This is a genomic window from Pseudomonas sp. NFACC16-2 (genome assembly GCF_900119205.1).
Taxonomy (GTDB): domain Bacteria; phylum Pseudomonadota; class Gammaproteobacteria; order Pseudomonadales; family Pseudomonadaceae; genus Aquipseudomonas; species Aquipseudomonas fluorescens_Q.
On record NZ_FPIX01000011.1, the window covers coordinates 1 to 115,343 of the forward strand.

Consider the following 115,343-nt stretch of genomic DNA (forward strand, 5'->3'; position numbering starts at 1 on the left):
CGCCAGGGACGCTCCGCGTTCCGCTTCTGGAAGGTGACGCAGAGCGTCACTGGATACATCCCCACGCAGAGTGCGTAGAACGATCAAAAAACAAGTTCTTCCACCGGTTCAGGCCAGCTGTTGCGCCAACACCGCAATATGCTCCGGCCCGATCCCGCAGCAGCCGCCCAAATGACTGGCCCCGCGCTTCTGCCAGTCAGCCGCCCACTGCAGGTACCCCGGTGGATCGAGGTCTTCGCGCAGCGGATCCAGCCCGTCGTTGGCCGTGGCTTCCTTCGGTTGCGGCGGGAAGGCGTTGGCGTAGGCACCGATGTGGATCTTCACGCCCAGGCGCTTGAAGGTGTCTCGCGCCGCATCGATGGCCGCGCCGATCACTTCCGGCTGGCTGCAGTTGAACAGCAGCGTCTCGACGCCCAGCTCGGCCGCGACCGCCGCCGCGTCCGCCACCGGTTCGCCGGAGCGCAGGCGCGGCACTTCGTCGGTGTCTTCATCTTTCAGGGTGAACGAGAGCCAGAACGGCTTGCCGTCCTGCGGCAGCCCGGCGTGAATCGCCCGCGCTTCGACGGTAGAGCTTTGAGTCTCGGCCAACCACAAGTCAACATGGGGCGCCAGGCCGGTCACCAGGGGAGCCAACAGTTCACTGGCGCGGGAAGCATCGAACAGGTCTGGGCGATAGGAACCGAACAACGGCGGCAGCGACCCGGCCACCCGTACCGTCTTGCCCGAAGCCTGCACCGCCCGCCGCGCCAGCTCTCCAGCCAGGGCGGCCAGCGCCTGGCCTTCCGCGGCGAAACGCGCCTCGCCAATATGGAACGGCACCACGGCATAACTGTTGCTGGTGATCACGCTGGCGCCGCTGGCGATGTAAGCCGCGTGCACCGCCTCTACCGCCTGGGGCGCTTCGCTCAAGGCCAGGGCCGACCACTCGGGTTGCCGGAACGGCGCGCCACGGCGTTGCAGTTCGCGGCCCATGCCGCCATCGAGAATGACTGTCGTTGCTGCGCCCATATGCGATTCACTCATAAGCTTATGAAAAATACTCACTACCGGAGTTGTTCTTATAACTATTTAATACGCACCATTCAGTTCACTACAACTTATTTTTCTACCCCAGGGATCTCACGTGAAATTACAACCATTGCTGGCCCTGGGCCTGACTCTACTGGCCGCCTCGTCGCAGGCGTTCGCCGGCGCCACGCTCGATCGCATCGAACAGAAAAAAGAACTGGTCGGCGTGTTGATGGAAAGCTATCCGCCCTTCTCGTTCCTCAACGATCAGAACCAGCTCGACGGTTTCGACGTCGACGTGGCCAAGGCCGTAGCGCAGAAACTGGGCGTGAAGCTGCGCCTGGAAACCCCTTCCTGGGACGTAATCGCGGCCGGGCACTGGAGCGGGCGCTATGACATCTGCATCTGCTCCATGACCCCGAGCAAGGCCCGCGCCGAAGTCTTCGATTTCCCGGTGCAGTACTACGCCTCCCCAGCCGTCATCGTGGTCAACGCCAAGGATGATCGTATCCACGGCGCCAAGGACTTGAGCGGCAAGAAAGTCGGCCTCACCAGCGCCTCCAGCTACGAAAGTTACCTGAACAAGAACCTGGTGATCGAAGGCGCCGAGGATACCCAACTGAGCTATCCGTTCGAGGACGTGCAGGTCGCCCCGTATGACACCGACAACGTGGCGTTCCAAGACCTGGGCCTGGGCGCCGGGGTGCGTTTGGATGCGGTGCTGACCAACCTGGTGACCGCGCAGCCGCGCCTGACCGAAGACAAGCGCTTCAAGCTGGCCGGCGAGCCGCTCTATTCCGAACCGAACTCGGTGGCCATCGAAAAAGGCGACGCGCAATGGGACAGCAAAGTGCGTGAAGTCTTCGCCCAGTTGAAACAGGACGGCACCTTGAGCAAACTCTCGCAAAAATGGATCGGCGCCGACATCACCCAATGACTTCTTTTCCACCCCCTCAGCCACCGCCAACGGTGGCTGAGTCTCGCCTGCAAAAAATCTTCGGTTTTCGCACCCGGTTGTACCTGACCTGGGCGACGATGCTGGTGCTGTTCGCGAGTTTCTTCCTGAGCTTCGACCTGAAGTTCTCCATCATCCTCGACAAACTGCCGAACCTGCTGGGTGTGCACCTGGCGCCCAATGGCTTTTTGCAGGGCGCGGTGCTGACGTTGTTCCTGTGCCTGTGCTCGATCGTCGCCTCGTCATTGCTGGGTTTCATCACTGCCCTGGCGCGGCTGTCCAGCAGTGCGGTGGCGTTCGGCATTGCCAGTTTCTACGCGTCATTCTTTCGCGGCACGCCGCTGCTGATCCAGATCCTGCTGATCTACCTGGGCCTGCCCCAACTGGGCGTGGTCCCGGGCGCCATCGCCGCCGGGATCATCGCGCTGTCGCTGAACTATGGCGCCTACCTGAGCGAAATCTTCCGCGCCGGCATCCTCGGCGTCCCCCACGGCCAACGCGAAGCCTCCCTCGCCCTGGGCCTGAGCGAAACCGTGATCTTCTGGCGCGTCACCCTGCCCCAGGCCATGCGCACCATCATCCCGCCGACCACCAACCAGTTCATCTCCATGCTCAAGGACTCCTCCCTGATCTCGGTGATGGGCGTCTGGGAAGTGATGTTCCTGGCGCAGTCCTATGGTCGTTCCAGCTATCGCTATATCGAGATGCTGACGACGGCGGCGATCATTTACTGGTTGATGTCCATTGCGTTGGAACTGATCCAGGCGCGGATGGAGCGGCATTATGGGAAGGCGTATCTCAAGCGCAGCTGACCTGAGTAACACGACAGCAGCGGATCAAAACGCCTTGGATTCAGGAACATGGGAATCCTAAGGGGCTTTCGCCTCAATAAGCACGTTGAGGTTTGCGAGTCGGTTCACACCGTTTTGAAGAAGCACGAGATTGTCAGGCTCAGACATAAACCATGCAAAGGTGCCCCAAGCCAGACCCGTTATAGTTTTCTTGAATCCGGCTGCCTCCCTGTCTGCGTAAGCCGTTACAAAAGCGACTTGCGAGCGACTGAAGCCACCATTGTCTGTTATCGCGTACAACGCTTCCTGCCTACGAGGTGTAATTGCGCCGTCGGTGGCGACAACCTCAACAAATACGATCAACGGCTCGGCCGGACCAAGATCCACCAGAATCAAGTCCGGAAGATTTTTCTGAGCCTCTATATCAAGCCCGATAACTGAAGCGAGCTGAAGGTCAGGATGAGCAACCTTGTTACCCGACTCACTCAGCCAAATTACACCTGGCCTTTCCAAAAACTTGACGGCGAAAACCTCCACTACGGCTTTCGATATGTCTGAGCTAGGTCCCGGAACGAGCCGGCGAGTGTCTCCGTTCGGAAAAGAAACCAGGACCCCATCCTTTCCCGTCGTACCTGCTCGCATAAGGGACACACGTGCTCGCGCACTGCGGGATAGATGTTTTTCCTGCCATGCCAGTATGGCTGCCAACAAATCCTCGGCGACAAGATCAGGGTCGAAAAGAGCAGCAAGGTCCTCCTTAAGTGCATAACGAGGAGCACCAGATGTTGTCGGTACGTCAGGTCGCTCGAGCACAGCCCCGACCACCAGTAAACCCTCTCTCAAGGTTTCGTCGCGAATAGGTTCACGAGTGTTGTCCGCATACCAACGGACGCCAGGTACCTGAAAGGCCTTCTTCCGCAAATTGGTCCGGTAACTTAAACGAGCTATCTCGCAGCAATCTTCCGCCTGTGCATCTGTCATCCGATAAACATGCACCGGCCCCAGCCAGACATCCGCACCTTCGACTGCCCCGATATAAAGCATCGCAAAAATGGTGCTTGCCGCCAGCTCACGTGTGCAATAGGAACGGTTAGGCGTTCCCTCTGGAAAAATCAGAGGCAACCTTTCGGATATTAACGATCGTGAGACATAAGGTGGTAGCACATTTCTTCCTTAGAAAAGTTTGGAACAAGCTGCTTCGATGGACTCTTTTGAAGCATCAGATTCAACCAACCTTGCTAGCTCCTTCAAGGCCGCCGGATCGGGTAAAGGCAAGGACTCAAGCTCGTAGGCTGAAACTGCTACAGAACCACTGACGCAACGAAACGCACGGTCAGCCGCCCCGCTATTCAAAAAAGCAGCAAGCACGGCGGTATTGACTTTGGGAACGTCTGTGATGGGTCTGACCATGTTGATATGGTTCTCTATCACCACTCCCCCATGGGCCTGAAGAAAATCTATTGGTAACGCGGCTGCGATAAGACGACGGCTCTGCTCTTTGGCAGTGGTGCGCTGTAAAAGCACACAGGGCTGAGTCGTCACCAGCCATTGATCAGAGGGCGCCAGCTCGAAATAGGGAGCATGGTTTTTTTTCTCCGCTCGAAAAACAAACTCCCCGTCAGCTGTAATTGCTTCAGCCCAAATAAGCGGTAGCCGACTGCTACCAGCTTGGTAGGTCAGTTGCGATTTATGACGGTTCCAGACCAACGGCCCCGTACTGACTCTGTATCCCCAGTCAACAAGACGATGGGGCATCTCAGAAAGCCTTCCCACAAGTTTCGTTTGGTTGGGATTCCGAGGTAGCAGCCAAGGCAAAGTGCAGTCTTTTGGCAGGACGATTGACCCCGTCTCTCTAATTTCAGTCACACCGTCCGCAGATATTATTTCAGAGACCACAACCGGAACGGCTTCGCCAGCCTTACGGTAAGTGGTGAGAGCCATTTCTTGAAGAACATCATCAAAAACGCCTTTACGGGCCGCAACGAAATCTATGGAAATCGGAGGTGCTTCTTGGCCAATCAGCGCACGCAGATTTTTGAAATACCCCCCCGCCAAAAAAGAAGTAGGGGTCACAAAAGCGATCAGCCCACCCGGTTTGGTTTGGCGAATGGCGAAGTCAGTAAACAGTCCGTAAAGATTGGCATGACCGTATAGAGAGCGCTTATACAACTCGCGCGTTTCGACATCGAGCTTGGCTTTGCCATACGGCGGATTACCGATGACCAAATCGAATCCGTCTTTAGGCGGATTATTCCGCAACGAATCACAAACGGTGATCATGACAGGTAAGCGCAGACCCGACGGGCGACTGATGGGCAGCAATACTGCGTCCAAAGTAACTTGGCTGAGCCAGGCTCCAAACGGATCTATCTCAAAGCCGTGCAGCCGGTTACCGATACTTTGCAGCAGCAGTCTCGGGCTGCATTGTGCAAGCTCCTTCATAATTCGCTGCGCAATGGGTGCGAGAAACGCACCACCTCCACACGCCGGATCCAGAACACGACATTTCGCCCAATCAACATTCGCTGACGTGGCCTGATCGATAAGCCGCGCGGTTAAAGCTGGAGGCGTATAGAAAATCCCATACTCTCCTCGATGCTCCACGGGCAGCATACTGGTGTAAGTAAGACCTATCTGATAGGCAGCCGTCTCAGCGTCGAATTCTGCGGCTGCTGTACCGATCTGCTCGGCAAGCAAGCTGGCGGCGTCTGAAAGTGTGGAAGTTTCAAATTCGGCAATCGGTGCACGAAGCTCCTGAGGAGCGATTTCATTCTGGTTGAGGCCGCGCCACCAAGCTTCAATTAGCCGAACGCCAAATGCTCTTGCCAAGCTCAACTGTTTGTCTATAGGGAACCCAGCAGCCAATGCACGAGCCGTAGCCCTGGCAGTAACCAACGACTGAACCGGTGCCTCAATAGCGAATGGAACGTCCAGCTCAGCAAATGTCATTTGCGCCTCTTTTGCCATACACCCCCCATAGCGGGTCGCGATTCTACCTTGCTTTGAAGGTCTAGACGCCCCGGCTATCGCCCTTACGCGATGTTGCGTTAAAAAAAGGTAATCAACAATTAGCAATCGGCTCGGCAAACTCAGCCATCAGCTCAAAAATCGATAAAGCTGTATGAATATACAGCCTTATCGTAGCAATGCTAATTCATCGGCTAAACGGTTGAGCTGACAGAACCTGTCTGGCTTGAAGGCGGATTGCTACTAGCTTGCGCCTGGACATCACCCTCTCCATCAACACGCCACCCCAACACCTCCAACGCATCGCAACCGTCCTGCAACAGCAAATGCGCGGCGTTGGCGAAGTGTTCCAAGTCATAACCTTCGGCGTTTTTCAGGCATAGGCAGGAAACGCTGTTGAGTAAGTCTCGAGCGGCTTTGATGCGATGTGCAGCCGTTTCCAAAAGATCGGAAGCACCAGCTTCCGTGTCGATAAACAGTGTGGCTCCAGCGCTGGTATTTGCTTGAAGGGGGTGGAACTTGATCATCGGGTTGCTCTCTTGAGTTAGGAGCTACCACCGTTCGCGGCTAAACGAATGTAGGTGGCAGCTGTACGCGGGTTAGCCGACCGGACAAGAGAATCCGGCACACCCGAAGATGTCCCCCGCACAGCCGCCATAAATGTAAAAACATAGGCAGCAAAAAGCGCCGCCATTGGGGGCGCTCGTGCACTCTTGTTCGACCGGCTAAGATCGATCACCGATTTGTCGATGACGAGAGAACTATAGGCGAGGCCCCGGCGATACAACGTCGAGTTTCTGTATCTCGGACCCATCCTACGCGAAACACGGAATGGGTCTACAAAGCTCAATTTTGATCGGCCGAAAGCCTACCATCACGAACCCAATCTGTATCGAGCGGTTGATACCCGACAAATATTGAAAGGTCCGTACGCGCTGTAGGGCAAAGCCTAGAACCGTGAAAGTCAACAAGACGACACGCTGATCGCAGCACGAGCAGCCTACAAATTCCATCCGCCGAATCTTGTCCTCGGAGAGAAGAAGGCTGGCATCGTCGCCCTGAGTAAGATTTTTAAAGTTCGACCTCATTCACGAGAGGTCGCATTCGATGCCTACCCAACATCTGTTCCTGCCCCAACACCTCGCGCTGGCCATAGCCTTGGCACTTGGCTGTGTCGAGGTTTCGATGGCACAGTCAGTTACCGAACAAACCCGCCCCTTCGAAACAACCGCCGAGATGCAGGCTCGCCTCAAGGCGTTCGCGGCTGCGCCGGATACAAAGATCGATAAAGTCATCAAAGCCCGGGAAACGCCCCTGTCGAAGGACGACAGCAATGATCTGGTGCTTGTCAGCAGGCAAGGCGAACTCATCGGGCTCACCGACGGTGGCGGCGGTGCCAATGTCTTGCAACTGGAGATCGCCAAGGGAGGCGAGTTAGGCGAAATACGCAACATCCAGGATGTGTATTTGAAGCGAGGCGAATGGTCAAACGACAAGGATTTCGACAGCCGCAACCTGATTGATTCGAACGCCAAATTGATCAACACCGGCCGTATCGGTGGCTCGGTTCACGTTCTGGGTGAGTTCGCTAACCAGGGCTCCGTCGTCGGGCCGGTCTTCGTGGGGAAAAAAGCGAGGTTCAGCGGCAGCGGAACGGTCGACGCGCTGGACGTGGCGGGCTCGATGGAAGTCGGCCCTGACATGGGCGCCCCTTCAGTGGCCAACGACCTCAGGTTTTCCAAGGGTGCGACGCTGGTCTATGGCGTCGACGCAAAGAAAGGCAGCGCCACGATCAAGGTCGGCGGCACCGCCACCCTGGACAATGCCATCTTGAAAATCGCAGCCGTACCGGGCGAATACATCGACACGAGCAGACACATCGTGATCGACGCGGACAAGATCGAGGGGGAATTCGGGAAGATCGTCAATGACCTTGCGTACATGACGGCTACAGTGGACTACACCACAGGAAAACAGGTTGGCCTGATCTACACACGCAACAACATCCCGCTTGAGGATGTCGCCACCACTGAGAACGGCAAGGTCTTTGGAGCCAGTGTCCTGGAGCCGCAACCGCACAAACCGTCGGCGCCAGAACCCGTCGCTGTTGCAGCCGCACTACCGCCTGCCGCCAATCCGCAACCGCATCGCCCCACACTAAAGCCTGCCGAACCATCCGAAATTGCCCGCGCCACACCCAAGTCAGTCGAACCATCAAGGATTGCCAGCGCCACACCAACACCCCCCGAACCATCCGAAATCGCCAGCACCACACCCAATCCCGCCGAACCATCCAAGATCGCTAACGCCGTAACAACGACCGCAGAATCATCCAAGATCGCTAGCGCCGCACCGACGACCGCCGAACCTTCAAAGCTCACTAGCGCCGCACCAACGACCGCAGCCCAAGCGCAAACCACCCAACCGGCCCCCAAACCCAACGCCGCCATCAACGCCCTGCTCGGCAGCAACCTGGTAACTGCCGCCGATGCCCTCGACCAGTTGAGCGGCTACGACACCGCCGACCTGGGCAACGCTACCCTGAGCAGTGTCGCGCCCATCAGCACCGGCATGCTCGCGGCCATGGGCCAGAACACTCCGCAGGGCGCCCATGGCAATGGGCAGGTCTGGGTCCAGGCCATCGGCAACAGTGGCCGCGTCGGTAAGCATCTGGACGATTACGCGCTAAAGCATTCGACAACAGGTTTGCTGTTGGGAACCGACTGGGCGATCAACCCGACTTGGCGCCTGGGGATCATCGGCGCCAAGAGCGAGACACGGCTGGACAGTCACCGCTTCGATGGCCGACTCGACAGTTGGCATGTGGGCGCCTACGCCGTGCGCCAGGACGGACCGCTGGCGCTGCGCCTGGGCGCCGTTCACGGCAATCATGACGGCAGTACCAAGCGCCAGGTGGCCTTTAACGGTTTCAGCGATCGCCTCAAGGGGCGGTACGATGCCAACACGCAGCAGGTCTTTGGGCAAATCGGCTACAACCTGGACGTCGGTCATGTCGATATCGAGCCTTATCTCCAACTGGGCTACCAACGCTACCAACGTGATCGCTACACAGAGAAAGGTGGCGACGCGGCGCTGCGATTCAATGGCCAAACCCAGGACAACTACAACAGCAACGTGGGCCTACGCCTCGACCGGGCCTTCCCTCTTGATCAAGGTATGCAACTGACTCCCCGCTTGAATCTCGGTTGGAAACACCTATACGGCAAGACCCGGGGCACGTCTCGCCAGCGCCTGGCCGGCGCAGGCAACACGTATACCGTCGAAGGCGTCGAACTGGACCGTGACAGCCTGCTCTTTGAAACAGGGCTGGACCTGGCTGTTTCGCCACGACACACATTGGGGGTGAGCTACAAGGGTGAAACCGGCCAGGACAACCGCAACGGTGCGCTGATGGGGCAGTGGCGGATGATGTTCTGACAGGCAAAAAAAAGGGGAGCACATGCCCCCCCGAGGTTAAACGTTGTATCGAGACTGTTAAATCAGCCTTCGATCTCGATCAGGATCTCGCCCGGATTGACCCGGTCGCCCTTGACCACATGAATCGCGGTGACCTTGCCGGCGATGGCCGCCTGCACTTCGGTTTCCATCTTCATGGCTTCGGTGATCAGTACGGCCTGACCGGCCTTCACCACATCGCCCTCCTTGACCAGCACGTCGACGATGTTGCCCGGCATGGTGGTGCTGACGTGGCCCGGCGCAGTGGCTTGCTTGCGCTTGCTGCTGCCGCCGCCGACAAATTCATTGAGCGGTTCGAACACGACCTCTTCGGGCATGCCATCGATGGACAGGTAGAAGTGACGCTTGCCTTCGGCCTTGACGCCCACCCCGGTAATGTCGACGCGGTAGGTTTCGCCGTGAACGTCGATGACGAACTCGGTCGGCACACCTTCACCGCCCACCGAGCTCACGCTACCCGCCTCAGGGATCGGCAAGAGCACTTCCGGGGTCAAGGTGCCGGCTTCGCGCTCTTCAAGGAACTTGCGACCGATGTCCGGGAACATGGCGTAGGTCAGCACGTCCTCTTCGGACTTGGCCAGCGCACCGATTTCACCGCGCAGCTTGGTCATTTCCGGCTTGAGCAAATCGGCTGGACGTACATCGATCACGTCTTCGCTGCCGATGGCCTGGCGACGCAATTTCTCGTTCACCGAACCTGGCGCCTTGCCGTAACCGCCCTGCAGATAGAGCTTCACTTCGTTGGTGATGGTCTTGTAGCGCTCACCGGCCAACACGTTGAAGAACGCCTGGGTACCGACGATCTGCGAGGTCGGGGTCACCAGCGGCGGGAAGCCGAGGTCTTCGCGCACCCGCGGGATTTCCGCCAGCACTTCATTCATCCGGTTCAGCGCGCCCTGCTCTTTCAACTGGTTGGCGAGGTTGGAGATCATCCCGCCCGGTACCTGGTTGACCTGGACGCGGGTGTCCACCGCGGTGAACTCGCTTTCGAACTGGTGGTATTTCTTGCGCACCGCGTAGAAGTACAGGCCGATTTCCTGCAACAGTTCCAGGTCCAGGCCGGTGTCGAACTCACTGCCTTTAAGGGCCGCAACCATCGACTCGGTACCGGGATGGCTGGTGCCCCAGGCGAAACTGGAGATCGCGGTGTCGATGTGATCGGCACCGTTTTCGATCGCCTTGAGCTGACACATCGCAGCCAGGCCGGCGGTGTCGTGGGAGTGGATGAAGACTGGCAGCGACTGCTCGCTCTTCAGCGCCTTGACCAGCTCGCCAGTGGCATACGGGGTCAGCAGACCGGCCATGTCCTTGATCGCCACCGAGTCGCAACCCATGGCTTCCATTTGTTTGGCCTGGGCCACGAACGCCTCGATGGTGTGCACCGGACTGGTGGTGTAGGCGATGGTGCCCTGGGCGTGCTTGCCGGCAGCCTTCACCGCTTCGATGGCGACCTTCAGGTTACGCACGTCGTTCATCGCATCGAAAATACGGAACACGTCGATGCCATTGACCGCGGCTTTTGCCACGAACGCCCTGACCACGTCATCGCTGTAGTGGCGATAGCCCAACAGGTTCTGGCCGCGCAGCAGCATTTGCAGGCGGGTGTTGGGCAGTGCCGCGCGCAGTTGGCGCAGGCGCTCCCACGGATCTTCCTTGAGGAAGCGCACGCAGGCGTCGAATGTCGCGCCGCCCCACACTTCCAGCGACCAATAGCCGACTTTGTCGAGCTTGTCGCAGATCGGCAGCATGTCTTCGGTGCGCATGCGGGTGGCAAGCAGCGATTGGTGGGCGTCGCGCAGGATTGTGTCGGTAACAAAGATCTTCTTGGACATGGTCATGATTCCTTACAGGCCTGCGTGGGCGGCAATGGCGGCGGCGATGGCCAGGGCCAGCTCTTCGGGTTTGCGCTTGATCGAGTAGTTGGTCAGTTCGGGGTGGCTTTCCACGAAGCTGGTATTGAACTGGCCGCTGCGGAATTCCGGATTACGCAGGATCTCCTGGTAATACGCGGCGGTGGTCTTGACCCCCTGCAGGCGCATGTCATCCAGGGCTCGCAGGCCACGGTCCATCGCTTCTTCCCAGGTCAACGCCCAGACCACCAGTTTCAGGCACATCGAATCGTAGAACGGCGGAATGGTGTAGCCGGTATAGATCGCCGTGTCGGTGCGCACACCCGGGCCGCCAGGGGCGTAGTAGCGGGTGATCTTGCCGAAGCTGGGCAGGAAGTTGTTTTTCGGGTCTTCGGCGTTGATACGGAACTGCAACGCAAAACCCCGGTGCACGATGTCTTCTTGCTTGACCGACAGCGGCAACCCGGAGGCGATACGGATCTGTTCGCGAACGATGTCGATACCGGTGATTTCTTCGGTGATGGTGTGTTCCACCTGCACCCGAGTGTTCATCTCCATGAAGTACACCTCGCCCTCGGCGAGCAGGAACTCCACGGTGCCGGCATTCTCGTAGCCCACGGCCTTGGCGGCACGCACCGACAGGTCGCCGATGTAGGCGCGCTGCTCGGGAGTCAACTGCGGGCTCGGGGCGATTTCGATCAGCTTCTGGTTGCGGCGCTGGATCGAGCAATCACGCTCGAACAGGTGCACCACGTTGCCGAAACTGTCCCCCAGGATCTGCGCTTCGATATGCTTGGGGTTGACGATGCATTTTTCCAGGAACACTTCTGCCGAACCGAATGCCTTGGTGGCTTCGGAAATGACCCGCGGGAAGGCCTGTTCGAGTTCTTCGCGGCTGTTGCAGCGACGGATACCACGCCCGCCGCCGCCGGACGTGGCCTTGAGCATCACCGGGTAACCGATCCGATCACCTTCGCTCAGCGCTTCTTCAATGCCCGATACGTTGCCTTCGGTGCCAGGCGTGACCGGCACACCGGCCTTGATCATGCTGCGGCGCGCTTCGGTCTTGTCGCCCATGCGGCGAATGACTTCTGCCGACGGACCAATGAATTTGATTCCGCGTTCAGCGCAGATGTCTGCCAGTTCGGCGTTTTCCGAGAGAAAACCGTAGCCGGGGTGCAAGGCATCACAGCCGGTTTCCACTGCCAGGTTCACCAGCTTGCGCGGGTTCAGATAGCCGGCCAGCGGATCGGCGCCGATACTGTGGGCCTCGTCCGCACGCTTGACATGCAACGCATGGCGGTCCGCGTCGGAGTAGACCGCGACCGAGCGAATGCCCATCTCGGCGCAGGCGCGCACGATTCGAACGGCAATTTCACCACGGTTGGCGATCAGGATCTTTGTTATCAATTGGAGGTTCCCTTGAGCCGGTGATACCACGGCCTGGGGTCCAGGCCGACGCGTGACCAGATGTAACAATTGGTCGCAGCCCCACACTAGTCCTGGCTGTTGATTAACAAAAATGAATATTTATTGGGTCATGCATAAGCAAAGACTTATAGTTGCGCTAATCGTCCCGGTCGAGAGTGCTTAGAAAATGCGTAAGTCATTGATGCGTATGACATTGCGTCAATTGCAGATTTTCAACGAGGTGTGCGACCTGAGGTCCTACAGCCGTGCAGCTGATGAAATGTCTCTCACACAACCGGCCGTTAGCCTACAGATTCGATCCCTCGAAGAGCTGATTGGCCAGCCACTGTTTGAGTATGTAGGCAAAAAACTCTACATGACCGAGGCCGCTGAAGCACTGCAACGCGCCAGCCGGGACATCTTCGGGCGCCTGGAAAACCTCGACATGCAACTCTCGGACATGCAGGGCTCACTGCAAGGCCAATTGAAGCTGGCGGTGGAGTCCAGCGCCAAGTACTTCGTCCCGCACCTGTTCGCCGCGTTCAAGCGCCAGCATCCAGAGGTCAACCTGAACCTCACGGTGGTCAATCGCGGCCAGGTCATCCGTCGGCTCTCGGACAACCGTGACGACTTGGTGATCATGTCCATGGTGCCTCAGGACATGGGGTTGGAATTCCTACCGTTCCTCAACAATCCAATCGTGGCCGTGGCACCGCCGGATCATCCGCTGTGCCATATGGGCCCGCTGCGCTTACAGGACCTGGAGCCTTATACGCTACTGTTGCGTGAGCCGGGATCAGGCACGCGGCTGGCTTGCGAGGAGTATTTCAAGGAGAAACGGGTGCATTTCACCCAGACACTGGAAGTGGCGTCGGCGGAGGCCCAGCGCGAGTGCGTGGTGGCCGGGCTGGGCGTGGCACTGTTGACGCGCCACGCCGTGAGCCGGGAATTGTCGTCCGGCGCACTCATCGAGCTGCCGGTGGAGGAGTTGCCGCTGTATCGCAGCTGGTGCCTGGTGCAGGCCCGGGCCAAACGCCTGTCACCGGTGGCTCACGCGTTCCTGGCGTTCGTTCGCGGTGAGCGCGCTCAGATCATCGGCCTGGTTGAGCGTTTCGACGGGAAGCCGCCGGCGTTGCCTGCCAGTAATTGAACTCTGCCGCGTCAGGAAATTCACTGATTTCGGCCAGGAGCTGGCGCTGTTCATAGCGGTCTTCGATGGCACGACGGAACGCCATGCGGCGCTGGTCTTCCTGCTGACGACGGGTTTTGACGGCGCTGCGTTCTTCGTAGGACTGGGTCATGTCGAGACTCCCAAGACGTATACGGGAGCTTTACGATGACGGCGCGGGATGACGGTTTGGCGGCGCGTGCGTGACAGAACGATGAATTCGGGCGATGGGATCTTTTGGAGGGTAAGCCTGTGGCGAGGGGATTTATCCCCGTTGGGCTGAAGCAGTCCTCCCGAGAAGCCCCCACTTCAATAGATCCCCCTGAGGACAGCTTAGGACTGCTGCGCAGTCCAACGGGGATAAATCCCCTCGCCACAAGAGCGCTTGCCCTACTGACTTGGGATTTAGTCATCCAGCGCCTTCACCGACTTGGGCGATAGCCGCAAGCTGCGAAGGCTGCGCTTCACACTCTTGAGGTGGTTGACCAGGCTTGGACCACGAGCCATGGCGACGCCCATCGCCAATACGTCAATCACCACCAGGTGGGCGATGCGCGAGGTCAGCGGCGTGTAGATCTCGGTGTCTTCATGCACGTCGATGGCCAGGTTCACCGTGGACAGTTCCGCCAATGGCGTCTGGCTCGGGCACAAGGTGATCAGTGAGGCGCCGCTTTCGCGCACCAGGTTGGCGGTGATCAGCAGGTCCTTGGAACGCCCCGACTGGGAAATGCAGATCGCCACATCGGTGGGTTTCAAGGTCACCGCTGACATGGCCTGCATGTGCGGGTCGGAATAGGCCGCAGCCGTCAGCAGCAACCGGAAGAACTTGTGCTGGGCATCGGCCGCCACCGCGCCCGAGGCGCCGAAGCCATAAAACTCGACACGCTGGGCCTGGGACATGGCCGTGACGGCTTTTTGCAACGCCACCGGGTCGAGCTTCTCGCGAACCTCCATCAGCGTATGCAGGGTCGTGTCGAAGATTTTCAGGCTGTAGTCCGCCACTGAATCGTCTTCGTGGATCGCAAACTGACCGAAGCTCGCGCCGGCGGCCAGGCTTTGCGCCAGCTTGAGTTTCAGGTCCTGGAAACCCGAACAACCGATGGCCCGGCAGAAACGCACGATGGTCGGTTCGCTGATGCCGACGCTGTGGGCAAGATCGGCCATGGAGCTATGCATCACGGCCGCCGGATCAAGCAGTACGTGATCGGCGACTTTCAGCTCCGACTTGCGCAGCAAGTGGCGTGACTGGGCGATGTGTTGCAACAGGTTCAAGGGGCTGGACTCTTGTTATGGGCAGGTGCCGGGATGTAGCAAGCTTGTAGTTATACTACAAGAATCGGCTTTTTGCCCGTCCAAAACGTAACTGGATTGCCTCGCTGCCCCTTGGTTTTGGCCGAGGATCCCTCGATGTAGCAGCTTGTGCCGCATAGCAAACTTTCAACGCTGCCGATCCGCTGGTTTCCAGGTCCGTCCTGAGCTTGCAACGCGGGGGAAATCGTCTATTGGTCATTAGCCAACCACCCAATAACTTGCCCCCCCTTCAACAATATATCCCTGCAACTATAGACAGTAGACCTTAAGAGAGAACCAAGTAAGTGATCGATAACTCATTTCTCCTTACAAGTTGAGCAGACACTATCCAGGCAAAGTAGATATATTGGCTCCCGCAGGACGCAATCAACTTAACTACAGGAGTTACTATGAAAATCACGACTAAAGATTGGACCGCACAAATCGACCGCATGCCAGGTGCGGCATCTTTCCGCACCTTTGGCACCGTCACTGTAGCCAATAGCGGCGTTACCCCGACGCTGGTACGCAGCGATCTACAGGACAAGTCCTTTGACCTGCGACTGGAATTGAAACTTGAACATTCCGACGGAGTTTCACTGCCGGTACTGACAGACAAGTTCGTTGAATATAAAGAGCTGGGCGACTCCAATGTCACTGGCGTCAGTATCTTTTTCGACGGCCAGTTACTGCACCACATCGATGAAGTGCTAGTAACTAACTAAGCGTAGAACCGATAACTTTCCGTCAGACGATTTCATTGGCTGACGGAAAGTTATCGTCGTAGCTCAGGCTCATTCAACCAGGTGTTGCGCACGCAACAACCCAGCCAACCCTTCAGCCTCCACCGGCCGGCTGACCAGATACCCTTGAACCTCATCGCAACGTTCACTCCTGAGGAATTCGAGCTGCTCCTGCCGCTCAACGCCTTCGGCCACGACCTTGAGCGACAACCCATGGGCCATTGCAATGATTGCCCGGGTAATTGCCGCATCCACGCTGCCCTCACCTAGCCCGCGAATGAACGCCTGGTCGATCTTCACGTAATCCACCGGGATGCGCTTGAGATAACTCAGGGATGAGTAGCCGGTGCCGAAATCGTCGATCGCCAGCTTGACCCCAAGGTCACGCAATTGCTGGAACGTGGCAATGATGTGTTCAACGCTGTCGAGCAACTGGCTCTCGGTCAGCTCCAGTTCCAGGTATTGAGGGGCCAGACCGGTTTCCTCCAGTACCTGTCGCACCAGGCTGACCAGCTTGCCCTGGCGCAATTGATGCACCGACAGATTGACGGACACCCTGATCGGCGCGAGCCCCTGGCGCTGCCATTCGCATGCCTGCCAACAAGCCTGGCGCAATACGAATTCGCCGATCGGCCCGATCAACCCGGTCTCTTCGGCCAGGCCAATGAAATCTCCCGGCGGTACCCGACCCATGGCCGGATGATCCCAACGCACCAACGCCTCGGCGGCGTTCAGGCGTCCGGTCGCCAGGCACAGTTTTGGCTGATAAAAAACCTTCAGTTGCTGCTCTTCCAAGGCCTTGCGCAGCTGATTCTCCAGTTGCAGGCGCTCCAGCGTGCTGGCCTGGAGGCTGTCGGTGTAGAACTGGAAATTGTTGCCGCCCAAATGCTTGGCATGTTGCATGGCCATGTTCGCCTGGCTGACCAGCATGGCAACTTCCCGCGTGTTGTCGGGCAACAGGCTGATGCCGATCGAGGCACTGAGCACCAGCTCATGGCCTTCTATGGTCAGTGGCACACGCAGCTTGGCGGCCAGCCGAGTCGCCACCCGCGCCAGGCTCGAAAGGTTGCCATAGGCATCGAACAGCACCGCAAACTCATCCCCCGATAGCCGGGCGATGGTATCCGCCTCGGGCAGCGCATTGATCAAGCGTCGTGCCATTTTCTGCAGCAACTGGTCGGCGATGTCATGGCCGAGGCTGTCGTTGAGCAACTTGAAACGGTCCAGGTTGATATGCAGCAACGCCAGGCTGCGCCGTCCGCCCTGGCGCACACGCTGATGAGCTTCGTGCAGGCGCTCACGAAACAGCGAGCGATTGGCCAGCCCGGTCAATTCGTCGTAATGGGTCAGGTAGCGCATCCGCTCTTCGGATTCGCGTCGCGCCGAAAGATCGGCGAAGAAGCCCACGATATGGCTGACATTTCCCCGAGCATTGCGCACGACGTTCAGTTGCAGCCATTGCGGATACAACTCGCCGTTGGCCCGCGCCTCCACCAACTCACCCTGCCAGGTGCCGTGCTGCTTGAGCGCTTGGCGAATGATGGGGTAATGCCGGCGCGCGTCGCGACTGCACGGCAGGTCCACCACGTTGCGCCCGAGCATGTCATCGATATTGAAACCGGTGACCCGCGTGAACGCCTGATTGGCAGCGAGTAGTACGTAGTGGGGGTCGAAAATCACGATACCTTCGCTGGCGGCTTCGAACACCGTGGCCGCCAGTTGCCGTTGCTGCTCGAGTTCCTTGCTGGTGCTGATGTCTCGCCGGGTACCGACCATACGCAGCACCCGTCCGCTGACGCTGCGCTCCACAGCCCGACCGCGGTCTTCGATCCAGACCCAGTGGCCATCGCCGTGACGCACGCGGTATTCGATCTGGTAATCCTCGCTGCGGCCCTTGAGATGTTCGACCAAGGCCCGCTTGAGCGCCGGCAGGTCCTGAGGGTGCAGGCGCGGAGTGAGGTGAGTGAGCATCGCCGTGATGTATTCGGGCTCCAGGCCGAAGAGTTCCTTGAGCTGAGTGTGATGGACTTCGTCAGTCTGCAGGTTCCAATCCCACAACCCCAACTCACTGGCCTTGAGCGCCAGGGCCAGACGCGCCTCGCTCTTGCTCAGGGCCTGGCTGGCGGCCTCCAGTTCAAGGCTGCGTTGCGCGACTCGCGCCTCCAGGCCAACCTGGGCCGCCCGCAGTTTTTCCTCCGCAGAACGGCGTTGCTCGACCTCCCGGGCCAGCGCATCGTTGAGCTGGGCGCTGCGGGTTTGTGCTTGCTGCAGATGCTCGATCAGCGCCTGGTTCTGGAAGCGCCGCAACAAGCCGCTTTGGATCAAGCGGTTGACTTGCCAGGCGACCACGCTCAGCGAGACCAGCACAATCAGCCCAAGCCAGCCCCACCCGCGTTGCTGCTCGTCGCCGCCCCAGAAGAGGTAGCCGATGGCCGGTAACAGGCAGGGCAAGGTAAAGGACAGGAATGCGGGAAGGCTCACCGCGTAGGCCACGCTGGCCGACAGGGCGGCCGCGCCAATCAGGCCGAACACCCAGGCCTGCTGCTGGAAACTGTCAGCCGGCACCAGCGCGATACCGGCCCCAGCCAGCGTCAGGCCGGTCATCGCCGAGCCCAGCAAAAACATACGCAACCAGATCGGGTGTGCCTGGCGGCTCGGCATCGCCGAATCGAAAGCCGCCACCTGGATCACCCGTAAAGCCACCAGCGACAACAACCAGACGAGCCAGACGCTGACCAGGAAATAGCGCCGCGGCTCCCATAACAGCGCGGCACAGACCAGACCATTGAGCAGCATGAACAGCGTAGGCAGCAGCGAGCCTTGATACAACAGACGTGTGCGCTCGACCGCCATCTCCATGGCGTACTGCTTGCAGATGACCCGCGGCTCCACACAGGGGCCCGCCGGATCGGAATTGAGGGTCATTGGCACTGTTTTTGTTCTTATTCAGTGGAGCGTGGAGAACCCGAAACAAGCACCGAGCATACACAAGCCACGGGGCATCCCACACTGCCCCAGCTCATAAAAACACGGAAAAAAGTCGCTGTTTCATTGGGTGGCGACCCTTTCGAGCGAGTCCCGCCAACGCCTGTAGCCCATGACCCACCGGTCATCATCAAGCGGTCTTTTATCGGCTGATGCAAAGCACGGTTTGCCCGGGATGACGCCGCCCCCTAGAATGCCCCGATGCGCGATGATCTCTCCCTTCTGCTGAACTCCCTCAACGATGCCCAACGTCAGGCCGTAGCTGCCTCCGTGGGTCGTCAGTTGGTCCTGGCCGGTGCCGGCTCCGGTAAAACCCGAGTGCTGGTGCACCGTATCGCCTGGTTGATCCAGGTCGAGAACGCCTCGCCCCATTCGATCCTGTCGGTGACGTTCACCAACAAGGCCGCTGCCGAGATGCGCCATCGCATCGAGCAGTTGATGGGCATAAACCCTGCCGGCATGTGGGTCGGCACCTTCCACGGCCTGGCACACCGCTTGTTGCGGGCGCATTGGCAGGAGGCCGGGCTGAGCCAGACCTTCCAGATCCTGGACAGCGACGACCAGCAACGCCTGGTCAAGCGGGTAATCCGCGAACTGGGCCTGGACGAGCAGCGCTGGCCGGCCCGTCAGGCCCAGTGGTTCATCAACGGCCAGAAAGACGAAGGCCTGCGCCCGCAGCACATCCAAGCCAGCGGTGATCTGTTCCTGGCGACCATGCGCAGCATCTACGAAGCCTACGAGGCGGCGTGCCAGCGTGCCGGGGTGATCGACTTTTCCGAGCTGCTGCTACGGGCGCTGGACCTGTGGCGCGACCACCCAGGCCTGCTGGCTCACTATCAGAAGCGCTTCCGGCATGTCTTGGTGGACGAGTTCCAGGACACCAACGCCGTGCAATACGCCTGGTTGCGCCTGCTCGCCAAGGGCGGCGACAGCCTGATGGTGGTGGGTGACGATGACCAGTCGATCTACGGCTGGCGCGGCGCCAAGATCGAAAACATTCACCAGTACTCGGCGGACTTCCCGGACGCCGAAGTCATCCGCCTGGAACAGAACTACCGCTCCACCGCCGGCATCCTCAAGGCCGCCAACGCCCTGATCGCCAACAATACAGGGCGTCTGGGCAAGGAGTTGTGGACCGATGGCGGCGAAGGCGAAGCGATCAATCTCTACGCCGCCTTCAACGAACACGATGAAGCCCGCTACGTGGTGGAAACCATCGAAAGCGCGCTGAAAACCGGCCTGGCCCGCAGCGACATCGCCATCCTGTACCGTTCCAACGCCCAGTCGCGGGTATTGGAAGAAGCCTTGTTGCGCGAACGGATCCCGTACCGCATCTACGGCGGCCAGCGCTTCTTCGAGCGTGCTGAAATCAAGAACGCCATGGCCTACCTGCGCCTGATCGAAGGACGCGGCAACGACGCAGCCCTGGAACGGGTGATCAACGTGCCAACACGGGGCATCGGTGAAAAAACCGTTGAAGCGATTCGCGATCACGCGCGCCACAGCCATGTGTCCATGTGGGAAGCCATGCACCAACTGGTCGTCAACAAAGGCATGACCGGTCGCGCCGCTGGCGCCCTGAAGGCCTTCATGGACCTGATCGAGGACCTGGCCGCCAAGTGCGGGGAAATGCCTCTGCACTTGATGACCCAGACCGTCATCGAGCAGTCCGGCCTGATCGCCTACCACGAAGCGGAAAAAGGCGAGAAAGGCCAGGCCCGGGTGGAAAACCTTGAGGAACTGGTCAGCGCCGCGCGCAACTTCGAAAGTACCGAAGAAGACAAAGACCTGACACCGCTGTCGGCCTTCCTGGGTCACGCCTCCCTGGAGGCCGGCGACACCCAGGCCGACGAACATGAAGACAGCATCCAGCTGATGACCCTGCACAGCGCCAAAGGCCTGGAATTCCCCTACGTGTTCCTCGTGGGTATGGAAGAAGGCCTGTTCCCCCACAAGATGAGCCTGGAAGAACCGGGACGCCTGGAAGAGGAACGGCGCCTGGCCTATGTCGGTATCACCCGCGCCATGCAGAATCTGGTACTGACCTACGCCGAAACCCGACGTTTGTATGGCAGCGAGACCTACAACAAGGTGTCGCGCTTCGTACGTGAAGTACCGAAGGGCCTGATCCAGGAAGTGCGGCTGTCCAACAGTGTCAGCCGTCCGTTCGGTGGCGGCCAGCAGCAAAGCACCAGCAGCCTGTTCGGCGGCAGCGACATCCCGGAAACCGGCTTCAGCCTCGGCCAGACCGTACGGCATTCGGTATTCGGCGACGGCGTAATCCTCAACTTCGAGGGTGCCGGCGCCCAGGCGCGGGTGCAGGTGAACTTCAGCGAAGGCAGCAAGTGGCTGATGCTGGGGTATGCCAAGCTGGAAGCGATCTAAAGATTTGCATAGAAACCTGCGGGAGCTTGCTCGCTCCCACAGGTTGGCCTTCCAGAGGCCAAATAGTTTTCCGATAGAACTCATCCCCCTTTCCTACAGCCCAAAGCGAACAAGCCTTCTTGCACGGCTGAAGCTGAACCTCAGCTGTTACGCAAAAGCCCGAAACACTCTGCCGCTAGCCAGCAACACTTCACCTGTGCAACATGGCCCGCGTGCTATCCACAAATGGGAATGCCTTTATATGAAACGTTTTCTTAGCATCGCCATGGCGCTGTGCATTGGCCTGACGATGGCCATCGACGCCAATGCCGCCAAGCGCTTTGGCGGTGGTAAAAGCTCGGGCGCTGCCCCGACTCACCAAACCAGCCAGATGGCACCGTCCTCTGCCGCCGGCTCTACCGCTGCCACCGCAGGCGCTGCCGGTGCCGCGGGCGCTGCCACCAAGGCCAGCGGTGCTTCGCGCTGGCTCGGCCCCTTGGCCGGCATCGCCGCCGGTGGCCTGCTCGCCTCCATGTTCATGGGCGACGGCTTCCAGGGCATGCAGATCTTCGACATCCTGATCATGGCAGTCATCGCCTTCCTGGTCTTCCGCTTCATTGCCGCCCGTCGTCGCAAGCAGCAGGAGCAATTCGCTCCAGCCGGCCATGCGCCGATGCAACGTGAAGTGTTCAACCAGCAACCCGCCAGCGGTTCGATCTTCGGCGGTTCGGCAGCGCCTGTGGCCGCTCGCCCGGTCATCAATGCGCCGGCCTGGTTCAACGAGCAACGCTTCATCGAAGCCGCGCGCAGCCACTTCATGGCCCTGCAGCAGCATTGGGACGCGAACGAAATGGACAAGATCTCCGAGTTCGTGACCCCGCAACTGCTGGAGTTCCTCAAGCGCGAGCGGGCCGAACTGGGTGATGGCTTCCAGTCCACCTACATCGACAATCTGCACGTACAGCTGGACGGCGTCGACGATCGCGCCGACAAGACCATCGCCACCCTGACCTTCAGCGGTGTGTCGAAGGACTCTCGCTTCGACAAGGGCGAAGCGTTCAGCGAAAGCTGGAACATGGAACGTGCACAGGGCGATGACCAGCCTTGGCTGGTGGCCGGTATCCGCCAGAACGGTTGAACCTTTGCCCGTTTTGCATGTTGAAATAAAAGAACCCCGGCTCAGGCCGGGGTTTTCTATTTCGCGGTTGCATCTATAGCGAGCTACTGTATAAACCGCTTCATATAAAACCGCGCCATCGAGAAAGAGGATCCCCGGACGTGGAAGAAATCATCGAACAATTGCGTGAAGCCAACGAGCCCGTACCGGTCCCGCTGGAGTTGCCCGACGAAGACTTGCTGGTAGAGATCGAAGAGCAGTTGTTCATCGATATTCCGTTCGTCTTCAGGGAGTTTTTGCTGACCGTCAGCGATGTCGTCTATGGCAGCCTGGAGCCGGTGACCGTCACCGACCCACAATCCCACACCTACCTGCCGGATGTGGCCGCCAACGCCTGGGATGCCGGTGTCGACCGCAGCCTGATCCCGATCTGCCAGGACGGCGACGATTACTATTGCGTCGAAGAAGACGGCACTGTGGTGTTGTGGCAGGCCGAAGAAGAGCTGATCGCCGAAGAAACCTGGGAATCGGTCTGGCACTGGGCGCGAGACGTCTGGCTGGAAAGCTGAGCCCCACGGCCGGTCAATGCCCGGACGATTCCTTGTGATTGTCCAGGGTTTCAAGCAAGGCCACCTGCATCCGCGTATGCAGGCGGATGAACCAGCGCCAGAGCAGTGCCGCCACGGCAGTCGCCACCACGGCAATCAGTACGAGTAACTTGTTGGTCGGCAAAATGCTGGCCGACAAGGCTGCCAATAGCAGGAAAATCACCAGCAACGAGAGAATCGGGATCACTTCGGCGATCACCCGACGCACGCGCTGGGTATGGCGGCCAGCCATCTCCGTCTTCACGCCCATCTCCGCCAGCAGCATCGACAACGCCTTGAGCTTGCGATAGGCGGCGATCAGGAACGGTAGCGACACCAGCAGTGCCCCGCCCCAGATCAATGCCTTGTGCCAGCTCGGGTCGCTGATCCATGCTTGCAGGTAAACCGATATTCGCTCGGCGAAATAACCGCTCGAGACAAAAATCGCGATGACCAGCGCCAGGTTGACTCCAACCTGCAGCAAAATCCGCCTGATCATCGACGCCACCATCGCCCCTTCGCCGTGGGGCTGGATGCTGCGCAGCCATTCGCCATACATCCCCAGCACCCGCGCCAACCGTTGCGGCATGACCGTCGCCAACTTGACGGACAGCGGGTCGGCGGCCCGGATCAGGTATGGCGTCAGCAGTGTGGTCAACACCGAGACGGCGACCGCAACCGGATAGAGAAAATCGCTGGTGACCTGCAGGGTCATCCCCAACGACGCGATGATGAAGGAGAATTCGCCGATCTGCGAAAGGCCCATCCCAACGCGCAGCGAGGTGCGTCCGTCGTTGCCGGCGATAAAGGCACCGAGGCCGCAGGACAGCATCTTGCCGAGCACCACTGCACCCGTGATCACCGCAATCGGCCAGGCGTATTGCAGCAATATCGCCGGGTCGAGCATCAGCCCGATGGCGACGAAGAAGATCGCGCTGAACAGATCGCGCACCGGTTCCACCAGCCGCTCGATTTTCAGCAGTTGCCGGGACTCAGCCATGATCGCACCGATCAGGAACGCCCCGAGCACCATGCTGTATTCCAGCTTCACCACCAGCAGGCAGAAGCCGAAACACAGGCCCAGCACGGTAATCAGCAACATTTCGTTGCTGTCGAACTTCGCCACGTAGGCCAGCACCCTTGGCACCAGCAGAATGCCGATGACCAACGCGACGATCATGAACAACGACAACTTGCCCACGGTGGAAAACACCTCGCCGGAACTCACGGTGCCGCTGACGGCAATGCTCGACAGTAGGGCGATGATGCCAATGCCCAGGATGTCCTCAACGATCAACACCCCGAAAATCAGCTGCGCGAAGCGCTCGTTCTTCATCTTCAGGTCGTTGAGGGCCTTGACGATGATGGTGGTGGAGGAAATGGCCAGGATCGCGCCGAGGAACAGCGAGTCCATGGTGCTCCACTCGAACCAGCGGCCGATTTCATAACCGATCCAGATCATCAGCACGATTTCGAGGAACGCCGCGATGAAGGCGGTGGCCCCGACCTTGAACAGTTTGCGCAGGCTGAACTCCAGGCCCAGGCAAAACATCAGGAAGATCACCCCGAGCTCGGCCAGGGTCTTGATCGTGTCTGCGTCGTGGATAAAACCGAACGGCGGCGTATGCGGGCCGATGATGAAGCCGGCCACGATGTAGCCCAGTACCACCGGTTGCTTGAAACGATGAAAGAGTACGGTCACCAGTCCCGCAGCCATCATGATGATCGCCAAGTCTTGAATGAAACTGATGGCATGCATGTCGGGGCTCCCTGTTCGAATGACGCACTGCAGAGCTGGAGAAATCCATTTCCTCTGTAGGAATTGCCCTCGCAATGGGCTTTTGAAGGGTAACACCGCGACTTCCGACAAAAAGACGGTGCAATATATGGAAACAGATCCATCGGCGCGTGACGGCAACCACAGGCGCAGCGTCCCGATATCGGTGGTTTTTAAAACCTGGTGACCTGTTGCAGGCCACCCACCAGCACCCGCAGAGGTGCACTCCCGAATTGCTGCCTTGAACCGTGAGTACGTTATGGAACCTGGAAACGCCCAGCTGTCGATGACGGTGTTGATGACCCCCGATATGGCCAACTTCTCTGGCAATGTCCATGGCGGCACCTTGCTCAAATACCTCGACGAAGTCGCCTACGCCTGCGCCAGCCGCTACGCCGGGCGCTACGTGGTGACCCTGTCGGTTGACCAGGTCATCTTTCGTGAGCCGATTCATGTCGGCGAACTGGTGACCTTCCTGGCGTCGGTGAACTACACCGGCAACACGTCGATGGAAGTGGGCATCAAAGTCGTGACCGAAAATATTCGCGAACGCTCGGTGCGCCACACCAACAGTTGCTTCTTCACCATGGTTGCGGTGGATGACCTGCGTAAACCCGCAGCCGTGCCGCCCTTGCAGCCGCAAAACAGCGAAGAAAAACGCCGCTACGAACAAGCCCAGCAACGCCGGCAGATCCGCCAGGAACTGGAGAGGCGCTACCAGGAGATCAAGGCGGACGGGCCTTAAGCGGCGGTGGGAGCGAGCTTGCTCGCGATGGCGATGTCACAGCCAGCATCGATGTTGAATGTGATGGCCTCATCGCGAACAAGCTCGCTCCCACAGGGATTTTCAGCATTTGCACGGGGGCGATCAGAGGCTGATTGGCACAGCCTCGAACCGCACCCGTGGATGGGCGATCCGGTCCTGGGCGCGGACCAGTTCCAGCTCATAGCTGGTGCAGGCCTGGGTCTCCAGCAGCACTTCGTGCACCGCCGCTGCGGTGAATTCGAACGCCGCGACCAAACTGTCCCCCAGCAGAATCCGCGCCAGGAACAACCCCGACGTCAGGTCACCCACGCCCACCGGCTGGCGCGGGAAAGCCAGCAGCGGACGACGCAGGTGCCAGCTGTCATTGGCGGTCACCAGAAGCATTTCGAAACTGTCATCGGGTTTGCCGGGGTAGGCCAGATGCTTGACCAGCACCGCCTTCGGCCCACGGGCCAGCAACGCGCGGGCCATGGCCAGGCAGTCCAGCAACGACTGCGCCTTGCGCCCCGAAAAACTGTCCAGCTCCAATTGGTTGGGGCACATGAGGTCCGCCACGGCAGCGGCTTCTTCCAGGAGAAATTGGCTCACCTCGGGCGCCACGATGCAGCCCTTCTCAGGGTGACCCATGACCGGGTCGCACAGGTACAGCGCCTTGGGATTGGCGACCTTGATCCGCGCCACGCCCTTCAGAATCGCCCGCCCCTGGGCCGCGCTGCCCAGGTAACCGGATAACACCGCATCGCAATGCCCCAGCTCACCGATAGCGGCAATGCCCTCTACCAATGCCGGTATCTGCTCCGGGGCCAGCACTTCACCGGTCCATTGGCCGTACTGGGTGTGATTGGAAAACTGCACGGTATTGAGCGGCCAGACGTTCACGCCGACCCGCTGCATCGGAAACACTGCGGCGCTATTGCCAGCGTGACCGAACACCACGTGGGACTGAATGGCAAGCAGATGAGGCGTACGTTTCATGCGGGAAGTTTCCGTAAAACGATTGAAATTCAAGCCGCGCAGTATGCGACTAAACCCAGCCTGTACGACAGACCGGCGAGACAGTTAAGCTGACAGCAACTTGTTGGAGCACTTCGTTCATGCTGACCCTTGGAAACATCTTCGTGCTGATGCTGCTGGCTACCGGCGGCGCCTGGCTGTGGCACAACCATGGCTTGCGCGAACGGGCGTTGGCGAGGGTCATGCAGCATTGCGCCAACCTCAAGATCGAGCTGCTGGACGGCAACGTGGCGCTGAAAAAAATCGGCTTCGTGAAGGACGCCAATGGTCGACGACGCCTGGCTCGCGTCTACACCTTCGAGTTCACCGTCACCGGCGAAAGCCGCCATTCGGGCACCATCACCCAATTTGGGGCCCACAGCGCACACATAGAGCTGGCGCCCTACCCGATGCCCTTCGAAGAAACACCGCCAGCGCCCATCGAACCGGTCCGGACCAGGCCCAGGGCTGAAGTCATCGAATTGAGCCAGTGGCGCCAGGAACACAACAAGTGGAAGCCTTGAAACAGGGCTGATTCAGGAACAACGACAACTCACCAGACCGGCTTTGAGGCTATCGACGTCTTGCGGCTGATCGAAAATCAGCTCGATCCGAGAATCCTGGCGCCACTCGCTGGCTTGCCAACCCAGCGCCGCCCCCTCCAACGCATTGGCTGAAACCCAACCGTCGCGGCTGTGGATAACCATCTTCGCCCGTTTCCAGCCCTGGTCTTGTAGCCATCGCGACAGCGCCGCTGCGTCGAATCGTTGGCTTGGATGCCAGCGCCAGCCGATACTCCAGCCTCCATCCTGCTGCTGATACAGGCAGATGGGTTGCGTCGGATCGGTCCAGATCGCCGGGATCTGCCCCAGACTCTTGGGCAGGTTCACGTTATCCACAGACCCGCTGCCCTGAGCCGCAAGGCCTGGCAATCGATCAATCGGTAATGCCGCGTGTTGCGTCCAGTACAACGCAGACCCTGACAGTTGTGCCGTCACCCGTTCGCGATCGGCCTGCGTGACGCTCTCGGATTTGTTCAGCACCAGCAGTCCGGCATCCGTCAGGGTTTGTCGCTGCGCATCGGGCAAGGGTTTGCCGTCCGCCATTGCCCGGGCATCCAACACCAGCACACAGGGTTGTACCGCGAGCACGCCGAGCCATGGGGCTTCATTCAGTTGTCGCATCAACTGTGCCGGATGACCCAGGCCCGAGGGTTCGATGAACAGCCGATCCGGCCGGGCCTTGCGCAGCAAACGCCCAAGACCGATCTGAAACGGCGCGCCGTTGACGCAGCACAAGCAGCCGCCGGCCACTTCGCCCAGTGCGATACCATCGCCAGCCTGGGTCAGCAGCGCGGCATCCAGGCCGATCTGGCCGAACTCGTTGATCAGCACCGCCCAGCGTTCATTGGCCGGTCGCTGGGCCAGCAGATGCCTGATCAGACTGGTCTTGCCGGCGCCCAACGGGCCAGCAATGACATGGGTGGGAATGTACTGCAACATAATCGACGGCTTTCGATGGAGGTGAATATGCGATTGATCGGCTGGTTGTTACTGGCACTGACGTCGGACCAGGCGCTGGCCCAGGCCTGCGTGGTTCACAGCCAGGCGGAGCGACTCGATGTGAAAGTCTGCCAACAGAACCGCAGCATTCCGCAGAAACTGTTTGCCGATGGCTTCTGCCAGCCAAACCTTGCCGGCCAGAAGGTCGAGGTGCAATACGTCGATCAATGCCCTGGCGGCGCGTTCGGCGTTTGCAGCAACGCCCAGGTCGCCAATATGCCTTACCGCCAGGATATTCACTATTACGGCGTGGCGACCGATGCCGCGTACCTGCAGCCATTTTGCGAAGGGCAAAGCCAAGGCACCTGGCTCAAGCCTTAAGCCAGCCAATCCAGCGTGAGAATCAGGCGACGCTCTCCCGACGCGGGCTCCGGCGAGCGATGGATCAGGCCAAACCCCTCGTTGCCGTGCCATTTCTCACCTTTAAGCAAGCCTACATCACCGCAGCCAAACTGCTGGATCATGCGCGGATCCACCGGCTCTGCCTCAGGTTGCCCCAGGCGCCGTCGATCCATGGCCTCTTCCTTGAGCCACTGGCTGCCGACGCCCGCATAGGTGGTCAGCAGCCGCACCGGTACGTGGTCAACGTGGAAGCGTGGGCACATCGCCTTGTCCAACGTGCGCAAGCGCAGGCCGACACGTTGGGCACCTAATAGGCAGGCAAATGCACTGACGAGCCAGGAGACATCGGCGATAAAGCCTTCATAGCCTTGCAGGTCGCTGAAACCTGCAGCCAGGCCCTGCAACGCCGGCTGCGAATCCTCTTCCGGCAACTCAAGCACGCGTGATTCGGCCAGGGACTGGTCCATCGCCAACACCATGACCGCAAAATCGCTGATATGCGCAGGAAGCTGACGCTGCCAGATCGCCAGGTTGGTACCGTCGTCCAGGATCTGCGCGAATACCCCTGGCGTATCACCTTGGACCTGTCGTGCCTGCGTAGCCTTTTTCAGACTGGGCGCCAGCATCACGCCGCGACCTCGTCATGCCACGGGCCGAACGGATCCGGCAACAGCCGCCAGTTTTCGACCCCGAGGGCCATTTCCGCATCGGTGAGCAAGCAAGCGTCCAATTCAGCGGCGAGTTGGCCAAAATCAATGTCCTGACCAATGAAGACCAGCTCCTGACGGCAATCGCCTGTGGCAGCCATCCAGTTTTTCATGATCGCCGCTGTGCTCTCTTCATCCTGGGGCCATTGGTTTTTCGGCACGAACCGCCACCAGCGCCCGGCGAAGCCATGTCGCATCAAGCCGCCAGCCTGGGACCAACTGCCCGCTTCCTCAGGTTTGCTGGCCAGCCAGAAGAACCCCTTGGAGCGCAGGAGTTTGCCATTGGGCCACGGACGGTCGATAAAATTGAAGAACCGCTCGGGATGAAATGGCCGGCGTGCTCGGTAGGCGGTCGAGGCGATGCCATATTCCTCGGTTTCTGGCACGTGCTCGCCACGCAGTTCCTGTAGCCAGCCAGGTGCCTGGGCGGCGCGTTCGAAGTCGAAAAGGCCTGTGTCGAGGATTCTGCCCAGGGGCACCTGCCCCATGACCATCGGAATGATCTGCGCCTGGGCGTTGAGACGCTGCAGAATCGCAGTCAACTCTTCCCGCTCATGCTGACTGATCAGGTCGATCTTGCTGATCAGAATCACGTCGGCGAACTCGATTTGTTCGATCAGCAGGTCTGTGATCGAACGCTCATCCTCCTCACCCAGGGTTTCGCCCCGTGACGCCAGGCTTTCGGCGGCCTGGTAATCCAGCAGGAAATTCACCCCATCGACCACCGTGACCAGGGTGTCGAGTCGCGCCACATCGGCCAGGCTTCGGCCTTCTTCATCACGAAACGTGAAGGTTTCCGCCACTGGCAACGGTTCGGAAATACCAGTGGATTCGATCAGCAGGTAATCGAAACGCCCTTCCCTGGCGAGTTGCCCGACTTCTTTGAGCAAGTCCTCGCGCAACGTGCAGCAGATGCAGCCGTTGCTCATTTCCACCAGTTTTTCTTCGGAACGACTCAGGGTGACATCTCGCTGGACTTCGCTGCCATCGATGTTGATCTCGCTCATATCGTTGACGATCACCGCAACTCGTAGATTGTCGCGATTACGCAAAACGTGGTTGAGCAGTGTGCTTTTACCGGCACCGAGGAATCCGGAAAGCACGGTTACGGGAAGACGATTGGGCATCATGTATATCCTCATCGGGCGGCCGCTTCGACTACGGCTCGTTTCCAGGGTTTGACCAGGTTCAGGGGTTCGCTTTTTATGTTATAGTATAACAACACAATTCAACCACCCCGCCGTCCCGCATTGGTTGGAGATCATTCCATGCGCAGTCATCTGAAATTCGTATTGGCGAGCCCGTTATTGCTGTGGGTGTTATGCGCTTCGGCCCAAACTCCACTCCTGGCGAACTGCACCCGCAGTGCGAATCTGCTGGCGTGCGTGGACATTCAGGGCAATGCCTACAGCGTCGCAACGGCGGGAAACACCATTTATTTGCGGGGTTTTGAAGCCGCCAGTCGTCGTTATTGGGCGCAAACAAACAGCCGTTACGGTCAGCTCACCTTCTTTACTGGTTTGGCATCGGATGGAGAAAGTTGGGTCGGATACAGCCGGCGTGTGGGCTGGACGACGCTCAATCGTTTCTCAAGCTCTGGTGGCAGTGCGGGTGCATTTGTATGCGGACGTATGAACGGCTGCCAGGATTCATCGCGCTGATGTTTCACGTGGAACGTGAACGTTTGGGGAAATGAAAATCCTTTCATGGAAAAGGTTCCTTTAAATCACACGTTATACTATAACATGTAGCTTTGAACCTTCGATGGACCTTGACCATGAACGCGTTAACCCTGCCCGACATCGCTGCGCAGGCTTCACGTCAAGCCCTACCCCTTGATTGGGTGGGTATGTGTGGCATCGCAACACCGGTGTTGATTGACGGCCAGCGTCTTAGCGCAATGGCCGACGCAGGTGTCAGCCTTGACGACGGTGAAGCGCGCGGCATTCACATGTCACGTTTATACCTGGCGCTGGAGCTGCTCGAAGAGGCTGCGCTTTCGCCAGCGTTATTGCGCCGAATCCTCCAGCAATTTCTCGACAGCCACGAAGGCTTGTCCCACGCGGCATCGCTCAGTGTGCATACCGACCTGCTGCTCAAGCGTCCGGCACTCATCAGCCCGCTGATGGGTTGGAAACGTTACCCCGTGAGCATCGAAGCCCACTTGAAAAACGCAATGTTCCACGTGGAACTGAACATCCAGATTCCCTATTCCTCCACCTGCCCTTGTTCGGCCGCTCTTGCCCGGCAATTGATCCAACAGCAATTCGTCGACGACTTCGCTAACAAGAAACTTGAACACGCCGAGATCCTGGCCTGGCTAGGTTCATCGAACGGCATTGTTGCCACCCCTCATAGCCAACGCAGTACGGCGTTCTTGAGTTTGCGCCTGAACGCCGATGCCGACGATTTGCCGCTACAGTCTTTCATCAACGAAGCCGAAGCAGCCCTCGGCACCGCTGTGCAAACCGCCGTCAAGCGCGCCGATGAACAGGCCTTCGCCCTGGCCAACGGCCAAAACCTGATGTTCTGCGAAGACGCCGCGCGGCGATTAAGCATCGCCCTGAGCCGGTCACCCGACATTGTTGCGCTGAATGTACGCGTCGTTCACGCCGAAAGCCTGCACGCCCATGACGCCGTGGCGCAAAGCCGCTGGACCCGGGAGGCATCATGATCAACTGCCAAGCGCTGCGCTGGGGCGCCCCCAGACAACCTCTCACACCGCCGCTCACGATGCAGCGACCGGCTGGCAGCCTTACCGCCATCATCGGAGCCAACGGCTCGGGCAAAAGCAGCCTGTTGAAAGTGCTCGCGGGGATGCAAAAACCGCTCTCCGGCAAAGTCACCTTGGATGTTCCACGCCGTGGTGGAGTTTCGTTCATGCCGCAGCAGCAACATCTGGATCGGCAATTTCCCATCAGTTTGCAATCGTTGGTGGCGGCCGGTTCCTGGGGTAATCGACACACGCCAGCGAAGCGAAGGCAATTGCTCCAGACCGTGCTGGCCGACTGGGCGCTGACCGGACTCGAACATCGTCCGCTAATGGCGCTGTCTGGAGGCGAGTTGCAACGCGCCCTGCTCGCTCGCCTGAGCCTGGCCGAAGCGCCATTGCTATTGCTCGACGAACCCCACGCCGCCCTCGACGAACAGGGCCAGGCGCTGCTGTGGAAACACCTCCATCACTGGCATGCCCAGGGCCGAACCGTCGTGGTGGTGTGCCATGACCTGGCAGCGGTCCGCCAACATATCCCCCATGCGCTGCTGATCAGCAACACCGGCTGCGTGCTGGGCCGCAGCGTCGACTTGATCGCTCAACAACCCCACACGTGGGTGGCCTGATGCTTGCGGCCACACATCTCTGGCAACCGTTTCAAGAGTTTGTCTTCATGCGCCGGGCCTTGCTTGGCGGCCTGGTGCTGGCGTGCAGCACGGCGCCGTTGGGTGTGTTCCTGATTCTTCGGCGCATGAGCTTGATTGGTGATGCCGTAGCGCACGGCATTCTGCCTGGCGCCGCCCTGGGTTTCTGGTTCGCCGGGCTGAGCCTGCCAGCCTTGACCATCGGCGGCCTGGGCGCGGGCCTGAGCATGGCCGGGCTGGCCGCCTGGATTACCCGGCGTACCGGTCTAAGGGAAGATGCCAGCCTCGCGGCGATTTATCCCATTTCCCTGGCAGCCGGCGTGTTAATCCTCGGCATGGCCGGTAAACGCCTGGACTTGCTTCACTTGCTGTTCGGCTCGGCATTGGCGGTAGATGGCCCGACGCTCACCGGCATGCTGTGGGTTTCTGGAGCCAGCCTGTTGGCGATGGCGTTGATTTATCGACCGTTGCTGCTCGATACGCTGGACCCATTGTTTTTGCAAACCGTCAGTCGTCTCGGCCCGTTGGCCCATGGCGTGTTCCTGACCCTGGTGGTGTTGAACCTGGTGATCGGCTTCCAAGCCATCGGTGCACTGATGGTGGTGGGCCTTATGATGCTGCCGGCCGCCGCGTCGCGATTCTGGAGCCGTCGCCTGCCACTGCTGATGTTGATCGCGGCGCTGCTCGGTTGCCTCTCGGTGTGGCTTGGCCTGTTGTTGTCCTTCTACTACTCACTGCCCAGCGGGCCGTCCATCGTACTGGTGGCGGGCGCGTTGTATCTACTGTCGGTGGTATTCGGGCCGGTGCACGGTTTGCTGCGCCGCCCGCCTTTGCTCACATCCCAATGAGGTGTTTCCCGATGCGCGTTCTGCTCGTGCTATTCAGTCTGATGCTGTCCATGTCCCTGTCCGCCGCCGAAAAGCTTCAGGTGGTGACGAGCTTCAGCATCCTCGCCGACATGACCCGACAGGTCGGCGGTGAGCATATCCACATCACCAACATGGTCGGGCCGGACGCCGATGCACACACCTACGAACCCACGCCAGACGACGCCAAGGCATTGCTCAAGGCAAAACTGATCATCAAGAACGGACTGGGCTTCGAGCCATGGTTGGATCGCCTGGTGACCAGCACTGAAACCACAGCCCCGGTGGTCAGCGCCAGTCGCGGCGTCATCCCGCGCTCACTGGATGAGGATGGCGAGACCATCCCCGACCCGCACGCGTGGCACAACCTGGCGAACGCCGAGCTGTATGTCAGCAACATCACCAAGGCATTGGAAGCAGCCGACCCGGCCAACAAGGCCGACTACGAACGCAACAGCCAGGCGTACCTGAAGAAAATCTATGCCCTGCTCGCCGAAGCCAAGGCCAAGCTCGGTGCATTGCCTGCCGGCAATCGCAAGATCGTGACTTCCCACGACGCATTCGGTTACCTGGGCCAGGCCTATGGCATCGAGTTCATGGCGCCCCAGGGTTTATCCACAGAGCGTGAACCGTCGGCGACAGAAGTCGCGGCACTGATTACCCAGATCCGCCAGACGAAGGTCAAAGCGGTGTTCATGGAAAACATCAAGGACGCACGCCTGCTCAAGCAGATCGCCGACGAGAGCGGCGCGCACATCGGCGGTACGCTGTACTCCGATGCACTCGCGACCCATGGACCGGCCAGCACCTTTACTGGTCTTTTCGAATACAACCTCAATACGTTGTATGAGGCGTTGAGTCGGCCTTGATCTGACGGTGTAAAGGGTGAGGAGCATTGGGGCTGCTGCGCAGCCCAGCGGGAGCAAGCTCCCTCGCCACAAAGTCCTCTACGCCTGAAACGGTCAAGCCCTCGGCTTGACCGTCCCGCAATCCTGCCCCAGCCATACCGCGCGAGTGTCGAGGCTACCGTTCTGCTGGATGCCGGTGGCATTGAACGTGCCGTTGACCTTGGTGGTGAACTCACGATCGCTCTGGAACGTCGCGACGCCGTTCCCCTGGGCTTTCGGGCAACTGAAGCGAAACTTCCACTGATTGCCGGTACGTTCGGTGATCTGCTGCTTGCAACCCGATTGCGGGTCTTGCAGCGGAATGTCATTGGTTTGTACCTGCGCCGGGGTCAGGCAGACGCGGATGCCTTTACCGCCCATGGTAATGCCCTGCTTTTCCAGCATCGCCCGTTGCTCCGGAGTCATCTGGTTCTGCACCTGGCCCAGGATCAATTGCAAGTCCGGAAGGTTCTGGTTATCGACCTTCATGTTGCTGGTAGTCAGCTCCCATAACCCCGACTGGAGCATCTGCGCCTGAGCCGCCATCGGAACCGACAACCCCATCACCAAGGCCACACCCAGCAGACGAACATTCATTGCATAAACTCCAGAGGACAAGTGGCCGTTAGACGCCGCCCACAGCCTTCGGTTCAGGCCCGGGCCGAGTGAATTAAATAGCGACATTCGCCATGGAACATGGTCTGTTAAGCATTGAAACTTCCGGAGCAAGAATGCCCCATGGATTATTTCGGCCCGCATGTTCTCGGTTACCTGATCGCGCTGCTTCACACCCTGGGCTTCATTGCCGCCGTCCACGCCGTATTGACGGTGCGCACGGCCCAAGGCTCGATTGCCTGGGCCCTGTCGCTGCTGTTTATTCCCTACCTGACGTTGATCCCTTACCTGGTTTTCGGGCGCAGCACTTTTGATGGCTACATCAAGGCGCGCCGACAAGCCAACGAAGAGATGCGCAAGGCGATCTCCGAGCTGAACTGGCGGCCGTGGGTTGAAGAGGCTTTGACCGCCCGAGCCTCCCAGGCCTACGACTCGCTACGGGCCATGCCCAAGCTGGGGCGCACACCGTGCCTGGCGAACAATCAGGTGCGCTTGCTCGTCAATGGGCAGGCCACGTTCGAGGCAATCTTCCAGGCCATCGATAACGCGCGGCAGGCCGTGCTGATTCAATTTTTCATCATCCACGACGACCGCCTCGGCCTGCGCCTGCAGACACTGCTTCTGAAAAAAGCCGCCGAAGGCGTGGCGGTGTATCTGCTTTATGACCGCATTGGCAGCCACTCCCTGCCCCACCGCTACGTCCAGGCGTTGCGCGACGGTGGCGTCCACGTGAAAGCCTTCGCCACCCGCAGCGGCTGGCTCAATCGGTTCCAGGTCAACTTTCGCAACCACCGCAAGATAGTGGCGGTGGATGGCGTTCTAGGCTTCGTTGGCGGGCACAACGTGGGCGATGAATACATGGGCGAAAAGCCGCCCCTGGCGCCTTGGCGCGACACCCATGTCGAAGTCTGCGGCCCGGTGGTGGGGAGTATGCAAGAGTCGTTTGCCGAGGACTGGTTCTGGGCGGCCCGTTCGCTGCCGCCGCTGATCCTGCCAGACACCTACCCGGACGACGGTGTGCTCTGCCAACTGCTGACCAGCGGCCCGGCCGATGCCTACGAAACCTGTTCGCTGTTTTTCGTCGAGGCTATCCATGCGGCCAGCGAGCGAGTCTGGATCACAACGCCTTACTTCATCCCCGACGAAGCGGTGTTCGCGGCCTTGCGCCTGGCGGTGCTGCGCGGGGTGGACGTGCGCATCCTGCTACCCTCGCGGCCAGACCACAAGATCGTCTACGCCGCGTCGAGCCTGTATGCGTTTGAGGCGGTGCGGGCCGGTGTGCGGATGTTCCGTTACGCGCCGGGCTTCCTGCATCAGAAAGTGGTGCTGATCGACAGTGAAATCAGCGCCATCGGCAGTGCGAACCTGGACAACCGTTCGTTCCGCTTGAATTTCGAAGTCATGCTGCTCACGGTGGATATTCCGTTCGCCACCGAGGTCGAGCAGATGCTTGAGCAGGACTTCGCCCAAGCCGTGGAAATCGACAAACAGGAAAGCCGGGAGACCCACCGCCTGCAAAAGATCGGCATGCGGATCGCCCGGCTTATTTCCCCGATTCTCTAAGGGGTGTAGATATCGTCGCGGGTCCAGGGCAACTCATGGCTACCGTCGGCGTGGGCCTTCACCGCCAGGATCTGGTGCAGATTGATCCAGCCCTTGGCGAACGCATAGGCGCAGCCGGCCAGGTACAGACGCCAGATCCGCAACGCCTGTTCCGGCACTTCCTTCGCGGCGGCCTCGAGATTGTCCTCCAGGCGTTCACTCCAATGATCAAGCGTGCGCGCGTAATGCAGGCGCAGGCTTTCCACGTCGACGATCTCCAGCCCCGCTTCGCTGATCTCGGCAGAGATCATCGACAGGTGCGGCAGCTCGCCGTTGGGGAATACATACTTCTCGATGAATTCACCGGCACCCCGACCGACCGGACGGCCGTCGGTGTGCTTGGCGGTGATGCCATGGTTCATCACCAACCCGCCCTCACGCACCGCGCCGAACAGCGTCTTGCAATACTGCTCGAGGTTAGCGTGGCCAACATGCTCGAACATACCGACGCTGACCACTTTGTCGAAACGACCGTCCTGAGGCAGGTCGCGGTAATCCAGCAATTGCAACTCGACCGAATCCTCCAGGCCTTCTGCCTTGACCCGTTCCCGAGCCAGTGCCAACTGCGCCTTGCTCAGGGTAATCCCGAAGACTTTGGCACCGAACTCGCGTGCCGCGTAACGGGCCAGGCCGCCCCACCCACAACCGACATCCAGCAGGTAGTCACCCGGCTGTAATCGCAGTTTGCGGCACAAGTGGCGGAATTTGGCTTGTTGGGCCTGTTCGAGGGTTTCACCGCCCGTCTCGAAATAGGCACAGGAATAGGCCATGTCACTGTCGAGCCATAGCTGATAGAACGCGTTTGAAAGATCGTAGTGATAGGAGATGGCCTTGGCGTCGGTTTCCTTGTCGTGGAGCGATCGCACAGGCGGATTGTCGGTGTCATCCTCGACCAAGGCCTGGCTCAACTCATCGCAGACACGAATGACTTCGTGAATCGAACCTTCGAGTTCCAGTTTGCCTTCGACGAATGCCGCTCCTAGCGCATCCAGGCTGGGATGGGTGAATTGCGCGACCATTTGTGGGTCCTTGACCACGATCGTGACACTGGGGTCGTCACCCAGTGAAAACTCATGGCCATCCCACAGCCGCAACCGAAGCGGTAGATGCAGATTCTGTAAGGCCGGTGGAAGTTGCGCGAGCATGAATAATCCCCCCTTGTTTCAGACGTCTGAAATGAGGGTAGACCATCATAGAAAAATAGCAGGCTATCGAATTTATAGCCTTTCTCTATCACTGTCCCAAATTCACTCCTTGTGCCGGGTAACGCCAGTATGGGTACGCCCTCTCCAACAGAGACTGCAAGGGTGACGCACAGTTCGCCAAGGGTTATCCAACGGCTCCCTTCGCTTGGATTTTCAGGAGCGGCTCCTGGAACCGCAGCAATCGCCCCGCATTACCTAGCACTAGCAGGGTACTGAGATTATGCAGCAGCGCGGCGATCATCGCCCCCGCCGCACCGAGCCAGCCGAAGGCGGCAAAGGCGACGATTGCCAATGTCCAGCCCAAGCCAATGATCACGTTGACCTGCAACGTGCGCCTGCATTGGCGGCTCAGTCGCACGCAGGTGCCGAGGCGGCGCAAGTCGCTGCCGATCAGCACGATGTCTGCCGACGCCAGAGCGATGTCAGCACCGCCTGCGCCCATTGCGACACCCACCACTCCAGCCTTGAGCGCCAGGGAATCGTTGATGCCATCGCCCACCACCATGGGGCGGAACCCATGGTCGATTTCGGCCATGACCCGTTTGAGTTTGTCTTCAGGGAGGGCCTGGGCTTGCAGGTCGCCGATGCCGACATCCCGGGCCAGGGTCGTGGCCACGCTCTGGCGGTCGCCGGTCAGTAGCAACTGACGTCCCAGGCCCAGCTCGCGCAGCTCGGCCATGGCAACCCGCGCCTCCGGCTTGACGCTGTCGGCCAGCAATAGCCAGGCGAGGAATTGCCCGTCCAGGGCCAGGCCGGCAATCGGGCCGTCATGCTCCGGGACCGCTGACGTTTGAATGCCCAGTTGTGCAAACAACTCCGGTCGCCCGAGCGCCGCTTCGCCCTGGGCGGTCATCGCGACCACCCCCAACCCCTGGCGCTCATGGATGTCCGTCAGCGCCAGGCAGTCTTCCTGTTCCGCCAGCCCTGCCAACGCCCGACTGACCGGATGACTGCTGGCCGAACCGAGGCTGGCAGCCAAAGGCAACAGCAACGATGAAGGAGCATCCTGGGCATGTTCAATGGATTGCAGGCGCAGGACGCCGTAGGTCAAAGTACCGGTCTTATCGACAACCAACGACGTCAGGTCCGCCAGTTCTTCCAGGAAGGCCGAGCTGCGGATCAGGATCCCGTGGCGCGCCGCCACCGCGATCCCGGCAATGGCGGTGGCCGGTGCCGAAAGCACCAACGCACAAGGACAGGCGGCGACCAATACCGCCAGCATCGCCTGGGCATCGTTGGTCACGAACCAGGTCACCGCCGCCAGCAGCAACACCAGCACCAGGTAACTGCCGGCGTAGCGTTCCAGCAAGCGAGTGATGGGTGGCTTGGAGCGTTCGGCGCTTTGCATCAGGGCGATGACTTTGCCCAGGGTTGATTCTTCGCCGGTCCGGGTCACTTCCAGGCGCAACAGGCCATCCAGATTGATCGCGCCACCAAAGACTTCTGTACCGACCACAGCCTCCAACGGCACCGACTCACCCGTGATGGGTGCGGTGTCGAGGCTGGCCTGGCCGGTTAACACCCGACCATCGGCCGGTACTCGATCGCCAGCGCGCACCTCCACGACATCGCCGGGCTGGAGTGTCGCGTTGTCGACATCGATGATCGAACCGTCGGCCTGCACCTTGCGACCTTGACTGCGGGTCAGTTGGCCAAGGGCATGGATCGCCTCCTGGGAGCCAATGACGCTGCGCTCTTCCAGCACATGTCCGAAGATCATGATGATCGGCAACAACGCCGCCGTCAGCAGGTCGCCAGTGGCCCAGGCACCGAGCATCGCCAGGGCGATGAGTTGGTCGGTAATCCCGTGCAGGCTTGGGTAACGCAAGCTGTACCAGGCCGAACGCATCACCGGCACCGCCACCAATAGCGAGGCGAACCCCAATAGCAGTTGGCTGACACCGCTCTGCTCTGGCGACCAGCCGCGCCATACCAGTCCCAATGCGAGCAAGCCGAGGGCGAGCATCGCCAAGGTCAGTTGCCGAGCGGCGATGCGTTGTTCCGTCGAGGACAACATCGGTGCGGCGCTGGTTTGGGCGGTCATTGTCCGGCTCCCTGGATGATCAGACGGGCATCGTCTTTCGGGTCGATCGTCGTCACTGAACCGGCCTGGCGAAGGATGGCAGGCATGCGTTCGCGATACAGGCGCAGCAGCATTTGCGGATCGCTGCCTTGGGTCTTCGCCAGGCCCAGCACCGTGGCCGTGTCGGCCGAAGCCTTGGCGAGTCGTTCGCTGGCCTGGGCATGGGCAACTTGCACGGCACGGTCGGCGTCTTGGCGGGCGGCCTGGGAGAGCTTTTCGGCTTCGGTGCGCGCGTTGGCCACGGCTTTATCGGCCTGCTGGCCGGCCGTCAGCACTGCGTTGAAGGCACTCACCGCCGGCCCCGGCAAACTCGATTGCACATCGACCCGCACCACTTCGATGCCCAACCCCTGCCCCGTCGCTGCCAAGTCAGCCAAGCGTCGGTTAAGCCCCTGCACCAGATCGCCACGCAAGCGTTCACGGCGTTCGGCCGCCTGGTTGTCGCTGCCCATCAGTTCGGGGCGAGCCACCAGAATGGTGTCCAAGTCCCGGGCTGCGGTCAGGGCCACGGCACTGCGGGTCGCCAATCGGTCCAGTGCCGGCAGGACATGTTCACCTTGCAAGACGAAGGCATAAGGGTCGGTGACTTTGTAGAACACTCGTACATCGAGTTGCACCACGCCGGCATCACCGGTCAATAAATAACCAGAACCGGCCAAAGCATCGCTAACCGGCGTGGCAAAACTGGCAACACGATCAGCCTGCAGGGCCGCATCCGAGCGCAGCAGATTCTCCACCCGCCGCTCAAGCACCCGATCCGCAGCGGGCAGCAAGACGACTTGTTCCACAGGACGAGGCCACGCCAACAAAAGACCGGCATTCTGGATGCGGTCCAAGGCGCCAAAGTGCAGCACCACCGCGCGATTCTGCGGATCGATCTGCCGCACGTTGGAAAAGAGCCAGGCTAACGCCGCCAATACCGTGACGGCGTAAAGCGCAAGAAATGCCAGGCGTCCAGCCTGGATCCACGGGCTGGATAACTCGTTTGTTCCACGTGGAACCAAACTCATGGTTGTGTTCCACCTTTGCTGTCCACGGAAACCGGACCGTCCACCAGGACACGGAATGGCGCCGCATCGGTGCGCAAAATCAGCTTCGTCCCGGGACTGACAATGGTGCCCAAGGTGTCCAACGAACGGAGCAGATTGTAGAGCTGCGGGGAGCCGGCGTATGCCCGACCATAGATCTCAGCCGCTTCTACTCGCGACTGCGCTTCGATATCCGCGGCTTTCACCGTGGCATCGGCTTGCAAGACTCGCGCATCACGTTCTGCGGCGGAGCGAATCTGCGCCGCTTCGCGCTTGCCGATGGCGGTGCGTTCGGTGGCGATGGTTTCACGCTCGGCGCGCATGCGATCCACCGTCGCCGTCAGCGTCACCGAGGGCAAGGTCAGGCGCTCAACGCCGACTTGCAATACGCGCACGCCATAAGTGGTGAGCAACTGCTGATCAATCTGCTGACGCAGCTGAGCTTCGAAATCTGCGATGCGCACCTGGCTGGCATCGGTGTTAACCAGGTTCGCCAGGTCAAAACTGGCGGCGGTGGTTTCCAGCGCCGAGCCGACGAAGGTGCGGATCTGCCGTGCGGCTTCGTCCGGTTGGTTCTGCACCGCGCGCATGAAACGCTGCACGTTTTCCGGGTCACCCTGCACCTGCCAAGCCACGTAGGCCTGGACGATGATCCGCAGCCCATCACGAGTGCCGACATCCTGCAAACCGCTGGACGTAGTGCGCAACCGCAGGTCCACCGGAATCGCCGCCTCGAACGGTGCCGGCCAGCGCCAACCCAAGCCAGGTTGCAGCAGCACCCGCGCCGGATTACCGAAACGGGTGATGACCGTGGCCTCCCCCGAGCGCACTTGCACCAGGCTTGCGGCCGCAATGGCAAACGCCACCAGCAACGCCGCCCAACCCATGCGCCGCCACGGGAACGGACCGGCCTGCTGCGGATCGCCATGATGGTGGTGGTGATGACCATGTTGATGACCGGCATGGCCGTGATCGTGACCAGCGTGGTCGTGGTGATCGTGTGAAGAGGACTGGCTCAATGGGCAGCTCCTGGCGGGACAGGGTTACGCGGCGACGCAGGGTCTGCCGGCAGCGTGAAGGTACGCAAGTCGATGGTCGGCGCGTTGCCGCTGCCGCCCAGGCGATGGTCGAGAATCAGCAACCGGGCATTGGCGAGGCCCTGGCTGAGTTGGCCCAGGTAATGCTCCAGCACAAAAGCGTGTCCCGCGGTGGCGTAGGCTTTGCGGTCGGCACTGAAGCGCAGGTCGGCGGCCTGGGCGGTTGCGTTGATTTCCCGGGCGGTAGCCGTGGCTTGGTCATGGGCGACGCTGGCTTGCAGTTGTGCCTGGTTGGTCTGTTCGGCCGCCGCGCCGCGCTCTCGGGCGATCAATGCCTGTGCGCCGATCTGCGCCGCCTGCACGCCGTGGTAGGCATTGGCCGCACCAGCCGGTGGATGAATCGCCTCCACAACCGTCGCCAGGATTTCCACACCGCTATCGAGCGATTGCAAATCAGCCTGGACCGCGCGACCGATTTCATCGGCGAGGCTGACACGGTCAGCCCCCAGCAAACCATCCAGCGTGCGCGATGCAAACTCATGCACCAGGATGCGGCTGGCGGTGCTGCGGATCAGCGTCGGCACATCGGCGCTGTTGTAGGTCGCCGCCAAGGCCGCGGCGTCCGTCAGGCCGATGCGGTAGACAAAGCGCACGTCCATGTTGACGATCTGGAAGCTCTGCTGGTCGGCACGACGACTGGCAATGACCTGGGACTTGTCATTCACATGGCTGGCGTCCCACAACCGATTGGCGATTGCCGGCGCCGGTCCCTCCGCCGGTTCAGCCTCGACCATTGCCCGATTCTCCGCGACGCTGGTCGCCAGTTCATGCACAACGCCATTCTCGACGTTGAGCACCCTGCCCCACGGCCAAGGCAACGCGACATGCAAGCCCGGGCCGAACACCTCTACCGGTTTGCCAAAGCGCTCATAGATGCCACGCCCCTGCAGCGGCACTTCGTGCACGCCAGTCAACAACCAGCCCACCAGCGCCACCAGCGCCACCACCGGCAAAAAAGCCCGGCGCATGTAGCTGAAGGCCCAGATCTGGCGCAAGTCGATGCCAAAACGGTTGTGCAGTTCATGTTGCAAGGCCAGCAACGGTTGCGGCGGCCAGCGCAGCAGATCGGCGATGACACTGCGGCCCAGCAGCGTCGGTTCCAGGGCGTCCCGGCGCGGAATGAATAACGACAGCACAGCCCGCAGCAAAAACTCCGCCGCCACCACGCCCGGCAACAGCCCCATCAGCACGGCCAGGCGCAGCGGCCAGATGGACGTTTCTGCGACGAACAACAAACACAAAGCGCCGAGCACCAGCACGATGATCGCCACCCGCGTCAGTTGCGCCAGCGGCAGCGCTTCCGGCCACTCCACGGGAGATTGCTGGGCCAATTGCCGCTCGAACACTAATAGCCCGAATGCCAACAACAACGACAACACCGCCCCCACACTGGCGGAGACACCGAGGGCGGCGGCCGGCAGTTGCAAATTCCAGGCTTGCTCCAGACCCAGCAATACCAGCACTGACCAACCGGCCAGCCACAACGCAGGCGCACCGATCTGTTTCAGCAGACCGACCCCGCGGGCGCCGATTCGCTCCAGCAGCCGCTCATACCAACCCAGGTTATCAACAGGTTCGTTTTCCACAGGCAGGTTATCCACAGCTGGCAGCAGCGCCCTGCTACGCCATTGCGTCACCCACCAGGCCGATTGTAAACCCGCCACCAACACCCAGAGTCCCGCACCTTGGCTGACCAGCAGAACCGGCCACAGCGATTGCGGCGAAAACACCCCGATAAAAAATGCCAGTACCAGCCCCAAACCCGCCACGCTTCCCAGGGCGAAGGCGATCTGCTTCAAGCGGCGCCCTTGGAATGACGCTTGCTGAAAACGCGGCCATTCGGCCACCTGTGCCCCTTCGATATCAAGATCGACTTGCATACCACCCCAACACTCGTGGCGATCAAAATCCGGCCCGTGGACAAATGCCACTGAGGCTGCGTTATAAGCCGTTACCTTATAACGATTCCTGTGAAATTTCCGTTTTGAATTCTTCATGACAAGGCCAACGCAGGCCTCTTGACTTAAGCCTTGACCGAAATCTGCGGAAACGCTCATATTACGAGCATAATTTTCTATCAGGCCAAGCAGGAGAGCAGCGATGAGCAACTACGACGTGATCATTCTGGGCGGCGGACCCGGCGGGTATAACGCGGCAATTCGGGCTGGGCAGTTGGGGTTGAAAGCCGCCTGTGTCGAAGGCCGAGCCACCCTGGGCGGCACGTGCCTGAATGTCGGCTGCATGCCCTCCAAGGCCTTGCTGCATGCCTCGGAACTGTACGAAGCCGCCACGGGAGCGGAATTCGCCAACCTGGGCATTGAAGTCAGCCCCACCCTCAACCTTGCGCAGATGATGAAGCAGAAAGACGAAAGCGTGGCCGGCCTGACCAAGGGCATCGAGTTCCTGTTTCGCAAGAACAAGGTCGACTGGATCAAAGGCTGGGGCCACATCGACGGGCCGGGCAAGGTGATCGTTACCGGCGACGATGGCGCCAAGACCGAACTCAGCGCCAAGGACATCGTCATCGCCACCGGCTCGGAACCCATGCCGCTGCCAGGCGTGACCATCGACAATCAACGCATCCTCGATTCCACCGGCGCCTTGTCCCTGGGTGAGGTGCCCCGGCATCTGGTGGTGATCGGCGCTGGCGTCATCGGCCTTGAACTGGGTTCGGTCTGGCGGCGCCTGGGTGCCCAGGTGACCGTGGTGGAATACCTCGATCGCATCTGCCCGGGCGTGGACGGCGAGGCCGGCAAGACCTTGCAGCGGGCCTTGGCTAAACAAGGTATCCAGTTCAAGTTGAGTTCGAAGGTCACCGGCGCCACGACCTCGGCCAGCGGCGTGCAATTGCAGATCGAACCGGCAGCGGGCGGCGAAGCACAGCCCCTGGATGCCGATTACGTGCTGGTCGCCATCGGTCGTCGGCCTTACACGCAAGGACTGGGGCTGGAGAACGTCGGGCTGAGCCCTGACCAGCGCGGCATGCTCGCCAACCAGAATCACCGGACCGAAGCGCCCGGCGTCTGGGTCATCGGTGATGTGACGTCCGGACCGATGCTGGCCCACAAGGCCGAAGACGAAGCCATGGCCTGCATCGAACAGATCTCCGGTAAGGCCGCCGAGGTCAACTATGCGCTGATTCCCAGCGTCATCTACACCCGTCCGGAACTGGCCAGCGTCGGCAAGACCGAGGAACAACTCAAGGCCGAAGGCCGTGCCTACAAGGTCGGCAAGTTCCCCTTCACCGCCAACAGCCGAGCCAAGATCAACCATGAGACCGAAGGGTTCGCCAAGGTCCTGGCCGATGAACGCACCGATGAGATCCTTGGCGTGCACCTGGTAGGCCCGAGCGTCAGTGAGATGATCGGTGAATACTGCGTGGCCATGGAGTTCAGCGCCTCAGCCGAGGACATCGCCCTGACCTGCCACCCACACCCTACCCGCTCGGAGGCGTTGCGCCAGGCGGCCATGAATGTGGAGGGGATGGCGACGCAGATGTAGGCACAACGCAAACCGGGAATGAACACCTGTGGCGAGGGAGCTTGCTCCCTCGCCACAATCGGTGTTCGCCCGTTAGCTGGCCGACATCCGCGCCTTGCGCCGGCGCCGACTGATCAATCCCAACGCCACGGCCACCACCAGCACGGCCCCGCCCACTTCCAGCCAAGCCTTGTAAGGTCGCAGCGCCGAACGCATCGGGTCCAAGGCCTGGGTCACGTAGCGTTTGTTCGCCTTGCTGAAGTCCGGTTCCTGGCATTGATGACCGAAATCCCCGGCCCAATCCACATACGGACCTTCCTTCACATAGCGTTGATACAGCGCGCTTTGCTCCTCAAGGCTGGAGTTGTACCCCACCGCTTTGCACAGCACCGCCGCAAACGCCTGGCTGGTATGCGGCAAATGATCCGCCGCCTGGCTCGCCAGCGCCGTGGCGACGAACCGATAGTGATAACGCACATCCGGCTGCGCGGCGCTGGCCTGCTGGCGTTGCACTTCGCCTTCGGCCACCAGCGGCCCGACCTTCAGCTCAACCGGTTCCAGGCTGTAGCTACCGCCCAGGCTGGCGTAATCCGGCGCCATCTCATAGCCAAGCAACTCCATGCCCCATTTACGCGCCATCCAGGACGCATTGAAATAGGCCTCGGCCCGTCGGGTTGGCCACCATTTGGACTCCGCGTCCTGGCGCAATTGCCCATAGACGCGGGCCTTGTTCTGCAAGTCTGCGTTATCGAAATAAGCCGGTGCCTCATCAAAGCGCCCTTCCCTCAGCAAGCGACGACCCAGCAGATTGCGCAGGCTCGCAGCCACCGGCAGCGGCACGTAGTTGTCCCGATCCTCCTGACTCAACGCCGGTGGCGCCGGAACTTGGGCGTCGACGTACTGCTTGAGCTCATCCACCGTCAGCACACGCTCGGCAACTGCGGCAGCGTCGTACCAATAGTTGCTCTGGCCGCGATAGAGCTGATCGAAGGCTTGCAGGTAATCACCGCGCTGCAAGGCCAGGATCGCGCTTTCACCTTCGACCCGGCACTTGGGCTGCACCGACTCGAAGTTCCAATCCGGTGTCCGCCGGCTGCCCCAGGATTCATCGTTCGGGAAAGCCTGGGCAGCCTTGGCATAAGCCGCCGCCGCGGCCACTTTGTCGCCGTCGCGCAAGGCCAGCTTGGCACGCACCCACCAGGCCAGGCCGGTGTCGGCAGCCTTTTGCACAAAAGCCTGGGCACTGGCGTAATCGCCGTGCTGGTAACTCACCGCCGCCAAACGGTCGGCATCGCCCAGATTGTCCCGGGCGTTGGCTTGCAACAGTTCGAACAGCCTTTTCTCGCCCGAGGGTTCTTCACCGTCCCACCAGCCGACGCGGCTGAGCAGGTAGGCGGTGACCAATCGCTGCACCAACGGGGTCTTGAGCAGTTCGCTCAAGCGCTCATCCGGCTGGACGCTCAAATCACCGGCCAATTGCAGCAACGAGCTGTAGCCGACCGGAGACCCTTGCAGGTGCTGGATCGCATACAGCCCGATGGCACTGTCCCAATCATCAGCGGTGTAGGCCACCCGGGCTTCTTCGCCAAGGCTGGCGACGCCCAATTCCAGCGGATCGCTGAAGCCGGCAATGCTCAACTCGCGGGCCAGGCGAAACGCCGCTCGCGCCTGGTCCTGCAAGACCACAGGGTCGCCGCTGCCGGCCTCGGTGCTCACGGCGAACAACGCCCGGCCGAGGGAGTATGCGGCCCAGGTGCTGCGCAACCGACGTTGGTCTGCCGGTAACGCCAGCAATTGCTGGAACGCCTCCACAGCGCGCTGATGCTCACCGATGTTGAAAGCCGCCGCGCCAATCGCATACAAGCGCAGCTCATCAGGCAGGTTGGCCGCTTCGGCTGCCACCTGGTCAACATCGGTCAGGGCCCGCAGGCGCTCCACCACCGCTTGCTGCGGCGGGGTCAGGCCGATCTGCTCGGCCTGGTTGCGTTGTTCAACGTAGGAAGGCGGGTCGTCATAGCTGTAGTCCGGGTTGCGTGTCGCCTCGGTGGCCGGCTTGAGCCCGGCAATCGCCTGGCCGAGACGGCTGACCTCGAAGCGAAAGCTGCCTTCGGGTAATTCGGCCAGCGACTGGGCGCGGTTATCCAGCAGGCGCATCGGGAAATCCGGCCCACAGGCCAGCGCCGGGCCCAGCGGCAGGCAAAGGCTCAGGCACAGCAGGTGACGAGGCCACTTACGGGTAAACATTGAAACCTCCTTGGTCAATTTTCGTACAGCGCGCCCAACCGATTGCCCGCTGGCTGCCAGCCGCCAAGCGGCCTTCCTGAATGCGGGTGAAGGTAAGCAGTCCGGGGGTTTGTTGCAACGTATAACCGGCCAAGGCATCGACGCCGTCACACGCGCCGACAGCCAGCGTCAGGCGCTGGGGCCAGGGGCTGTCGAGATTGCCCTGGTTAACCAGGCGGATATCGTACAAACCACCCTGCTCCCCCCACTGCAACGCCAAGCGACTGTCCAGGTTATCTCCCCGGGCGACGGCGCCGAGCGTGGTCAGGCTCCACGCCCGTCGGTCGCCGGCCAGCGGCAGGCGAAACCAGATCAATCCAGCGAGGTGTTTCGGCGGATCGGCACGCAAATCTGCCGCAAGCCCGGCCACTTGTTGCGGATCGGCCAGCAACTCCCGCCGCTCGCCACCGCGATCGATCGGCACTTCGCTTTCCACCACCGGCGCGCCACTTTCCTGGGTCAGCAGCGCCACGCCGTATGCCGGCAGGGCCAGATAAAACGGCCGTGTGGTGATGTCGCTCCAGCGTTGCGCCCAGTGCCGGGCCTGTTTCGGCTCGAACAATCCCTGCCTCGGGTCACTCACCGCGTGGACCTGCAGCACGCTGCTGTCCACCGTTTCCAACAACCCAGGCAATGCCGGGCTGTCGAGCCAGGCCGGTAGCGCGGTAATACTCAGCCGCACGTTGACCGGCAGGACATGCCGCAGTTGGCCGAGAAACTGTCCATAAGCCGGCAACCGTGCGTTGCCCGCATCGTGGTCGATTTCTACCCCTGCCGGGGTCAGGCCTTGGGCTTGCCAATCGCCCAGCACCTGCTGGATCTGCGCGATCACCTCGTCCTGGTCCAAAGCCTTGAGCTGACCGTCCAGGCGAATCACAGCGATCAGCGGACGGCCATCAGCCTTGAGCAAGGCCGGATCGATCCGCGCACGGCTCCAGCCCGCCCCGGGAAAAGCCTGCAACGCCAGCACCCGCAGCGTGGAAAAATCTCCCCGGCTTTGGCGCAGCGCCAGCGCGTGGGCCGGGATCCATTGGCGTTGCCAGATGTAGAGCTGTTGATCGAGGGCCGGGGCCGGAGGTTGTTCGCACCCGCCCAAAAGCAACACGGCAAGGGCCAGGGAGAGCCGGAAAAAAACAGTCATGAAGCCTTCCACCCATAAAGCCCGGCAGATTACGCCACCCGGATCCCGGCGAACACCTGTGGAGAGGGAGCTATGAAAGCCCGCCCGGCTTACGCGCAATAATCACCTGACTCTTGGCCACCACCGCGTCCAGCGCCTGCTTGATCTGCGCCCCACGCGGTGAGTTCAGCACCGCTTGCCAGGTGTCGGCCCAATGATTGAGCAACGGGTGGTCGGCGTTGCTGAGATCGACCTTGGCCTCCCAGAACAACAGCATCCATATCGACCAGTAGAAACCGTATTGGCTGTGGCTCAACACCGTAAGCCCGGCATCGCTGACCATCGCCTTGAACTGCTCTTCGCTGATGATGCGAATGTGGTTGGGCTTGCGGAAGTACTCCGGCGCGGCAATGTCCTTCTGCAGGTCTTCGGAGCTGGGGTGCGGCACGCTCAACAGGTACAGCGCACCAGGCTGGCCGACCCGTACCAGTTCGGCAAGGAACTGCGCCGGGTCGTCGACATGCTCGATGACTTCGGTGGACACCACCCGCGTGGCCGTGGCATCGGCAATCGGCAGCGGGTTGCAGTCGGTCACGTGGCACTCGACTTCGCGCGCAGGGGTGTCGCTCAAGCGTTGGCGAGTGGCCTCGACCTTGGCCGCGTCGATGTCGGCGATGATGATCTTCGCCCCGCGCATCGCACAAAAATGCACGTTACCGCCATCGCCGCATCCCACGTCCAGCAGCGTATCTCCAGGGCTCACCGGGAAACCGGTGAACAGCTCGTCAGTTTGCTGGTTGAACCAGCCGCTGAGCACCGCATCATGCAACCCGAGCATGTACGGGTCGACCTTGTCGGCGACCGGCTCAGCGGGCGCGGGCGTGCCCATGGTGAGTTTCTTCAAAAGGCTCAGCATGACGGGGCTCCAGAGGCAGGAAGGACGGTTCGGTTGGCGGACAAGCGTTGCACCAGTTGAGCACCACGAGCGCGCAAGGGCATTTCCACCAGACGATAGTTGAGCTCGCTCAGCAGCCCAATCAACGACAACCCGCAGGCCAACGCCAGCCAGGGGTGGCTCGCCATGTCAGGCGATCCCAGCGGTGAGAAACGGAACCACAGCTCACGTAGCAGGAAAAACACCGGAATATGAATTAGATAGATGCCATAGGATCGGCTGCCGACCCAGGTCAACGCTGTTTTCACCGGACTGGGCGGCAGCAGGTAATCTCGGTCGTAGGAAGCCACCCAGACTAACACGGCACTGAGTAGCGCTATGACCCCTATGCGATAGAACGAAAAATTGAAATGCTCAGTCGCGATCACAGCCATTACGCCACCGAGCCCCATTATCAACAGAGCACCCAGGCCCGACCGGCGTAACCATTTTGGTTCGAACCGCTCGTAATCCGACCGCAGGCTCCAGACCGAGAGCAGCACACCAAGGGCCAGGGCGTCGGTACGAAAAACCATCAGCCACAAGCCTCTCATGGTGAAAAACTGCAACAGCACCACCGCCAGCAACACCCAGACCAGGTAACGGCGCGTGACGAACACCAGCAAAGGCAAAATCAAATAGAACTGCTCTTCCAGCGACAGCGTCCAGTACACGAAGCTCGCGCCGTATTCATAACGCATGAAGGCATCGCCAAAGCGTACGTTGGCAAATTGCAGGAATCCGGCCAGCGTCGCCTGCAGGTTGGCCTCGATACTGCCAAACGCGCCAGAGCGATTGAAGAAAAACACCGCGAACAACACCAGTAACAACCAGAGCCAGGCCGAGGGCAACAGGCGAAACGCCCGGCGAATCCAGAATTCACGGGTAGTGGCCCAGAATTGTCGAGGCGTATCGCAGCGGCGTAACTGAGGAATCAGGTTGCGACCAATGACGAATCCGGAAATAGCGAAAAACAGATCCACCCCCCACCACAGCTGAAAAATATCGGCCGTGGCTGCCAGACGTGGCATCCCACCCGGTAGCGGCATGCTTTGTATGTGATGGAACAGCACGCCGATTACCGCAATGGCGCGCAGCAATTCGATATCCATGATTCGCTTGCTGCTCATGATGCGTTCCCACACGAAGGATTGGGTTTGCGAGCGATGATGACCTGGCTCTTGGGCATGAATTGGTCGAGTATCTGTTTGATAGCCAGGCCGTCGGGTTGCGCCAGCAAGTCCTGCCAGAGGCTGGCCCAACGTTCCATTAGCGGCGGGTACGGCGCCCGGATACGATCATGCACGGCGCCCTTGAGGTCCCGCCCCGCCGCCTTTTCGCTAGCCCAGAAGAAAATCATGCCCATGACCCAGAAGAATCCGCTGGCCTGGCGATGCTCAATGACCAGTCCGGCGTCCTCCACTAAAGCGGCAAACCGGTCGGCACTAAAAATCCGCACATGGTTGGGTGTTTGAAAGTAGCCAGGTGGCGCAATACCTTTCTGCAAATGCTCGCCCACCGACGCGGGCACGCTGAGCAGATACTGCGCCCCGGGTTGACCCATGCGCACAAGTTCAGCCATGAATAATTCCGGGTGGTCGACATGCTCGAGCACTTCCATACACGCAATTTTGTTCGCACAACCATCGGCCAGAGGCAGCGGCAGGCTATTGCTCACCAGCCCCAGGAAGGGCGCGCTCGTCTGGGTCTCGACCTGACGCGCCAGGTCCCGCACCTTGTCATGCTCACTGTCGGTAAAGATCAGAGATGCCCCCTGGCGCAGTGCGAAGGACGTCGCCCAGCCCTCACCGCAGCCGACATCCAGGAATGTGTCGCCGGCTTTTATGGCAAAGCCTTTAAGCAGCTCACCGGTTTCATTAGCAAACCAGCCATCAAGAATTGCATCGCTGAATCCAACGTTACGGGGCGAAACGCCTCCTTCCGATGGCAACACAGGTTCAGTCGAAGGTCCGGGCCGCGGTTGACCCGCGTTCCGGCGTCGCTCGTACATATCCGCCAAGAACGTGCGCACCTGCCGTTCGGCATTGGCCTGGCTGCAATACATCTCAAGCTTGCGCACAGCATGGGCCGACATCCGGCGATAACGTTCTGGGTCGTTTTTGGCTACGTCATAGCTAGCGCGATAGGCAGAGCACAATGAGTCCCAATCCGTGACATAACGCAAGGTACGGTATGCCGAACGTGGATCGTGTGGCCAGGCCGTCGACTCCTCACAGGAGTCCACCACAAAGGCATTATCGTGGTCGATATAATCGGCCATCGCCGTGTTCAGAGGTGCAATGGCCGGTCGCCCGCAGGACATGAACTCCATCAGCGGCAAGCACTGCCCTTCGCCGTAGGAGCTGTTGACCACATACCGGGTAGCGCCCACCAGTCGCTCGTAATCCGCGTCCGCCAGGTAGCCATGAATCAATACGATGCGACAGCGGTACGGCTGGCTCCGGTAAAGATGGTGCAGCATGTGGGTGAGCGCGCCGGCAATATCATGATGGGTCAGCTTGAGCACCAGGGTCGCGTCGGCAATATCACGGAATGTGGCACAGAACGCGCTGATCATATCCTGCCAGTTCTTGCGCCCATCATAAGGATTGAACACCGACGTATAGATCACACCGTCAAGTACCAACTCGCAGTCCTGGGCCGCAGTTTCAAAAACCACGGGGGCACCGGGCAGATGCTCCGGCGGACCATAGGGCCGCAGGTCGGCGGTGCGACTGTCGATCAACAGACCCCGCAACTGCAGGTGCATTTGATCCACTGTCGGCCTTTGCGCCAACACCGTACCGCGAGCGGCAAAGCGGTCCCACACCGGGGCAGCGATAGCGGCAATCGGAAAATCCGCCCCCATCACGTCACGCACGGCATTGACGGTAAAACTGGAATGGGTAATCGCCATGCCGGTCGCGCCGAGTACCATGCGCCAGTCGTGACGAGGTTCACCTTGCCAGCTTTCAGTGGGAATGGTGCTGAACTCCCAGGCAAACACGGGAATCGTAGGGCAGGCGTAGTGGATCGCGGTGCGATGGGGTGGGGAAAACGAAAAAAACACGCAGTCCTCACCACGAGTGAGGCAATCGGCATACAGCTGATCGACTTCTTCATCCGGCCGGGACACTTCAATGACCCGCCCCAAACGCTCCAACACCGGACGGAATTCCTTGAGTACGAAGTAGTAGCTGTATTCGGGTTTGCCGAGATTTTCCAGGATATTGGTCTGGTTGGTTTCTGAATAAATAATGATCAGCATGATACGGACCCTGGCTGGACTATGAACGCCGGCGTTTCATCGCGACTTGGTCCCGCGAGAAAAGCCGCCAGCCGTTGCTCAGCCGGAGCGAAATCGCAATGGCGACGCATGCGCTCGCTCGCCGCCGACGCCATGGCCTGGTAGGCATTCGGCTGATGCCGGGCCATGGCATAGCTTTGTTGATAGGCCTGCTTCAATGAGCCCCAGTCAGGCCGATAGCTCAGGGTGCGATACAGCAGACGCGTGTCTTGCGGCCAGGGCGTAGGCTCACGGCTGGACTTGACGACAAAAGCCACCTCGGCGTCGATGTAATCACGCATTGCAGTATGGTCCGGCGCAATCGCCGGACGTGCACAAGACATGTATTCCATCAGCGGCAGACACACCCCTTCACAGCGGGACGCATTGACGTAATAAGTCGCCGCACCATACAAACGGATAAGCTGCTCATCCGCCAGGTCGCCGTGTAACACCACCACCCGGCAATTGAATGGCGATAGCTGAGATAGCAGAGTCAGCAACTCGACGTAGTAGGCCGACAAGTCCTTCTGCGTGATTTTCAGCAACAACGTGGCATCCTCGACATCACGCAGGGCCCAGCAGAAAGCCGTTATCAGGTGAAGCCAGTTTTTTTGCCCATCCAGCGGGTCAAGTACACTGACATAGACGACACCGCTGACTTCAGTCTCTGCCGTCTGGCTGGTATCCGGCAAAACGGCCTGGGGATGCTCCGGCGGGACAGGTTCCCGGACAGGCTCTGGCAATGGCTCGACCACCACGGTAACCGGCGGCGCTGGGGTTCCTCGAAGGACTCTACTGAGCAACACTCGCGCAAAAACAGGCATCAGGTCCCGGACCGCTTCGCGATACCAGCACAGCAGGTTGTGCTTGATCAGCCACAACGTCCCCTGCTCGCCATCACTGTTGAAAGCTCTGAAAATTTCCCTCAGGTAATGTCGGCTAATGAACCCACGACGTCGCCAGGTCGGGACCGGCGGCTCGATGACAGGCTCGATGACCACCTCGGGAGCCGCGAACACCTGCTCCGGCCTCTCTTCAATGAGAGGTGCAATCAAACCATCGGCCGACAACCCAAGAAAGCGACTGTCGATGATGCAGCCCTTGATATGCAGGGCCATGCCCGGATTGACCGGCCTGCTTGGATATTGCTCACGAACCACCGCGAAACGCTCCCACAACGGAGCGGGCAGGACCAACACGGGGAAATCCTCGCCCAACGCACGGCGAATAGCCTCGGCTGCGTGGCCTGACAGCGCAATCACCCGGCCATGGCGGCTCAAAGTACGACGCCAGTCCCGCCCAGGGTCGTCGCCAAAAGGCTCGGTCGGGATCGAGTCGAACGCCCAGGCGACCACACAGACCATCGGGCATAGCAGATCCGTGGGCGTGTTGTGAGGGGGTGAAAATGAGAGAAACAGGCAATCCTGGCCTGCCTCTTGAAATCTCTGGTAAAGCGGATCGACCTCGGCCACTGAGGACACCACGTGCACCCGTCCCAGGCTTTCCAGCATGGGACGATAGGCCGTGAGCAAAAGGTAATGGCTGCTCTCAACGCAGTCGAGGGCCTGGCTGACGGAGAGATCGTTAACATCCGAGTAAAGAATGAAGTTCATGGTACCCCATCATGGAATCGCCATCCCGGCGATCCCAATTCAGGACGGTCAAGTCATGGATCGAACCGGCCCGGGGCCACGCCCACCCATCGTCTTGTTACCCGTCTCGTTCTTGTTTTTAGTCAGTCATTGGCCTGCGGTCCGGCCTGAAAATCAGGTTCGGTGGGCGTCGTGACGAGGGCATTCTAAACACATCCACCAAGGGTTCGTGAACCGCTCGGCGAGAATAAACCCGCTATAAATATGAGAACTGACCGGTCACGGTTTGCGCTGTTGAAATTACTTCGAAATTGGCACAGATTGGCAACCAAACAACTACAACAAACGCTTCTCCAGGTCGATCGTTGAGTGATTTTTCCCCGATCTTACGGAAATTTCCCACTCAGTTCGCTCTAGACGAAGCAGCCGTCGAAGGGGGCTGGTGCTTGAAAAAACGTCTGTTCGTTACGGGCCTCAGCGGTTTCGTTGGACGTCACCTCAAATCTCGACTGAACGGTCATGATTCGGCGTGGCAGGTGATGCCTGTCGCTGCCCGCTACGACCTGACGGATGCCAAGACCCTGGAAGGCCTCTGGCCCGAGATTCCCGACGCCGTGATCCACCTGGCGGGACAGACCTTCGTCCCCGAAGCCTTCCGCGATCCGGCACGCACCCTGCACATCAACCTGCTGGGCACCTTGAATCTGCTCCAGGCCCTCAAGGCCCGGGGTTTCACCGGGACATTCCTGTATGTCAGCTCCGGTGATGTCTATGGCCAGATCAGCGAAGACCACCTGCCGATTACCGAACTGCAACTGCCCTCCCCGCGCAACCCGTATGCCGTGAGCAAGCTGTCGGCCGAACTGCTGAGCCTGCAATGGGGCATGAGCGAAGGGTGGCCGGTGCTGGTGGCCCGTCCGTTCAATCACATCGGTCCCGGGCAGAAGGACAGCTTCGTCATTGCCAGCGCCGCCCGGCAAATCAGCCGGATCAAGCTGGGCCTGCAACCGGCTCGGCTGCAAGTGGGCGATATCGACGTGACCCGCGACTTCCTCGATGTCGGCGATGTGATTTCGGCCTACCTGGCCCTGCTGGACAAAGGCGCCCCGGGACAGGTCTACAACATCTGCTCGGGCCGCGAGCAGAGCATTCGCAGCCTGATCGAACAACTGGGCGATATCGCCCAGGTCGACGTGCAACTGATCCAGGACCCTGCGCGTCTTCGCCGCGCAGAACAGCGTCGCGTCTGTGGTAGCCCAGCCAAGCTACGACAGACCACCGGATGGACGCCTGAAACAACAACACAACAATCCTTGCGGGCGATCCTGTCCGACTGGGAGATACGGGTACAACAAGAATGAAAAGTGCATTGATCACAGGGATCACCGGTCAAGACGGCGCGTATCTGGCCAAGTTGCTGCTCGACAAGGGTTACAAGGTCCACGGCCTGGTGGCGCGACGAAGCAGCGACTCACGCTGGCGACTGCGAGAAATGGGCATCGAACAGGACATCGTTTACCTGGACGGTGACATGGCCGATGCCTGCTCCGTGCAACGGGCCGTGACCAAGTCGGCGCCGGACGAGGTGTACAACCTGGCCGCACAAAGTTTCGTCGCGGCCTCCTGGGATCAGCCGGTGACCACCGGCATCGTCGACGGGCTGGGGGTCACCCACCTGCTCGAAGCCATTCGCCAGTTCAGCGTGCATACGCGCTTCTACCAAGCGTCCACCAGCGAAATGTTCGGCCTGATCCAGGCCGAACAGCAGGACGAGCACACCCCGTTTTACCCACGCAGCCCCTATGGCGTGGCGAAACTGTACGGCCACTGGATCACCGTCAACTACCGGGAAAGCTTCGGCCTGCATGCCAGCAGCGGCATCCTGTTCAACCACGAATCACCGCTGCGCGGCATCGAGTTCGTCACCCGCAAGGTCACCGACGCCGCTGCACGCATCAAACAGGGCAAGCAGCAGGAACTGCGCCTGGGCAATATCGACGCAAAGCGCGACTGGGGCTTTGCCGGCGATTACGTCGAGGCCATGTGGCTGATGTTGCAACAGGACACCCCCGACGATTACGTAGTGGCTACCGGCGTCACCACCACTGTGCGCGAGATGTGCAGGATTGCCTTCGAACACGTGGGCCTGGACTACCGTGACTTCGTCAAGATCGACCCGGCGTTTTTCCGCCCGGCCGAAGTCGAAGCGCTACTCGGCAACCCGGCCAAGGCACAACGCGTCCTGGGCTGGAAACCCAGGACCGACCTCGACACCCTGATCCGCATGATGATGGATGCGGACATGAAACGCGTCGCCAAGGAGTAGGCCATGCTCATTCCAGTGATTCTCTCCGGCGGGGCCGGGACGAGGTTGTGGCCGGTGTCCCGCGAAGGCCACCCCAAACCCTTCATGCTCCTACCCGATGGCCAGTCGCTGCTGGGCAAGACCTATCGGCGTGCCGCGGGGTTGTTCGACGGCCGGGGCGACATCGTCACCGTCACCAATCGCGAGTACTACTTCCAGAGCCGCGACCACTATCAAAGCGCCCATCTGGAGCGTCATCGCGGTCACTTCGTGCTCGAACCGACAGGTCGCAACACCGCGCCGGCCATTGCTACCGCCGCGCTCGCGGTGCAGGCGCTGCACGGTGACGACGCGATCCTGGTGGTCATGCCTGCCGACCACCTGATCCAGGACGAGACCGCTTTCCAGGTCTCCGTGGCGCACGCCGTGGAACTGGCCAAAAACGGCCACCTGGTGACCTTTGGTGTACTGCCCTCGGCGCCGGAAACCGGCTTCGGCTATATCGAACGGGGCAAGCCCCTGGACACCAAGGGCGCGGCCAAGGTTGTGCGCTTCGTCGAAAAACCCGACCTGCAGACCGCCACGCAATATCTGGAAAGTGGCCGCTTCCTGTGGAATTCGGGGATGTTCTGCTTCTCGGTCAAGACCCTGCTGGCGGAGCTGCAAGCCCACGCCCCCGAGCTGCTGGAACAGGCACGCGCCTGTGTCACCGCCAGTACGGCGGTGGAAACCTCAGGGTGTGTACAGCAGGAATTGTCCGCGGCGCATTTCGCCGAAATGCCAGACATCTCCATCGACTATGCCTTGATGGAACGCTCCGCCAATGTCGTGGTGATTCCCGCGGCATTCGACTGGAGCGATATCGGCTCCTGGAGCGCCGTCGCCGGCCTGGTGCCCGCCGATGCGCAAAACAACCGCGCCACCGGCGAGGCCCTGTTTATAGACAGCCAGAACAACTTCGTCCAAAGCGACAGCCGCCTGGTAGCCACCCTGGGCGTGGAACACCTGATCATTATCGACACCGCCGATGCCGTGCTGGTGGCCCATGCCGACCGCGCCCAGGATGTTCGTCGCGTCGCCCGGCAACTCAAGGACAAGGATCACGAAGCCTATCGCCTGCACCGTACGGTCAGCCGGCCATGGGGCAGCTATACCGTGCTCGAAGAGGGTCCACGCTTCAAGATCAAGCGCATCGTGGTCAAGCCTGGCGCATCGCTGTCGCTGCAAATGCACCACCATCGCAACGAACACTGGGTGGTGGTCGAAGGCATGGCCAAGGTCACCAACAACGGCTCGGGTTCGCATCTGGTCGCCAAGAACGAATCGACTTTTATCCCCGCCGGCCACAAGCATCGCCTGGAGAATCCCGGCGTGATCGATCTGGTGATTATCGAAGTGCAAAGCGGCGAATACCTGGGGGAAGACGACATCGTTCGCTTTGAAGATCACTATGGCAGGGCTGACTCATGTTGCTGAGCTTGCACTACTCATTATGGAGTTACCGCGGTTTTATCCTTGGCAGCGTCAAGCGTGAATTCCAGGCGCGGTATCGCAACTCGCTGTTCGGCGCGTTGTGGACGGTGCTTAACCCGCTGTCGATGATTCTCGTCTACACGGTGATTTTTTCCCACATCATGCGTGCCCGCCTGCCCGGGGTGGAAGACGGCATGGCCTACAGCGTCTACCTCTGCGCCGGGCTGCTGACCTGGGGGTTGTTCGCGGAAATCACCACCCGCAGCCAGGGCATGTTCCTGGAAAACGCCAACCTGCTGAAGAAGATCAGCTTTCCCCGGATCTGCCTGCCGGTGATCGTGCTGTTCAACGCCGGGATCAACTTCGCGATCATCCTCGGGCTGTTCCTCGGTTTCCTGTTGATCACCGGGCGCTGGCCGGGCATTACCTTGCTGGCACTGGTGCCACTGCTGGCCCTGCAAGTGATGTTCGCCGCCGGGCTGGGCATGCTGTTGGGGATCCTCAATGTGTTTTTTCGTGATGTCGGGCAGTTGTTCGGCATTTGCCTGCAATTCTGGTTCTGGCTCACGCCGATCGTTTACCCCATGACGATCCTGCCGCCGCCGATCCAGCAACTGCTCGCCTTCAATCCCATGACCGCCCTGATGCAGAGCTACCAGAACCTGTTTCTCTACAACCAATGGCCGGTCTGGAGCTCGCTGGTGCCGTTGCTGGTGGTCGGCCTGCTGTTATGCACCTTGGGCTTGCGCATGTTTCGTCGGCGCGGCGGTGAAATGGTGGACGAACTCTGATGGGACATTTGCGCGTCAGTGGCCTGGGCAAGGCCTACAAACAGTATCCGAACCGCTGGAGCCGGCTGTTCGAATGGTTGATCCCCTTTTCCCGCCAGCGTCATCAATTGCACTGGATCCTGCAAGGCGTGGATTTCGAGATCCAGCCCGGGGAAGCCGTCGGCATCGTCGGGGTCAACGGTGCCGGCAAAAGCACGTTGCTCAAGATGATCACCGGTACCACGCAACCCACCTGCGGCCACATCCAGTTGCAAGGTCGTGTCGCCGCGCTGCTGGAACTGGGCATGGGCTTTCATCCGGACTTCACCGGTCGCCAGAACGCGTTCATGGCCGGTCAGTTGCTGGGCATGCAGGTGGAGGAAATCGAAGCCTTGATGCCCGAGATCGAAGGGTTCGCCGAAATCGGCGAGGCCATCGACCAACCGGTACGCACCTATTCCAGCGGCATGCAGATGCGCCTGGCCTTCAGCGTCGCCACCGCCCGGCGTCCGGACATCCTGATCGTCGACGAAGCGCTGTCGGTGGGCGACGCCTACTTCCAGCACAAGAGCTTCGAGCGCATCCGCAGCTTCCGCAAGGCCGGCACCACGCTGCTGATCGTGTCCCACGACCGCTCGGCGATCCAGTCGATCTGCGACACCGCCATCCTGCTGGAGCACGGACGCATGGCCATGCGCGGCAAGCCAGAAGAAGTGATGGATTACTACAATGCCATGCTGGCCGAGCGCGAGGGGCAGATAGTGCGCCAGGAAATGCTCGCCAGCGGCCAGGTGCGCACCATTTCCGGCACCGGTGAGGCCGCCATCCTTGATGTACAGCTCTTGAACGCCAAGGGCCAGGCGGTGGAAGTAACCGAGATCGGCCAGCCTGTTGTGTTGCAGGTCAGGGTCGAAGTGCGCCAGAACATAGATCGGCTGGTGCTGGGCTTCATGATCAAGGACCGACTTGGTCAGCCAATGTATGGCATCAATACTCATCGTCAGGAAAAGGCCCTGACCGATCTCAAGGCGGGTGAACAGATTGTCTACCGCTTCAGCTTCGACATGCGTCTGGGCAAGGGCAATTACTCCGTAGCACTGAGCCTGTCGCGACTGGATTCGCATCTGGACGGCAATTTCGAATGGCGCGACTACGGGTTGGTGTTTCACGTGATCAATAATCGCCAGGAAGATTTCGTCGGCTGTTCCTGGCTCCAGGCCCAGACCTGCATCCAGCGTTCGAGCCAGACTGCTGTCGAGGCGTTACCGCAAAAGGAGTTGCCATGAGCCGCCTGTTGGTGGAATGCACCTACGTATTCGAACACCCGGAAATCAATTCCGGCATTCAGCGCGTCGTGCGCAATGTAATTCGCGAACTGCCGGCCAAGGATGGCGAGCGTGAATGCATTCCCGTGGTCATGCTGCAGGGCAAATTATACGAAGCCAAGAGCCTGGCCCCGCTGTCGATCGATAAACTGGATCTGGTCAGCCTGAGGATACGCTGGGAACAGATGGCCAACCTGTTCTGGTTCTGGCATCGGACGCTCGCACGGCAGTGGCCCTTCAGCCGATCATTGTGGGCCCGTCGCCTCCTGTACGTTGGCTGCCGCCTGTTCGCCTTCGGCTTCTTGAGCATACCGATACGTTTGTTCGACCGCGCCCTCAAAGGCCAAGAGCTGCCCAAGCGTTGCGTACCGCTGGAGCATCGGGCCGGCGATCAACTGATCTTGCTCGATTCATCCTGGCACTCGGATATCTTCCCCCTGGCCGAACAGCTCAAGCGCGATGGCGTCGGGATCATCTCGGTGGTCTACGACCTGATCCCCCTGTCTCATCCACAATTCTGCGATGCCGGGCTGGTCAAGGTGTTCAACCATTGGTTCGACTGGATTGCCCGTACCGCCGACGGCTACATCGCCATCTCCGCCACTATCCGTGACCAGCTGCGCCAGGAAATGGTCCGGCGCATTGGCGAGCAGCAGGTACAAGAACGCTGGTTCGACTATTTCCACCTGGGCAGCGAACTGGACCAGATTAACGCCGCCCACGCCGTCGACCCGAAGTTGCTGCGGTTGTTCAAGCGCCCCGAGCCGGTGTTCCTGATGGTCAGCACCATCGAGCCGCGCAAAAACCACGCCTATCTGCTCAATGCATTCGAGCGGGCCTGGGCTGCCGGTTCCCAGGCGCGGCTGTGCATCGTCGGGAAGATCGGCTGGAAGTGCGAGGCGCTGATCGAACGTATCGAGCGTCATCCACAACGCAACAGCCGCTTGTTCATGTTCAACAACCTCTCGGACCAAAGCCTGGAACACGCCTATCGAAACGCCACTGCGCTGGTGTTCCCGTCCTATGTGGAAGGTTTCGGCCTGCCGCTGGTGGAGGCCATGCAGCGTGGCTTGCCGGCAATGGGCAGCGACATTGAAGTGTTTCGGGAAATCGGCGGTGATTTCATGGCCTATTTCGATCTCGACGAACCCCAAAGCCTGGCGGACCTGGTCACCGACATGGAACATACCGGGGTATTCCCGGCCAGGCGCAACCTGGATCACTGGCAATGGCTGAGCTGGCGCCAAGCCAGTGCGCAACTGGTAGAACGGATCGAGAGCCACGTTAGCGAAGTCATCGTCGACCGGGAAACAGCATGCGGATAGCCCTCAACGCACGCATCCTCCAGGCGCCACGCACCGGTATCGGCCAATACGTGTCGGAACTGGCCACCGCCCTGGCCCGTGAGCCTGATGTGCAGTTGTCGCTGTTCCACGGCTGGGGGTGGAACTCGCAGCTGCCACAAGCGCCCACGCCTGGCTATTCGAGATTCAGTCCCTTGCTGCGGCGGGTGCCAGGCGCCTATCAGGCGCGACGCTGGCTGGAACAGAAGCGCTTCGACCAGGGCCGTCCCCAGGCCATCGACTTGTATCACGACCCCAGCCTGTGGCCGCTGGCCTTTGACGGCCCGACGGTGATGACCCTGCATGATCTGACGCATGTGCGTTATCCCGAGACGCAACCACCCGCGCGCCTGAAAGAAATCGAGCGACGGCTGGCCCGGGCGGTGGAACAGGCGCAGTTGATCATGACTGTTTCGCAGTTCATCGCCGATGAAGCGCAACAGCATTTCGGCCTCCCCGCCGAGCGCCTGCGGGTCGCGCCGCTGGGCGTGTCGGCGCGTTTCCATCCGCGCGAACCCGCAGCCATCGACACCGTACTCAAGGCCCATGGCCTGGAGCACGGCCGTTACTTTCTATGTGTCGGCACCCTGGAACCGCGCAAGAACCTGTCACTGGCCCTGCGTGCCCACGCCGGGCTTCCTGAATCCATACGTCAGACCTTTCCTTTGTTCATCGTAGGAATGAGCGGATGGCAACAGGCACAGCTCAATGATGAGTTGAAAGACGCCCTGGCTGGCGGTCATGTTTGTCTGGCGGGTTACCTGCCTGACGAACAGGTCGCCCAGCTATTGGCGGGGGCACGGGCATTGATTTTCCCGTCCTACTACGAAGGCTTCGGCCTGCCGGTGCTTGAAGCCATGGCCAGTGGCACACCGGTAATTACCACCCGCTGCTCGGCGATGCCCGAGGTGGCGGGGCCAGCCGGCAATTACTGCGAGCCGGACGATCCGCAAGGCATGCGCGAAGCCATGGGCCGGTTGATGGAAGACCCCCAGCACTGGCAAGCGTGTCGCGAAGCGGGGCTGCAACAAGCGGCGCTTTTTTCCTGGGAACGCTGTGCGAAGGTCACCGCCCAAGCGTATCGCCAGGTCTTGGGAGGTTGAATGCGAGTCCTGCACTTTTACAAAACCTATTTGCCAGACTCCATGGGCGGCATCGAACAGGTCATTTTCCAGCTGTGCGACAGCACTGACCGGTTGGGTGTCGATAACACCGTGCTAGCCCTGAGCGGGCAGCCGACGCCCGAGCCAATCAAGATCCGACAGCATGTCGTTCATCAGGCGCGATTGGACTTCCTACTGGCGTCCACCGGCTTTTCCTACAGCGTGTTCAAGAAATTCCGTGAGCTGGCCGCCGAAGCGGACGTGATCAACTACCACTTCCCCTGGCCGTTCATGGACCTGGTGCATTTTTTCACCGCCGTGAAGAAACCCTACGTCGTGACCTACCACTCGGACATCGTTCGCCAGCGGCACCTGCTCAAGCTCTATCGCCCCTTGATGCGGCGCTTTCTGGACGGCGCCCAGCGCATCGTCGCGGCGTCGCCGAACTACGTTCATACCAGCGACGTGCTCAAGGAATATCCCGCCAAGACCCGGATCATCACCTACGGCCTGAACAAGACCAGTTATCCACAGCCTGACGCCGAGCGCATGGCGGGGTGGAAGGCAAAACTGGGCGAGCGTTTCTTTTTGTTCGTGGGGGTGATGCGTTACTACAAGGGCTTGCACATTCTGCTCGACGCCCTCAAAGGCGAGGATTACCCCGTGGTCATCGTGGGCGCCGGCCCGCTGGAAAAACAACTGCATGCCCAGGCGGCGGCATTGGGCCTGCGCAACCTGCATTTCCTCGGACGCCTGGGGGACGAGGACAAGGTCGCGCTGCTGGAATTGAGTTATGCCATCGTGTTCCCTTCGCACTTGCGCTCCGAAGCCTTTGGCATCTCGCTGCTCGAAGGCGCGATGTTCGGCAAGCCGATGATCTCCAGCGAAATCGGCACCGGCACCAGCTACATCAATGTCCACGAAGAAACCGGCCTGGTGGTGCCACCGAGCAATCCCGAAGCTTTTCGCGAGGCGATGCGCACCCTGTGGGAAAACCCGGCACAAGCCCAGGCCATGGGCGCCCGAGCCGAAGCCCGCTACCGACAGTTGTTCACCTCCGAAGAGATGGGCCAAAAGTGGGTGCGGCTATACGAGGAACTGCTGGAGGAAAAGGCGCTTTCCTACGCCTGATCCTCCAATGGACTCCCTGTTTGGGCAGGGTTGCCTATTCAACGGCTCATGAATGCTTTTGCAGACCGGCAACCGTACGCGGCATGCCCACGAACCCGGGCAAGGCTTCGATCCGCGCCAACCAGGCCCGCACATGGGCATAGTCCTCCAACGACACATTGCCTTCCGGTGCGTGGGCGATGTAGCTGTAGCCGGCGATGTCCGCGACGGTCGCAGCGTCACCCGCCAGATAAGCACGATTGCTCAATTCTTGATCGATGACTTTCAGCACGTTGTGGGAACGGGCAATCACGTCGTCAGCGTTGTAGGCCGCGCCAAACACCGTGATCAGTCGCGCCGTGGCCGGCCCCGCATGGATCGGCCCGGCCGCCGCCGACAACCAGCGCTGCACCCGGGCGGCGCCAACAGGATCGGTCGGCAGCCAGCGGCCCTTGCCATATTTGTGCGCCAGGTACACCAGGATCGCGTTGGAGTCCGCCAGCACCACGCCGTCATCGTCAATGACCGGTACCTGGCCAAACGCATTGAGCGCCAGGAAGTCCGCCTGTTTGTGCGCGCCCTTGGCCAAGTCGACGAAGACCTCTTCGACCGGTAGCCCGAGCAACGAAAGCATCAATTGAACACGATGGGAATGGCCGGACAGCGGGAAGTGATAGTGTTTGATAGGGTTCATGGTCGACTCCGCAGGAAGTGACGCCATCAGCACAACGGCGTCGATGGGGTCATCTTCCGCTCCAGGCAAAACCAAGAGAATCACCCAGAAATGCAATCCATTGTTTCAGCCGGCGAAACAATGCTTCAACCGCTCAAGGCCGGATGTTCGCGCAGTGCACCGACGACGAAATCGACAAAACTGCGGACCCGTGCCGGCGCATTTCGCCCGCCCTGGTACACCACATGGATCGGCAGAGGCGGCAATTCAAAATCGGCCAGGACGATTTCCAGTTCCCCGGCCGCCACGTTGCCTGCCACTTGGTAAGACAGGACCCGCGTCATCCCCAACCCCTGGCAGGCGGCGGTGATCGCGGCCTGGTTGGCCGTCACCACCAGCCGAGGCACGGGCCGGACGGCCAACGGTTGGCCTGAATCGATGAAGGTCCAGCTTTTAACCTGGCCAATGGCCGATGACGCCACCACGGGCATTCGCTCCAAATCCTCCGGATGCCGGGGCCGCCCCTGGCGCGCGAAGAAATCAGGGGCGCCGCACACCACGCGCCGCACTTCACCGACTCGCACGGCGTGCAGGTTGCTGTCTGGCAGTTCGCCAATGCGCAGGGCAACATCGATGCCCTCCTCCACCAGGCTCACCGTGCGGTCCAACAGCAAGGCGTTGATGCAGACCTCGGGGAACCGATGCAAGTAATCCACCAGCAGCGGCGTGACGAACGACTGACCGAACAGCACGGGCGCGGTAATCGTCAACTGCCCCCGGGGTTGGACGTGGCTGCCGGCCGCTGAATCCTCGGCTTCCTGCAAGTCGCTCAGGATCCGGCGACTGTCCTCGAGAAAGCGCTGGCCGGCTTCGCTCAAGTACACGTTGCGGGTGGTGCGCACCAGCAATGGCGTGCCGATGCGTTGCTCCAACGCCGCCACCGCCCGCGTGACGCTGGCCGCCGACAGCCCCAAGCGCCGCGCTGCCGCCGAAAAACCCGACGCCTGGGCCACGGCGAGGAAAACCTGCATTTCCTGGAACCTGTCCATCCATCCCCCGATGAGAAATCCTGATACAAGTTTTCTGCGCGTCTCAAAGCAGCGCTACGCGGCCATTGTAGAGGCCTGGGCCAGTGAACCACAGCGTAGCGCAGCCAGACAGCGGGACATTGGCTCGGCCAGGGGCAATTGCCTTGGTACCATCCCTTTCCATGACAATTTCATGACCGAAGGAAGAAACCTCCTGTGAGAGCGGGCTTGCTCGCGATGGCGTCAGTCACACACTGGCACACCGCTATCGCGAGCAAGCTCGCTCCCACAGGGTGAGTGTGTTGTTCAATGGATTGGCTTCAACGAAAGGCCTGTTTCTTGTGAATATTCTTTACCGCGCTTTAAACCACCCCCGAGCCTCCCTCATCGCCCTGATTGGCTGCGTACTACTCGTTCCCATGGGCCTGCGTCTCGCCCTGGGCTGGTCCGACCCGCTAGGTTATCTCTCGGACCTGGGTATCGGCGGGTTCCTGATCGTGCTGTTCCATCGCCGTCCCGGGTGGCTGGCGTTCCCGGTATTGCTGGCTTGGAGCGCGTTGACCCTGGCCAGCATCGAGCTGGTCAGCGCGGTCGGGAGGATGCCCAATCCTTCGGACATTCATTACCTGATCGACCCGCAGTTCGTTGAAAACTCCACCAGCGGCGGCTTCGCCCATCCCTGGCTGGCCGCGCTCCAGTTGTCCGCGCTGGTGTTCTGGTTGGTTACTCAATGGACCAGCCGCCCACGCCAGGCGCCACGCTTGCCTCGCCACGCCTGGGCCGTGCCCGTGTTGCTCCTGTTGGGCCACGGCGCGCTGCAAGCCTGGCGCCCCAGCGAGGCGGACCAATGGAACGTGTTCAACCTGCCTCACCAACTCGTCACCGCAGGTATCGCCGCCGGGCAGGACCAGGCCCGGCAATGGCTCGACGGCGATGCGGTGGACCCGGCCCCACCGATGGAGGGGCTGACGCGCCTGGACCTCGATGGCAACAGACTGTTGGCCGAACCGGGCCGTGCGCGCAACGTCCTGGTCATCGCCCTGGAGGGCATTCCCGGCGCCTACGTGGGCGCCAACCGCCAGGCCTTGAAAAGCAGCTATCAGGAGAACCTGATGCCGCACCTCAGCGCCTGGGCCGAGCGCGGCATGAACACACCCGATTACGTCCTGCACAGCCACCAGACCATTCGTGGCCTCTACGCGATGCTGTGTGGCGACTACGACAAGCTCGATAACGGCACGCCCAAAGGCGTCGAAATGCTCAACCAGACCCAGCGCAACCAGGCCTGCCTGCCGGCCCAGTTGCGCCAGAACGGCTTTTCCACGCACTTCCTGCAGGGCGCGGGCCTGCGGTTCATGGCCAAGGACCGGATCATGCCGCATATCGGCTTCGACACGACCTTGGGCATGGAGTGGTTCACTCGCCCCGCCTACCTGGAATTTCCTTGGGGCATGGACGACAAGACCTTCTTCGAAGGCGCGTTGGACTACATCGGGCAACTGCAACAAGCGGATAAACCCTGGATGTTGACCCTGCTGACCGTGGGCACGCACCAGCCCTACTCGGCACCGGATGACTACCTGCAACGCTACGACACCGCCAAGCAGGCCGCGGTAGGTTACCTGGACGACGCCCTGGAAGACTTCCTCGCGGGCCTGGAGCGCCAGGGCATCCTGGACAACACCCTGGTGGTCATCACCTCGGACGAATCCCATGGCATCGACGACGTGCGGCTGGCCTCGTCCTGGGGATTCAACCTGACGCTGGCGCCGGAGCCGTTGCCCCGGATCAAGTCAGGCACCTACGGCCATGTGGACCTGACCGCCTCGATCCTCGATTACTTCGGCTTCACGGTGCCCACGTCGTTATCCGGTCGCTCGATGTTCAGGGACTACCCGACGGGTCGGGAAATCATGTCGTTCACCAACGGCAAGCTGCGCTACCACGACGGCAAGGGAACATTCACCGAATGCGATTTCCTCCAACATTGCCGTTACTACAGCAGCGAAGGCTTCATCGCCGACCGTGCCACCTATGGCGGGCAATACAGCGGCCAGCACGCCCGATTGATCAGCGCCCGGGCCACGGCCCTGGACCAGACCCTGTTGCCCACGCCCCTGAACCAGCACTATCAATTCGGCAGCGCCGATAAAATCCCGCTACCGGCCCAGGTCACCAACGACTGGACCGACAACCTGATCGGTGCCCAATACCTGGAAATGCCCAAGGGTTCGCAGACCCGCGTCAGCCTGACCATCCGCGCGGTGGAGGCCGACCATGCCGCCTACATCTCCCTCAAGGCCAAGGAGTTTGAGCAGGATGTGCCTATGGACCTGCCGACCGAGGTGGCGGTGACACCCGACCAGCCGCTGGTGATGAACCTCCGTTTCGACAACCCGCAGCAGCGCAAGGCGTTTTCCTTCCATCTGCTCGGTCATGGCGTCGGTGCCATCGAGATCAGCGACTTCAGCGTCGTGACCGAACTGCCGGACCAGACCGACCAGCCGCAATACCTGGACGATATGCAGGAAGAGCGCGAGGCCCAATCCAGTTGAACAAAAAACGCGCAGCCATGACTGCGCGTTCTAATATTCGGTTCGTGCTTGATCAAGACTTGATCAATTGCATGATTTCGAATGCGTTCAATGCCGCCCCCCGCAGTAACTGATCGCCGCTGATGAACAGGTCCAGTCCGTGCTCACCGTAGATCAGGTTGTAGCGAATCCGCCCGACTTCCACCGCATGCTTGTAGGTGGAGGTCATGGGCATCGGATAAGCACCGAACTCGGGCTCATCCACCACTTCAACCCCCGGCGCCGCGCGCAACAACTCACGCACCTGCGCCAATGACTGGATGGGCTTTTTAAAGCGCAGGCTCAGGCTCTCGGCATGGGAACGCAGGGTCGGCACCCGCACAGCCGTGGTGCTGATAGCCAACCCCGGTTCGTCCAGGACCTTGCGCAGCTCCCAGACCACTTTCATTTCTTCACGGGTGTAACCATTGGCTTCGAACGAATCGACCTGGGGAATCACGTTGAAAGCCAGGTTATGGGCGAAGTGCTCGCTGTCATCACGGTCGCCATAATCACTGAAGGACTTGGCCTTCTCCCGCAGTTCCAGCATTGCCGGCTGCCCCGCACCGCTGGCGGCCTGATAAGTGGAAATGATCGCACTCTCCAACCCGAAGGCCTGATGCAGCGGCCCTAGCACCATCAGCGCAATAGCCGAGGAGCAATTGGGGTTGGCGATCAGTTTTTCGCCCATGTAACGCTGACCGTTGATGGGCGGCACCAGGAGCGGAATCGCCGGGTGATAACGGAAGGCCGAGGAGTTATCGATGACGTAGGCGTTTTCAGCCAGGCGCTCGCCATACTCCAGGGCGAAGGCCCCGGAGACACACAGGAAGACGATATCGCACGAGGCGCAACCCTCGACCGAAAAGGCTTCGATCAGGTGCTCGACCCGACCCACTTTCAGGCGCTTGCCCGCCGAACGGCCAGAGGCCATGCACACCACTTCATAATCGGTATTTTCAAGCAATTGCAGCATGGTCATGCCCACTGCACCGGTGCAGCCCACCACGGCGACTTTCTTCATTTCGATTCCTTATCCTGAAAAACCTGCGCCATTCCCGGAAAGTGACAGCGCTGCGGGTATGTCATGCCGTACGCAACTGCGCGGACACGTTGGCGGCTGCCGCTGCACGCTGGGCCCGGATGGAGTTCCAGGTAAACAACACAAGCGCCAGCCAGATGAACGAAAATGCCGCCAGTTTCAATGCTGAAACCGGCTCGCCATAAACGAACGCAGCCAACAGGAAGTTGCAAATGGGCGGCACAAATTGCAGGAAGCCCAGCGCGATCATCGACAGCTGCTTGGCGGCCAGGCTGTACCACCACAGCGGCAGTACCGTGATCAGCCCCGTGGCGACCAGCAACAGGTCGCGAGTGCCTGACTGCAGGAATTGATGGCCCACGCCGTGGGCCTGTGCCAGCAGCAGGAATACCGCTGCAAACGGAAGCAGGACTGCGATCTCGAGCGTCTGGATAACCACCGGGTCGCCCGGGACCTTCTTCTTGAAGAGACCGTAGAAGGAATAGCAAAAACCGATGACCAGGGCGATCCAGGGGAAGGAGTGCAGGTTCAGCAACTCGAACGCCATCAGCGTCACGCCCGCCACGGCCAGGAAAATGGCCCAGGTCTGCAAGACGCTGAGGCGTTCCTTGAAGACCAGGCGTGACACCAACATGCTCATGATCGGGCTGAGGAAATAGCCGAAGGCAACCTCCAGCACTCGCCCCGTCATGATTGCGTAGATGTACATCAGCCACCACAGCCCTAATACCGCAGAGACCGTCAGCACGTTGACCGGGCGAACCGTCTTAAGCGTGGAACGCAAGGTTGAGACTCGTGCGGTCAGCAAGACCAGTGCAACGAGAAACAGCTCGGCAAACACCACCCGCCAAGACAGCAGATGGTACGCGTCGAGCCCGGCCAGCGGTTTGTACCAAAGCGGGTAGGATCCCCAAAGCAGCGTAGCGCCGAGCCCGAAAGCCACGCCTTGTCCGGATTCATTTCTGGCTGTCATGGGCCACCTCGGTGTTGAAAGCGCGCATAGCGTTATCCACAACTATTGGGGAGAAGAATGCGCGTGATTGTCGGTTGTTCGGCAGCCGAGGAACGACGGAAACTGACAGGGCGTGCCTTGGCAGCCACCCGTTCCGGGCCGACATCGGTCATGCTGCTGTCACCGTCACAAGGCGCAGCCAGCCTGGGTGTTGCCAGCGATTGTAGGAGGGAGGGACAGTCCGCTACAGTGCGGCAGACGACAATAAACGGTAGCTTTACGCCAAATGCTGACACCTCCAGGAACAGTGGCCATCCTCGCCTACGAAGGCCTTTGCGTATTCGAATTCGGTATCGCCCTGGAGATATTCGGCCTGCCGCGTCCGGAACTGGACATTCCCTGGTACACCCATCAAGTCGTGGCCGTCGATCAGGGGCCGATGCGTGCGTTCGGCGGCCTGCAGATTGGCGTCGACGCCGGGCTCGAGGCACTCGAAACCGCACACACCATCATCGTTCCCGGTTGGCGCAGCCGTCAGGAGCCGCCTCCCGAAGCCCTGTTGCAGGCCCTGCGCAAAGCCCATGCCCGCGGCGCCCGCTTGCTATCGATCTGTTCGGGAGTATTCGTCCTGGCAGCCACCGGCCTGCTCGACGGCGAAACCGCAACCACCCATTGGCAATTTGCCCAAGAGCTTGCCGAACACTACCCGCTGATCAACGTCGACCCGAACGTGTTGTATGTGGACGCCGGGCAATTGATCACTTCAGCCGGAAGCGCAGCGGGCATCGACGCCTGCCTGCATCTGATTGCCCGCGACTGCGGCACCCACGTCGCCAACTCGGTGGCCCGGCGCCTGGTCATGGCCCCACAACGCACCGGCGGCCAGGCCCAATTCATCGTCGCGCCCGTGAGCAAGTCGCCACGCAATGAACTGAGCGGTGTTTTGCAATGGATTCGCGAAAGCCTGGATCAATCCCCCAGCGTGGGCGACATGGCCGCCCGCGTCGCCATGAGCGAGCGCACCTTCCTGCGACGCTTCATCGAGACAACAGGCCTTGCACCCAAGGCCTGGTTGCAACAGGAGCGCCTCAACCGGGCACGGGAACTGCTGGAAAGCACCGACCAGCACACAGCCAGCATTGCCCAGGCTTGTGGGTATCGCTCGGTGGAAAGTTTCCGCGCAGCCTTCCGCAACGCTGTGGGTTTGCCGCCCTCCGCCTACCGTGAACGGTTTGGCAGACGTGAAGCCAGTCCCCAGGCAGCCCTGAAGGCTAATCCAGCAACCGATGCAACTTGGCGTACTGCAACAGCATGATGGTCTTGCCGTCGCAAATCTCACCGCGCTCGATCATGTCCAGGGCCTGATCGAGCGACATTTCCAGCACTTCGATCTCTTCACCCTCGGCCTCCAGGCCGCCGCCTGCGTGCTGCTTGTCTTCATCGAAGTACTCGCCGACGAAAAAATGCACCCGCTCAGTCACCGAACCCGGACTCATGAAAGCGTCGAACACTTTGCGCACGTCCTGGATGATATAGCCGGTTTCTTCCTGGGTTTCCTTGCGGATGCAGGTGTGCGGGTCGTCGTTATCCAGCAGGCCGGCGCAAGTTTCTATCAACAAGTCGTCGTGCCCGTTGACGAAGGCCGGGAAGCGGAATTGCCGGGTCAACACCACGGTCTGCTTGGCCTTGCTGTACAGCAGGATGGTGGCGCCGTTGCCACGGTCGTAGGTCTCGCGCGTCAGCTCGCGCCATTGGCCGTTGCGACCGAGGTAGTCGTAGGTAGTCTTGCGCAGCACGTACCAATCGTCCGAGAGGACTTCGACGTGCTTGATGCGTACGCGATCCTTGATGCCGATTGCCTGTGTCATTTGACCACTCCGTTCGGGACCCGCGGCCCCCTTTGAAAACTCCATTCGCACCTCTTGCATGCTCACAAGAAAACTCACGATGGCCCATCGTTTTTTCTAGTTCGACAAAATCTGTCCGCTCATTAAATCTTCGACCAGCCCTGAGCCTGCGGGGATTTCATCAATAAAAAAGAAACCGGACGAGAATTCCTCATGGGCATCAATCTGAAATTCGGCCACAAGATTCTTCTGGGTGCCTGCGTCATCGTGATGGCGGTATTCCTGTCTTTCTCGTTGTTCAACGACCATCGCCAGCAAGCCAGCACCCGCGAAGCATTGCACCGCAACCTACAGGCCACCGGCCAGTTGCTGGGCGCGAACCTCGACAGCTGGCTGGCCGGCCGCATCCTATTGATCGAAGGTGCCGCCGAAACCATCGCCGCCGATCCCACCCCGCAGACCATCAGCGCAATTCTCTCCCAGGACATCATTACAAAGACCTTCATCGCCAGCTACGTCGGCCTTGAAGACAGTCGTTTCTTTATCCATCCCGAGCGGGTAATGCCCGACGGGTATGATGTTCGCCAGCGCGCCTGGTACAAAGACGCGGCTCGCAGCCTTGAACCCGAGCTGACCGAACCCTACATCGGTGCCGGTACTGATTACCTGATCATGACCCAAGCGGCGCCGATCAAGGTCGATGGCAAGGCCGTGGGTGTGCTGGGTGCGAGCCTGAGCCTGGAGCAACTCGCCAAAATCATCAATGCCGTGGACCTCAACGGCATAGGCTACGCCTTCCTGGTCAGCGACGACGGCAAGATCCTGGTGCACCCGGACAACACACGAGTGACCAAGACACTCGCCCAAGCGTTCCCCGAAGGCCCGCCGAGCATCAACAGCGCCTTGAATGAAGTGCAGGAAAACGGCCGAACGCGGATCGTCACTTTTACACCCATCAACGGCCTGCCCTCGCTGCATTGGTCCATCGGACTTTCAGTAGATAAAGACAAGGCCTACGCCGTACTCCACGCGTTTCGCGCTTCGGCGTTGGTCGCCACATTGATCGCCATGCTGGTGACCGTCGGTTTGCTCGGCCTGTTGATCAATGCCCTGATGCGACCATTACGCAGCATGGGCTCGGCCATGCAATCCATAGCCGATGGCGAAGGCGACCTGACCCAGCGCCTGCACAGCCTCTCCCGGGACGAGTTCGGCATGATGGCCGGGGGGTTCAACCGCTTCGTCGAACGTATCCAGCAGTCGATCCGGGAAGTCCTGGCGTCCAGTGTCCAGCTCACCCAATTGGCGGCACAGGTCAGCCAGGCGTCAAACGCATCCCTGAAAAGCTCTGACACCCAAGCGGCGCTGACCCATAACGTCGCCACGGCTATCAATGAGCTTGGGGCCGCAGCCCAGGAAATCGCTCGCAGCGCCGCTCATGCTTCAAGCCGCGCCTCTGATACCAGGGATCAGACCCAGGAAGGCCAGTCGGTGGTGCAGCGCAGTATCAGCGCCATGTCGCAACTCTCATCGCAGGTGGACAATACCCGCCAGGACATCGAAAGCCTGAATGAGAAAACGCTGAAGATCGGATGTATTCTCGACGTCATCAAAGGCATTTCCGACCAGACCAACTTGCTGGCCCTTAACGCTGCCATCGAGGCCGCCCGCGCCGGAGATGCCGGGCGCGGTTTTGCAGTGGTCTCGGACGAAGTCCGTACGCTCGCCCATCGCACCCAACAGTCCGCTCAGGAAATCCACAGCATGATCGAGGAACTGCAAGCAGGTGCCGGCAGCGCCGTAAGCGCCATGCTCGAAAGCCAGCGTCACAGCGACGACAACGTCACTACCGCCAGGCTCGCAGGCGAGCGACTCAATCGCGTGCTGATGGGCATCGGCGAAATCGACGAGATCAACCTGTCGGTGGCCACCGCCACCGAAGAACAAACCTCGGTGGTGGACAATCTGGATCGCGACATCAGCCACATCAATGACCTGAACCAGGAAATGGTCGGCAATTTGCAGTCCACCTTGCAGGCCTGCACAGAATTGGAAAACCAGTCACGCCGCCTGCAACAAATGGTCAACACCTTCAAGATCTGAGGCTCGTTCACAACCGGGTGGGCGGGACGCGGGGCAATGCTCGTTTGTGGGCCGTCTTGAGGTAGGCGCATTCAATGATCTGTCGCGCCTGCGGCGATACCTCTTCGCCCATCAGGTACCCATCAATTTCCTCGTAGCTGCAGCCATACGCCACTTCATCCAATTTGCCGGGCGCCAGGTCTTCCAGATCCGCAGTCGGCGCCTTGCGCACCAGGTGCGCAGGGGCGCCCATCGCGTCGGCCAACAATCTCACCTGAGTCTTCGTCAACCCGGACAGCGGGGCCAGGTCACACGCGCCGTCGCCAAACTTGGTGAAAAACCCCATCACCGCCTCCGCTCCATGATCGGTGCCAACCACCAACCCATTGCTCAGATTGGCGATGGCGTATTGCGCCAGCATCCGGGCCCGGGCCTTGGCGTTGCCCTTGGCAAAGTCGATGAGCTCGGCGCTAGGGTGCAAGCCATCGATGGCGACACTGCCCATCAGCCCGTCGACACACGCGGCGATATTGCTGGTGGTGATCACGTCCGGCCGGATGAAGTCCAGGGAAGCCTGGGCGTCTTGCTCATCTGCCTGAGCCTTGTAGGGCAACCGGACTGCGATAAACCGCGCCTCGTAGTCTTCCTCTCGCAATTGCTCCACGGCCAACTGGCATAGGCGGCCGGCGGTGAGAGAGTCGACGCCGCCACTGATCCCCAGGACCAGGGACTTGCAACCGGACTCGCGCAAGATCTGCTTGATGAATTCGATGCGGCGGGCAATCTCGGTTGCTTCGCCACCCCGTGTGAGTTGACGGTCGATGCCCAGTTCCCGGGCAATGCGTTCTTGCACAAGCGTAGTCATATCAGGCTCCCAGCTGTGGATTGATCAGGGCGACGTTGAACACTTGGGCGGCGTACCGCAGAAACGAGGCATCCTGGCAGACGTTCTTGATCGGGTCGTCGGAGAACTTCACCACCGGCTCGCCGTGGACCCGCACCAGTTTCATGACGATGCTCAGTGGTTCGACGCCATCGACATCGCAGGCCAGGCTGGTGCCCATGCCAAACCCGAATCTGGCCTTGCCACGAACATGGCGCAGGATCGGCAGGCATTTTTCGAAATTGAGGCCGTCGGAAAACATCAGGTCCTTGGTGCGCGGATCGACGCCCAGTTCCTGGTAACGCTTGAGCACCTTGTCCGCCCAGACGATGGGGTCACCGGAATCCTGGCGCAGGCCGTCATAGAGCTTGGCAAAGTACAGGTCGAAATCCTTGAGGAAGAAGTCGGTGCTGATGCAGTCCGTCAGTGCGATACCGAGGCGGCCGCGATACTCGCGCACCCAGTTTTCCAACGCCGCGTTCTGGCTCTCGCGCAAGCGCCCGAGTTGCTGGTGCACCATCAGCCATTGGTGAGCCATTGTGCCAATCAGCGGGAGATCGAACTCGTAGGCCAAGTGAGCGTTACTGGTGCCGACAAAGACGCCCGGAAAATCGCTGCGCATAATATTCACCACTTCACGCTGGGCCCTGAACGACAGCCGCCGACGGGTGGAGAAGTCCGAAACACGAAACTCAGCGAGTTCTTCACGGCTGGCGTTTTTCTCCAGCCATTCGAACTTCTGATACAGCTTGCGGGTGACGTCGGCCAGCTCAACTTCGGGGTACTTTTCGCGGTTGCGCAGTTCGCTGACCATCGCCAATACCGGTTGCTCGAACATGATGCAGTGCAGCATCGGCCCCCGGACGCGGATGTGCAGTTGGCCGTCGACTTCCGAAACGTGTATGTAGCGCAAATTGAAGCGAAACAGGCCGAGAAACTGTTCGAAGTCCGGTGTCAGGTACTCACGAAAACGCTTGTTGAACAGAAACCGCTGCTCTCCCTCACGCAGCTGCAGCCCGGCAAGCTTCTCCAACTCCACGCGAATGTCCGGGATCAGGTGACCGAGGCGCTCCTTGGAGCGGACGATGAATTGGTATTCCACCTCGACGTTCGGGTGCTGGTGCAAGACCGCCTGCATCATGGTGAAGGTGTAGTAGTCGGTATCCAGAAGACTCTGGATGGTGCCGCTGTTTGAATCGAATGCGCTGTCCATGGCTCTTCCTTATGCGTTTGCCAGGCGGATGGTTTCTTCGCGGGTCAAGGCCACCGAAATCCCCGCTTGCTGCATGTCTTGGATGGCCTGGATGGCCCCCTCCTCACTGATGGCCCGGCAGGCCGGGAGGTGAATGATCACCTTGAAGCCAGCGGCGGCCAGTTGCAGGGCAGTGGTCTTGACGCAGAAGTCCAGCGCCAGCCCGCCAACAATCACCTGCTGCACACCCAGGCCGTTCAGGTACTCGATCACCCCGGTGGACAGCTTGCCGTGCAGGTCGTGGTAGCAGGCGCCGTAGGGGTGCAAATCCGGCTCGACACCCTTCCAGACGAAATAGTCGTAGTCATAGGGGCTCGGCAGTTGATCCAGCAGGGCGAAACCTTCGGTGCCGGGAACACAGTGGCTAACCCAGGTGATATCGGCATGCTCGAGGCCGGTCGGCACGAACATCTGTGCGTGATCGGCGACCACCCACGGAGCCAGGGGCGAATGGGCGTCCTTGCTGCCGATACGGAGGCTGGCCAGGGACGCGATGAAATTCAGCTCACCGGCAATCTGGTCACCGCCCGGCACCGGAAGCTCATCGGGGCATAGCGGCGTGAAGCTCTTTTGCGCATCGACATCGAAGGAAGCGGTTTTCCGGGTCAGGCTGTTCATGCTGGGTTTCTCCTCTTCATGGCGACGAGAGTACATAAGGTGTACTTTCATAACAACCCACTCACAGAAAATATTTTTGATGAACCATCCTTAACAATTGCTATTGACCAGCACCAATCATGTTTTCACTAAAAAGATTTTGCTGATAGAGTACATGTCATGTACCAAAAGAGAATGTGCCATGTTCGAGATTGCCCTTTATGGCGGCGCCTTCAATCCTCCGCACGCCGGTCACGCCCAGGTGATGATCGAGGCCTCACGCCTGGCCAGACGCGTGCTGGTGGTCCCCAGCTTCCGGCATCCTTACGGCAAACAAATGGTCGACTATGACGTTCGCCTGAACTGGTTGGAATCGATCGTCGAAAAGGTGCAGCCACTGTGCTGCGCCGAAGTGCGTGCAAGCCGGGTGGAACAGGTCGTGGCCCGTGGCGTTGAAGGCGCGATCTACAGCTACACCCTGCTCGCCCACCTCGCCGACAGCTTGGCCTTGGACGGCAAGCGGCTTGCGTTGGTGGTGGGCCGGGATGTTGCGGATCGGCTGCCAACCTTCTACCGCGGCCAGGAATTGCTGGAGCGTTTTTCCATTCTTTGCGTGGAGGAAAAGATCCACGTGCGCAGCACGGTGGTTCGCGAACGACTGGCGTTGGGCGAATCGCTTCCCTCCGACTGGATGGCTCCCGGCATGAACCCGTTAAACTATGATCTTTATGCGACCCACGGAAATCGACATGCCCACTAGCACAGCCCCCGCGCGCGACTACCTGCACACCATCGACCTCTGTGTGCTGCGCTTGTGTCGGGAGACCCAGGCGATTGAAATCCTCTTGAACCGCCGGGAAGCCGAGCCGTTCGCCGGTCACTGGGCGCTGCCCGGGATCGTGGTCAATGGTGACGTCGAAGATCTCACGCTGAACGACGCCGTGGAGCGCCTGCGCAGCTCAAGCAAAGTGGGCATGCCGCTGGCCTGGATCGAACAGGTCGGCACCGTCGGCGACGCGTTCCGCGATCCGCGCTGCTGGTCGTCGTCGACTTTTTATCTCGCGATTGTCAGCGAGGCGGTCCAGCTCGCCGAACACCAGGGTTTTTTCCCGCTCAAGGACGTCGCTGACGCCTCGATAAAGCTCCCTTTCGATCACAACAGCCTGGTGGCCGCTGTCCAGGAGCGGTTGCTGTCCAAAGCCCTCTACAGCAGCCTGCCGCTGATGTTCCTGGGCCCGGAATTCAGCGCGCCGGAAGCGGTGGGCATTTTCTCCGTGGTACTTGATCGCCCGGTGCTCAAGACCAGCATGCGTCAGCGTCTATTGAAGATGACCGAGGCGGGCTACTTGCAGGAAACCGGCCGCAAGAAAAGCGGCGACGGCGGCCGCCCGCAACGCACGGTGGAAAACCTCAAGCCGGCCAGCGTTTATCTTTTTGATCGGTGTTTTCTGGAGTGATTTGTGCGTACGGCCAGCACACCTTCCTGGCCCCGATATCAAAGGCCATGGGGTCTCTGCTAGATCAAAGAACAGATTAGGAGAGTCCTTCGAGCAATCCGGCTTCGCCCAGCAACTCCACGATGACATGCTCGTCAACCGCGTAGACACCACGAGAGGCTTTCCAGACCAGCTTCTTTTCCTGAAGGGCGATGAGCGCTTGCTGAACACCCGGCACTTCGACCTTTATATCGTGCTCTGCGATACCGGCCTGCTCCATCGCTTTCGCATAGAGCTCCATGGTGGGTGCCTCGAAGGGCGCATAGTTATCGCCTTTGGCACTCATGACGCGGATAACGGCGGACTGGACAGGGGTCAGGCTATGAATAACTTTCTTGAGGTTTGCGTTGAGCTCGTCAGCTTGCGCCCGAACCAACGTTGCGAATCGCTCGGGGATGGCTGCAGGATCCAGCGCAAAATCGAACCTGATCTCATCGGCGGCGGCACCTAGCAACTCAGGGCGATAACCACTCTCCTTGAACAACTCGAACACATTAGAGGGATCGAGCGGATAGGCGAGATCGATATTCGCGCAGAACCAGTTTATGAAATCCTGATCCAGGGTTGGAAATTGAACCATGGAGGCCCCAAAGAAAGCTTGGTCCTTACTATTGCGGAGCATGGCGAGCTTGTCCCGGTTCGATCCGGTGCAGACGATGCGAAGACCGTGGTGCTTCGAACTGTTTAACTCGTCCCTTGCCGCTTTCAGTGCGAAAAGCGCCGCAACGCCTTCATCCGTGGTGATCGCATGTTGAGCTTCGTCGATCATCAGGACGATGATCTTCTTCGACTCATCCGAAAGCGCCGCGAGCGCGGTGGTCAAGTCGATATCCCTGCCCAGCCCAATCTTGTCCAGACTGAAACTCAGGCCGCCGACAGTCACCTTCTCCATGCCAGCACTTTTCGCCAGACGGGTCACGAATCCTTCGCTCTGGCCAACGGCTTCTCGGACAGCCTCTACGATAACCAAACCAGGATCTTTCGTCAGGTCTTTCCAAAGATCGGCATACAATACGATCGCTCCCGCTGCCTCCAATGCTGGCCGCAAATCTTCTCGAGCGAAGGTGGACTTTCCCGTACGCCGAGGAGCAGCCAGAAAGACGCCCGAACTGGCAGCGCTACCAATGGCAACCTGCATGATCAGTTTTGAAAGGCGGGCAGCCAAAACGGGACGGTGATAAACGATCTCGACCATTGGGGACCTCTGGCGGGATTTTATAGAAAATTATAGAGCGACTATAGACCAATTATTTCGGCTTCTCATTGGGAATTATAGCCAATTATAGAGCGACTATAGATCAGTCCCCCTGAACCTGCCCAGCGCCAGTCTTTTATGATTCTAAAGCTGTTGACACTTGCAGCGCTGTCGCTTCATTCATGTAATTGCTCTTGCAAGGCCTGGTAACGCTGCCAGCCATCCGCCACCAGTTGCAATGAATGCTGTTGTTTTCTAGCGCTTTCCAGCTCTCGGTGAATGTCGGTCAGATCATCATATGAAAGTACTTTTTCATAATTGCGGGAATAATCGAGAAATACCTTCAGTCACTCCAGCCCGCAGTAAAGACCTTGCCAGGATGCATCAGCCCGGCCGGGTCCAGCGTGCGCGCTGATCCAAATCGCCAGAGCGTTTAGTTGCGCCCATAAAAAACCCCCTGGATTCAGGGGGTTAGTTTGGCCAGGAAGCTAGCCACAAACCGTCGAGCTGGGAGGCTGTTCCTACGCGCGACGTCCTTACTCAACCGTTACCGATTTGGCCAGGTTACGCGGCTGGTCCACATCAGTGCCCTTGAGCACCGCGACGTAGTACGACAGCAGTTGCAGCGGGATGGTGTAGAGGATCGGCGACAGGATGTCGTGGATGTGCGGCATGTGCACTACGTGGGTGCCTTCGCCATTGGTCATGCCAGCCTTTTCGTCAGCGAAGACAATCAACTGGCCGCCCCGGGCGCGCACTTCCTGCAGGTTGGACTTGAGCTTTTCCAGCAGCTCGTTGTTCGGCGCCACGGTGACCACCGGCATGTCGTTATCCACAAGCGCCAGCGGGCCGTGCTTGAGTTCACCGGCCGGGTAGGCCTCGGCGTGGATGTAGGAGATTTCCTTGAGCTTCAAGGCCCCTTCCATCGCCACCGGGAATTGCGCGCCACGCCCGAGGAACAGGGTGTGGTTCTTCTCGGCGAACAGTTCGGCGATTTTTTCCACCGTGCTGTCCATCGCCAAGGCTTCGCCCAGGCGGGCTGGCAGGCGGCGCAGCTCCTCCACCAAGGTTGCCTCGACCCCTTTGCCCAGGGTACCGCGCACCTGGCCCAGGGAGAGGGTCAGCAACAGCAGGCCCACCAGCTGCGTGGTGAATGCCTTGGTCGACGCCACACCGATTTCGCGGCCAGCCTGGGTCAGCAGGGTCAGGTCGGATTCGCGCACCAGCGAGCTGATGCCGACGTTGCAGATCGCCAGGCTGGCGAGGAAACCCAGTTCCTTGGCGTTGCGCAGGGCGGCCAGGGTGTCGGCGGTTTCGCCGGACTGGGAAATGGTGACGAACAGCGAATCGGGTTGCACCACCACTTTGCGATAGCGGAACTCGCTGGCCACTTCGACCTGGCACGGAATACCGGCCAGTTCCTCCAGCCAGTAACGGGCGACCATGCCGGCGTGATAACTGGTGCCGCAGGCCACGATCTGCACGTTGCGGACCTTGGCGAACAACTCGGCCGCCTGTGGACCGAACGCCTGGACGAGTACCTGGTTCTGGCTCATGCGGCCTTCCAGGGTGCGTTGGACCACGGCCGGTTGTTCGTGGATTTCCTTGAGCATGAAGTGGCGGAACTCGCCCTTGTCGGCGACATCGGCACCGTCGCGGTACTGGACGGTTTCACGTACCACGTCTTTGCCGTCGAGGTCCCAGATCTGCACGCTGTCGCGGCGAATTTCGGCGATATCGCCTTCTTCCAGGTACATGAAGCGGTCGGTGACCTGGCGCAGCGCCAACTGATCGGACGCCAGGAAGTTTTCCCCCAGGCCCAGGCCGATAACCAATGGGCTGCCACTGCGGGCCGCCACCAGGCGGTCAGGTTGTTTGGTGCTGATGACCGCCAGGCCATAGGCACCGTGCAGTTCCTTGACGGTGGCCTTGAGGGCGACGGTCAGGTCCACCAGGTCCTTGAGCTTGTGGTTGAGCAGATGGGCGATGACTTCGGTGTCGGTGTCCGAGGTGAACACATAGCCGAGCGCCTTGAGCTGTTCACGCAGGGCTTCGTGGTTTTCGATGATGCCGTTGTGCACCACCGCCAGCTCGCCGGAAAAATGCGGGTGAGCGTTACGCTCGCACGGCGCGCCATGAGTGGCCCAACGCGTGTGGGCGATGCCCAGGCGACCGAGCAGCGGTTCGGCTTCCAGCGCCTGTTCCAGCTCGCTGACCTTGCCCGGACGACGCATGCGTTCGAGCTTCTCGTCGTTGGTAAACACCGCCACACCGGCGCTGTCATAACCGCGGTACTCCAGGCGCTTGAGGCCCTCAAGCAAGATTGCTGTGATGTTGCGTTCAGCAACGGCACCGACAATTCCACACATGCTATTTCTCCTGGCTGACAGGCGCGCAGATCACAGTAATGCCGCGCGCCTGAATCTGATCGCGGGCCTCTACGGGCAGGCGATCATCGGTAATGAGGGTATGGACGCTGCTCCACGGCAGTTCCAGGTTGGGGATTTTCCGGCCGATCTTGTCGGCCTCCACCATCACGATCACTTCGCGGGCAACCTCAGCCATCACACGGCTCAGGCCCAGCAGTTCGTTGAAGGTGGTGGTACCTCGAACCAGATCGATGCCGTCGGCGCCGATGAACAGTTGGTCGAAGTCATAGGAACGCAGGACCTGCTCGGCCACCTGGCCCTGGAACGACTCGGAGTGAGGGTCCCAGGTACCGCCGGTCATCAACAGCACCGGCTCGTGCTCCAGTTCGCTCAGAGCATTGGCGACGTGCAGGGAATTGGTCATCACCACCAGGCCTGGCTGTTGGCCGAGTTGCGGAATCATGGCCGCCGTGGTGCTGCCGCTGTCGATGATGATGCGCGCATGTTCGCGGATCCGCTTCACTGCGGCCCGGGCAATGGCCAGTTTGTACCTGGAGACGGTTTGCCCGTTATCGGCCACCAACTCCTGCGGCATCGGCACCGCGCCACCGTAGCGACGCAGCAGCAGGCCGTTGGTTTCCAGGGCGGCGAGATCCTTGCGAATCGTAACTTCAGAGGTTTCGAAGCGCTTGGCCAACTCATCCACACTGACCTCTCCCTGCTCCTGGAGCAAGGCAAGAATGTTGTGACGGCGTTGTGGTGTGTTGCGTTTCGACATGGCGGGATAAGTTTCGATTCGAAAGATAACGTAAGCAATCAAAACCTATTGAAGGGATCTCGTCAAGGCAAGAGAAGAAAAATTCAGAAATCATGAAATCAATGTGGGAGCGAGCTTGCTCGCGAAGGGGCCAGGTCAGGCAATGCTGCTTTACCTGATACACCGCTATCGCGAGCAAGCTCGCTCCCACAAAGGGATCTGTGGATAACTTAGCTTTTCTTGATTTTTACCGGGCGCTTCCAGCCGTCGATATTGCGTTGCCGGGCGCGCGCCACCGCGAGCTGAGCGTTATCCACATCCTGATTGATGGTCGAACCTGCGGCCGTGCTTGAACCATCACCCAGGGTCACAGGCGCCACCAGCGAGTTGTTGGAGCCGATGAACACGTCCTCACCCAACACGGTTTTCCACTTGTTGGCGCCATCGTAGTTGCAGGTGATGGTCCCGGCGCCAATGTTGGTGCGGGCGCCGACTTCAGCGTCCCCCAGGTAGGTCAGGTGGCCAGCCTTGGCTCCTTCGCCCATATGGGCGTTCTTCAGCTCGACAAAGTTACCCACATGGGCCCGGGCGTCCAGCACGGTACCGGGACGCAGGCGGGCAAACGGGCCAGCATCGCTGCCCTCCCCCATGACCGCACCGTCGAGATGGCTGTTGGCCTTGATCACCACGCCTTTGCGCAGGGTGCTATCCTTGATCACGCAGTTCGGGCCAATGACCACGTCGTCTTCGATGACAACCTTGCCTTCGAGGATGACGTTGATATCGATGACCACATCGCGACCCACGCTGACTTCACCGCGCACGTCGAAACGGGCCGGATCGCGCAGGGTCACGCCTTGGGCCATCAGGCGGCGGGCGGCGCGCAATTGATAGTGGCGCTCCAGTTCGGCCAATTGCCGGCGATCATTGGCGCCCTGTACTTCCATGGCGTCCAACGGCTGTTCGGTGGCGACCACCAGCCCATCGCTGACCGCCATGGCGATCACGTCGGTCAGGTAGTACTCGCCCTGGGCGTTGTTGTTCGACAGCCGACTCATCCAGTCACCCAGGCGCTCAGCCGGCACGGCCAGAATCCCAGTGTTGCCTTCAGTGATCGCGCGCTGGGCTTCGTTGGCGTCCTTCTGTTCGACGATGGCGGTCACTTGGCCGTCGACGTTACGCACGATGCGGCCATAACCGGTGGGGTCCTCCAGCTCGACGGTCAACAGGCCCAACTGTTGTGGTGCGACATGCTTGAGCAGGCGTTGCAAGGTGTCGACTTCGATCAGCGGCACATCGCCGTAGAGAATCAGCACCGTATCCGCCGTGATGAATGGCACCGCCTGGGCCACCGCATGGCCAGTGCCCAGTTGTTTGTCCTGCAAGACGAAATTCAGGTCATCGGCGGCCAGGCGTTCGCGCACTGCATCGGCACCGTGGCCAATCACCACGTGAATGCGCTGTGGATCAAGTTGCCGGGCGCTGTGGATAACATGGCCGAGCATGGAATTGCCGGCTACCGGGTGCAAGACCTTGGGCAGCGCCGAACGCATGCGGGTGCCTTGACCGGCCGCGAGGATAACGATTTCGAGAGACATGACTGGCTACCAATCCTGGATGGTCAGCGGCTGCGACCAGATGATGAGTGTCGGGAAAAGAAAAAAGGGTAGCCGAGGCTACCCTTTTTAATCAATCGCACAGAAAGCAGACGGCTTAGCCGCCGAACTTCTTGCGGATCTGCTGGACGGTGCGCAGCTGGGCTGCGGCCTCGGCCAGACGTGCAGCAGCAGAACCGTAATCGAACTCCGCGCCTCGCTCGTGCAGGGCCTTCTCGGCAGCCTTGACGGCTTCCTGAGCGGAGGCTTCGTCCAGGTCGGCAGCACGTTGCACGGTGTCGGCAAGGACCTTGACCATGTTCGGCTGAACCTCGAGGAAACCACCGGAGATGTAGAACACCTCCCTTTCCCCGCCCTGCTTGGTCAGAGTAATCGGACCTGGCTTCAAGCTGGTGATCAGCGGTGCGTGACCCAGGGCGATACCAAGATCACCCAGCTCACCGTGCGCAACCACAAACTCGACCAGACCGGAGAAGATTTCCCCTTCCGCACTGACGATATCGCAATGGACTGTCATAGCCATCTGATTGCCTCAACCTAAATTAGCGCCCGTTACCGGGCGCCGGGATTACAGTTTCTTGGCTTTCTCGATCGCTTCTTCGATGCCGCCGACCATGTAGAACGCTTGTTCTGGCAGGTGGTCGTAGTCACCGTTGAGGATGCCTTTGAAGCCAGCAATGGTGTCTTTCAGGGAAACGTATTTACCCGAAGCACCGGTGAAGACTTCAGCCACGAAGAACGGCTGCGACAGGAAGCGCTGGATCTTACGAGCACGGGCTACCAACTGCTTGTCGGTTTCCGACAGCTCGTCCATACCCAGGATCGCGATGATGTCCTTCAGCTCCTTGTAGCGCTGCAGCACGTACTGAACGCCACGAGCGGTCTCGTAGTGCTCGGTGCCGATCACGTTCGGGTCCAGCTGACGGGAAGTCGAGTCCAGTGGATCTACCGCTGGGTAGATACCCAGGGAAGCGATGTCACGGGACAGTACGACGGTGGCGTCCAAGTGGGCGAAGGTGGTCGCTGGCGACGGGTCGGTCAAGTCGTCCGCTGGTACGTATACCGCTTGGATCGAGGTGATCGAGCCTTGCTTGGTGGAAGTGATGCGCTCTTGCAGCACGCCCATCTCTTCAGCCAGGGTCGGCTGGTAACCTACCGCCGAAGGCATACGGCCCAGCAGTGCGGATACTTCGGTACCGGCCAAGGTGTAACGGTAGATGTTGTCGACGAACAGCAGAACGTCGTTACCTTCGTCACGGAATTTCTCGGCCATGGTCAGGCCGGTCAGGGCTACGCGCAGACGGTTTCCCGGCGGCTCGTTCATCTGGCCGTAGACCAGTGCCACTTTGTCCAGAACGTTGGAATCCTTCATCTCGTGGTAGAAGTCGTTACCCTCACGAGTACGCTCACCCACACCGGCGAACACGGAATAACCGCTGTGCTCGATGGCGATGTTACGGATCAGTTCCATCATGTTTACGGTCTTGCCTACACCGGCACCACCGAACAGACCGACTTTACCGCCCTTGGCGAACGGGCAAACCAGGTCGATAACCTTGATGCCGGTTTCCAGCAGGTCGTTGCCGCCAGCCTGCTCAGCGAAGGACGGCGCAGGACGGTGAATGCCCCAACGCTCTTCTTCGCCGATCGGGCCAGCTTCGTCGATCGGGTTGCCCAGTACGTCCATGATCCGGCCCAAGGTCGCTTTACCGACCGGTACGGAGATGGCTGCGCCAGTGTTGTTGACGTCCAGACCGCGCTTCAAGCCCTCGGTGGAGCCCATCGCAATGGTACGAACCACGCCATCGCCCAGCTGCTGCTGAACTTCCAGGGTGGTTTCGGCGCCTTGAACCTTCAAGGCGTCGTAGATGCTCGGTACGCTGTCGCGTGGGAATTCCACGTCGATAACGGCGCCGATGATTTGAACGATACGTCCGCTACTCATAGCTGGATCCTCTGAATATTTGAACCGTTAAACCGCGGCAGCGCCGCCGACGATTTCCGAGATCTCTTGGGTGATCGCAGCCTGACGCGCCTTGTTGTAGATCAGCTGCAAATCGCTGATCAAATCACCGGCGTTGTCGGTAGCGTTCTTCATCGCGATCATCCGCGCCGCTTGCTCAGCTGCGTTGTTCTCGACCACCGCCTGGTAGACCTGCGACTCCACGTAGCGGACCATCAAGCCGTCGAGCAGCTCCTTGGCATCCGGTTCGTAGAGATAGTCCCAGTGGTGCTTGAGTTCCTGTTCCGGGGTCGCCACCAGTGGAATCAACTGCTCCACGGTCGGCTGTTGCGTCATGGTGTTGATGAACTTGTTGGATACCACGGACAGGCGGTCGATCCGGCCTTCCAGGTAAGCATCCAGCATCACCTTGACGCTGCCGATCAGGTCATTGATCGACGGTTCTTCACCCAGGTGGCTGATAGCAGCGACGACGTTGCCGCCGAAGTTGCGGAAGAAAGCCGCACCCTTGCTACCGACCACGCACAGATCGATCTCGACGCCTTGTTCGCGGTTTACCGCCATGTCCTTGACCAGGGCCTTGAACAGGTTGGTGTTCAAGCCACCGCACAGACCACGGTCACTGCTCACCACAACGTAACCAACGCGCTTGACGGCGCGTTCGATCATGAACGGGTGACGGTATTCCGGGTTGGCGTTGGCCAGATGACCAATCACCTGGCGGATGCGCTCCGCATAAGGACGGCTAGCAGCCATGCGCATTTGTGCCTTGCGCATTTTGCTGACCGCCACTTTTTCCATGGCGCTGGTAATCTTTTGCGTGCTTTTGATGCTCGCAATCTTACTGCGAATCTCTTTTGCGCCTGCCATGTAACACCTATCAGGTTAGCAAGCGGGAGCCTTGCGGCTCCCGCTGCGGCTTACCAGGTTTGGGTGGCCTTGAACTTCTCGATACCAGCCTTGAGGCCAGCGTCGATTTCGTCATTGAAGTCACCTTTAACGTTGATCTTGGCCATCAAATCGGCGTGATCGCGGTTGAAGAAAGCGATCAGCGCTTGTTCGAAGCTGCCGACCTTGGCGATTTCAATGTCAGTCAGGAACCCACGCTCAGCGGCATACAGCGACAGCGCCATGTCAGCGATCGACATTGGTGCGTATTGCTTCTGCTTCATCAGCTCGGTAACGCGCTGACCATGCTCAAGTTGCTTACGGGTCGCTTCGTCCAGGTCAGAAGCGAACTGGGCGAATGCCGCCAGTTCACGGTACTGGGCCAGGGCGGTACGGATACCACCGGACAGCTTCTTGATGATCTTGGTCTGAGCGGCACCACCCACACGGGATACCGAAACACCAGCGTTCACAGCAGGACGGATGCCCGAGTTGAACATGGCCGATTCCAGGAAGATCTGACCGTCGGTGATGGAAATCACGTTGGTCGGAACGAACGCGGAAACGTCGCCAGCCTGGGTTTCGATGATCGGCAGCGCGGTCAGGGAACCGGTCTTGCCAGTCACTGCGCCGTTGGTGAACTTCTCTACGTACTCTTCCGAAACGCGGGATGCGCGCTCCAGCAGACGGGAGTGGAGGTAGAACACGTCGCCTGGGTAGGCTTCACGGCCTGGTGGACGGCGCAGCAGCAGGGAAATCTGGCGGTAGGCCACTGCTTGCTTGGACAGATCGTCATAAACGATCAGCGCGTCTTCACCGCGGTCGCGGAAGTATTCGCCCATGGTGCAACCGGAGTACGGTGCCAGGAACTGCAGTGCGGCCGATTCGGAAGCACTGGCGGCAACGATGATGGTGTTAGCCAGTGCACCGTTCTCTTCCAGCTTGCGAACCACGTTGGCGATGGTCGATTGTTTCTGACCGATTGCCACATAGACGCAGAAGATGCCGCTGTTTTTCTGGTTGATGATCGCGTCGATCGCCAGAGCGGTCTTACCGATCTGACGGTCACCGATGATCAGCTCACGCTGGCCACGGCCGACAGGGATCATGGCATCGACAGCCTTGTAGCCAGTCTGTACAGGCTGGTCTACCGACTTACGCCAGATCACGCCAGGAGCAACTTTCTCGACCGCGTCGGTCTCGGTGTTGTTCAGCGGACCTTTGCCGTCAACAGGGTTACCCAGTGCGTCGACAACACGACCCAGCAGTTCCTTACCTACCGGAACTTCGAGGATGCGGCCGGTGCACTTGGCGCTCATGCCTTCAGCCAGAGAGGTGTACGCGCCCAATACCACGGCACCTACAGAGTCTTGCTCCAGGTTGAGGGCCATACCGTAGACGCCGCCCGGAAACTCGATCATCTCGCCGTACATGACGTCGGCCAGACCGTGAATCCGCACGATGCCGTCAGATACGCTGACGACAGTGCCTTCGTTACGGGCTTGGGAGGTCACATCGAGCTTGTCGATGCGGCCCTTGATAATTTCACTTATTTCGGAAGGATTGAGTTGCTGCATTGCTCTGCTGCCCCTTCAAACTCAAGATTTCAATGCTTCGGCAAGTTTCGCGATTTTGCCGCGAATCGAGCCATCGATAACCAGGTCGCCGGCGCGGATGACAACGCCCCCTATCAGGGACTTGTCTTCCTCGACTTGCAGGCGCACTTCCCGGTTGAGTCGTGCACTGAGAACCTTGGCGAGTTTGTCTTGCTGTTCTTGGTTCAATGCGAAAGCACTGGTCACTTCCACGTCTACCGACTTCTCTTGCTCGGCCTTGTACAGGTCAAAAAGAGTGGCGATCTCCGGCAGAAGCAGGAGACGGTCGTTTTCGGCAACGACGTGAATGAAATTCTGTGCCTTGGCATCGAACTTGTCGCCGCACACGTCAATGAACGTGGCGGCCTTTTCTGCGCTCGTCAGTCGCGGGGCCTTGAGCACGCGCTGCATGGTGTCGTCTTGCGACACCGCTGCAGCCAGGCCGAGCATGGCTGACCAATTGGCCAGTTGCTGGTGGGCCTGAGCGTGCTCGAAGGCCGCCTTAGCGTAAGGTCGGGCCAACGTGGTCAGTTCTGCCATGATCGCCCTCGCTTAGATTTCAGCAGCCAGTTGGTTAACCAGCTCTGCGTGCGCGTTTTGATCGATTGTGGCACCCAGGATCTTCGAAGCACCGCCAACGGCCAGAGCACCCACTTGGGCACGCAGCGCGTCTTTGACACTGTTGAGTTCCTGTTCGATCTCGGCTTGAGCCTGAGCCTTCACACGGTCAGCTTCGACGCGAGCCTGTTCACGGGCTTCGTCGACAATCTGGGTACCGCGTTTCTTGGCTTGCTCGATGATTTCAGCTGCCTGAGCTTTCGCTTCGCGCAGTTGCTGACCCACTTTCTCATGGGCCAACTCCAGGTCGCGAGCTGCACGGCTGGCAGCGTCCAGACCATCAGCGATCTTCTTTTGACGTTCGTGCAATGCCGCAATGACCGGAGGCCATACGAACTTCATGCAGAACAGTACAAAAATCAGGAACGCAACGGACTGGCCAATCAGGGTCGCATTAATGTTCACGCCAACACCTCGCAGTTACGTTGTCCATCACACCAATCTACTCGAGACATCCGAGTAATTAGCCAGCGATTTGACCAACGAACGGGTTCGCAAAGGTGAAGAACAGAGCGATACCAACACCGATCATGGTCACGGCGTCGAGCAGACCGGCCACGATGAACATTTTAACTTGCAGCATTGGAACCATTTCTGGCTGACGCGCAGCGCCTTCCAGGAATTTGCCGCCCAGCAGGCCGAAACCAATTGCGGTACCCAGTGCGCCCAGGCCGATCAACAGTGCAACAGCGATAGCGGTTAGACCAACTACAGTTTCCATCTTTCCTCCCGACTTTTACGTCGTATGGTTTAGGTTTTTTAGATTAAAGCGGTAAAACAAATCGTTTCATGCCCTGGTCGGGCCCCTTCCCGTTTGACCGGGAAGGACATCAGACTAGTCGAGACTGGCCTTAATGGTTTTCTTCGTGCGCCATCGACAGGTAGACGATGGTCAGCATCATGAAGATGAACGCCTGCAGGGTGATGATCAGGATGTGGAACACAGCCCACGCCCATTGCAGGACTACACCCAGGCCGCTGAGCCACAGCAGGCCGCTGCCGAACATCACAGCGATCAGGATGAACACCAGTTCGCCGGCATACATGTTGCCGAACAGACGCAGTGCCAGAGAAATCGGTTTGGCGATCAGGGTCACGAATTCGAGCAGGAAGTTCACCGGAATCAGCAGGGCTTGGACCAGGATGTTCTTGCTGCCGAACGGGTGCAGGGTCAGTTCGCCGATGAAGCCGCCGATGCCCTTGACCTTGATGCTATAGAAAATGATCAGTGCGAAGACCGAGAAGGCCATGCCCAGGGTCGCGTTCGGGTCGGTGGTCGACACGGCGCGGAATGGGATGTGGTGGTCACCGGAGATCAGGATGGCCAACTGAGGAATCCAGTCGACCGGTACCAGGTCGACGGCGTTCATCAGGAACACCCAGACGAAGATGGTCAGTGCCAGCGGTGCGATCACCGGGCTACGGCCATGGAAGCTGTCTTTCACGCTGCCATCGACGAATTCGACCAGTACCTCTACGAAGTTCTGCAGTGCACCAGGCTGACCGGAAGTCGCCTTCTTTGCCGCCATGCGGAAAAGAAAAACGAAAATCAGGCCCAATGCGACCGACCAGCCGAGGGTATCGACGTGGAAAGCCCAGAAGCCCATTTCCTTGGCTTCTGCTGCGGAGTGGGCAAAGCCCCAGCCGCCGTTGGGTAGCTGACCGAAGGTCAGGTTCTGCAAGTGGTGCTGGATATAGCCCGAAGCGGTTGTCTCTGCCATGGTTGCCTCAAACGCCCTAAGGTCTCGAAAGTCTTGTTCTCATTAGCAGGGGAGCGAACCAGCTAACCAGTTGGGTCAGCACGAAGACGCTGAATACAGCCAGCGGCGCCAGTGGCTTCACACCTGCGAACGTCAATGCAAACAGCATTGCCGTCAAAATCAGTTTCCCCGCCTCGCCGGCATAAAAAGACCGGACGATAGCCTGGGCTGCTCGGGCGCCGGAAAACCGAAAGGCCCTGTGAGCGAAGTAAATATTGGGAAGCAAGGCTATCAGGCCTCCGCAAAGGCCTGAGTATCCGGCGACGACTCCTTTCCATTGCCAGAGCGCCAGTGCGGCGATCAATACAACGGCGAATTGGGCCATCAAAACCGGGAAAACTGCCAGACGATGGAACGGCAAGCGGTTTGGCGTGCGGGTTTCCATCGCTTTTGCTCTCCAATAGTCGGCCGCCATAATTCAATAACTTGGCATAATTTGTGCCGACAAAATGCGCGCAGAGTATAGGGGCGGTTCTGCCCCTATTCAACTGTCAGGTAGTGATTTCCGACTGCGCGCTACAAGAGCAATTGTTTCAGCGAATGTGTGCAAGGACGCCTTGCAGCTCATCGAGGGAGTTGTAGCCAATCACCAATTGCCCCTTGCCCTTCTTGCCGTGGCGGATCTGCACCGCAGAGCCCAGGCGCTCGGCCAGGCGCTGTTCCAGGCGAGCGATATCCGGATCGGTTTTGGGTGCCTCGACAGGGGCCGGTTTGCCACTGAGCCACTGACGAACCAGTGCTTCAGTTTGGCGCACAGTCAGACCGCGTGCGACAACATGTCGCGCCCCTTCAACCTGTTGATTTTCCGGCAAACCGAGCAATGCACGGGCATGGCCCATTTCCAGGTCGCCATGGGACAGCATGGTCTTGATGACTTCCGGCAACGCGATCAGGCGCAGCAAATTGGCCACGGTCACGCGAGACTTGCCCACGGCCTCGGCAACTTGTTGCTGGGTCAGCTGGAACTCCTGCTGCAAACGTTGCAGGGCCACGGCTTCTTCAATCGGATTGAGGTCTTCGCGCTGGATGTTCTCGATCAGCGCCATGGCGATGGCGGTTTCATCCGGCACATCGCGGACCATCGCCGGAATGGTTTCCTGGCCGGCCTGCTGGCTGGCGCGCCAGCGACGTTCGCCGGCAATGATCTCGAAGCGCCCGTTGGCGATAGGCCGTACCACGATCGGTTGCATCACGCCCTGGCTCTTGATCGACTGGGCCAGTTCTTCCAGCGCCTGGGGATCCATGTCCCGGCGCGGCTGGTATTTGCCGCGCTGGATCAGGTCCAGCGGCAGGTGCTGCAACTCGCGTTGATCGACCTGTACGGCCTGCTCTTCCAGCGAACTGACAGTGGGACCACTGAGCAGTGCATCCAGTCCACGTCCGAGACCTCGTTTCTTGACGGCCATGGGGTTTCCTTAAGTTGGCTGGGCTGCAGCGGTGTGTGGGTTACGGCGCTGACGGCGAACCATCTCGCCCGCCAGGGCCAGGTAGGCCAGCGCACCACGGGATTGTTTGTCGTAGGCCAGGGCCGGCATGCCGTAGCTGGGCGCTTCGGCCAGGCGGATGTTCCGCGGGATGACCGTGTCGTAGAGCTGCTCGCCGAAGTGTTCCTTGAGCTGGGCCGACACATCGTTCATCAGGCTCAGGCGCGGGTCGTACATGGTCCGCAGCAGGCCTTCGACCTTCAGGTCCGGGTTCAGCAGTTCGGCGATGCGCTTGATGTTATCCACAAGGTCGCTCAAGCCTTCCAATGCGAAATATTCGCACTGCATGGGGATAATCACCCCATCGGCCGCCACCAGGGCGTTGAGGGTCAGCATCGACAGCGACGGCGGGCAGTCGATCAGGATGTAGTCGTAATTTTCCCGGATCGGCGCCAAGGCGCTGCGCAGGCGGCTTTCCTTCATCTGCATTTCCAGCAGCACCACTTCGGCCGCCGTCAGGTCACGGTTGGCCGGCAGCAGTTGATAACCGCCGTGTTCGGAGAAGTGCATGGCCTGGCCCAGATCGCATTCGCCGATCAGAACGTCGTAGATGGAGTTTTCCAGGCCATGCTTATCCACACCGCTACCCATGGTGGCGTTGCCCTGTGGATCGAGATCGATCAACAGCACCCGGCGCTTGGTCGCGACCAGGGATGCTGCGAGGTTGATACAGGTGGTGGTCTTGCCCACACCACCCTTCTGGTTCGCAATCGCGAATACCTTAGCCATTCTTGCTTGTGTTCCCAATCATGCCGTGCGGCGCAGTATCAGCAGATGGCGTTGGCCTTGGCAACCGGGTACGGCCAAGGCGTGTTCGCTATCAAGGTGGAAGTCTGCCGGCAATGCTACCAGCTCATCGGCCGGATGAACGCCCTTCATTGCCAGCCAGCGCGTATCGGCGTCACCCAGGTGGCGCGTCCAGTTGCTGAAGTTCTCCATGCTGCTGAACGCACGGGAGATGATCCCGTTGAAAGGCTGTGCAGGCTGGAACGCTTCGACACGGCTGTGGATAACTTGCAGGTTATCCAGTTTGAGTTCGAGTTTGACCTGGGTCAGGAAGCGGGTTTTCTTGCCGTTGCTATCCAGGCAGGTCACTTGCGAGTCAGGAAACAGTATCGCCAGCGGGATGCCCGGCATGCCACCGCCACTGCCAACATCCAGCCAGCGACCGTTTTCGATGAAGGACATGACGCTGAGGCTGTCGAGCAAATGGCGCGAGACCATTTCATCCGGATCGCGCACGGCGGTCAGGTTGTAGGCCTTGTTCCATTTGATCAACAACGCCAGATAACCCAGCAACTGCGCGTGCTGGGCTTCGGTCAAGTTGACACCAAGCTGACGGGCACCTGTGGATAACTCTTCAGCGTGTTGCGAGGTGACCATCGAACTCAAGCGCTTTGCTCCAACTGGCGGCCCGCGCCGCGTTTTTTCAAATGAATCATCAACAGGGAAATCGCCGCTGGCGTGACGCCGGGAATGCGCGAGGCCTGGCCCAGGGTCTCAGGACGGGTCGCACCGAGCTTGCCCTGGATTTCCTTCGACAACCCGGAAATGCCGGTGTAATCGATATCCACAGGCAGCTTGGTGTCTTCACTGGCGCGCAGACGGGCGATTTCGTCTTGCTGACGGTCGATGTAACCGGCGTACTTGGTCTTGATCTCGACCTGTTCGGCCACTTGTGGATCTTCCGCCCCCTGGCCGGTCACTTCCACCAACCCGGCATAATCGATTTCCGGGCGGCTCAAGAGGTTGAGCAGGTTGTACTCGTGGGTCAGCGGCGTGCCGAATTTCGCCGCGATGGCATCACCCTGCTCGGTACCGGGGCGAACCCAGGTGCTTTTCAGGCGCTGCTCTTCCAGTTCGATGCTTTCACGTTTCTTGCAGAACGCAGCCCAACGCACGTCATCCACCAGCCCCAGCTCACGACCTTTCTCGGTCAGGCGCAGGTCGGCGTTGTCTTCGCGAAGGATCAGGCGATATTCGGCGCGGGACGTGAACATCCGATACGGTTCCTGGGTACCCAGGGTAATCAGGTCATCCACCAGTACACCGATGTACGCCTCATCGCGGCGTGGGCACCAGCTGTCCTTGCCCTGGGCGCGCAGCGCTGCGTTGGTTCCGGCCAGCAGGCCTTGGGCGCCGGCCTCTTCGTAACCGGTGGTGCCGTTGATTTGCCCGGCGAAGAACAGGCCGCCAATGACCTTGGTTTCCAGGCTGTATTTCAGGTCACGCGGATCGAAGTAGTCGTACTCGATGGCGTAGCCCGGGCGAACGATGTGGGCGTTTTCCATGCCGCGAATCGACTGCACGATCTGCAATTGCACATCGAACGGCAGGGAGGTGGAGATCCCGTTCGGGTACAGCTCGTGGGTCGTCAGGCCTTCGGGCTCGATGAAGACCTGGTGGCTTTCCTTGTCGGCAAAGCGATGGATCTTGTCTTCGATCGATGGGCAATAACGCGGGCCGATGCCTTCGATTTCACCGGCAGCGGAATACATCGGCGAACGATCGAGGTTCGCCGCAATGATTTCATGGGTGCGGGCATTGGTGTGGGTGATCCAGCAACTGACTTGCCGTGGATGCTGTTCCTTGTTGCCCATGAACGACATGACCGGGATCGGCGTATCACCAGGCTGCTCGGTCATCACCGAGAAATCCACAGACCGACCGTCGATACGCGGTGGCGTACCGGTTTTCAAGCGCCCGACACGCAATGGCAGCTCACGCAAACGGTGAGCCAGAGCGATCGACGGCGGATCACCCGCGCGACCGCCGGAAAAGTTCTGCAAACCAATGTGGATAAGTCCACCGAGGAATGTCCCGGTGGTCAGCACCACGGAATCGGCGAAGAAACGCAGGCCCATCTGTGTCACGACACCGCGTACTTGATCCTGCTCGACGATCAGGTCATCGGCCGCTTGTTGAAATATCCACAGGTTCGGCTGGTTTTCCAGGATTTCGCGGACAGCGGCCTTGTACAGGACTCGGTCGGCCTGGGCGCGAGTAGCGCGCACGGCTGGGCCTTTGCGGCTGTTCAATACGCGAAACTGGATACCACCTTTATCGGTGGCCATGGCCATCGCGCCGCCCAGGGCATCGATTTCCTTGACCAGGTGGCTCTTGCCAATCCCACCAATGGCAGGGTTGCAACTCATGGCACCGAGGGTTTCCACGTTATGCGTCAGCAACAGGGTTTTTGCCCCCATGCGTGCTGATGCAAGTGCTGCCTCGGTACCGGCATGACCGCCGCCGATGACGATCACTTCAAAACGGGAAGGGAAATCCACCACGCACCTCGTGCCTGCTTAATTCAGGTAATTCGGAAATAGGTCTTGAGCCTGGCCAGAGCGATTTTCGAGCCAGGTCGGCAAGTATAGGGACTTCCCCTTTCCTAAAGAACCCTTTGCACAAAATTTAACCAGCTGTGGAAAACTCGCGGTTAAAGAAATTAAAAAGAAAGAATTTTATAAAACCTTTGTTTTTATGTTTATTTTTACTGAGCCCCCTTTCTGTGGATAACATCACACAGGCCTTTATTTTCAATATGTACAGAGATTCAAAACCCTGTGATCAGGTGGCCATGAGGGGGTTGGATAACCGGTGTAAGCCTGTGGATGAATGGGTCTGTTATCCACAGAGGCGGTTATCTTCAGATTTTAGGGGGCTTTATCAACCGACCTCAATGGCAGTTATTCACAGGGCTTAATCCACAGAAAAACGCCGCGATGGGTCACCGCAGCGTCCACAGGCAAGCCGCCATCAATGGCAATCGTTTCAAAAACAGAGAGGAGGAACCGGGTTTGCGTTGGACTCGAGAGGCTTCGAGGACAAACCCGGTTTGAAAAGCGGGGTTATTTACCGATGCAGAAGCTGGAAAAGATCCGACCCAGCAGGTCATCGGAGCTGAAGGCGCCGGTAATTTCCCCAAGGGAATGTTGCGCCTGGCGAAGGTCTTCGGCCAACAACTCACCCGCCCCCGCCAAGGTCAACTGCGCGCGACCGTGCTCCAGGGCGGCGCTGGCATGGCGCAAGGCTTCAAGATGCCGCCTGCGGGCGCTGAAGCTGCTTTCCGAAGTCTGCTCATAGCCCATGCAGGCCTTGAGGTGTTCACGCAGCAGTTCCAGGCCTTCCCCCGCTGCCTTTGCGCTCAGGCTGATCGTCACATGACCGTCGTTGCTGACCTCAAGGACAATCGCTTCCCCGGTCAGGTCGGCCTTGTTACGGATCAAGGTGACTTTCGCGGGATCCGGGCGGACTTCGAGGAATTCAGGCCACAAGGCAAATGGATCATCCGCTTCCGGTGCGGTGGCATCCACCACCAGCAGGACCCGGTCGGCTTCACCGATGGCCTTGAGCGCTCGCTCAACGCCGATTTTTTCCACCTGGTCATCAGTGTCGCGCAAACCTGCGGTATCCACTACGTGCAGTGGCATGCCATCGATGTGGATATGTTCACGCAGGATGTCCCGAGTGGTGCCGGCGATCTCGGTGACAATCGCCGCCTCGCGCCCGGCCAGGGCATTCAACAGGCTGGACTTGCCGGCATTCGGCCGCCCAGCGATCACCACGGTCATCCCATCGCGCAACAAGGCACCCTGCCCGGCTTCGCGCAGTACGGTGGATAACTCATCGCGCACTTTATCCAGCATGCTCAGCACGTGGCCATCGGCTAGGAAGTCGATTTCCTCTTCCGGGAAATCAATCGCGGCCTCAACGTAAATCCGCAGGCCGATCAATTGTTCGGTGAGGTTATGCACACGCTGGGAAAACGCACCCTGCAAGGACCGCAATGCGTTGCGGGCCGCCTGTGCAGAACTGGCTTCGATCAAATCGGCGATCGCCTCGGCCTGGGCCAGGTCGAGCTTGTCGTTGAGGAATGCCCGTTCACTGAACTCGCCCGGCCGGGCCAGGCGACAGCCCAGTTCCAGGCAACGCTTGAGTAGCATGTCCAGCACGATGGGGCCGCCATGCCCTTGCAGTTCCAGCACGTCTTCGCCGGTGAACGAATTCGGCCCCGGGAAATACAAGGCCAGCCCCTCGTCGAGGACCTGCTGGTCATCACTGAAAAACGGACCGTAATGAGCAAACCGCGGTTTGAGTTCACGACCGCTGATTGCCCTGGCCGCGACACTGGCCAAGGGCCCCGAAATACGGACGATGCCGACACCGCCGCGACCTTGGGCGGTGGCAACGGCGGCGATGGTTTCACGCGGTGCGCTCATAAACCGGTATCCAGACAAAAGTGACAGATAGCAAAACGCCCCACTAGGGGGCGTTTTGTGTGGTTATCCACAGAGCAAGTTACGCCTCGGCTTTTTTCGTCGCCGCTTCGATCTTACGCGTGATGTACCACTGCTGAGTAATGGACAACACGTTGTTCACAACCCAGTACAGCACAAGACCAGCCGGGAACCACAGGAAGAAGAAGGTGAAGATGATTGGCATCATTTTCATCACCTTTGCCTGCATCGGATCCGGAGGCGTTGGGTTCAGCTGCTGCTGGATGAACATGGTCGCGCCCATGATGATCGGCAGGATGAAGAACGGATCCTTGATCGACAGATCGGTAATCCACAGCATGAACGGTGCCTGACGCATCTCCACGCTTTCCAGCAACACCCAGTACAGCGACAGGAACACCGGCATCTGCACAAGAATCGGCAAGCATCCACCCAGCGGGTTGATCTTCTCTTTCTTGTACAACTCCATCATGGCCTGGGACATTTTCTGCCGGTCATCGCCATGTTGCTCTTTCAGCGCGGCCAGTTTCGGGGCCACAGCGCGCATGCGAGCCATGGATTTGTAGCTGGCGGCCGACAATGGGAAGAACAGCCCCTTGATCAGCATGGTCAGGAAAATGATCGACCAGCCCCAGTTACCGACGATGCTGTGGATATGTTGCAGCAGCCAGAAGATCGGCTGGGCAATGAACCACAGGAAACCGTAGTCCACGGTCAGTTCCAGGCCTGGGGATAACTCTTTCAGCACGGCCTGGCTTTTAGGGCCGGCATACAGAATGGCGCTGGTTTCGGCTTTCGCACCCGGTGCGGCAGTCAATGTCGGGCCGGTGTAGCCGATGATGAAGTTGCCTTTGCTGTCTTTACGCGTCTGGACGACATTGCTGTCGCCTTTCTGCGGGATCCAGGCTGTTACAAAGTAGTGCTGCAACCAGGCAACCCAGCCGCCTTGGACGGTTTCCTTGAGCGGGCCCTTGTCCATGTCCTTCATGGACACTTTCTTGTACGGCTCCGAACTTGTCCACAGGGCGGCGCCCAGGTAAGTCGCGGTGCCGGTGGCAGTGCTGGAAGACGGATCGGAGCTGGCGTCACGCTTCAATTGCGCGAACATCGCACCGGACCAGGGCTGTGCGCTCTGGTTGTCGATCAGGTAAGAGACGGTTACGTCATACAGGCCACGTTTCAAGGTGAAACGCTTGATGTAGTTGACGCCATCCTTGCTGAACTTCAGGTCCACGACCAGTTGGTCCTGACCATCAGCCAGTTGATAAGTCTTCTTCTCGGCGGAGTAGACCGGGCGACCGGCCGGGCTCGAATCCGGACCGTTTGTACCGATCAGGCCACTTTGGGCCAGATAGGTGCGCTCGTTACCGTTGTCGAACAACTGGAACGGGATTTCCGGATGATCCTGGCGACGTGGATACAGCGGCAGCTTCAGCTGGGCGACGTCACCACCTTGTGGATCGATTGCCAGCTCGAGCACGTCCGTCTTGACCTGGATGAGATCTTTGCTTACGGCCACCGGGGCTTCGGCGGGAGCGCTGGTATCGCTTGCCGCGCGCGGGATGTCGTCATTGCTGGCAGCATTGTTGCCAACTGGGGCATCCGGCAGGCTCGGTGCGGTATTGCTGGCTGCAACATTCTGAGTCGGCAGGGCAGCCTGGCCATAGTCCTGGTTCCATTTAAGGACCATGACGTAGGACACGATTGCCAGGGCGACGATCAGGATCGTGCGTTTGATATCCATGATTACTCGGCCATCGAAGAAGAACGGGAGGTAGGGATAGGCGGAACCGGGTCATAACCGCCGGGATTCCACGGATGACAGCGACCTAAACGACGAAAGGTCAGCCAGCCACCGCGCAGTAGGCCATGATTTTCTATGGCTTCGTACGCGTAGCAGGAACAACTGGGGTAGAAACGACAGTGACTGGCCATCAAAGGACTAATGGCATAGCGGTAAAACTGGATCGGAACGAGTGCCAGTTTACGCATCGGGACTGTCTACCCCTACAGTTTCGGTGTTGACTGCTGGTACTGGCTTGTTGCGGGCCAGACGTTTCCAGAGCTTGCCGAAATGCTGAATCAATTCGGGGTTTTCTACGTCACCCAAACCTTTGCGCGCGACGATAACAATGTCCCATCCAACCAGTGAATCCTGGTTCAGGCGAAACGATTCGCGCATCAGACGTTTGAGGCGATTGCGCTGAACAGAGAGCTTGACGCTCTTTTTCCCGATAACCAGCCCTAGTCGGGGGTGATCGAGATCGTTACTGCGCGCAAGGAGCAGGAGATTTTTCCCCGGAACCTTGCCGGTAGGGGAGTCAAAGACTGCCTTGAAATGCCGGGGTGTAAGCAGACGCTTTTCCCGACTGAAGTCCTGACTCACCTCCAGTGCCGGATTATCAAACTGCCAGACGCGCACGACCTTTGGCGCGACGACGCGACAGGACGGCACGACCGTTCTTGGTAGCCATGCGAGCACGGAAACCGTGGGTACGAGCGCGTTTGATAGTGCTTGGTTGGAAAGTACGTTTCATGTCGTGTTACCTGGTTCGTCCACAACGGGCCGGAATGGCCCCCGTTTTAAGAGACCGGGGATTCTAGAGAAAGCAAGCCTCTAGGTCAATTTCCAACCAGCGTTTCCTTTAAATAGATATCCGGACGCTTGGCCGGATTCATCACACGACGCTAGATATAGAAATAAAGAAGGGAATTATTTAAAGCTTTTCTGTAAAGCTTATAAAAGCAAGGTCGCCGCCTGTCTGTGGATAACCATGCTCAGGCCTTGTAATCCGCCATGTACAGAGAATGACAACTACAGGGGAAAGCAGTGGCCAGCCTGTGCTGCGCTGTCGGATAAGCTGTGTGTGGAATGCAAGGTTATCCACAGGGCGGTTATCCACCGACTTTCGCCCCCACTTGTGCAACGACCTCAGGCCCGGTTATCCACAGAGCTTATCCACTGACCGCCCGTCGTCTTTATCGCGGTTAACGCATTGATAAATCATGGGCGATCAGCAAGCTGCATGTGGATAAGTGGGCGTCTGCTCGCTACAATGGCCGCTTGTTTTTGCCTCACCGGCTTTCAACTTAGGGGATATCCGTGTCAGTGGAACTTTGGCAGCAGTGCGTGGAGCTTTTGCGCGATGAGCTGCCTGCCCAACAATTCAACACTTGGATCCGTCCACTACAGGTCGAAGCCGAAGGCGACGAGTTGCGTGTCTATGCACCGAACCGTTTCGTTCTCGATTGGGTCAACGAAAAGTACCTGGGCCGGGTCATGGAGCTGCTCGACGAGCATGGCAATGGCATGGCGCCTGCGTTGTCCTTGTTAATAGGCAGCAAGCGCAGCTCGGCACCGCGCGCCGCACCCAATGCGCCGCTGGCCGCCGCTGCGTCACAGGCCCAGCAGGCGGCAACGGCACCGGTTAACAACCATGCCGCCCCGGCACCCGCGCCTGCCCCGAGCAAACGCAACGCACAAAAGGTCGCCGAGGTCAGCGAAGAGCCGTCCCGGGACAGCTTCGACCCGATGGCCGGTGCCAGCTCCCAGCAGGCGCCGGTGCGTGCCGAACAGCGCACCGTCCAGGTCGAAGGTGCGCTCAAGCACACCAGCTACCTGAATCGGACCTTTACCTTCGAGAATTTCGTCGAAGGTAAATCCAACCAACTGGCCCGCGCTGCGGCCTGGCAGGTCGCGGATAACCCCAAGCATGGCTACAACCCGCTGTTCCTTTATGGTGGCGTAGGCCTGGGTAAGACCCACTTGATGCATGCGGTGGGCAACCACCTATTAAAGAAGAACCCGAATGCCAAGGTCGTGTACCTGCATTCCGAGCGTTTCGTGGCCGACATGGTCAAGGCGCTGCAGCTGAACGCGATCAACGAGTTCAAGCGTTTCTACCGTTCGGTGGACGCTCTGCTGATCGACGATATTCAGTTCTTCGCCCGCAAGGAACGTTCCCAGGAAGAGTTTTTCCACACCTTCAACGCATTGCTTGAAGGCGGGCAGCAGGTCATTCTCACCAGTGACCGCTACCCGAAAGAAATCGAAGGCCTTGAAGAACGTCTCAAGTCGCGTTTCGGCTGGGGCCTGACGGTGGCCGTCGAGCCGCCCGAGCTGGAAACCCGGGTCGCGATCCTGATGAAGAAAGCCGACCAGGCCAAGGTCGAGCTGCCTCACGACGCCGCGTTCTTCATCGCCCAGCGTATCCGCTCCAACGTGCGTGAGCTCGAAGGTGCCCTCAAGCGGGTGATCGCTCACTCGCACTTCATGGGCCGCGACATCACCATCGAGTTGATTCGCGAATCCTTGAAGGACTTGTTGGCGCTCCAGGACAAATTGGTTTCTGTGGATAACATTCAGCGAACTGTTGCCGAATACTACAAAATCAAGATTTCCGACCTGCTGTCCAAACGCCGTTCGCGTTCGGTAGCACGTCCGCGTCAGGTGGCCATGGCCCTGTCCAAGGAACTGACCAACCACAGCCTGCCGGAAATCGGCGATGTGTTTGGCGGCCGCGACCATACCACCGTGCTGCACGCCTGTCGCAAGATCAACGAACTTAAGGAATCCGACGCGGACATCCGCGAGGACTACAAGAACCTGCTGCGTACACTGACCACTTGATGACCACCAGCGCAGCTTATTAAGGCAAGGGACTAGACCATGCATTTCACCATTCAACGCGAAGCCCTGTTGAAACCCCTGCAACTGGTCGCAGGCGTCGTCGAACGCCGCCAGACCTTGCCGGTACTTTCCAACGTGCTGCTGGTTGTCGAAGGCCAGCAATTGTCGCTGACCGGTACCGACCTGGAAGTCGAGCTGGTCGGTCGTGTGCAACTTGAAGAACCGGCCGATCCGGGTTCCATCACCGTGCCGGCGCGCAAGCTGATGGACATCTGCAAGAGCCTGCCCAACGACGCGCTGATCGACATCAAGGTCGATGAGCAGAAGCTCGTGGTCAAGGCCGGTCGCAGTCGCTTCACCCTGTCGACCCTGCCGGCCAACGATTTCCCGACCGTGGAAGAAGGCCCAGGTTCGCTGACCTGCAGCCTGGACCAAAGCAAATTGCGTCGCCTGATCGAACGCACCAGTTTCGCCATGGCCCAGCAAGACGTGCGTTATTATCTCAACGGCATGCTCCTGGAGGTTTCCGCCGGCGTCATCCGCGCCGTTGCCACCGACGGGCATCGCCTGGCCATGTGCTCGATGCAGGCTGATATCGGTCAGCCGGATCGCCATCAGGTGATCGTGCCGCGTAAAGGTATCCTGGAGCTGGCCCGCCTGCTGACCGAGCCGGACGGCAACGTCAGCATCGTGCTGGGCCAGCATCACATCCGCGCCACCACCGGTGAGTTCACCTTCACCTCGAAGCTGGTCGACGGCAAGTTCCCAGACTACGAGCGCGTGCTGCCAAAAGGCGGTGACAAGCTGGTGTTGGGCGATCGCCAGGCCCTGCGCGAAGCCTTCAGCCGTACCGCGATCCTGTCCAACGAGAAGTACCGTGGCATCCGTCTGCAACTGGCCAATGGTCAGCTGAAGATCCAGGCGAACAACCCGGAGCAGGAAGAAGCGGAAGAAGAAGTGGGCGTTGAGTACAACGGCGGCTCCCTGGAAATCGGCTTCAACGTCAGCTACCTGCTCGACGTGCTGGGGGTGATGACCACCGAGCAAGTGCGACTGATCCTGTCCGACTCCAACAGCAGTGCGCTGGTGCAAGAGTCCGATAACGACGATTCGGCTTACGTTGTCATGCCGATGCGTCTGTAATCATGCCCAGCAGAAGCTAGATGTCCTTAAGTCGCGTCTCGGTCACCGCGGTGCGCAATCTGCACCCGGTGACCTTCTCCCCCTCCCCCCGCATCAATATCCTTTATGGCGCCAACGGCAGCGGCAAAACCAGCGTCCTGGAAGCCGTGCACCTGCTGGGGCTTGCCCGTTCGTTCCGCAGCACCCGCCTGCTACCGGTCATCCAGTACGATCAACTGGCGTGCACGGTGTTCGGGCAGGTGGAACTGGCCGAAGGTGGCCATAGCGCCCTGGGGATCTCGCGGGACCGACAAGGCGAATTCCAGATCCGCATAGATGGGCAGAACGCTCGCAGTGCTGCTCAGTTGGCTGAGATCCTGCCATTGCAGTTGATCAACCCGGACAGCTTCCGTCTGTTGGAGGGCGCACCGAAGATTCGTCGGCAATTTCTCGACTGGGGCGTGTTCCACGTGGAACCGCGGTTCATGGCGACTTGGCAACGCCTGCAGAAGGCGTTGCGCCAGCGAAACTCTTGGCTGCGACATGGTACACTTGACGCCGTTTCGCAAGCGGTTTGGGACAGGGAACTGTGCCAGGCCAGCGCTGAAATCGATGAATACCGCCGCGCTTACATCAAAGCCTTGAAACCGGTCTTCGAGCAGACCTTGAGCGAACTGGTTGAGCTTGAGGGCCTGACGCTCAGCTATTACCGAGGCTGGGACAAGGACCGGGAACTGAGCACCGTGTTGGCTGGCTCGCTACAGCGGGACCAGCAGATGGGCCATACCCAGGCTGGACCACAACGTGCTGACTTGCGCCTCAGATTGGGCGCACATAATGCCGCGGACATCTTGTCCCGGGGGCAGCAGAAGTTGGTGGTGTGTGCCTTGCGTATCGCTCAGGGGCACCTGGTCAGCCAAGCCCGGCGCGGTCAGTGTATTTATCTGGTGGATGACTTGCCGTCCGAGCTGGACGAAGCCCACCGCCGCGCGTTGTGCCGCTTGCTGGAAGACTTACGCTGCCAGGTGTTCATCACTTGTGTAGACCACGAATTATTGAGGGAAGGCTGGCAGACGGAAACGCCAGTCGCCCTGTTCCACGTGGAACAGGGCCGTATCACCCAGACCCACGACCATCGGGAGTGAAGGCATTGAGCGAAGAAAATACGTACGACTCAACGAGCATTAAAGTGCTGAAAGGCCTGGATGCCGTACGCAAACGTCCCGGTATGTACATTGGTGACACCGACGATGGCAGCGGTCTGCACCACATGGTGTTCGAGGTGGTCGACAACTCCATCGACGAAGCCCTCGCCGGCCATTGCGACGACATCAGCATCATCATCCACCCGGATGAGTCCATCACCGTTCGTGACAACGGCCGTGGCATCCCGGTAGACGTGCATAAAGAGGAAGGCGTTTCCGCTGCCGAGGTCATCATGACCGTCCTCCACGCAGGCGGTAAGTTCGACGACAACTCCTACAAGGTCTCCGGCGGTCTGCACGGTGTAGGTGTTTCGGTGGTGAACGCGCTGTCCGAAGAGCTGGTCCTGACCGTTCGCCGCAGCGGCAAGATCTGGGAACAGACCTATGTCCACGGCGTACCTCAGGCGCCTATGGCGATCGTTGGCGACAGCGAAACCACAGGCACCCAGATCCACTTCAAGGCCTCGAGCGAAACCTTCAAGAATATCCACTTCAGCTGGGACATCCTGGCCAAGCGGATTCGTGAACTGTCCTTCCTCAACTCCGGTGTCGGTATCGTCCTCAAGGACGAGCGCAGCGGCAAGGAAGAGCTGTTCAAGTATGAAGGTGGCTTGCGGGCGTTCGTTGAGTACCTGAACACCAACAAGACCCCGGTCAACCAAGTGTTCCACTTCAACGTCCAGCGTGAAGACGGCATCGGCGTGGAAATCGCCCTTCAGTGGAACGACAGCTTCAACGAGAACCTGTTGTGCTTCACCAACAACATCCCGCAGCGCGACGGCGGTACTCACCTGGTGGGCTTCCGTTCGGCACTGACTCGCAACCTGAACAACTACATCGAACAAGAAGGCCTGGCGAAGAAGCATAAAGTCGCCACCACCGGTGACGATGCCCGCGAAGGCCTGACAGCGATCATTTCGGTGAAGGTGCCGGATCCGAAGTTCAGCTCCCAGACCAAGGACAAGTTGGTGTCTTCCGAAGTGAAGACCGCCGTTGAACAGGAGATGGGCAAGTACTTCTCCGACTTCCTGCTGGAAAACCCGAACGAAGCCAAGCTGGTGGTTGGCAAGATGATCGACGCCGCCCGTGCCCGTGAAGCGGCGCGCAAGGCCCGTGAGATGACCCGCCGTAAAGGCGCGCTGGACATCGCCGGCCTGCCGGGCAAACTGGCTGACTGCCAGGAAAAGGACCCTGCCCTGTCCGAGCTGTACCTGGTGGAAGGTGACTCCGCTGGCGGTTCCGCCAAGCAGGGTCGCAACCGCCGCACCCAGGCCATCCTGCCGCTCAAGGGCAAGATCCTGAACGTCGAGAAGGCGCGCTTCGACAAGATGATTTCCTCCCAGGAAGTCGGCACCTTGATCACGGCGTTGGGCTGCGGCATTGGCCGCGAAGAGTACAACATCGACAAGTTGCGCTATCACAACATCATCATCATGACCGATGCTGACGTCGACGGTTCGCACATCCGTACCCTGCTGCTGACGTTCTTCTTCCGTCAGTTGCCGGAGCTGATCGAGCGCGGCTACATCTACATCGCCCAGCCGCCGCTGTACAAGGTCAAGAAAGGCAAGCAAGAGCAATACATCAAAGACGACGACGCCATGGAAGAGTACATGACGCAGTCGGCCCTTGAAGACGCGAGCCTGCACCTGAATGAAGATGCCCCAGGCATTTCCGGTGAAGCCCTCGAGCGCCTGGTGAACGACTTCCGCCTGGTGATGAAGACCCTCAAGCGTCTGTCGCGCCTGTACCCACAGGAACTGACCGAGCACTTCATCTACCTGCCCGCCGTGAGCCTGGAGCAACTGTCCGATCACGCAGCGATGCAAGATTGGCTGGCCCAGTACGAAGTACGCCTGCGCACCGTCGAGAAATCCGGCCTGGTCTACAAAGCCAGCCTGCGTGAAGACCGTGAACGTAACGTCTGGCTGCCGGAGGTCGAGCTGATCTCCCACGGCCTGTCGAACTACGTCACCTTCAACCGTGACTTCTTCGGCAGCAACGACTACAAGACCGTCGTATCCCTGGGCGCGCAACTCAGCACGTTGCTGGACGAAGGTGCGTACATCCAACGCGGTGAGCGCAAGAAGTCCGTGACCGAGTTCAAGGAAGCCCTTGAATGGCTGATGGCCGAAAGCACCAAGCGCCACACCATCCAGCGATACAAAGGTCTGGGTGAGATGAACCCGGATCAGCTGTGGGAAACCACCATGGACCCAGGCTCGCGCCGGATGCTGAAAGTCACCATCGAAGACGCCATTGGCGCGGACCAGATCTTCAACACCCTGATGGGTGATGCAGTCGAGCCTCGTCGTGACTTCATCGAGAGCAATGCGTTGGCGGTATCCAACCTGGATTTCTGATCCCTTCAGCAGCACCGCTCCAAAAAAAAGCCAACGCTGATGCGTTGGCTTTTTTTTACATTTGAAAAACCTGCACCGTTTTCAGGCCGGTGGATAAAAAACCGGGTAACTCGGTAACACCTTGGCACAAAGCCTTCGCGCTCAATAGGTTATGAATTGAGTGAGAGCCCCGGATAACGGGGCCTCAGGTTTTCTGGCGCAGAACTTGCGTGTTAAATAAATTACACATCGTTTCTTTAAATTGACAGGGAAGCGGTGGGTACGAGGTGACACGAATAAATCCAACACCAAGGGTAGTCTCAATGAGCGGTACGCAAACTTCCAATCATCTGGAGCAAGGGCTCAAACCCCGGCATGTGACGATGCTATCTATCGCCGGCGTCATCGGCGCTGGCCTTTTCGTGGGTTCCGGCCACGCTATCGCAGCGGCCGGTCCGGCCGTGCTGCTGGCTTACGCTGCCGCGGGTGCTCTCGTGGTGCTAGTGATGCGGATGTTGGGCGAAATGGCAGTGGCGTCGCCGGACACTGGTTCCTTCTCCACCTATGCTGACCGTGCGATTGGTCATTGGGCCGGTTTCACCATCGGCTGGCTCTACTGGTGGTTCTGGGTCCTGGTGATTCCGCTGGAAGCCAACGCCGCCGCAACGATCCTGCATGCCTGGTTTCCGAACGTGGCGATCTGGGCCTTCACCTTGGTCATCACCCTGCTGCTGACGGTCACCAACCTGTTCAGCGTGAAAAATTACGGGGAGTTCGAATTCTGGTTCGCCTTGGTCAAGGTGGTAGCAATCATCGGCTTCATTGGCTTGGGTGTGATGGCGATCTTCGGCGTGCTGCCCACCAGCCAGGTCAGCGGTGTTTCGCACCTGTTCGACACCCAGGGCTTCCTGCCCAACGGCATGGGCGCGGTGTTGGGGGCCATCCTGACCACCATGTTTTCGTTCATGGGCACCGAGATCGTGACCATCGCGGCGGCCGAGTCGAAGAACCCTGGCCAGCAGATTTCCAAGGCGACCAACTCGGTCATCTGGCGGATTGGCTTGTTCTATCTCGTCTCCATCTTCATTGTCGTTGCCTTGGTGCCGTGGAACGATCCGCTCCTGGCCAGCGTCGGTTCCTACCAGACAGTCCTGGAACGCATGGGCATCCCCAATGCCAAACTGATCGTCGATATCGTCGTCCTGGTGGCAGTCACGAGCTGCCTGAACTCGGCGCTGTATACGGCTTCGCGGATGATGTTCTCGTTGGGTAAGCGTGGTGATGCGCCGGCCGTTTCCCAGCGTACCAACAAGAGCGGTACGCCTCACTGGGCGGTGATGCTGTCGACCGGCGCGGCCTTTTTGGCGGTGTTCGCCAACTACGTGGCACCGGCGGCGGTCTTCGAATTCCTGCTGGCCAGCTCTGGCGCCATTGCGTTGCTGGTGTACCTGGTCATCGCGATTTCGCAGCTGCGCATGCGCAAACAACGCATGGCTCGCGGGGAAAAAATCGCTTTCAGCATGTGGCTGTTTCCCGGCCTGACCTACGCAGTGATTGTCTTCATCGTCGGGGCCTTGGCCATCATGCTGTTCCAGGAAGCCCATCGCGTGGAGATCCTCGCGACCGGCCTGCTGAGTGTCTTGGTGGTGATATCCGGCGTGCTGATACAGCGCCGTCGGATCGCAAAAGCAGGAAGCTTGGTACCGACGCTTGGGTGATGATGTTGTGGCGAGGGGATTTATCCCCGTTGGGCTGCTCAGCAGCCCTAAAGCAGTGAATTCTATCTTCCAGGCACACCGAGTTGCTTGGTTGGGGGCTGCTGCGCAGCCCAGCGGGGATAAATCCCCTCGCCACAGATGTATCCAATACCTAACTCGCGACGGACGCTTCGCTCCCCGCCGCCACACTCTCCAACCGATACCCATACCCATAAATCGTCAGCAATTGCCAACCCCGGTCTGCCGTCAGGCCGAGCTTGTTGCGCAGGCGATAGATATGGGTGTCGAGCGGGCGGGACGAGGTCATTTCTTCGTGGGTCCAGAAGCGTTCGTAGAAATACTCCCGAGACAGCGGCCGGCCCAGGTTGGCGAACAGGCACCTGGCCAGGCGGTATTCCCGCTCGGTCAGGCTGATGGGAATGCCGGCGCGGGTGATGGTCAGCTCGGCGTCGTCGAACGCCAGGTCGTTGAACACCAGCACGTCGTTGGCGGGCGCGCGTTGCAGGTTGTGACGGCGCAGCACAGCGGTGACCCGGGCCTTGAGCTCGTTGGGCCGGAAGGGTTTGCTCACATAGTCGTCAGCACCGGCGTTGAGGGCCTGGACGATGTCGTGCTCGCCGTCGCGACTGGTCAGCATGATGGCGGCCGGTGGTGAATCCATGTGTTCGCGGGTCCAGCGCAGCAATGAGAGCCCGCTGATGTCCGGCAGTTGCCAGTCGAGGATCAACAGGTCGAAGGTTTCCCGACGCAGTTGCCGCAACAAGTCCTCGCCTCGTTCAAAGCTGTGCAGGGTCCAGGCTTGCTCGCCCCTGCCGGGGATTTGTTGCAGGGTCTGTTCTACCCGGCGCAGCTCGGCCGGTTCATCGTCCAGTATGGCGACACGCATGGAATGCGATTCCTTGATCTCGAGAGTAACGGACATCTTCAGGTGGCAATGAAACGCAGCCGGTGGCTGATTCGTTGTCATTGACCTGTCGCTGGCTGCGACAATACCGGCTCGCGGCACGGAGGGAAAGGCAGCAGCGCGCCACCTATCGAGTCCCGTTATAGTCATGGGCTTTGCAGGCCCGTAAAGAAATCCCCATTCTTGAGGTTGGCCAGGAGGCCTATGAGTAACCAGCGTCGCCGTGAAAGTCGTGAGCCAACCCAGGTCCAGCGGTTGTTTCGTCAGTTGGTGCGGGAGTGGTTGTGGATAAGTTTGTTGCTGTTGCCGCTGACGGCCTTGCTGTCATTGAGCAGCCAAGCGACGGGTAACCATCCATGCGCTGTGTTGTTGTCGGTGTGTTTGGTGGCCTGTGTATTGGGCTTGTTGCTGCTGCGCCCGCACCTGGCCTTGTGGACAACAGTGGGTGGCATGAGCCTGGCTCTGTTGATCAGTGCCGTGCTGGGCGCGCGAGGCTGGTGGTGGTCGCCCATGGCAAGTGTGCTGGGTATCCTATTTGGCTACCTGATCTGGAATTGGCGCCGCCTGAGCGTGGTGCTGGCCTATTTCGGCTGGGAGCTGGCACGCCTGGACGCGGAACCCAAGGTCTTCCCGGAACGTCGCCGCGCCTCCTACACCGGCAGCGACCGCTTGCAGGGGCAGATCATGGCCCTGGAGCAGGCCATGAGTCGAACCCGCGACACCCGACGCTTCATTGCCGACGGCCTGGAATATTTGCCGGTGGCGACCATGATCTGTGATCCTCAAGGCAAGCTGTTGCTCGGCAATCGCAAGGCGCGCGAGTTATTCGGCCATGGCCTGGCAGGTGGCGACGTGCTGGAGCATCTCGGGCAATTGGGTTACCCAGGGTTGGAGCATGGGGCGCATCACCGGTTATCCACATTGCCCTTGGTGGAGTTTCGCGACATTCGCGAGCGCAGCTTGCGCCTGGAACGGGCGGCGTTGTTGCCGGTTGATGGCGATGCGCCGATTGGCTGGTTGTTGAGCCTCACGGACCTGAGTGCCGAACGTGAAGCTGAAGAACAGCGCAGCGTCATGCTGCGTTTCCTTTCCCATGATTTGCGCGCCCCGCACTCGGCGATCCTTGCATTGCTCGATGTGCAGCGGCATCAGGTCGGTGGGGATAATCCGCTGTTCGACCAGATCGAGCGCCAGGTACGTCGCGCCCTGGACCTGACCGAGGGCTTCGTGCAATTGGCCAAGGCCGAATCCGAGGCGTATCAATTCCAGCCGACGCTGTTCGCCATGCTGGTTCTGGATGTGCTCGACCAGGCGTTGCCCATCGCCCAGGCAAAACGCATCCAGTTGATTCATGAGATAGAGGATGAAGAGGCGATGGTGAGGGCGGATCAGCCGTTACTGACTCGTGCCCTGTTCAATCTGCTGGAAAATGCCATCAAGTACAGTGTGCCCGACACCTGCATTTCGCTGCAGGTTCATTGCACCCCGGGCTGGTTGATCTGCAATGTCGCCGACCAGGGCAAAGGTATCAGCGCCGAAGAACTACCAGACCTGTTTAGTCAGTACCGACGGTTTTCTTCGGCTCACGGGGTCGATGGAATTGGCTTGGGGCTGTCGATGGTCAAGGCTGTGGTTGACCATCACGAGGGGAAAATCGAGTGCCGTAGCGTGGTGGGTAAAGGCACGACGTTCAGCCTGCGTTTCCCGTTATTGGAAGATTGAAAAGATCGCAGCCTTCGTCTGCATGAGCTGCCGAAGGCTGCGATCTTTGGGTGCTATAAAAAACTTATGCACCTGAAGGTGGGCTTTATGTGTTTAGGAAATATGTATTAAAAACATAGATCTACAGCATAAAAGCACCGCATTTAGAAAAAACGGTACACAGGTTATCCACAGATCTCAAACAGCGAGCTGGTCGGTGCTGGCCGGTGTTGTCGGGGTCGGGGGTAGCGAGCCCATTTCCCGTTGTGTCTGTTCATTCCAGGCTTGGACACGGTCATTGAGGTCGGCGATGGCGCGGGGCCCAGTGCCTTCGGCATACATCGGCGCGCCGATCACCACCGTGATGACGCCTGGTGTTCTGATCCAGCCAGCCTTGGGCCAGAATTTGCCGGCATTGTGTGCAATCGGCAGCACGGGTAGATCGGCGTTCACGGCCAATGCCGAACCGCTACGGGAGAATTTGCCGACGGTTCCATAAGGAACACGGGTGCCCTCGGGGAAGATCAGCACCCAAACGTTATCCTTGAGCAGTTCGTCGCCCTTCTTCGCGACCTGCTTGAGGGCTGCCTTGGGGTTGTCGCGATCGATAGCGATCGGGCGCAGCATCGCCATGGCCCAGCCGAAGAACGGCACGAACAACAGTTCACGCTTGAGTACTTGGCTCAACGGTTCGAAATAGGCCGAGAGAAAGAACGTCTCCCAGGTGCTCTGGTGGTTGGACTGGATCACGCAGGGCCGGTCAGGCACGTTCTCGGCCCCTTTGACCTCATAGCGGATGCCCAGGAACACTTTGCTCAGCCACAGTGCGCAGCGGCACCAGTACACATTGATGAAACGGTAGCGCGCCTTGAACGGCAAGAAAGGCGCGATAAAAAAACTCAAGGAGCACCACAGCAAGGAACTGGTGCCCAACAGCAGGTAAAAGAGAAAGGCTCTGATGGCCTGCAATATAGACATAGCGGCATTTACCGTTGCGGGCAATGCCCGCCTGTTCAAGCGCTTCCCGAACAATCCTTGATCAGGTTGTCTTGGGAGCTCTAATTGTGGATAAGTTCAGCGGCAATCGCCGCCAAGTCGTCAAAAATCAAGGTGCCCACCGGTAGGGTCTTGCCCAGAGTCTTCTCGCCTTTCCCGGTCTTTACCAAAACTGGCTGACAATCGACGGCCTTGGCCGCCTCCAGGTCACCGAGGCTGTCGCCGACGAACCACACACCCGCCAGTGTCACGCCGTAATGCGCGGCAATGGTTTTCAACATGCCCGGCTTGGGTTTGCGGCAATCGCAACCTTCGTCCGGCCCATGCGGGCAATAGACAATCAGCCCGACTTCCCCGCCCTGCTCCGCCACCAATGCACGCAGGTGCTCGTGCATGGCTTCGAGCACGGCGAGGTCATAATAACCGCGGGCAATGCCCGACTGGTTGGTGGCAACCGCCACCGTCCAGCCGGCCTTGCTCAACTGCGCGATGGCTTCGATCGAACCGGGTAGCGGCAACCACTCCTCCACCGATTTGATGTAAGCGTCGGAGTCGTGATTGATCACCCCGTCCCGATCGAGAATCAGCAGTTTCAACAGCAGCTCCTCAACCCAGCACGGAAATATCGGCAATATTGAGGAACAAGCTGCGCAGGCGTGCCAGCAATGCATAACGATTTTTGCGAACGTCTTCGTTGTCCGCATTCACCATCACGGCTTCAAAGAACGCATCGACCGGCTCGCGCAGTGCCGCTAGGCGCGCCAGTGCTTCGGCATAATCGCGTTTTTCCATGAGCGGTTGCACCGACGCATACGCCTGTTGAATCGCCGAGTTGAGCGAAAACTCGGCGGCATTATCAAAGTAACGTGCTTCTACGGCTTTGACGGAAGGCTCGGCCTTGCTCAGCAGGTTCGACACACGCTTGTTCACCGACGCCAGCGCTGCCGCTTCCGGCAATTTGCGGAACGCCTGCACCGCTTGTACACGCTGGTCGAAGTCCAGGGCCGAGCCTGGTTTCAGGGCACGCACCGACAGGTAGGTCGCCACTTCGACACCTTCGTCTTCATAACGCGCACGCAGGCGGTCGAAGATGAACTCCAGCACCGCATCGGCCAGGCCGGCAGACTTGACCTTGCTGCCGAACGCATTGACGGCGAATGCCACGGCGTCGTTCAGGTCCAGGTCCAGCTGCTTGTCGATCAGGATCCGCAACACACCCAGCGCCGCACGACGCAAGGCATAAGGGTCTTTGCTGCCGGTGGGCAGCATGCCGATACCGAAGATGCCGACCAGGGTGTCGAGCTTGTCAGCGATCGCCACGGCCGCACCGGTCAGGGTGGTCGGCAGCTCGGCGCCGGCACCGCGGGGCATGTACTGCTCGTTCAGCGCCAGGGCCACGTCCTGCGGCTCGCCATCGTTGAGGGCGTAGTAGTAACCGGCGACGCCTTGCATCTCCGGGAACTCACCGACCATCTCGGTGGACAGGTCGCACTTGGACAGGATGCCGGCACGGGCCGCGCGCTGGGCGTCGCCGCCAATGCGTGGGGCGATGAACGCGGCCAGTTTCGATACGCGCTCGGCCTTGTCATAGACGCTGCCGAGTTTTTCCTGGAACACCACGTTCTTCAGACGCTCGTTGAAGCTTTCCAGCGGCTGCTTCTTGTCTTGCTTGAAGAAGAACTCGGCATCGGTCAGGCGCGGGCGAACGACTTTCTCGTTACCGGCGATGATCTGCTGCGGGTCCTTGCTTTCGATGTTGGCGACCGTGATGAAGCGCGGCAGCAACTTGCCTTCGGCGTCCAGCAGGCAGAAGTACTTCTGGTTGTCCTGCATGGTGGTGATCAGCGCTTCCTGCGGCACTTCAAGGAAACGTTCCTCGAACGAGCACACCAGCGGCACTGGCCATTCCACCAACGCGGTCACTTCGTCCAGCAGGTTGGCCGGCACGATAGCGGTGCCTTCCTGCAGGGTGGCCAGCTCTTCGGTGCGCTTGCTGATCAGTGCGCGGCGCTCGTTCGCGTCGGCCAGCACGTAGGCGGCACGCAGGTCGGCCAGGTAGTTGGCCGGCGAGGTGATGCGCACGCTCTGTGGATGATGGAAGCGGTGACCGCGGGAATCGCGACCGGCCTTCTGAGCCAGGATCGTGCAATCGATGACCTGGTCACCGAGCAACATCACCAGCCATTGGGTTGGACGTACGAATTCTTCCTTGCGCGCGGCCCAGCGCATGCGCTTGGGGATCGGCAAGTCATTGAGGGAGTCTTCGACGATGGTCGGCAACAGGCTGGCGGTCGGCTTGCCCTTGATGCTTTGGCTATAGCGCAGCTTCGGGCCGCTCTGGTCGATTTCGCTCAGGTCCACACCGCACTTCTTGGCGAAGCCCAGGGCGGCTTGGGTCGGGTTGCCGTCGGCATCGAACGCGGCCTGGCGTGGCGGGCCGTCGAGGTTGATGCTGCGGTCTGGCTGCTGGGTCGCCAGGGCGGTGATCAGCACGGCCAGGCGGCGCGGCGCGGCGTACACCTGTTTGGCTTCGTAGCTCAGGCCGGCAGCTTGCAAGCCTTTGTCGATACCGGCCAGGAACGCATCGGCCAGGGTGTTCAGGGCTTTGGGTGGCAGTTCTTCAGTGCCCAGTTCAACCAGAAAATCTTGAGCACTCATTGTGCAGCCTCCAGCTTAGCCAACACTTCATCACGCAGGTCCGGGGTCGCCATCGGGAAGCCCAGCTTGGCACGGGCCAGCAGGTAGGCTTGCGCAACGGAACGCGCCAGGGTGCGCACACGCAGGATGTATTGCTGGCGCGCGGTCACGGAAATCGCCCGGCGCGCATCCAGCAGGTTGAAGGTATGGGACGCCTTCAACACCATTTCATAGCTCGGCAACGGCAGCGGCTGGTCCAGCTCGATCAGGCGCTTGGCTTCGCTCTCGTAGAAATCGAACAGCTCGAACAGCTTGTCGACGTTGGCGTGTTCGAAGTTGTAGGTCGACTGTTCCACTTCGTTCTGGTGGAACACGTCGCCGTAGGTCACTTTGCCGAACGGACCGTCGGCCCACACCAGGTCGTAGACCGAATCCACACCCTGCAGGTACAT

98 protein-coding genes and 1 pseudogene (1 of these 99 running past the window's edge) are annotated in these 115,343 nt (G+C 59.8%); 37 read left to right on the forward strand and 62 right to left on the reverse strand.

The annotated features are described in order from the left end of the window. Positions 1-108 precede the first annotated feature (108 nt). Entirely contained in the window at positions 109-1,008 is a 900-nt protein-coding gene (locus tag BT116_RS11695; RefSeq protein ID WP_072343540.1) for a homocysteine S-methyltransferase family protein, read from the reverse strand. Positions 1,009-1,123: 115 nt separating this feature from the next. On the opposite strand from BT116_RS11695, the gene BT116_RS11700 reads away from it, so the two are divergent. Then, positions 1,124-1,945, forward strand: coding sequence for an ABC transporter substrate-binding protein (locus tag BT116_RS11700; RefSeq protein ID WP_072343543.1), 822 nt, complete (start codon positions 1,124-1,126; stop codon positions 1,943-1,945). Next, positions 1,942-2,775: an amino acid ABC transporter permease gene (locus BT116_RS11705; RefSeq protein ID WP_072343546.1), complete on the forward strand. Its 834-nt coding sequence runs from the start codon at positions 1,942-1,944 to the stop codon at positions 2,773-2,775. Before BT116_RS11700 ends, BT116_RS11705 begins: the two co-directional genes overlap by 4 nt. A 57-nt stretch (positions 2,776-2,832) precedes the next feature. Here BT116_RS11705 and BT116_RS11710 read toward each other — a convergent pair whose 3' ends face one another. The 3 genes from BT116_RS11710 to BT116_RS11720 all read right to left on the reverse strand — a co-directional run bounded on the left by BT116_RS11710 (position 2,833) and on the right by BT116_RS11720 (position 6,248). Further along, a complete protein-coding gene (locus tag BT116_RS11710) occupies positions 2,833-3,918 on the reverse strand; it encodes a BsuBI/PstI family type II restriction endonuclease (RefSeq protein WP_083569129.1) in 1,086 nt (361 codons plus the stop codon). A gap of 9 nt (positions 3,919-3,927) precedes the next feature. Beyond that, positions 3,928-5,703, reverse strand: coding sequence for an HsdM family class I SAM-dependent methyltransferase (locus BT116_RS11715; RefSeq protein WP_072343549.1), 1,776 nt, complete (start codon positions 5,701-5,703; stop codon positions 3,928-3,930). 212 nt (positions 5,704-5,915) lie between these two features. Next, complete coding sequence (locus BT116_RS11720; RefSeq protein ID WP_072343552.1) at positions 5,916-6,248, reverse strand: hypothetical protein; 333 nt, start codon at positions 6,246-6,248, stop codon at positions 5,916-5,918. Positions 6,249-6,906: 658 nt separating this feature from the next. Between BT116_RS11720 and BT116_RS11730 the strand changes: the two genes are divergently transcribed. After that, a complete protein-coding gene (locus BT116_RS11730; RefSeq protein WP_256572553.1) occupies positions 6,907-9,159 on the forward strand; it encodes an autotransporter domain-containing protein in 2,253 nt (750 codons plus the stop codon). Between the two features lie 62 nt (positions 9,160-9,221). On the opposite strand, the gene oadA is transcribed toward BT116_RS11730, so the two are convergent. Further along, on the reverse strand, positions 9,222-11,030 hold the full coding sequence (gene oadA, locus BT116_RS11735; protein WP_072343561.1) for a sodium-extruding oxaloacetate decarboxylase subunit alpha: 1,809 nt from the start codon (positions 11,028-11,030) through the stop codon (positions 9,222-9,224). Between the two features lie 12 nt (positions 11,031-11,042). After that, positions 11,043-12,458: an acetyl-CoA carboxylase biotin carboxylase subunit gene (locus tag BT116_RS11740; RefSeq protein WP_072343564.1), complete on the reverse strand. Its 1,416-nt coding sequence runs from the start codon at positions 12,456-12,458 to the stop codon at positions 11,043-11,045. A gap of 187 nt (positions 12,459-12,645) precedes the next feature. Here BT116_RS11740 and BT116_RS11745 point away from each other — a divergent pair, with 187 nt between their 5' ends. After that, on the forward strand, positions 12,646-13,608 hold the full coding sequence (locus tag BT116_RS11745) for a LysR family transcriptional regulator (RefSeq protein ID WP_013694598.1): 963 nt from the start codon (positions 12,646-12,648) through the stop codon (positions 13,606-13,608). Here BT116_RS11745 and BT116_RS11750 read toward each other — a convergent pair. Both BT116_RS11750 and hexR read right to left on the reverse strand, forming a co-directional pair. Beyond that, the gene (locus BT116_RS11750) at positions 13,550-13,759 is read right to left on the reverse strand and encodes a PA3496 family putative envelope integrity protein (RefSeq protein WP_018613928.1); all 210 of its coding nucleotides are present in this window, start codon (positions 13,757-13,759) and stop codon (positions 13,550-13,552) included. The genes BT116_RS11745 and BT116_RS11750 overlap by 59 nt on opposite strands. A 272-nt stretch (positions 13,760-14,031) precedes the next feature. Next, positions 14,032-14,898, reverse strand: a complete 867-nt coding sequence (hexR, locus tag BT116_RS11755; protein ID WP_003187110.1) for a transcriptional regulator HexR — start codon at positions 14,896-14,898, stop codon at positions 14,032-14,034. A 428-nt stretch (positions 14,899-15,326) separates the two neighbouring features. Between hexR and BT116_RS11760 the strand changes: the two genes are divergently transcribed. Continuing rightward, positions 15,327-15,641 (forward strand): hypothetical protein, encoded by a 315-nt coding sequence (locus BT116_RS11760; protein WP_072343566.1) that lies wholly within the window; start codon positions 15,327-15,329, stop codon positions 15,639-15,641. A gap of 69 nt (positions 15,642-15,710) precedes the next feature. On the opposite strand, the gene BT116_RS11765 is transcribed toward BT116_RS11760, so the two are convergent. Continuing rightward, the gene (locus BT116_RS11765; protein ID WP_072343569.1) at positions 15,711-18,584 is read right to left on the reverse strand and encodes an EAL domain-containing protein; all 2,874 of its coding nucleotides are present in this window, start codon (positions 18,582-18,584) and stop codon (positions 15,711-15,713) included. A gap of 261 nt (positions 18,585-18,845) precedes the next feature. Between BT116_RS11765 and uvrD the strand changes: the two genes are divergently transcribed. From uvrD to BT116_RS11780, 3 genes are all read left to right on the forward strand, one after another. Beyond that, positions 18,846-21,029: a DNA helicase II gene (uvrD, locus tag BT116_RS11770; protein ID WP_063323716.1), complete on the forward strand. Its 2,184-nt coding sequence runs from the start codon at positions 18,846-18,848 to the stop codon at positions 21,027-21,029. Between the two features lie 241 nt (positions 21,030-21,270). Further along, positions 21,271-22,146, forward strand: coding sequence for a Tim44 domain-containing protein (locus BT116_RS11775; protein ID WP_072343572.1), 876 nt, complete (start codon positions 21,271-21,273; stop codon positions 22,144-22,146). Between the two features lie 140 nt (positions 22,147-22,286). Then, positions 22,287-22,694 carry an SMI1/KNR4 family protein gene (locus BT116_RS11780; RefSeq protein WP_003187120.1) on the forward strand — a complete coding sequence of 136 codons (408 nt, stop codon included), beginning with the start codon at positions 22,287-22,289 and terminating at the stop codon, positions 22,692-22,694. A gap of 13 nt (positions 22,695-22,707) precedes the next feature. Here the strand turns inward: BT116_RS11780 and BT116_RS11785 are convergent, their stop codons facing one another. After that, a complete protein-coding gene (locus BT116_RS11785) occupies positions 22,708-24,471 on the reverse strand; it encodes a cation:proton antiporter (protein ID WP_072343575.1) in 1,764 nt (587 codons plus the stop codon). 277 nt (positions 24,472-24,748) lie between these two features. On the opposite strand from BT116_RS11785, the gene BT116_RS11790 reads away from it, so the two are divergent. Further along, on the forward strand, positions 24,749-25,234 hold the full coding sequence (locus BT116_RS11790) for an acyl-CoA thioesterase (protein WP_072343578.1): 486 nt from the start codon (positions 24,749-24,751) through the stop codon (positions 25,232-25,234). A 123-nt stretch (positions 25,235-25,357) separates the two neighbouring features. Here BT116_RS11790 and pdxY read toward each other — a convergent pair whose 3' ends face one another. After that, on the reverse strand, positions 25,358-26,230 hold the full coding sequence (gene pdxY, locus BT116_RS11795; protein WP_072343581.1) for a pyridoxal kinase PdxY: 873 nt from the start codon (positions 26,228-26,230) through the stop codon (positions 25,358-25,360). Positions 26,231-26,349: 119 nt separating this feature from the next. On the opposite strand from pdxY, the gene BT116_RS11800 reads away from it, so the two are divergent. Next, positions 26,350-26,772, forward strand: a complete 423-nt coding sequence (locus BT116_RS11800) for a DUF3301 domain-containing protein (RefSeq protein WP_072343584.1) — start codon at positions 26,350-26,352, stop codon at positions 26,770-26,772. A gap of 12 nt (positions 26,773-26,784) precedes the next feature. Here BT116_RS11800 and BT116_RS11805 read toward each other — a convergent pair whose 3' ends face one another. Continuing rightward, positions 26,785-27,750 (reverse strand): CobW family GTP-binding protein, encoded by a 966-nt coding sequence (locus BT116_RS11805; RefSeq protein ID WP_072343587.1) that lies wholly within the window; start codon positions 27,748-27,750, stop codon positions 26,785-26,787. 27 nt (positions 27,751-27,777) lie between these two features. Here BT116_RS11805 and BT116_RS11810 point away from each other — a divergent pair, with 27 nt between their 5' ends. After that, entirely contained in the window at positions 27,778-28,131 is a 354-nt protein-coding gene (locus BT116_RS11810; RefSeq protein ID WP_060739960.1) for a hypothetical protein, read from the forward strand. On the opposite strand, the gene BT116_RS11815 is transcribed toward BT116_RS11810, so the two are convergent. Then, the gene (locus BT116_RS11815) at positions 28,128-28,778 is read right to left on the reverse strand and encodes a DUF1826 domain-containing protein (protein ID WP_072343590.1); all 651 of its coding nucleotides are present in this window, start codon (positions 28,776-28,778) and stop codon (positions 28,128-28,130) included. The genes BT116_RS11810 and BT116_RS11815 overlap by 4 nt on opposite strands. Beyond that, positions 28,778-29,986 carry a zinc metallochaperone GTPase ZigA gene (zigA, locus tag BT116_RS11820; RefSeq protein ID WP_072343896.1) on the reverse strand — a complete coding sequence of 403 codons (1,209 nt, stop codon included), beginning with the start codon at positions 29,984-29,986 and terminating at the stop codon, positions 28,778-28,780. The genes BT116_RS11815 and zigA overlap by 1 nt, the downstream gene beginning before the upstream one ends. 141 nt (positions 29,987-30,127) lie before the next feature. Between zigA and BT116_RS11825 the strand changes: the two genes are divergently transcribed. The 5 genes from BT116_RS11825 (at position 30,128) to BT116_RS11845 (ending at position 33,951) form a co-directional block, all read left to right on the forward strand. After that, the gene (locus tag BT116_RS11825; protein WP_072343594.1) at positions 30,128-30,520 is read left to right on the forward strand and encodes a glutamine synthetase; all 393 of its coding nucleotides are present in this window, start codon (positions 30,128-30,130) and stop codon (positions 30,518-30,520) included. 116 nt (positions 30,521-30,636) lie between these two features. Next, positions 30,637-31,533, forward strand: coding sequence for a GTP cyclohydrolase FolE2 (gene folE2, locus BT116_RS11830; protein ID WP_072343597.1), 897 nt, complete (start codon positions 30,637-30,639; stop codon positions 31,531-31,533). Further along, the gene (locus BT116_RS11835) at positions 31,530-32,198 is read left to right on the forward strand and encodes a metal ABC transporter ATP-binding protein (protein WP_072343600.1); all 669 of its coding nucleotides are present in this window, start codon (positions 31,530-31,532) and stop codon (positions 32,196-32,198) included. The genes folE2 and BT116_RS11835 overlap by 4 nt, the downstream gene beginning before the upstream one ends. Next, positions 32,198-33,064: a metal ABC transporter permease gene (locus BT116_RS11840; protein WP_003207012.1), complete on the forward strand. Its 867-nt coding sequence runs from the start codon at positions 32,198-32,200 to the stop codon at positions 33,062-33,064. The genes BT116_RS11835 and BT116_RS11840 overlap by 1 nt, the downstream gene beginning before the upstream one ends. Before the next feature lie 11 nt (positions 33,065-33,075). Next, a complete protein-coding gene (locus tag BT116_RS11845; protein ID WP_072343603.1) occupies positions 33,076-33,951 on the forward strand; it encodes a metal ABC transporter substrate-binding protein in 876 nt (291 codons plus the stop codon). A gap of 93 nt (positions 33,952-34,044) precedes the next feature. Here the strand turns inward: BT116_RS11845 and BT116_RS11850 are convergent, their stop codons facing one another. Further along, the gene (locus BT116_RS11850) at positions 34,045-34,566 is read right to left on the reverse strand and encodes a DUF3617 domain-containing protein (protein ID WP_072343606.1); all 522 of its coding nucleotides are present in this window, start codon (positions 34,564-34,566) and stop codon (positions 34,045-34,047) included. Positions 34,567-34,707: 141 nt separating this feature from the next. On the opposite strand from BT116_RS11850, the gene cls reads away from it, so the two are divergent. Continuing rightward, the gene (cls, locus tag BT116_RS11855; RefSeq protein WP_072343610.1) at positions 34,708-36,147 is read left to right on the forward strand and encodes a cardiolipin synthase; all 1,440 of its coding nucleotides are present in this window, start codon (positions 34,708-34,710) and stop codon (positions 36,145-36,147) included. Here cls and cfaB read toward each other — a convergent pair. From cfaB to BT116_RS11880, 5 genes are all read right to left on the reverse strand, one after another. Continuing rightward, entirely contained in the window at positions 36,144-37,331 is a 1,188-nt protein-coding gene (gene cfaB / locus BT116_RS11860; protein WP_072343613.1) for a C17 cyclopropane fatty acid synthase CfaB, read from the reverse strand. The genes cls and cfaB overlap by 4 nt on opposite strands. Before the next feature lie 184 nt (positions 37,332-37,515). Continuing rightward, complete coding sequence (locus BT116_RS11865; protein WP_072343615.1) at positions 37,516-39,435, reverse strand: heavy metal translocating P-type ATPase; 1,920 nt, start codon at positions 39,433-39,435, stop codon at positions 37,516-37,518. After that, entirely contained in the window at positions 39,432-40,484 is a 1,053-nt protein-coding gene (hflK, locus tag BT116_RS11870; RefSeq protein WP_072343618.1) for a protease modulator HflK, read from the reverse strand. Before hflK ends, BT116_RS11865 begins: the two co-directional genes overlap by 4 nt. Further along, the gene (gene hflC / locus BT116_RS11875) at positions 40,481-41,521 is read right to left on the reverse strand and encodes a protease modulator HflC (RefSeq protein WP_072343621.1); all 1,041 of its coding nucleotides are present in this window, start codon (positions 41,519-41,521) and stop codon (positions 40,481-40,483) included. Before hflC ends, hflK begins: the two co-directional genes overlap by 4 nt. Beyond that, positions 41,518-43,479 carry a protease modulator HflK gene (locus BT116_RS11880; protein ID WP_072343624.1) on the reverse strand — a complete coding sequence of 654 codons (1,962 nt, stop codon included), beginning with the start codon at positions 43,477-43,479 and terminating at the stop codon, positions 41,518-41,520. The genes hflC and BT116_RS11880 overlap by 4 nt, the downstream gene beginning before the upstream one ends. A gap of 220 nt (positions 43,480-43,699) precedes the next feature. Between BT116_RS11880 and lpdA the strand changes: the two genes are divergently transcribed. After that, the gene (lpdA, locus tag BT116_RS11885; RefSeq protein ID WP_072343627.1) at positions 43,700-45,100 is read left to right on the forward strand and encodes a dihydrolipoyl dehydrogenase; all 1,401 of its coding nucleotides are present in this window, start codon (positions 43,700-43,702) and stop codon (positions 45,098-45,100) included. Between the two features lie 72 nt (positions 45,101-45,172). Here lpdA and BT116_RS11890 read toward each other — a convergent pair whose 3' ends face one another. The 7 genes and pseudogenes from BT116_RS11890 to BT116_RS11920 form a co-directional block, all read right to left on the reverse strand. Continuing rightward, on the reverse strand, positions 45,173-47,323 hold the full coding sequence (locus BT116_RS11890; protein WP_072343630.1) for a hypothetical protein: 2,151 nt from the start codon (positions 47,321-47,323) through the stop codon (positions 45,173-45,175). Beyond that, positions 47,310-48,503: a DUF3142 domain-containing protein gene (locus tag BT116_RS11895; protein WP_072343633.1), complete on the reverse strand. Its 1,194-nt coding sequence runs from the start codon at positions 48,501-48,503 to the stop codon at positions 47,310-47,312. Before BT116_RS11895 ends, BT116_RS11890 begins: the two co-directional genes overlap by 14 nt. Before the next feature lie 70 nt (positions 48,504-48,573). Beyond that, positions 48,574-49,398 (reverse strand): class I SAM-dependent methyltransferase, encoded by an 825-nt coding sequence (locus BT116_RS11900; protein WP_072343636.1) that lies wholly within the window; start codon positions 49,396-49,398, stop codon positions 48,574-48,576. Next, entirely contained in the window at positions 49,392-50,546 is a 1,155-nt protein-coding gene (locus BT116_RS11905) for an acyltransferase family protein (RefSeq protein WP_072343639.1), read from the reverse strand. Before BT116_RS11905 ends, BT116_RS11900 begins: the two co-directional genes overlap by 7 nt. Beyond that, the gene (locus BT116_RS31035; RefSeq protein WP_371856164.1) at positions 50,543-51,370 is read right to left on the reverse strand and encodes a class I SAM-dependent methyltransferase; all 828 of its coding nucleotides are present in this window, start codon (positions 51,368-51,370) and stop codon (positions 50,543-50,545) included. Before BT116_RS31035 ends, BT116_RS11905 begins: the two co-directional genes overlap by 4 nt. A 24-nt stretch (positions 51,371-51,394) precedes the next feature. Beyond that, positions 51,395-52,684 (reverse strand): annotated as a pseudogene (locus BT116_RS11915) (glycosyltransferase); the annotation flags it as partial. After that, positions 52,678-54,318 (reverse strand): glycosyltransferase, encoded by a 1,641-nt coding sequence (locus BT116_RS11920; RefSeq protein ID WP_072343642.1) that lies wholly within the window; start codon positions 54,316-54,318, stop codon positions 52,678-52,680. The pseudogene BT116_RS11915 and the gene BT116_RS11920, both read right to left, overlap by 7 nt. A 425-nt stretch (positions 54,319-54,743) precedes the next feature. Between BT116_RS11920 and BT116_RS11925 the strand changes: the two genes are divergently transcribed. From BT116_RS11925 to BT116_RS11960, 8 genes are read left to right on the forward strand one after another with little or no spacing between them, the layout of a single operon-like run. Beyond that, positions 54,744-55,658: a GDP-mannose 4,6-dehydratase gene (locus tag BT116_RS11925; RefSeq protein WP_072343646.1), complete on the forward strand. Its 915-nt coding sequence runs from the start codon at positions 54,744-54,746 to the stop codon at positions 55,656-55,658. Continuing rightward, positions 55,655-56,623: a GDP-mannose 4,6-dehydratase gene (gmd, locus tag BT116_RS11930; protein ID WP_072343649.1), complete on the forward strand. Its 969-nt coding sequence runs from the start codon at positions 55,655-55,657 to the stop codon at positions 56,621-56,623. The genes BT116_RS11925 and gmd overlap by 4 nt, the downstream gene beginning before the upstream one ends. 3 nt (positions 56,624-56,626) lie before the next feature. Beyond that, positions 56,627-58,078: a mannose-1-phosphate guanylyltransferase/mannose-6-phosphate isomerase gene (locus BT116_RS11935; protein WP_072343653.1), complete on the forward strand. Its 1,452-nt coding sequence runs from the start codon at positions 56,627-56,629 to the stop codon at positions 58,076-58,078. Next, positions 58,069-58,866, forward strand: a complete 798-nt coding sequence (locus BT116_RS11940; protein WP_072343656.1) for an ABC transporter permease — start codon at positions 58,069-58,071, stop codon at positions 58,864-58,866. The genes BT116_RS11935 and BT116_RS11940 overlap by 10 nt, the downstream gene beginning before the upstream one ends. Beyond that, positions 58,866-60,131: an ABC transporter ATP-binding protein gene (locus BT116_RS11945; protein WP_072343659.1), complete on the forward strand. Its 1,266-nt coding sequence runs from the start codon at positions 58,866-58,868 to the stop codon at positions 60,129-60,131. The genes BT116_RS11940 and BT116_RS11945 overlap by 1 nt, the downstream gene beginning before the upstream one ends. Then, positions 60,128-61,495: a glycosyltransferase family 4 protein gene (locus BT116_RS11950; protein WP_072343662.1), complete on the forward strand. Its 1,368-nt coding sequence runs from the start codon at positions 60,128-60,130 to the stop codon at positions 61,493-61,495. Before BT116_RS11945 ends, BT116_RS11950 begins: the two co-directional genes overlap by 4 nt. Further along, complete coding sequence (locus tag BT116_RS11955) at positions 61,486-62,616, forward strand: glycosyltransferase family 4 protein (RefSeq protein WP_072343665.1); 1,131 nt, start codon at positions 61,486-61,488, stop codon at positions 62,614-62,616. Before BT116_RS11950 ends, BT116_RS11955 begins: the two co-directional genes overlap by 10 nt. Further along, positions 62,617-63,747: a glycosyltransferase family 4 protein gene (locus tag BT116_RS11960; RefSeq protein WP_072343668.1), complete on the forward strand. Its 1,131-nt coding sequence runs from the start codon at positions 62,617-62,619 to the stop codon at positions 63,745-63,747. It begins immediately after the preceding gene. A 46-nt stretch (positions 63,748-63,793) separates the two neighbouring features. Here the strand turns inward: BT116_RS11960 and BT116_RS11965 are convergent, their stop codons facing one another. Both BT116_RS11965 and BT116_RS11970 read right to left on the reverse strand, forming a co-directional pair. Further along, on the reverse strand, positions 63,794-64,420 hold the full coding sequence (locus tag BT116_RS11965; RefSeq protein WP_072343671.1) for a glutathione S-transferase family protein: 627 nt from the start codon (positions 64,418-64,420) through the stop codon (positions 63,794-63,796). Between the two features lie 125 nt (positions 64,421-64,545). Next, positions 64,546-65,448 (reverse strand): LysR family transcriptional regulator, encoded by a 903-nt coding sequence (locus tag BT116_RS11970; protein ID WP_072343674.1) that lies wholly within the window; start codon positions 65,446-65,448, stop codon positions 64,546-64,548. Positions 65,449-65,768: 320 nt separating this feature from the next. Between BT116_RS11970 and BT116_RS11975 the strand changes: the two genes are divergently transcribed. Beyond that, positions 65,769-67,982, forward strand: a complete 2,214-nt coding sequence (locus BT116_RS11975; RefSeq protein WP_083569130.1) for an LTA synthase family protein — start codon at positions 65,769-65,771, stop codon at positions 67,980-67,982. A gap of 52 nt (positions 67,983-68,034) precedes the next feature. Here the strand turns inward: BT116_RS11975 and BT116_RS11980 are convergent, their stop codons facing one another. Next, positions 68,035-69,024, reverse strand: a complete 990-nt coding sequence (locus tag BT116_RS11980; RefSeq protein ID WP_072343680.1) for an aspartate-semialdehyde dehydrogenase — start codon at positions 69,022-69,024, stop codon at positions 68,035-68,037. 61 nt (positions 69,025-69,085) lie between these two features. Next, complete coding sequence (gene rarD / locus BT116_RS11985) at positions 69,086-70,015, reverse strand: EamA family transporter RarD (protein WP_083569131.1); 930 nt, start codon at positions 70,013-70,015, stop codon at positions 69,086-69,088. A 265-nt stretch (positions 70,016-70,280) separates the two neighbouring features. Between rarD and ftrA the strand changes: the two genes are divergently transcribed. After that, complete coding sequence (gene ftrA / locus BT116_RS11990; RefSeq protein ID WP_072343685.1) at positions 70,281-71,309, forward strand: transcriptional regulator FtrA; 1,029 nt, start codon at positions 70,281-70,283, stop codon at positions 71,307-71,309. Here ftrA and nudK read toward each other — a convergent pair. Continuing rightward, on the reverse strand, positions 71,266-71,862 hold the full coding sequence (nudK, locus tag BT116_RS11995; protein ID WP_063323674.1) for a GDP-mannose pyrophosphatase NudK: 597 nt from the start codon (positions 71,860-71,862) through the stop codon (positions 71,266-71,268). The two genes, ftrA and nudK, sit on opposite strands and share 44 nt — an antisense overlap. A 192-nt stretch (positions 71,863-72,054) precedes the next feature. Between nudK and BT116_RS12000 the strand changes: the two genes are divergently transcribed. After that, on the forward strand, positions 72,055-73,944 hold the full coding sequence (locus BT116_RS12000) for a methyl-accepting chemotaxis protein (RefSeq protein WP_072343687.1): 1,890 nt from the start codon (positions 72,055-72,057) through the stop codon (positions 73,942-73,944). Between the two features lie 7 nt (positions 73,945-73,951). Here the strand turns inward: BT116_RS12000 and nadE are convergent, their stop codons facing one another. The 3 genes from nadE to BT116_RS12015 are packed head-to-tail and all read right to left on the reverse strand — an operon-like array spanning position 73,952 to position 76,676. Further along, positions 73,952-74,788 (reverse strand): ammonia-dependent NAD(+) synthetase, encoded by an 837-nt coding sequence (nadE, locus tag BT116_RS12005; RefSeq protein WP_072343689.1) that lies wholly within the window; start codon positions 74,786-74,788, stop codon positions 73,952-73,954. 1 nt (position 74,789) lies between these two features. Further along, entirely contained in the window at positions 74,790-76,019 is a 1,230-nt protein-coding gene (gene pncB, locus BT116_RS12010; protein WP_072343691.1) for a nicotinate phosphoribosyltransferase, read from the reverse strand. Positions 76,020-76,028: 9 nt separating this feature from the next. Then, complete coding sequence (locus tag BT116_RS12015) at positions 76,029-76,676, reverse strand: nicotinamidase (protein ID WP_072343693.1); 648 nt, start codon at positions 76,674-76,676, stop codon at positions 76,029-76,031. A gap of 181 nt (positions 76,677-76,857) precedes the next feature. Here BT116_RS12015 and BT116_RS12020 point away from each other — a divergent pair, with 181 nt between their 5' ends. Together BT116_RS12020 and BT116_RS12025 are read left to right on the forward strand one after the other, a co-directional pair. Further along, the gene (locus tag BT116_RS12020) at positions 76,858-77,415 is read left to right on the forward strand and encodes an adenylyltransferase/cytidyltransferase family protein (RefSeq protein WP_072343695.1); all 558 of its coding nucleotides are present in this window, start codon (positions 76,858-76,860) and stop codon (positions 77,413-77,415) included. Further along, positions 77,405-78,112 carry an NUDIX hydrolase gene (locus BT116_RS12025; protein ID WP_072343697.1) on the forward strand — a complete coding sequence of 236 codons (708 nt, stop codon included), beginning with the start codon at positions 77,405-77,407 and terminating at the stop codon, positions 78,110-78,112. The genes BT116_RS12020 and BT116_RS12025 overlap by 11 nt, the downstream gene beginning before the upstream one ends. A 76-nt stretch (positions 78,113-78,188) precedes the next feature. Here the strand turns inward: BT116_RS12025 and BT116_RS12030 are convergent, their stop codons facing one another. The 22 genes from BT116_RS12030 to rpmH all read right to left on the reverse strand — a co-directional run bounded on the left by BT116_RS12030 (position 78,189) and on the right by rpmH (position 100,173). Then, positions 78,189-79,346, reverse strand: coding sequence for an ATP-binding protein (locus BT116_RS12030; RefSeq protein WP_072343700.1), 1,158 nt, complete (start codon positions 79,344-79,346; stop codon positions 78,189-78,191). 536 nt (positions 79,347-79,882) lie between these two features. Beyond that, the gene (gene glmS / locus BT116_RS12035; RefSeq protein WP_072343702.1) at positions 79,883-81,715 is read right to left on the reverse strand and encodes a glutamine--fructose-6-phosphate transaminase (isomerizing); all 1,833 of its coding nucleotides are present in this window, start codon (positions 81,713-81,715) and stop codon (positions 79,883-79,885) included. Between the two features lies 1 nt (position 81,716). Further along, a complete protein-coding gene (locus BT116_RS12040) occupies positions 81,717-82,493 on the reverse strand; it encodes a DeoR/GlpR family DNA-binding transcription regulator (protein ID WP_072343704.1) in 777 nt (258 codons plus the stop codon). Positions 82,494-82,702: 209 nt separating this feature from the next. Continuing rightward, positions 82,703-84,070, reverse strand: coding sequence for a bifunctional UDP-N-acetylglucosamine diphosphorylase/glucosamine-1-phosphate N-acetyltransferase GlmU (gene glmU / locus BT116_RS12045; RefSeq protein WP_072343707.1), 1,368 nt, complete (start codon positions 84,068-84,070; stop codon positions 82,703-82,705). Positions 84,071-84,185: 115 nt separating this feature from the next. Next, entirely contained in the window at positions 84,186-84,611 is a 426-nt protein-coding gene (locus BT116_RS12050; protein WP_060739915.1) for a F0F1 ATP synthase subunit epsilon, read from the reverse strand. A 45-nt stretch (positions 84,612-84,656) separates the two neighbouring features. Further along, complete coding sequence (gene atpD, locus BT116_RS12055) at positions 84,657-86,033, reverse strand: F0F1 ATP synthase subunit beta (RefSeq protein WP_042727805.1); 1,377 nt, start codon at positions 86,031-86,033, stop codon at positions 84,657-84,659. Positions 86,034-86,060: 27 nt separating this feature from the next. Continuing rightward, the gene (gene atpG, locus BT116_RS12060) at positions 86,061-86,921 is read right to left on the reverse strand and encodes a F0F1 ATP synthase subunit gamma (protein ID WP_072343713.1); all 861 of its coding nucleotides are present in this window, start codon (positions 86,919-86,921) and stop codon (positions 86,061-86,063) included. Between the two features lie 50 nt (positions 86,922-86,971). Beyond that, positions 86,972-88,516 (reverse strand): F0F1 ATP synthase subunit alpha, encoded by a 1,545-nt coding sequence (atpA, locus tag BT116_RS12065; protein ID WP_072343716.1) that lies wholly within the window; start codon positions 88,514-88,516, stop codon positions 86,972-86,974. A 21-nt stretch (positions 88,517-88,537) separates the two neighbouring features. Further along, on the reverse strand, positions 88,538-89,074 hold the full coding sequence (locus BT116_RS12070; protein ID WP_003207094.1) for a F0F1 ATP synthase subunit delta: 537 nt from the start codon (positions 89,072-89,074) through the stop codon (positions 88,538-88,540). Between the two features lie 12 nt (positions 89,075-89,086). Continuing rightward, positions 89,087-89,557: a F0F1 ATP synthase subunit B gene (locus BT116_RS12075; protein ID WP_003187193.1), complete on the reverse strand. Its 471-nt coding sequence runs from the start codon at positions 89,555-89,557 to the stop codon at positions 89,087-89,089. A 58-nt stretch (positions 89,558-89,615) separates the two neighbouring features. Further along, positions 89,616-89,873, reverse strand: a complete 258-nt coding sequence (gene atpE, locus BT116_RS12080; RefSeq protein WP_003097235.1) for a F0F1 ATP synthase subunit C — start codon at positions 89,871-89,873, stop codon at positions 89,616-89,618. 130 nt (positions 89,874-90,003) lie between these two features. After that, complete coding sequence (atpB, locus tag BT116_RS12085) at positions 90,004-90,873, reverse strand: F0F1 ATP synthase subunit A (protein ID WP_024777786.1); 870 nt, start codon at positions 90,871-90,873, stop codon at positions 90,004-90,006. A 16-nt stretch (positions 90,874-90,889) separates the two neighbouring features. After that, positions 90,890-91,297 carry a F0F1 ATP synthase subunit I gene (locus BT116_RS12090; protein WP_072343719.1) on the reverse strand — a complete coding sequence of 136 codons (408 nt, stop codon included), beginning with the start codon at positions 91,295-91,297 and terminating at the stop codon, positions 90,890-90,892. Positions 91,298-91,445: 148 nt separating this feature from the next. Then, entirely contained in the window at positions 91,446-92,318 is an 873-nt protein-coding gene (locus tag BT116_RS12095; RefSeq protein ID WP_003207098.1) for a ParB/RepB/Spo0J family partition protein, read from the reverse strand. A 9-nt stretch (positions 92,319-92,327) separates the two neighbouring features. Further along, the gene (locus BT116_RS12100; protein ID WP_072343721.1) at positions 92,328-93,125 is read right to left on the reverse strand and encodes a ParA family protein; all 798 of its coding nucleotides are present in this window, start codon (positions 93,123-93,125) and stop codon (positions 92,328-92,330) included. A gap of 18 nt (positions 93,126-93,143) precedes the next feature. Continuing rightward, on the reverse strand, positions 93,144-93,779 hold the full coding sequence (gene rsmG / locus BT116_RS12105; RefSeq protein ID WP_170845928.1) for a 16S rRNA (guanine(527)-N(7))-methyltransferase RsmG: 636 nt from the start codon (positions 93,777-93,779) through the stop codon (positions 93,144-93,146). A gap of 5 nt (positions 93,780-93,784) precedes the next feature. Then, positions 93,785-95,683 (reverse strand): tRNA uridine-5-carboxymethylaminomethyl(34) synthesis enzyme MnmG, encoded by a 1,899-nt coding sequence (mnmG, locus tag BT116_RS12110; RefSeq protein WP_072343723.1) that lies wholly within the window; start codon positions 95,681-95,683, stop codon positions 93,785-93,787. 564 nt (positions 95,684-96,247) lie between these two features. Continuing rightward, entirely contained in the window at positions 96,248-97,618 is a 1,371-nt protein-coding gene (gene mnmE / locus BT116_RS12115) for a tRNA uridine-5-carboxymethylaminomethyl(34) synthesis GTPase MnmE (RefSeq protein WP_072343726.1), read from the reverse strand. Between the two features lie 79 nt (positions 97,619-97,697). Then, complete coding sequence (gene yidC, locus BT116_RS12120) at positions 97,698-99,380, reverse strand: membrane protein insertase YidC (protein ID WP_072343728.1); 1,683 nt, start codon at positions 99,378-99,380, stop codon at positions 97,698-97,700. A 2-nt stretch (positions 99,381-99,382) separates the two neighbouring features. Further along, positions 99,383-99,628 carry a membrane protein insertion efficiency factor YidD gene (yidD, locus tag BT116_RS12125; RefSeq protein ID WP_010465488.1) on the reverse strand — a complete coding sequence of 82 codons (246 nt, stop codon included), beginning with the start codon at positions 99,626-99,628 and terminating at the stop codon, positions 99,383-99,385. Then, the gene (gene rnpA / locus BT116_RS12130; RefSeq protein WP_003207107.1) at positions 99,621-100,022 is read right to left on the reverse strand and encodes a ribonuclease P protein component; all 402 of its coding nucleotides are present in this window, start codon (positions 100,020-100,022) and stop codon (positions 99,621-99,623) included. Before rnpA ends, yidD begins: the two co-directional genes overlap by 8 nt. Positions 100,023-100,038: 16 nt before the next feature. After that, positions 100,039-100,173: a 50S ribosomal protein L34 gene (rpmH, locus tag BT116_RS12135; RefSeq protein ID WP_003213577.1), complete on the reverse strand. Its 135-nt coding sequence runs from the start codon at positions 100,171-100,173 to the stop codon at positions 100,039-100,041. Positions 100,174-100,739: 566 nt separating this feature from the next. Between rpmH and dnaA the strand changes: the two genes are divergently transcribed. The 5 genes from dnaA to gabP all read left to right on the forward strand — a co-directional run bounded on the left by dnaA (position 100,740) and on the right by gabP (position 108,653). After that, the gene (gene dnaA / locus BT116_RS12140; protein ID WP_003196144.1) at positions 100,740-102,266 is read left to right on the forward strand and encodes a chromosomal replication initiator protein DnaA; all 1,527 of its coding nucleotides are present in this window, start codon (positions 100,740-100,742) and stop codon (positions 102,264-102,266) included. 39 nt (positions 102,267-102,305) lie between these two features. After that, positions 102,306-103,409, forward strand: coding sequence for a DNA polymerase III subunit beta (gene dnaN, locus BT116_RS12145; RefSeq protein WP_003196145.1), 1,104 nt, complete (start codon positions 102,306-102,308; stop codon positions 103,407-103,409). Between the two features lie 20 nt (positions 103,410-103,429). Then, positions 103,430-104,533, forward strand: a complete 1,104-nt coding sequence (gene recF / locus BT116_RS12150; protein ID WP_063323653.1) for a DNA replication/repair protein RecF — start codon at positions 103,430-103,432, stop codon at positions 104,531-104,533. Positions 104,534-104,538: 5 nt separating this feature from the next. Continuing rightward, positions 104,539-106,956: a DNA topoisomerase (ATP-hydrolyzing) subunit B gene (gene gyrB / locus BT116_RS12155; protein ID WP_072343899.1), complete on the forward strand. Its 2,418-nt coding sequence runs from the start codon at positions 104,539-104,541 to the stop codon at positions 106,954-106,956. Positions 106,957-107,258: 302 nt separating this feature from the next. Beyond that, positions 107,259-108,653, forward strand: coding sequence for a GABA permease (gene gabP / locus BT116_RS12160; RefSeq protein WP_072343731.1), 1,395 nt, complete (start codon positions 107,259-107,261; stop codon positions 108,651-108,653). A 151-nt stretch (positions 108,654-108,804) separates the two neighbouring features. On the opposite strand, the gene BT116_RS12165 is transcribed toward gabP, so the two are convergent. Then, on the reverse strand, positions 108,805-109,539 hold the full coding sequence (locus BT116_RS12165) for a response regulator transcription factor (protein ID WP_072343733.1): 735 nt from the start codon (positions 109,537-109,539) through the stop codon (positions 108,805-108,807). A gap of 222 nt (positions 109,540-109,761) precedes the next feature. Between BT116_RS12165 and BT116_RS12170 the strand changes: the two genes are divergently transcribed. Beyond that, positions 109,762-111,279, forward strand: coding sequence for a PAS domain-containing sensor histidine kinase (locus BT116_RS12170; RefSeq protein ID WP_072343736.1), 1,518 nt, complete (start codon positions 109,762-109,764; stop codon positions 111,277-111,279). Positions 111,280-111,456: 177 nt separating this feature from the next. On the opposite strand, the gene BT116_RS12175 is transcribed toward BT116_RS12170, so the two are convergent. The 4 genes from BT116_RS12175 to glyQ form a co-directional block, all read right to left on the reverse strand. After that, entirely contained in the window at positions 111,457-112,236 is a 780-nt protein-coding gene (locus BT116_RS12175) for a lysophospholipid acyltransferase family protein (RefSeq protein WP_072343738.1), read from the reverse strand. 80 nt (positions 112,237-112,316) lie between these two features. After that, positions 112,317-112,856 carry a D-glycero-beta-D-manno-heptose 1,7-bisphosphate 7-phosphatase gene (gene gmhB / locus BT116_RS12180; protein ID WP_170845929.1) on the reverse strand — a complete coding sequence of 180 codons (540 nt, stop codon included), beginning with the start codon at positions 112,854-112,856 and terminating at the stop codon, positions 112,317-112,319. A 4-nt stretch (positions 112,857-112,860) separates the two neighbouring features. Beyond that, positions 112,861-114,912 (reverse strand): glycine--tRNA ligase subunit beta, encoded by a 2,052-nt coding sequence (glyS, locus tag BT116_RS12185; protein ID WP_072343744.1) that lies wholly within the window; start codon positions 114,910-114,912, stop codon positions 112,861-112,863. Next, on the reverse strand, positions 114,909-115,343 hold the end of the coding sequence (gene glyQ / locus BT116_RS12190; RefSeq protein WP_022641565.1) for a glycine--tRNA ligase subunit alpha. It continues 519 nt past the right edge of the window; only the last 435 of its 954 coding nucleotides appear in the window; the start codon falls outside the window, past its right edge — the gene reads right to left on this strand; its stop codon occupies positions 114,909-114,911. Before glyQ ends, glyS begins: the two co-directional genes overlap by 4 nt.

What these genes read in the sequence shown, in the direction of transcription:
- gmd (WP_072343649.1), top strand. Translation starts at nt 55,655, where the DNA reads ATGAAAAGTGCATTGATCACAGGGATCACCGGTCAAGACGGCGCGTAT.
- BT116_RS11955 (WP_072343665.1), top strand. Translation starts at nt 61,486, where the DNA reads ATGCGGATAGCCCTCAACGCACGCATCCTCCAGGCGCCACGCACCGGT.
- folE2 (WP_072343597.1), top strand. Translation starts at nt 30,637, where the DNA reads ATGAACGCGTTAACCCTGCCCGACATCGCTGCGCAGGCTTCACGTCAA.
- rsmG (WP_170845928.1), bottom strand. Translation starts at nt 93,779, where the DNA reads ATGGTCACCTCGCAACACGCTGAAGAGTTATCCACAGGTGCCCGTCAG.
- BT116_RS11960 (WP_072343668.1), top strand. Translation starts at nt 62,617, where the DNA reads ATGCGAGTCCTGCACTTTTACAAAACCTATTTGCCAGACTCCATGGGC.
- atpE (WP_003097235.1), bottom strand. Translation starts at nt 89,873, where the DNA reads ATGGAAACTGTAGTTGGTCTAACCGCTATCGCTGTTGCACTGTTGATC.
- BT116_RS11895 (WP_072343633.1), bottom strand. Translation starts at nt 48,503, where the DNA reads ATGACTGTTTTTTTCCGGCTCTCCCTGGCCCTTGCCGTGTTGCTTTTG.
- BT116_RS12165 (WP_072343733.1), bottom strand. Translation starts at nt 109,539, where the DNA reads ATGCGTGTCGCCATACTGGACGATGAACCGGCCGAGCTGCGCCGGGTA.
- gabP (WP_072343731.1), top strand. Translation starts at nt 107,259, where the DNA reads ATGAGCGGTACGCAAACTTCCAATCATCTGGAGCAAGGGCTCAAACCC.
- mnmE (WP_072343726.1), bottom strand. Translation starts at nt 97,618, where the DNA reads ATGAGCGCACCGCGTGAAACCATCGCCGCCGTTGCCACCGCCCAAGGT.
- BT116_RS11850 (WP_072343606.1), bottom strand. Translation starts at nt 34,566, where the DNA reads ATGAATGTTCGTCTGCTGGGTGTGGCCTTGGTGATGGGGTTGTCGGTT.
- nudK (WP_063323674.1), bottom strand. Translation starts at nt 71,862, where the DNA reads ATGACACAGGCAATCGGCATCAAGGATCGCGTACGCATCAAGCACGTC.
- uvrD (WP_063323716.1), top strand. Translation starts at nt 18,846, where the DNA reads ATGCGCGATGATCTCTCCCTTCTGCTGAACTCCCTCAACGATGCCCAA.
- ftrA (WP_072343685.1), top strand. Translation starts at nt 70,281, where the DNA reads ATGCTGACACCTCCAGGAACAGTGGCCATCCTCGCCTACGAAGGCCTT.
- BT116_RS11825 (WP_072343594.1), top strand. Translation starts at nt 30,128, where the DNA reads ATGCGCAGTCATCTGAAATTCGTATTGGCGAGCCCGTTATTGCTGTGG.
- BT116_RS12030 (WP_072343700.1), bottom strand. Translation starts at nt 79,346, where the DNA reads ATGGTCGAGATCGTTTATCACCGTCCCGTTTTGGCTGCCCGCCTTTCA.
- cfaB (WP_072343613.1), bottom strand. Translation starts at nt 37,331, where the DNA reads ATGCTCGCGCAACTTCCACCGGCCTTACAGAATCTGCATCTACCGCTT.
- BT116_RS11840 (WP_003207012.1), top strand. Translation starts at nt 32,198, where the DNA reads ATGCTTGCGGCCACACATCTCTGGCAACCGTTTCAAGAGTTTGTCTTC.
- BT116_RS11980 (WP_072343680.1), bottom strand. Translation starts at nt 69,024, where the DNA reads ATGAAGAAAGTCGCCGTGGTGGGCTGCACCGGTGCAGTGGGCATGACC.
- recF (WP_063323653.1), top strand. Translation starts at nt 103,430, where the DNA reads ATGTCCTTAAGTCGCGTCTCGGTCACCGCGGTGCGCAATCTGCACCCG.
- pdxY (WP_072343581.1), bottom strand. Translation starts at nt 26,230, where the DNA reads ATGAAACGTACGCCTCATCTGCTTGCCATTCAGTCCCACGTGGTGTTC.
- BT116_RS11950 (WP_072343662.1), top strand. Translation starts at nt 60,128, where the DNA reads ATGAGCCGCCTGTTGGTGGAATGCACCTACGTATTCGAACACCCGGAA.
- BT116_RS12025 (WP_072343697.1), top strand. Translation starts at nt 77,405, where the DNA reads ATGCCCACTAGCACAGCCCCCGCGCGCGACTACCTGCACACCATCGAC.
- glmS (WP_072343702.1), bottom strand. Translation starts at nt 81,715, where the DNA reads ATGTGTGGAATTGTCGGTGCCGTTGCTGAACGCAACATCACAGCAATC.
- BT116_RS11790 (WP_072343578.1), top strand. Translation starts at nt 24,749, where the DNA reads ATGGAACCTGGAAACGCCCAGCTGTCGATGACGGTGTTGATGACCCCC.
- BT116_RS11800 (WP_072343584.1), top strand. Translation starts at nt 26,350, where the DNA reads ATGCTGACCCTTGGAAACATCTTCGTGCTGATGCTGCTGGCTACCGGC.
- BT116_RS11760 (WP_072343566.1), top strand. Translation starts at nt 15,327, where the DNA reads ATGAAAATCACGACTAAAGATTGGACCGCACAAATCGACCGCATGCCA.
- BT116_RS12015 (WP_072343693.1), bottom strand. Translation starts at nt 76,676, where the DNA reads ATGAACAGCCTGACCCGGAAAACCGCTTCCTTCGATGTCGATGCGCAA.
- BT116_RS11720 (WP_072343552.1), bottom strand. Translation starts at nt 6,248, where the DNA reads ATGATCAAGTTCCACCCCCTTCAAGCAAATACCAGCGCTGGAGCCACA.
- atpG (WP_072343713.1), bottom strand. Translation starts at nt 86,921, where the DNA reads ATGGCAGGCGCAAAAGAGATTCGCAGTAAGATTGCGAGCATCAAAAGC.
- yidC (WP_072343728.1), bottom strand. Translation starts at nt 99,380, where the DNA reads ATGGATATCAAACGCACGATCCTGATCGTCGCCCTGGCAATCGTGTCC.
- BT116_RS12050 (WP_060739915.1), bottom strand. Translation starts at nt 84,611, where the DNA reads ATGGCTATGACAGTCCATTGCGATATCGTCAGTGCGGAAGGGGAAATC.
- BT116_RS11890 (WP_072343630.1), bottom strand. Translation starts at nt 47,323, where the DNA reads ATGTTTACCCGTAAGTGGCCTCGTCACCTGCTGTGCCTGAGCCTTTGC.
- yidD (WP_010465488.1), bottom strand. Translation starts at nt 99,628, where the DNA reads ATGCGTAAACTGGCACTCGTTCCGATCCAGTTTTACCGCTATGCCATT.
- BT116_RS11970 (WP_072343674.1), bottom strand. Translation starts at nt 65,448, where the DNA reads ATGGACAGGTTCCAGGAAATGCAGGTTTTCCTCGCCGTGGCCCAGGCG.
- zigA (WP_072343896.1), bottom strand. Translation starts at nt 29,986, where the DNA reads ATGCCCAATCGTCTTCCCGTAACCGTGCTTTCCGGATTCCTCGGTGCC.
- rpmH (WP_003213577.1), bottom strand. Translation starts at nt 100,173, where the DNA reads ATGAAACGTACTTTCCAACCAAGCACTATCAAACGCGCTCGTACCCAC.
- BT116_RS12095 (WP_003207098.1), bottom strand. Translation starts at nt 92,318, where the DNA reads ATGGCCGTCAAGAAACGAGGTCTCGGACGTGGACTGGATGCACTGCTC.
- atpD (WP_042727805.1), bottom strand. Translation starts at nt 86,033, where the DNA reads ATGAGTAGCGGACGTATCGTTCAAATCATCGGCGCCGTTATCGACGTG.
- BT116_RS11805 (WP_072343587.1), bottom strand. Translation starts at nt 27,750, where the DNA reads ATGTTGCAGTACATTCCCACCCATGTCATTGCTGGCCCGTTGGGCGCC.
- BT116_RS11905 (WP_072343639.1), bottom strand. Translation starts at nt 50,546, where the DNA reads ATGAGCAGCAAGCGAATCATGGATATCGAATTGCTGCGCGCCATTGCG.
- BT116_RS11935 (WP_072343653.1), top strand. Translation starts at nt 56,627, where the DNA reads ATGCTCATTCCAGTGATTCTCTCCGGCGGGGCCGGGACGAGGTTGTGG.
- BT116_RS11745 (WP_013694598.1), top strand. Translation starts at nt 12,646, where the DNA reads ATGCGTAAGTCATTGATGCGTATGACATTGCGTCAATTGCAGATTTTC.
- lpdA (WP_072343627.1), top strand. Translation starts at nt 43,700, where the DNA reads ATGAGCAACTACGACGTGATCATTCTGGGCGGCGGACCCGGCGGGTAT.
- nadE (WP_072343689.1), bottom strand. Translation starts at nt 74,788, where the DNA reads ATGACTACGCTTGTGCAAGAACGCATTGCCCGGGAACTGGGCATCGAC.
- BT116_RS12070 (WP_003207094.1), bottom strand. Translation starts at nt 89,074, where the DNA reads ATGGCAGAACTGACCACGTTGGCCCGACCTTACGCTAAGGCGGCCTTC.
- glyS (WP_072343744.1), bottom strand. Translation starts at nt 114,912, where the DNA reads ATGAGTGCTCAAGATTTTCTGGTTGAACTGGGCACTGAAGAACTGCCA.
- BT116_RS12170 (WP_072343736.1), top strand. Translation starts at nt 109,762, where the DNA reads ATGAGTAACCAGCGTCGCCGTGAAAGTCGTGAGCCAACCCAGGTCCAG.
- dnaN (WP_003196145.1), top strand. Translation starts at nt 102,306, where the DNA reads ATGCATTTCACCATTCAACGCGAAGCCCTGTTGAAACCCCTGCAACTG.
- BT116_RS11835 (WP_072343600.1), top strand. Translation starts at nt 31,530, where the DNA reads ATGATCAACTGCCAAGCGCTGCGCTGGGGCGCCCCCAGACAACCTCTC.
- BT116_RS11945 (WP_072343659.1), top strand. Translation starts at nt 58,866, where the DNA reads ATGGGACATTTGCGCGTCAGTGGCCTGGGCAAGGCCTACAAACAGTAT.
- pncB (WP_072343691.1), bottom strand. Translation starts at nt 76,019, where the DNA reads ATGGACAGCGCATTCGATTCAAACAGCGGCACCATCCAGAGTCTTCTG.
- BT116_RS11775 (WP_072343572.1), top strand. Translation starts at nt 21,271, where the DNA reads ATGAAACGTTTTCTTAGCATCGCCATGGCGCTGTGCATTGGCCTGACG.
- BT116_RS11750 (WP_018613928.1), bottom strand. Translation starts at nt 13,759, where the DNA reads ATGACCCAGTCCTACGAAGAACGCAGCGCCGTCAAAACCCGTCGTCAG.
- BT116_RS11815 (WP_072343590.1), bottom strand. Translation starts at nt 28,778, where the DNA reads ATGCTGGCGCCCAGTCTGAAAAAGGCTACGCAGGCACGACAGGTCCAA.
- glmU (WP_072343707.1), bottom strand. Translation starts at nt 84,070, where the DNA reads ATGTCTCTCGAAATCGTTATCCTCGCGGCCGGTCAAGGCACCCGCATG.
- hflK (WP_072343618.1), bottom strand. Translation starts at nt 40,484, where the DNA reads ATGAGTTTGGTTCCACGTGGAACAAACGAGTTATCCAGCCCGTGGATC.
- BT116_RS11765 (WP_072343569.1), bottom strand. Translation starts at nt 18,584, where the DNA reads ATGACCCTCAATTCCGATCCGGCGGGCCCCTGTGTGGAGCCGCGGGTC.
- cls (WP_072343610.1), top strand. Translation starts at nt 34,708, where the DNA reads ATGGATTATTTCGGCCCGCATGTTCTCGGTTACCTGATCGCGCTGCTT.
- BT116_RS11785 (WP_072343575.1), bottom strand. Translation starts at nt 24,471, where the DNA reads ATGCATGCCATCAGTTTCATTCAAGACTTGGCGATCATCATGATGGCT.
- BT116_RS11845 (WP_072343603.1), top strand. Translation starts at nt 33,076, where the DNA reads ATGCGCGTTCTGCTCGTGCTATTCAGTCTGATGCTGTCCATGTCCCTG.
- atpA (WP_072343716.1), bottom strand. Translation starts at nt 88,516, where the DNA reads ATGCAGCAACTCAATCCTTCCGAAATAAGTGAAATTATCAAGGGCCGC.
- BT116_RS11730 (WP_256572553.1), top strand. Translation starts at nt 6,907, where the DNA reads ATGGCACAGTCAGTTACCGAACAAACCCGCCCCTTCGAAACAACCGCC.
- rarD (WP_083569131.1), bottom strand. Translation starts at nt 70,015, where the DNA reads ATGACAGCCAGAAATGAATCCGGACAAGGCGTGGCTTTCGGGCTCGGC.
- BT116_RS11940 (WP_072343656.1), top strand. Translation starts at nt 58,069, where the DNA reads ATGTTGCTGAGCTTGCACTACTCATTATGGAGTTACCGCGGTTTTATC.
- BT116_RS12020 (WP_072343695.1), top strand. Translation starts at nt 76,858, where the DNA reads ATGTTCGAGATTGCCCTTTATGGCGGCGCCTTCAATCCTCCGCACGCC.
- atpB (WP_024777786.1), bottom strand. Translation starts at nt 90,873, where the DNA reads ATGGCAGAGACAACCGCTTCGGGCTATATCCAGCACCACTTGCAGAAC.
- BT116_RS12040 (WP_072343704.1), bottom strand. Translation starts at nt 82,493, where the DNA reads ATGTCGAAACGCAACACACCACAACGCCGTCACAACATTCTTGCCTTG.
- BT116_RS12100 (WP_072343721.1), bottom strand. Translation starts at nt 93,125, where the DNA reads ATGGCTAAGGTATTCGCGATTGCGAACCAGAAGGGTGGTGTGGGCAAG.
- BT116_RS11880 (WP_072343624.1), bottom strand. Translation starts at nt 43,479, where the DNA reads ATGCAAGTCGATCTTGATATCGAAGGGGCACAGGTGGCCGAATGGCCG.
- BT116_RS11900 (WP_072343636.1), bottom strand. Translation starts at nt 49,398, where the DNA reads ATGCTGAGCCTTTTGAAGAAACTCACCATGGGCACGCCCGCGCCCGCT.
- oadA (WP_072343561.1), bottom strand. Translation starts at nt 11,030, where the DNA reads ATGTCCAAGAAGATCTTTGTTACCGACACAATCCTGCGCGACGCCCAC.
- BT116_RS11695 (WP_072343540.1), bottom strand. Translation starts at nt 1,008, where the DNA reads ATGGGCGCAGCAACGACAGTCATTCTCGATGGCGGCATGGGCCGCGAA.
- BT116_RS11865 (WP_072343615.1), bottom strand. Translation starts at nt 39,435, where the DNA reads ATGACCGCCCAAACCAGCGCCGCACCGATGTTGTCCTCGACGGAACAA.
- BT116_RS11965 (WP_072343671.1), bottom strand. Translation starts at nt 64,420, where the DNA reads ATGAACCCTATCAAACACTATCACTTCCCGCTGTCCGGCCATTCCCAT.
- BT116_RS11705 (WP_072343546.1), top strand. Translation starts at nt 1,942, where the DNA reads ATGACTTCTTTTCCACCCCCTCAGCCACCGCCAACGGTGGCTGAGTCT.
- BT116_RS11810 (WP_060739960.1), top strand. Translation starts at nt 27,778, where the DNA reads ATGCGATTGATCGGCTGGTTGTTACTGGCACTGACGTCGGACCAGGCG.
- BT116_RS11920 (WP_072343642.1), bottom strand. Translation starts at nt 54,318, where the DNA reads ATGAACTTCATTCTTTACTCGGATGTTAACGATCTCTCCGTCAGCCAG.
- BT116_RS12175 (WP_072343738.1), bottom strand. Translation starts at nt 112,236, where the DNA reads ATGTCTATATTGCAGGCCATCAGAGCCTTTCTCTTTTACCTGCTGTTG.
- BT116_RS12090 (WP_072343719.1), bottom strand. Translation starts at nt 91,297, where the DNA reads ATGGAAACCCGCACGCCAAACCGCTTGCCGTTCCATCGTCTGGCAGTT.
- BT116_RS11715 (WP_072343549.1), bottom strand. Translation starts at nt 5,703, where the DNA reads ATGACATTTGCTGAGCTGGACGTTCCATTCGCTATTGAGGCACCGGTT.
- BT116_RS12000 (WP_072343687.1), top strand. Translation starts at nt 72,055, where the DNA reads ATGGGCATCAATCTGAAATTCGGCCACAAGATTCTTCTGGGTGCCTGC.